Annotated in this window: 118 protein-coding genes and 2 tRNA genes (2 of these 120 running past the window's edge); 66 read left to right on the top strand and 54 right to left on the bottom strand. The window is 68.7% G+C overall.

The annotated features are described in order from the left end of the window. Positions 1 to 2102, top strand: the 3' portion of a protein-coding gene (locus tag EGH21_RS03540; RefSeq protein ID WP_220617078.1) for a DUF2309 domain-containing protein. Its footprint begins 328 nt before the window's first position; 2102 of the gene's 2430 nt are visible here — the last part of the coding sequence; its start codon lies off the left edge, out of view; its stop codon occupies positions 2100 to 2102. 238 nt (positions 2103 to 2340) lie between these two features. Then, positions 2341 to 2487 carry a DUF1328 family protein gene (locus EGH21_RS03535; RefSeq protein ID WP_220617307.1) on the top strand — a complete coding sequence of 49 codons (147 nt, stop codon included), beginning with the start codon at positions 2341 to 2343 and terminating at the stop codon, positions 2485 to 2487. A 29-nt stretch (positions 2488 to 2516) separates the two neighbouring features. Here EGH21_RS03535 and EGH21_RS03530 read toward each other — a convergent pair whose 3' ends face one another. Continuing rightward, positions 2517 to 3848 carry a right-handed parallel beta-helix repeat-containing protein gene (locus EGH21_RS03530; RefSeq protein ID WP_220617077.1) on the bottom strand — a complete coding sequence of 444 codons (1332 nt, stop codon included), beginning with the start codon at positions 3846 to 3848 and terminating at the stop codon, positions 2517 to 2519. Between the two features lie 198 nt (positions 3849 to 4046). Between EGH21_RS03530 and EGH21_RS03525 the strand changes: the two genes are divergently transcribed. Both EGH21_RS03525 and EGH21_RS03520 read left to right on the top strand, forming a co-directional pair. Next, positions 4047 to 4520, top strand: coding sequence for a cation:proton antiporter regulatory subunit (locus EGH21_RS03525; RefSeq protein WP_220617076.1), 474 nt, complete (start codon positions 4047 to 4049; stop codon positions 4518 to 4520). Between the two features lie 3 nt (positions 4521 to 4523). Continuing rightward, positions 4524 to 5711, top strand: a complete 1188-nt coding sequence (locus EGH21_RS03520; protein ID WP_220617075.1) for a cation:proton antiporter — start codon at positions 4524 to 4526, stop codon at positions 5709 to 5711. Here the strand turns inward: EGH21_RS03520 and EGH21_RS03515 are convergent. From EGH21_RS03515 to EGH21_RS03485, 7 genes are read right to left on the bottom strand one after another with little or no spacing between them, the layout of a single operon-like run. Further along, positions 5703 to 6356 carry an alpha/beta hydrolase gene (locus EGH21_RS03515; protein ID WP_220617074.1) on the bottom strand — a complete coding sequence of 218 codons (654 nt, stop codon included), beginning with the start codon at positions 6354 to 6356 and terminating at the stop codon, positions 5703 to 5705. The genes EGH21_RS03520 and EGH21_RS03515 overlap by 9 nt on opposite strands. Then, positions 6353 to 7291, bottom strand: a complete 939-nt coding sequence (locus tag EGH21_RS03510; protein WP_220617073.1) for a VOC family protein — start codon at positions 7289 to 7291, stop codon at positions 6353 to 6355. The genes EGH21_RS03515 and EGH21_RS03510 overlap by 4 nt, the downstream gene beginning before the upstream one ends. Beyond that, complete coding sequence (locus tag EGH21_RS03505; protein WP_220617072.1) at positions 7288 to 7710, bottom strand: acyl-CoA thioesterase; 423 nt, start codon at positions 7708 to 7710, stop codon at positions 7288 to 7290. Before EGH21_RS03505 ends, EGH21_RS03510 begins: the two co-directional genes overlap by 4 nt. Then, on the bottom strand, positions 7707 to 8231 hold the full coding sequence (gene msrA, locus EGH21_RS03500; RefSeq protein ID WP_220617071.1) for a peptide-methionine (S)-S-oxide reductase MsrA: 525 nt from the start codon (positions 8229 to 8231) through the stop codon (positions 7707 to 7709). The genes EGH21_RS03505 and msrA overlap by 4 nt, the downstream gene beginning before the upstream one ends. Positions 8232 to 8284: 53 nt before the next feature. Beyond that, positions 8285 to 10657: a heavy metal translocating P-type ATPase gene (locus EGH21_RS03495; protein ID WP_220617070.1), complete on the bottom strand. Its 2373-nt coding sequence runs from the start codon at positions 10655 to 10657 to the stop codon at positions 8285 to 8287. A 1-nt stretch (position 10658) separates the two neighbouring features. Then, positions 10659 to 11432 (bottom strand): sulfite exporter TauE/SafE family protein, encoded by a 774-nt coding sequence (locus tag EGH21_RS03490; protein ID WP_220617069.1) that lies wholly within the window; start codon positions 11430 to 11432, stop codon positions 10659 to 10661. 1 nt (position 11433) lies between these two features. Next, positions 11434 to 11610 (bottom strand): DUF8131 family protein, encoded by a 177-nt coding sequence (locus EGH21_RS03485; RefSeq protein ID WP_166968379.1) that lies wholly within the window; start codon positions 11608 to 11610, stop codon positions 11434 to 11436. Between the two features lie 159 nt (positions 11611 to 11769). On the opposite strand from EGH21_RS03485, the gene EGH21_RS03480 reads away from it, so the two are divergent. The 4 genes from EGH21_RS03480 to EGH21_RS03465 are packed head-to-tail and all read left to right on the top strand — an operon-like array spanning position 11770 to position 15758. Next, the gene (locus EGH21_RS03480; RefSeq protein WP_220617068.1) at positions 11770 to 12966 is read left to right on the top strand and encodes a halocyanin domain-containing protein; all 1197 of its coding nucleotides are present in this window, start codon (positions 11770 to 11772) and stop codon (positions 12964 to 12966) included. Between the two features lie 6 nt (positions 12967 to 12972). After that, positions 12973 to 13500 carry a cytochrome c oxidase subunit II gene (locus tag EGH21_RS03475; RefSeq protein ID WP_220617067.1) on the top strand — a complete coding sequence of 176 codons (528 nt, stop codon included), beginning with the start codon at positions 12973 to 12975 and terminating at the stop codon, positions 13498 to 13500. Beyond that, a complete protein-coding gene (locus tag EGH21_RS03470) occupies positions 13500 to 15188 on the top strand; it encodes a b(o/a)3-type cytochrome-c oxidase subunit 1 (protein WP_220617066.1) in 1689 nt (562 codons plus the stop codon). The genes EGH21_RS03475 and EGH21_RS03470 overlap by 1 nt, the downstream gene beginning before the upstream one ends. 21 nt (positions 15189 to 15209) lie before the next feature. Beyond that, on the top strand, positions 15210 to 15758 hold the full coding sequence (locus EGH21_RS03465) for a hypothetical protein (RefSeq protein WP_220617065.1): 549 nt from the start codon (positions 15210 to 15212) through the stop codon (positions 15756 to 15758). Positions 15759 to 15772: 14 nt separating this feature from the next. Here EGH21_RS03465 and EGH21_RS03460 read toward each other — a convergent pair whose 3' ends face one another. Next, positions 15773 to 17416, bottom strand: a complete 1644-nt coding sequence (locus EGH21_RS03460) for an NADH-quinone oxidoreductase subunit D (protein WP_220617064.1) — start codon at positions 17414 to 17416, stop codon at positions 15773 to 15775. 82 nt (positions 17417 to 17498) lie between these two features. Here EGH21_RS03460 and EGH21_RS03455 point away from each other — a divergent pair, with 82 nt between their 5' ends. From EGH21_RS03455 to EGH21_RS03435, 5 genes are all read left to right on the top strand, one after another. After that, positions 17499 to 18188, top strand: coding sequence for a helix-turn-helix domain-containing protein (locus EGH21_RS03455; protein WP_220617063.1), 690 nt, complete (start codon positions 17499 to 17501; stop codon positions 18186 to 18188). Positions 18189 to 18213: 25 nt separating this feature from the next. Further along, positions 18214 to 19008, top strand: coding sequence for a lipoate--protein ligase family protein (locus EGH21_RS03450; protein WP_220617062.1), 795 nt, complete (start codon positions 18214 to 18216; stop codon positions 19006 to 19008). A gap of 47 nt (positions 19009 to 19055) precedes the next feature. Next, positions 19056 to 19352, top strand: coding sequence for a hypothetical protein (locus EGH21_RS03445; RefSeq protein ID WP_220617061.1), 297 nt, complete (start codon positions 19056 to 19058; stop codon positions 19350 to 19352). A 52-nt stretch (positions 19353 to 19404) separates the two neighbouring features. Continuing rightward, positions 19405 to 20238, top strand: a complete 834-nt coding sequence (locus EGH21_RS03440) for a deoxyribonuclease IV (RefSeq protein WP_220617060.1) — start codon at positions 19405 to 19407, stop codon at positions 20236 to 20238. A 102-nt stretch (positions 20239 to 20340) separates the two neighbouring features. Next, positions 20341 to 21084 carry a class I SAM-dependent methyltransferase gene (locus EGH21_RS03435; RefSeq protein ID WP_220617306.1) on the top strand — a complete coding sequence of 248 codons (744 nt, stop codon included), beginning with the start codon at positions 20341 to 20343 and terminating at the stop codon, positions 21082 to 21084. On the opposite strand, the gene EGH21_RS03430 is transcribed toward EGH21_RS03435, so the two are convergent. Genes EGH21_RS03430 through EGH21_RS03420 form a run of 3 tightly spaced genes read right to left on the bottom strand, consistent with a single transcriptional unit; the run spans position 21065 to position 22732 of the window. Next, complete coding sequence (locus tag EGH21_RS03430) at positions 21065 to 21610, bottom strand: DUF7965 family protein (protein WP_220617059.1); 546 nt, start codon at positions 21608 to 21610, stop codon at positions 21065 to 21067. The genes EGH21_RS03435 and EGH21_RS03430 overlap by 20 nt on opposite strands. Next, positions 21603 to 22040 (bottom strand): CopD family protein, encoded by a 438-nt coding sequence (locus EGH21_RS03425; RefSeq protein ID WP_236035368.1) that lies wholly within the window; start codon positions 22038 to 22040, stop codon positions 21603 to 21605. Before EGH21_RS03425 ends, EGH21_RS03430 begins: the two co-directional genes overlap by 8 nt. A gap of 41 nt (positions 22041 to 22081) precedes the next feature. Next, complete coding sequence (locus EGH21_RS03420; protein ID WP_425433293.1) at positions 22082 to 22732, bottom strand: DUF7095 family protein; 651 nt, start codon at positions 22730 to 22732, stop codon at positions 22082 to 22084. A 121-nt stretch (positions 22733 to 22853) separates the two neighbouring features. Between EGH21_RS03420 and EGH21_RS03415 the strand changes: the two genes are divergently transcribed. Beyond that, positions 22854 to 23885, top strand: a complete 1032-nt coding sequence (locus EGH21_RS03415) for a DUF2332 domain-containing protein (RefSeq protein ID WP_220617057.1) — start codon at positions 22854 to 22856, stop codon at positions 23883 to 23885. A 62-nt stretch (positions 23886 to 23947) separates the two neighbouring features. Continuing rightward, positions 23948 to 24646 (top strand): alpha/beta hydrolase, encoded by a 699-nt coding sequence (locus EGH21_RS03410; RefSeq protein WP_220617056.1) that lies wholly within the window; start codon positions 23948 to 23950, stop codon positions 24644 to 24646. A 1-nt stretch (position 24647) separates the two neighbouring features. On the opposite strand, the gene EGH21_RS03405 is transcribed toward EGH21_RS03410, so the two are convergent. Next, positions 24648 to 25115 (bottom strand): DUF4442 domain-containing protein, encoded by a 468-nt coding sequence (locus tag EGH21_RS03405; protein ID WP_220617055.1) that lies wholly within the window; start codon positions 25113 to 25115, stop codon positions 24648 to 24650. A gap of 112 nt (positions 25116 to 25227) precedes the next feature. Here EGH21_RS03405 and ncsA point away from each other — a divergent pair, with 112 nt between their 5' ends. Continuing rightward, positions 25228 to 26223, top strand: a complete 996-nt coding sequence (gene ncsA / locus EGH21_RS03400) for a tRNA 2-thiolation protein NcsA (protein WP_220617054.1) — start codon at positions 25228 to 25230, stop codon at positions 26221 to 26223. A gap of 55 nt (positions 26224 to 26278) precedes the next feature. Here the strand turns inward: ncsA and ftsZ are convergent, their stop codons facing one another. The 4 genes from ftsZ to EGH21_RS03380 all read right to left on the bottom strand — a co-directional run bounded on the left by ftsZ (position 26279) and on the right by EGH21_RS03380 (position 28850). Beyond that, a complete protein-coding gene (gene ftsZ / locus EGH21_RS03395) occupies positions 26279 to 27508 on the bottom strand; it encodes a cell division protein FtsZ (RefSeq protein ID WP_220617053.1) in 1230 nt (409 codons plus the stop codon). Positions 27509 to 27510: 2 nt separating this feature from the next. After that, positions 27511 to 27705, bottom strand: coding sequence for a ribbon-helix-helix domain-containing protein (locus EGH21_RS03390; protein WP_220617052.1), 195 nt, complete (start codon positions 27703 to 27705; stop codon positions 27511 to 27513). A gap of 216 nt (positions 27706 to 27921) precedes the next feature. Further along, positions 27922 to 28551: a double zinc ribbon domain-containing protein gene (locus EGH21_RS03385; protein ID WP_220617051.1), complete on the bottom strand. Its 630-nt coding sequence runs from the start codon at positions 28549 to 28551 to the stop codon at positions 27922 to 27924. An 80-nt stretch (positions 28552 to 28631) separates the two neighbouring features. Further along, positions 28632 to 28850, bottom strand: a complete 219-nt coding sequence (locus tag EGH21_RS03380) for an RING finger protein (protein WP_220617050.1) — start codon at positions 28848 to 28850, stop codon at positions 28632 to 28634. Between the two features lie 124 nt (positions 28851 to 28974). Between EGH21_RS03380 and EGH21_RS03375 the strand changes: the two genes are divergently transcribed. Further along, positions 28975 to 29048 (top strand) — tRNA-Tyr (locus EGH21_RS03375). 201 nt (positions 29049 to 29249) lie between these two features. Here EGH21_RS03375 and EGH21_RS03370 read toward each other — a convergent pair. After that, positions 29250 to 30431 carry a pyridoxal-phosphate-dependent aminotransferase family protein gene (locus EGH21_RS03370; RefSeq protein WP_220617049.1) on the bottom strand — a complete coding sequence of 394 codons (1182 nt, stop codon included), beginning with the start codon at positions 30429 to 30431 and terminating at the stop codon, positions 29250 to 29252. Positions 30432 to 31013: 582 nt separating this feature from the next. On the opposite strand from EGH21_RS03370, the gene EGH21_RS03365 reads away from it, so the two are divergent. Then, positions 31014 to 32003, top strand: coding sequence for an aldo/keto reductase (locus EGH21_RS03365; protein WP_220617048.1), 990 nt, complete (start codon positions 31014 to 31016; stop codon positions 32001 to 32003). Positions 32004 to 32206: 203 nt separating this feature from the next. On the opposite strand, the gene EGH21_RS03360 is transcribed toward EGH21_RS03365, so the two are convergent. Then, complete coding sequence (locus EGH21_RS03360; RefSeq protein WP_220617047.1) at positions 32207 to 33271, bottom strand: succinylglutamate desuccinylase/aspartoacylase family protein; 1065 nt, start codon at positions 33269 to 33271, stop codon at positions 32207 to 32209. 178 nt (positions 33272 to 33449) lie between these two features. Between EGH21_RS03360 and EGH21_RS03355 the strand changes: the two genes are divergently transcribed. Then, positions 33450 to 34208 carry a YihY/virulence factor BrkB family protein gene (locus tag EGH21_RS03355; protein WP_220617046.1) on the top strand — a complete coding sequence of 253 codons (759 nt, stop codon included), beginning with the start codon at positions 33450 to 33452 and terminating at the stop codon, positions 34206 to 34208. Positions 34209 to 34356: 148 nt separating this feature from the next. Then, positions 34357 to 34686, top strand: a complete 330-nt coding sequence (locus EGH21_RS03350) for a hypothetical protein (protein WP_220617045.1) — start codon at positions 34357 to 34359, stop codon at positions 34684 to 34686. A gap of 30 nt (positions 34687 to 34716) precedes the next feature. Here EGH21_RS03350 and EGH21_RS03345 read toward each other — a convergent pair whose 3' ends face one another. Continuing rightward, entirely contained in the window at positions 34717 to 35376 is a 660-nt protein-coding gene (locus EGH21_RS03345; protein ID WP_220617044.1) for a helix-turn-helix domain-containing protein, read from the bottom strand. 118 nt (positions 35377 to 35494) lie between these two features. Between EGH21_RS03345 and EGH21_RS03340 the strand changes: the two genes are divergently transcribed. From EGH21_RS03340 to EGH21_RS03305, 8 genes are all read left to right on the top strand, one after another. After that, on the top strand, positions 35495 to 35743 hold the full coding sequence (locus EGH21_RS03340) for a PRC-barrel domain containing protein (protein WP_220617043.1): 249 nt from the start codon (positions 35495 to 35497) through the stop codon (positions 35741 to 35743). 112 nt (positions 35744 to 35855) lie between these two features. Then, a complete protein-coding gene (locus EGH21_RS03335) occupies positions 35856 to 36494 on the top strand; it encodes an HAD family hydrolase (protein ID WP_220617042.1) in 639 nt (212 codons plus the stop codon). Further along, on the top strand, positions 36488 to 37405 hold the full coding sequence (cbiB, locus tag EGH21_RS03330) for an adenosylcobinamide-phosphate synthase CbiB (protein ID WP_220617041.1): 918 nt from the start codon (positions 36488 to 36490) through the stop codon (positions 37403 to 37405). The genes EGH21_RS03335 and cbiB overlap by 7 nt, the downstream gene beginning before the upstream one ends. Further along, a complete protein-coding gene (gene cobS / locus EGH21_RS03325) occupies positions 37396 to 38172 on the top strand; it encodes an adenosylcobinamide-GDP ribazoletransferase (RefSeq protein WP_220617040.1) in 777 nt (258 codons plus the stop codon). The genes cbiB and cobS overlap by 10 nt, the downstream gene beginning before the upstream one ends. Beyond that, on the top strand, positions 38172 to 38711 hold the full coding sequence (locus EGH21_RS03320) for an NTP transferase domain-containing protein (protein WP_220617304.1): 540 nt from the start codon (positions 38172 to 38174) through the stop codon (positions 38709 to 38711). Before cobS ends, EGH21_RS03320 begins: the two co-directional genes overlap by 1 nt. A gap of 41 nt (positions 38712 to 38752) precedes the next feature. After that, a complete protein-coding gene (gene cobD / locus EGH21_RS03315; protein ID WP_220617039.1) occupies positions 38753 to 39799 on the top strand; it encodes a threonine-phosphate decarboxylase CobD in 1047 nt (348 codons plus the stop codon). Then, on the top strand, positions 39792 to 40478 hold the full coding sequence (locus tag EGH21_RS03310) for an adenosylcobinamide amidohydrolase (RefSeq protein ID WP_220617038.1): 687 nt from the start codon (positions 39792 to 39794) through the stop codon (positions 40476 to 40478). The genes cobD and EGH21_RS03310 overlap by 8 nt, the downstream gene beginning before the upstream one ends. Positions 40479 to 40487: 9 nt before the next feature. After that, entirely contained in the window at positions 40488 to 41138 is a 651-nt protein-coding gene (locus EGH21_RS03305; RefSeq protein ID WP_220617037.1) for a cob(I)yrinic acid a,c-diamide adenosyltransferase, read from the top strand. 11 nt (positions 41139 to 41149) lie between these two features. Here EGH21_RS03305 and EGH21_RS03300 read toward each other — a convergent pair whose 3' ends face one another. Next, on the bottom strand, positions 41150 to 41506 hold the full coding sequence (locus EGH21_RS03300; RefSeq protein WP_328765188.1) for a DUF8152 family protein: 357 nt from the start codon (positions 41504 to 41506) through the stop codon (positions 41150 to 41152). On the opposite strand from EGH21_RS03300, the gene EGH21_RS03295 reads away from it, so the two are divergent. From EGH21_RS03295 to EGH21_RS03285, 3 genes are read left to right on the top strand one after another with little or no spacing between them, the layout of a single operon-like run. After that, positions 41496 to 42971 (top strand): cobyric acid synthase, encoded by a 1476-nt coding sequence (locus EGH21_RS03295; protein WP_220617036.1) that lies wholly within the window; start codon positions 41496 to 41498, stop codon positions 42969 to 42971. The two genes, EGH21_RS03300 and EGH21_RS03295, sit on opposite strands and share 11 nt — an antisense overlap. A gap of 57 nt (positions 42972 to 43028) precedes the next feature. Then, a complete protein-coding gene (locus tag EGH21_RS03290) occupies positions 43029 to 43796 on the top strand; it encodes a nucleotide-binding protein (RefSeq protein WP_220617035.1) in 768 nt (255 codons plus the stop codon). Further along, complete coding sequence (locus tag EGH21_RS03285; RefSeq protein WP_220617034.1) at positions 43793 to 44326, top strand: DUF8054 family protein; 534 nt, start codon at positions 43793 to 43795, stop codon at positions 44324 to 44326. Before EGH21_RS03290 ends, EGH21_RS03285 begins: the two co-directional genes overlap by 4 nt. A gap of 5 nt (positions 44327 to 44331) precedes the next feature. On the opposite strand, the gene EGH21_RS03280 is transcribed toward EGH21_RS03285, so the two are convergent. The 10 genes from EGH21_RS03280 to EGH21_RS03235 all read right to left on the bottom strand — a co-directional run bounded on the left by EGH21_RS03280 (position 44332) and on the right by EGH21_RS03235 (position 53139). After that, a complete protein-coding gene (locus EGH21_RS03280) occupies positions 44332 to 44565 on the bottom strand; it encodes an HTH domain-containing protein (RefSeq protein ID WP_220617033.1) in 234 nt (77 codons plus the stop codon). A 395-nt stretch (positions 44566 to 44960) separates the two neighbouring features. Further along, positions 44961 to 45755, bottom strand: coding sequence for a helix-turn-helix transcriptional regulator (locus tag EGH21_RS03275; RefSeq protein ID WP_220617032.1), 795 nt, complete (start codon positions 45753 to 45755; stop codon positions 44961 to 44963). A 56-nt stretch (positions 45756 to 45811) separates the two neighbouring features. Further along, positions 45812 to 46333 carry a DUF7261 family protein gene (locus tag EGH21_RS03270; protein WP_220617031.1) on the bottom strand — a complete coding sequence of 174 codons (522 nt, stop codon included), beginning with the start codon at positions 46331 to 46333 and terminating at the stop codon, positions 45812 to 45814. After that, positions 46330 to 46734, bottom strand: a complete 405-nt coding sequence (locus tag EGH21_RS03265; RefSeq protein WP_220617030.1) for a DUF7262 family protein — start codon at positions 46732 to 46734, stop codon at positions 46330 to 46332. The genes EGH21_RS03270 and EGH21_RS03265 overlap by 4 nt, the downstream gene beginning before the upstream one ends. After that, the gene (locus EGH21_RS03260; protein ID WP_236035367.1) at positions 46727 to 47593 is read right to left on the bottom strand and encodes a DUF7263 family protein; all 867 of its coding nucleotides are present in this window, start codon (positions 47591 to 47593) and stop codon (positions 46727 to 46729) included. Before EGH21_RS03260 ends, EGH21_RS03265 begins: the two co-directional genes overlap by 8 nt. Then, positions 47590 to 48033: a DUF7266 family protein gene (locus tag EGH21_RS03255; RefSeq protein WP_220617029.1), complete on the bottom strand. Its 444-nt coding sequence runs from the start codon at positions 48031 to 48033 to the stop codon at positions 47590 to 47592. The genes EGH21_RS03260 and EGH21_RS03255 overlap by 4 nt, the downstream gene beginning before the upstream one ends. Beyond that, positions 48026 to 48772 carry a DUF7289 family protein gene (locus tag EGH21_RS03250; RefSeq protein ID WP_328765183.1) on the bottom strand — a complete coding sequence of 249 codons (747 nt, stop codon included), beginning with the start codon at positions 48770 to 48772 and terminating at the stop codon, positions 48026 to 48028. Before EGH21_RS03250 ends, EGH21_RS03255 begins: the two co-directional genes overlap by 8 nt. After that, a complete protein-coding gene (locus EGH21_RS03245) occupies positions 48769 to 50658 on the bottom strand; it encodes a type II secretion system F family protein (protein ID WP_220617028.1) in 1890 nt (629 codons plus the stop codon). Before EGH21_RS03245 ends, EGH21_RS03250 begins: the two co-directional genes overlap by 4 nt. After that, positions 50648 to 52864 carry a type II/IV secretion system ATPase subunit gene (locus tag EGH21_RS03240; protein ID WP_220617027.1) on the bottom strand — a complete coding sequence of 739 codons (2217 nt, stop codon included), beginning with the start codon at positions 52862 to 52864 and terminating at the stop codon, positions 50648 to 50650. The genes EGH21_RS03245 and EGH21_RS03240 overlap by 11 nt, the downstream gene beginning before the upstream one ends. 32 nt (positions 52865 to 52896) lie before the next feature. Continuing rightward, the gene (locus tag EGH21_RS03235; protein ID WP_220617026.1) at positions 52897 to 53139 is read right to left on the bottom strand and encodes a hypothetical protein; all 243 of its coding nucleotides are present in this window, start codon (positions 53137 to 53139) and stop codon (positions 52897 to 52899) included. A 34-nt stretch (positions 53140 to 53173) separates the two neighbouring features. On the opposite strand from EGH21_RS03235, the gene EGH21_RS03230 reads away from it, so the two are divergent. Continuing rightward, positions 53174 to 53809, top strand: a complete 636-nt coding sequence (locus EGH21_RS03230) for a hypothetical protein (RefSeq protein WP_220617025.1) — start codon at positions 53174 to 53176, stop codon at positions 53807 to 53809. Further along, a complete protein-coding gene (locus tag EGH21_RS03225; RefSeq protein ID WP_220617024.1) occupies positions 53806 to 55098 on the top strand; it encodes a hypothetical protein in 1293 nt (430 codons plus the stop codon). Before EGH21_RS03230 ends, EGH21_RS03225 begins: the two co-directional genes overlap by 4 nt. 44 nt (positions 55099 to 55142) lie before the next feature. Here EGH21_RS03225 and EGH21_RS03220 read toward each other — a convergent pair whose 3' ends face one another. Further along, complete coding sequence (locus EGH21_RS03220) at positions 55143 to 56276, bottom strand: fructose 1,6-bisphosphatase (RefSeq protein ID WP_220617023.1); 1134 nt, start codon at positions 56274 to 56276, stop codon at positions 55143 to 55145. Between the two features lie 171 nt (positions 56277 to 56447). After that, positions 56448 to 57053, bottom strand: coding sequence for a class I SAM-dependent methyltransferase (locus tag EGH21_RS03215; protein WP_220617022.1), 606 nt, complete (start codon positions 57051 to 57053; stop codon positions 56448 to 56450). A 211-nt stretch (positions 57054 to 57264) separates the two neighbouring features. Between EGH21_RS03215 and EGH21_RS24365 the strand changes: the two genes are divergently transcribed. Next, complete coding sequence (locus EGH21_RS24365) at positions 57265 to 57390, top strand: hypothetical protein (protein WP_268899038.1); 126 nt, start codon at positions 57265 to 57267, stop codon at positions 57388 to 57390. A 48-nt stretch (positions 57391 to 57438) separates the two neighbouring features. Here EGH21_RS24365 and EGH21_RS03210 read toward each other — a convergent pair whose 3' ends face one another. Further along, positions 57439 to 57969 carry a GNAT family N-acetyltransferase gene (locus EGH21_RS03210; protein WP_220617021.1) on the bottom strand — a complete coding sequence of 177 codons (531 nt, stop codon included), beginning with the start codon at positions 57967 to 57969 and terminating at the stop codon, positions 57439 to 57441. A 279-nt stretch (positions 57970 to 58248) separates the two neighbouring features. Here EGH21_RS03210 and EGH21_RS03205 point away from each other — a divergent pair, with 279 nt between their 5' ends. After that, entirely contained in the window at positions 58249 to 59490 is a 1242-nt protein-coding gene (locus EGH21_RS03205; RefSeq protein ID WP_220617020.1) for an AI-2E family transporter, read from the top strand. Between the two features lie 39 nt (positions 59491 to 59529). On the opposite strand, the gene EGH21_RS03200 is transcribed toward EGH21_RS03205, so the two are convergent. Together EGH21_RS03200 and EGH21_RS03195 are read right to left on the bottom strand one after the other, a co-directional pair. Continuing rightward, entirely contained in the window at positions 59530 to 60279 is a 750-nt protein-coding gene (locus EGH21_RS03200; RefSeq protein WP_220617019.1) for a GNAT family N-acetyltransferase, read from the bottom strand. A gap of 112 nt (positions 60280 to 60391) precedes the next feature. Continuing rightward, complete coding sequence (locus tag EGH21_RS03195; protein ID WP_220617018.1) at positions 60392 to 60703, bottom strand: DUF7130 family rubredoxin-like protein; 312 nt, start codon at positions 60701 to 60703, stop codon at positions 60392 to 60394. Between the two features lie 316 nt (positions 60704 to 61019). On the opposite strand from EGH21_RS03195, the gene EGH21_RS03190 reads away from it, so the two are divergent. After that, positions 61020 to 62159 carry an acyl-CoA dehydrogenase family protein gene (locus EGH21_RS03190; RefSeq protein ID WP_220617017.1) on the top strand — a complete coding sequence of 380 codons (1140 nt, stop codon included), beginning with the start codon at positions 61020 to 61022 and terminating at the stop codon, positions 62157 to 62159. Between the two features lie 12 nt (positions 62160 to 62171). Here the strand turns inward: EGH21_RS03190 and EGH21_RS03185 are convergent, their stop codons facing one another. After that, on the bottom strand, positions 62172 to 62960 hold the full coding sequence (locus EGH21_RS03185; RefSeq protein ID WP_220617016.1) for an enoyl-CoA hydratase/isomerase family protein: 789 nt from the start codon (positions 62958 to 62960) through the stop codon (positions 62172 to 62174). 54 nt (positions 62961 to 63014) lie between these two features. Beyond that, entirely contained in the window at positions 63015 to 64313 is a 1299-nt protein-coding gene (locus EGH21_RS03180) for a nickel pincer cofactor-dependent isomerase, group 22 (protein WP_220617015.1), read from the bottom strand. Positions 64314 to 64876: 563 nt separating this feature from the next. Here EGH21_RS03180 and EGH21_RS03175 point away from each other — a divergent pair. Next, positions 64877 to 65836, top strand: a complete 960-nt coding sequence (locus tag EGH21_RS03175; RefSeq protein ID WP_220617014.1) for a nucleotidyltransferase family protein — start codon at positions 64877 to 64879, stop codon at positions 65834 to 65836. Between the two features lie 74 nt (positions 65837 to 65910). Here the strand turns inward: EGH21_RS03175 and fba are convergent, their stop codons facing one another. Beyond that, positions 65911 to 66903: a class II fructose-bisphosphate aldolase gene (gene fba / locus EGH21_RS03170; RefSeq protein WP_220617013.1), complete on the bottom strand. Its 993-nt coding sequence runs from the start codon at positions 66901 to 66903 to the stop codon at positions 65911 to 65913. 137 nt (positions 66904 to 67040) lie between these two features. On the opposite strand from fba, the gene EGH21_RS03165 reads away from it, so the two are divergent. The 5 genes from EGH21_RS03165 (at position 67041) to EGH21_RS03145 (ending at position 73537) form a co-directional block, all read left to right on the top strand. Next, positions 67041 to 67892 (top strand): eIF2B alpha/beta/delta subunit family protein, encoded by an 852-nt coding sequence (locus EGH21_RS03165; protein WP_220617012.1) that lies wholly within the window; start codon positions 67041 to 67043, stop codon positions 67890 to 67892. Positions 67893 to 68092: 200 nt separating this feature from the next. Continuing rightward, entirely contained in the window at positions 68093 to 68938 is an 846-nt protein-coding gene (locus EGH21_RS03160; RefSeq protein WP_220617011.1) for a class 1 fructose-bisphosphatase, read from the top strand. Positions 68939 to 69448: 510 nt separating this feature from the next. Next, entirely contained in the window at positions 69449 to 70819 is a 1371-nt protein-coding gene (locus tag EGH21_RS03155; RefSeq protein WP_220617010.1) for a phosphoglucomutase/phosphomannomutase family protein, read from the top strand. Between the two features lie 118 nt (positions 70820 to 70937). Beyond that, positions 70938 to 72194 (top strand): HAD family hydrolase, encoded by a 1257-nt coding sequence (locus tag EGH21_RS03150; protein ID WP_220617009.1) that lies wholly within the window; start codon positions 70938 to 70940, stop codon positions 72192 to 72194. Between the two features lie 83 nt (positions 72195 to 72277). Next, the gene (locus EGH21_RS03145) at positions 72278 to 73537 is read left to right on the top strand and encodes a glycosyltransferase (RefSeq protein WP_220617008.1); all 1260 of its coding nucleotides are present in this window, start codon (positions 72278 to 72280) and stop codon (positions 73535 to 73537) included. 18 nt (positions 73538 to 73555) lie between these two features. Here EGH21_RS03145 and gfcR read toward each other — a convergent pair whose 3' ends face one another. Next, positions 73556 to 74182, bottom strand: a complete 627-nt coding sequence (gfcR, locus tag EGH21_RS03140; RefSeq protein ID WP_220617007.1) for a transcriptional regulator GfcR — start codon at positions 74180 to 74182, stop codon at positions 73556 to 73558. 238 nt (positions 74183 to 74420) lie between these two features. Here gfcR and glpK point away from each other — a divergent pair, with 238 nt between their 5' ends. The 4 genes from glpK to EGH21_RS03120 all read left to right on the top strand — a co-directional run bounded on the left by glpK (position 74421) and on the right by EGH21_RS03120 (position 79115). Then, positions 74421 to 75962 (top strand): glycerol kinase GlpK, encoded by a 1542-nt coding sequence (gene glpK, locus EGH21_RS03135; protein WP_220617006.1) that lies wholly within the window; start codon positions 74421 to 74423, stop codon positions 75960 to 75962. Positions 75963 to 76822: 860 nt separating this feature from the next. Further along, positions 76823 to 77152 (top strand): hypothetical protein, encoded by a 330-nt coding sequence (locus EGH21_RS03130; RefSeq protein ID WP_220617005.1) that lies wholly within the window; start codon positions 76823 to 76825, stop codon positions 77150 to 77152. A gap of 251 nt (positions 77153 to 77403) precedes the next feature. Then, positions 77404 to 78615, top strand: a complete 1212-nt coding sequence (locus EGH21_RS03125) for an MFS transporter (protein ID WP_220617300.1) — start codon at positions 77404 to 77406, stop codon at positions 78613 to 78615. Between the two features lie 47 nt (positions 78616 to 78662). Beyond that, on the top strand, positions 78663 to 79115 hold the full coding sequence (locus EGH21_RS03120; RefSeq protein WP_220617004.1) for a reverse transcriptase-like protein: 453 nt from the start codon (positions 78663 to 78665) through the stop codon (positions 79113 to 79115). Positions 79116 to 79142: 27 nt separating this feature from the next. On the opposite strand, the gene EGH21_RS03115 is transcribed toward EGH21_RS03120, so the two are convergent. Then, positions 79143 to 80669: a S8 family serine peptidase gene (locus EGH21_RS03115; protein ID WP_220617003.1), complete on the bottom strand. Its 1527-nt coding sequence runs from the start codon at positions 80667 to 80669 to the stop codon at positions 79143 to 79145. 107 nt (positions 80670 to 80776) lie between these two features. On the opposite strand from EGH21_RS03115, the gene trpB reads away from it, so the two are divergent. Both trpB and EGH21_RS03105 read left to right on the top strand, forming a co-directional pair. Further along, positions 80777 to 81943 carry a tryptophan synthase subunit beta gene (gene trpB / locus EGH21_RS03110; protein ID WP_220617002.1) on the top strand — a complete coding sequence of 389 codons (1167 nt, stop codon included), beginning with the start codon at positions 80777 to 80779 and terminating at the stop codon, positions 81941 to 81943. Positions 81944 to 81989: 46 nt separating this feature from the next. Next, positions 81990 to 82373, top strand: a complete 384-nt coding sequence (locus EGH21_RS03105; RefSeq protein WP_220617001.1) for a hypothetical protein — start codon at positions 81990 to 81992, stop codon at positions 82371 to 82373. A 3-nt stretch (positions 82374 to 82376) separates the two neighbouring features. On the opposite strand, the gene EGH21_RS03100 is transcribed toward EGH21_RS03105, so the two are convergent. Next, positions 82377 to 82925, bottom strand: a complete 549-nt coding sequence (locus EGH21_RS03100; RefSeq protein ID WP_220617000.1) for a GNAT family N-acetyltransferase — start codon at positions 82923 to 82925, stop codon at positions 82377 to 82379. 102 nt (positions 82926 to 83027) lie between these two features. On the opposite strand from EGH21_RS03100, the gene EGH21_RS03095 reads away from it, so the two are divergent. Then, the gene (locus tag EGH21_RS03095; RefSeq protein WP_220616999.1) at positions 83028 to 83930 is read left to right on the top strand and encodes a diacylglycerol/lipid kinase family protein; all 903 of its coding nucleotides are present in this window, start codon (positions 83028 to 83030) and stop codon (positions 83928 to 83930) included. A gap of 46 nt (positions 83931 to 83976) precedes the next feature. Then, positions 83977 to 84162, top strand: a complete 186-nt coding sequence (locus EGH21_RS03090) for a hypothetical protein (RefSeq protein ID WP_220616998.1) — start codon at positions 83977 to 83979, stop codon at positions 84160 to 84162. On the opposite strand, the gene EGH21_RS03085 is transcribed toward EGH21_RS03090, so the two are convergent. Beyond that, a complete protein-coding gene (locus EGH21_RS03085; RefSeq protein WP_220616997.1) occupies positions 84141 to 85106 on the bottom strand; it encodes a hypothetical protein in 966 nt (321 codons plus the stop codon). The two genes, EGH21_RS03090 and EGH21_RS03085, sit on opposite strands and share 22 nt — an antisense overlap. A 111-nt stretch (positions 85107 to 85217) precedes the next feature. On the opposite strand from EGH21_RS03085, the gene EGH21_RS03080 reads away from it, so the two are divergent. From EGH21_RS03080 to EGH21_RS03070, 3 genes are all read left to right on the top strand, one after another. Further along, entirely contained in the window at positions 85218 to 85985 is a 768-nt protein-coding gene (locus EGH21_RS03080; RefSeq protein WP_220616996.1) for a hypothetical protein, read from the top strand. Further along, positions 85978 to 87315 (top strand): S8 family serine peptidase, encoded by a 1338-nt coding sequence (locus EGH21_RS03075; RefSeq protein WP_220616995.1) that lies wholly within the window; start codon positions 85978 to 85980, stop codon positions 87313 to 87315. The genes EGH21_RS03080 and EGH21_RS03075 overlap by 8 nt, the downstream gene beginning before the upstream one ends. A 61-nt stretch (positions 87316 to 87376) precedes the next feature. Next, complete coding sequence (locus EGH21_RS03070; RefSeq protein ID WP_220616994.1) at positions 87377 to 88003, top strand: ArsR/SmtB family transcription factor; 627 nt, start codon at positions 87377 to 87379, stop codon at positions 88001 to 88003. A gap of 71 nt (positions 88004 to 88074) precedes the next feature. Here EGH21_RS03070 and EGH21_RS03065 read toward each other — a convergent pair whose 3' ends face one another. Next, positions 88075 to 89436 (bottom strand): DUF7827 domain-containing protein, encoded by a 1362-nt coding sequence (locus EGH21_RS03065; protein ID WP_220616993.1) that lies wholly within the window; start codon positions 89434 to 89436, stop codon positions 88075 to 88077. Between the two features lie 365 nt (positions 89437 to 89801). Between EGH21_RS03065 and EGH21_RS03060 the strand changes: the two genes are divergently transcribed. From EGH21_RS03060 to EGH21_RS03035, 6 genes are all read left to right on the top strand, one after another. After that, complete coding sequence (locus EGH21_RS03060) at positions 89802 to 91226, top strand: sulfatase (protein ID WP_220616992.1); 1425 nt, start codon at positions 89802 to 89804, stop codon at positions 91224 to 91226. A 6-nt stretch (positions 91227 to 91232) separates the two neighbouring features. Then, positions 91233 to 91643 (top strand): GtrA family protein, encoded by a 411-nt coding sequence (locus EGH21_RS03055; RefSeq protein WP_220616991.1) that lies wholly within the window; start codon positions 91233 to 91235, stop codon positions 91641 to 91643. 36 nt (positions 91644 to 91679) lie between these two features. Then, entirely contained in the window at positions 91680 to 93668 is a 1989-nt protein-coding gene (locus tag EGH21_RS03050; protein ID WP_220616990.1) for a hydantoinase/oxoprolinase family protein, read from the top strand. Further along, on the top strand, positions 93665 to 93841 hold the full coding sequence (locus EGH21_RS03045) for a hypothetical protein (protein WP_220616989.1): 177 nt from the start codon (positions 93665 to 93667) through the stop codon (positions 93839 to 93841). Before EGH21_RS03050 ends, EGH21_RS03045 begins: the two co-directional genes overlap by 4 nt. After that, the gene (locus EGH21_RS03040) at positions 93838 to 95376 is read left to right on the top strand and encodes a hydantoinase B/oxoprolinase family protein (protein ID WP_220616988.1); all 1539 of its coding nucleotides are present in this window, start codon (positions 93838 to 93840) and stop codon (positions 95374 to 95376) included. The genes EGH21_RS03045 and EGH21_RS03040 overlap by 4 nt, the downstream gene beginning before the upstream one ends. Before the next feature lie 118 nt (positions 95377 to 95494). Beyond that, positions 95495 to 96229, top strand: coding sequence for a hypothetical protein (locus EGH21_RS03035; RefSeq protein WP_220616987.1), 735 nt, complete (start codon positions 95495 to 95497; stop codon positions 96227 to 96229). 41 nt (positions 96230 to 96270) lie between these two features. Here the strand turns inward: EGH21_RS03035 and EGH21_RS03030 are convergent, their stop codons facing one another. Further along, positions 96271 to 97218 carry an AAA family ATPase gene (locus EGH21_RS03030; protein WP_220616986.1) on the bottom strand — a complete coding sequence of 316 codons (948 nt, stop codon included), beginning with the start codon at positions 97216 to 97218 and terminating at the stop codon, positions 96271 to 96273. A gap of 96 nt (positions 97219 to 97314) precedes the next feature. On the opposite strand from EGH21_RS03030, the gene EGH21_RS03025 reads away from it, so the two are divergent. Further along, a tRNA-Ser gene (locus EGH21_RS03025) sits at positions 97315 to 97399 on the top strand. Between the two features lie 66 nt (positions 97400 to 97465). Here EGH21_RS03025 and EGH21_RS03020 read toward each other — a convergent pair. The 3 genes from EGH21_RS03020 to EGH21_RS03010 all read right to left on the bottom strand — a co-directional run bounded on the left by EGH21_RS03020 (position 97466) and on the right by EGH21_RS03010 (position 100634). Further along, a complete protein-coding gene (locus EGH21_RS03020; protein ID WP_220616985.1) occupies positions 97466 to 99328 on the bottom strand; it encodes a DUF2070 family protein in 1863 nt (620 codons plus the stop codon). 49 nt (positions 99329 to 99377) lie between these two features. Then, entirely contained in the window at positions 99378 to 99947 is a 570-nt protein-coding gene (locus EGH21_RS03015) for a GMP synthase subunit A (RefSeq protein WP_220616984.1), read from the bottom strand. 129 nt (positions 99948 to 100076) lie between these two features. Next, positions 100077 to 100634 carry a DUF7097 family protein gene (locus tag EGH21_RS03010; protein ID WP_220616983.1) on the bottom strand — a complete coding sequence of 186 codons (558 nt, stop codon included), beginning with the start codon at positions 100632 to 100634 and terminating at the stop codon, positions 100077 to 100079. Between the two features lie 87 nt (positions 100635 to 100721). Here EGH21_RS03010 and EGH21_RS03005 point away from each other — a divergent pair, with 87 nt between their 5' ends. Next, positions 100722 to 101069 carry a DUF192 domain-containing protein gene (locus tag EGH21_RS03005; RefSeq protein ID WP_220616982.1) on the top strand — a complete coding sequence of 116 codons (348 nt, stop codon included), beginning with the start codon at positions 100722 to 100724 and terminating at the stop codon, positions 101067 to 101069. 161 nt (positions 101070 to 101230) lie between these two features. Beyond that, entirely contained in the window at positions 101231 to 102775 is a 1545-nt protein-coding gene (locus tag EGH21_RS03000) for a (R)-citramalate synthase (protein WP_328765164.1), read from the top strand. A gap of 49 nt (positions 102776 to 102824) precedes the next feature. Here EGH21_RS03000 and EGH21_RS02995 read toward each other — a convergent pair whose 3' ends face one another. From EGH21_RS02995 to EGH21_RS02980, 4 genes are all read right to left on the bottom strand, one after another. Further along, positions 102825 to 103115, bottom strand: coding sequence for a HalOD1 output domain-containing protein (locus tag EGH21_RS02995; protein WP_220616981.1), 291 nt, complete (start codon positions 103113 to 103115; stop codon positions 102825 to 102827). 103 nt (positions 103116 to 103218) lie between these two features. Next, a complete protein-coding gene (locus tag EGH21_RS02990; RefSeq protein WP_220616980.1) occupies positions 103219 to 105618 on the bottom strand; it encodes a bacterio-opsin activator domain-containing protein in 2400 nt (799 codons plus the stop codon). Between the two features lie 108 nt (positions 105619 to 105726). Continuing rightward, positions 105727 to 106383, bottom strand: a complete 657-nt coding sequence (locus tag EGH21_RS02985; RefSeq protein WP_220616979.1) for an HAD family hydrolase — start codon at positions 106381 to 106383, stop codon at positions 105727 to 105729. Positions 106384 to 106422: 39 nt separating this feature from the next. Continuing rightward, the gene (locus EGH21_RS02980; RefSeq protein WP_220616978.1) at positions 106423 to 106872 is read right to left on the bottom strand and encodes a bifunctional nuclease family protein; all 450 of its coding nucleotides are present in this window, start codon (positions 106870 to 106872) and stop codon (positions 106423 to 106425) included. Between the two features lie 74 nt (positions 106873 to 106946). Between EGH21_RS02980 and EGH21_RS02975 the strand changes: the two genes are divergently transcribed. The 4 genes from EGH21_RS02975 to EGH21_RS02960 all read left to right on the top strand — a co-directional run bounded on the left by EGH21_RS02975 (position 106947) and on the right by EGH21_RS02960 (position 109233). After that, positions 106947 to 107234 (top strand): DUF8081 domain-containing protein, encoded by a 288-nt coding sequence (locus tag EGH21_RS02975; RefSeq protein ID WP_220616977.1) that lies wholly within the window; start codon positions 106947 to 106949, stop codon positions 107232 to 107234. 139 nt (positions 107235 to 107373) lie between these two features. Further along, positions 107374 to 107892, top strand: a complete 519-nt coding sequence (locus EGH21_RS02970; RefSeq protein WP_220616976.1) for a hypothetical protein — start codon at positions 107374 to 107376, stop codon at positions 107890 to 107892. Between the two features lie 87 nt (positions 107893 to 107979). Continuing rightward, a complete protein-coding gene (locus EGH21_RS02965) occupies positions 107980 to 108258 on the top strand; it encodes a DUF8142 family protein (protein ID WP_220616975.1) in 279 nt (92 codons plus the stop codon). 42 nt (positions 108259 to 108300) lie between these two features. Continuing rightward, positions 108301 to 109233, top strand: coding sequence for a DUF7282 domain-containing protein (locus tag EGH21_RS02960; protein ID WP_220616974.1), 933 nt, complete (start codon positions 108301 to 108303; stop codon positions 109231 to 109233). A 51-nt stretch (positions 109234 to 109284) separates the two neighbouring features. Here the strand turns inward: EGH21_RS02960 and EGH21_RS02955 are convergent, their stop codons facing one another. Continuing rightward, on the bottom strand, positions 109285 to 109530 hold the full coding sequence (locus EGH21_RS02955) for a DUF3194 domain-containing protein (protein ID WP_220616973.1): 246 nt from the start codon (positions 109528 to 109530) through the stop codon (positions 109285 to 109287). A 4-nt stretch (positions 109531 to 109534) separates the two neighbouring features. Further along, positions 109535 to 109595 carry the 3' portion of a prefoldin subunit beta gene (locus EGH21_RS02950; protein WP_220616972.1) on the bottom strand. The gene runs 314 nt beyond the window's last position, so 61 of the gene's 375 nt are visible here — the last part of the coding sequence; its start codon lies beyond the right edge, outside the window — the gene reads right to left on this strand; its stop codon occupies positions 109535 to 109537.

Here is a 109595-nt window from a genome sequence, read left to right as displayed (position 1 = left end):
TCGAGGACGAGGTGGACCGCCTCCTGACGAAGTGGCTGTCGTCGTTCCTCGACCAGGGGCAGGCCCAGTGGTCGATGCCGAACCGTGAACAGGGGTTCTACGCCGCGTTCCACGCCGTGGCCCGTCACGACGGCGAGCTTCCGAACGCCGGGGCTATCGCCGACCTGCCCGAGGACCCGGTCGACGCGCTCGAACACCTCCTCGCGGACCACCCGGCCGACCGCCTGCCGGACGTCTTCGAACACCACCTGACGGCTCTCCCGGGCTGGACGGGCTACGTCAAGCAGCGCGCGGCCGACGGCGGCGACTGGCAGTCGGAGTACCCCATCACGCTCGCGGGGTACCTGGCGGTCCGCCTGACGCTCGCCGACCTGGTCGGCGCGCCCATCGACCCCCTCGACGCGCCGGGCACCACCCGCACCGTCGACCCGGTCGGCGAGCGCGAGGACGTCCCGCTGCGCGAGTGCTGGCTGACCGCGTGGGAGGCCAGCTATCGCGAGGAACTGGTCGACGCCGTCAGCGACGCCAGCGAGTCCCACGCCGAGGCCGACGATGGCGGCCGCCCGGACGCCCAACTCGTCTTCTGTATCGACACCCGCTCGGAGATACTCCGCCGCCACCTCGAAGCCACGGGCGACTACGACACGCACGGCTACGCCGGCTTCTTCGGCGTCCCGATGCGCTACGAGGGGTACGACGCCGACGTGGCCGTCGACGCCTGCCCGCCCATCGTCGACGCACAGCACCACGTCGCCGACCGCCCGACGAAGGACGCCGACGGCACGCAGGCCGATTACGACCGCTGGTCGGCGACACTCGACGCCGGCGGCGAACTGCTCGCGTCGCTCAAGAAGAACGCCGCGACGGCGTTCAGTTTCGTCGAGACGGCCGGGAGCGGCTACGGGGCCGCGCTGGCGGCCCGCACGCTCGCGCCGGCCCGCGCCGCCGGCCTCCTCGACGCCGCCGACGACCGCACCCCCGACGACCACGAGTTCTGCGCGCCCGGCGTGGACTACAACCCCGACGGCGTCCACGAACTCCGCGAGGGGCTCACCCTCGACGAGAAAGTCGAGTACGCCGCGACGGCCTTCGACCTGATGGGGTGGGAGACGTTCGGCCGCCTCGTCGTGTTCACCGGCCACGCCAGCGAGACGGCGAACAACCCGTTCGATTCGAGTCTGGACTGCGGCGCCTGTGCCGGCAACCCCGGTGGACCGAGCGCGCGCGTCCTCGCCGCCATCTGCAACGACGAGGCCGTCGTCGAGGAACTCCGCGAGCGCGGGTTCGACGTCCCCGAGGACACCGTCTTCCTCGCCGGCGAGCACAACACGACGACCGACGAGGTGACGCTCTACGACGACGGCGTTCCAGCGAGCCACCGCGAGGACCTCGAACAGCTCCGTGCGGACCTCGACACCGCCCGCGAGGGAGCGGCCGCCGAACGCGCCGCTTCGATGGGTGCCGAAGGCGCGGGCGTCCGCGAGACGGAGCGCCGCGCCGCCGACTGGGCGGAGACGCGCCCCGAGTGGGGCCTCGCCGGCAACGCCGGGTTCGTCGTCGGGCCTCGCGACCTGACCGAGGGCCTCGACCTCGACGGGCGCGCGTTCCTCCACTCCTACGACTGGACGACCGACCCCGACGGTGACGCGCTGGCGGCCATCATGCCCGGCCCGATGGTCGTCACCCAGTGGATAAACAGCCAGTACTACTTCGCCACCGTCGACACCGCCGTCTTCGGGAGCGGGTCGAAGGTCACCCACAACCCCGTCGGCAACGTCGGCGTCTATCAGGGCAACGGCGGCGACCTGATGACCGGCCTCCCGCACCAGTCCGTGATGGCCGCCGACGACGACCCGCACCACCAGCCCCTGCGCCTCTCGACGGTGATTCACGCGCCCGTCGACCGCGTCACCGACGTGCTGGCCGACCACGAGGAACTCACCGACCTGCTCGACAACGGCTGGCTCTCGCTGACCGTCGTCGACCCGACGCAGGACCACCGTGCGTTCCACTACGAGGACGAGTTGGCGTGGACGCCGATGTCCGAGAGTCCCGACGTCGACGCGGCGGAGCCGACCGCACCGACCGTCGCAGACGACTGAGCCGACACGAACCCGGCCCGGACGACCGACGTCTGACCGTCCCGCCGCGAACCGGGTGCGGTGGGTCCGATGCGGACGGGCCGACAGCCGTCGACCTTGCACTTGCAACGCGGCCCGACTCGGCGACCCGCGCCGTACTACGGGTGTCGCATGACCGACCTACTCCCGACCGGTTCCGAACCCGACTCGCACAGTTTCGCCAGTTACTCTCAGACGACGAGGTGGTGGTGACGTGGCGATACTCGAACTCGCCGTCGGGTTCTTCGTCCTCGCCGTCGTCGCCGGCGTCTTCGGTGCCGGCGGCGTCGCCGGGATGTCGATGACTATCGCGAAGTGGCTCGTCCTCGCCTTCCTCGTGCTGGCGGTGCTGTCGCTTCTGGTGTAGCCGCGGCTACGGGCGGTCGGCGTGAGGCGCTACGGCGCCCCGGCCTCGGCTACCGACTCGTTCAGCCACGGGTCGAAGTGGACGTTGGACTCGCCCGCCGTCGTCGGGGACTCCGAGACGGCGCTGCCCTGCCCGTCCGCGAGCGTCCCGGTCACCGGGTCGGTGAACGGGGCGTCAGTGTCGTTCGCGCTCGACGGGCCGCTGGCGGTGCCCCAGTAGTTGTCCGTCGCGTTCAGCGTGGCCGCCCGCTCGTTGTTGACCGCCCACAGCGTGCTGTTCACGATGGCGTTCCGACTGACCGTCGTGCGCTCGGTACCGCCGGCATCGGGCGGACAGATGCTGACCTCGGGCAGGGACAGTCCCACGTCGTTTCCGGCGATGACGTTGTGTCGGACCACCAGCGGCACGTGCGTCGAGGCGGCCCGCAGACCGACGGCGTTCGTCCGGAGCGTGTTGTTCGCGACGAGCGTCCGCCGGTCGGTGTCACCGGTATCGGTCGGTCCGGTCGTCGCGACGAGGACGCCGTTTCTCGTGCGCGTGATTCGGTTGCGCCGCACCACCGTGTCGGTCGCATCTCCGCCGACGACGACGCCGTCGGCGTGGTACGAGATGGAGTTGTTCACGACCGTCGTCCCGGTCGACCAGGTGACCTCCACGGCCGTCCCGGCGTCCGCACCTCCGCCGTGCCACTCGAACTCCAGTGACTCGTCGCACTCGACGCAGCCACGGATGCTGTTGTTCGCGACCGTCGTGTTCGCGGCCCCGTGGTCGACGCTGACCGCGGTCCCGCGCGTGAACCTGGCGAACCTGTTGTCGACTATCACGGTGTCCGTGGTGTTCGAGAGGGCGACGCCGTACCCCGACGGCGTCGTCGTCGCACCGAAGCCACCGGCGCCGTAGAACCCGCTCGACTCGATGCGGACGGCCGTAGAGTCGACCACCGAGAGGCCGACGCGGTTGTCCGACAGCGTGACGTTCCTGACGGTGACGCCGTCGACGCCGTCGACAGCGATGGCCGACGCCTCGTAGTAGTTGTCGGCGCTGAGGTTACGCACCGTCACGTTCGAGAGCCGTCGGTCCTCGACGCCGACGCTGACCGGGGTCGCCAAACGGGGAACCTCGATGGTGTGTCCCCGCCCGTCGAGGACGACGTCACTCGCCTGCACGCGGAGACAGGGGTCGTCGCTGAGTTCCTCTCGGGAAAGGGTCTGCGTGACGACGTACCGGCCGGACTCGGTGATGGTCCGACACTCGGTGATCGCGGTCGGCTCGGATGCCTGTGTCTGTGCGTCCACCACCGGCGTCGCGGCCACCGGTGCGAGGACGAGAATCCCTAACAGTACTGGTATCCGTAGTCTCATGGTGCCTTTCCGACAACCACTGGTCGCCCCGTAACTATCACTCAGGTAAGGTGGGTAAAAGCGGGATTAAACCGGTCAGCGGTCCAGACGGCCACCGCCGCGAGTGAGTCCCGCGTCTGACCGTACGGGCGGATTCAGTGTCTGCAGCAGTTCTCGACTGATACGAACACCGAAGTAGGTAGCCGACGACACACCGGCATGCGCGTTTACGAGACCGAGCTCCCGGGCGTCGGGCGTCGCTACGCGGTGTCGTTCCCGGACGGCGGTCGGTTGACCGTGCTCCTCGGCAACGACGGCAGCCGCGAGACGTACTGGCGAGCGGACGAAGACGGCGACAGCGAGCGCCTCTTCTCGCTCACCGAGGGACAGGCCCGGAAACTCGCCGAGATATACGACGGCACGTACTTCGAACCGGCACCGGACGACATAGACCACGCTCTCGAGGACGCGCGTATCCGCTGGGTCGAGGTCGGGCCGGACGACCCAGTCGTCGGCCGGACGCTCGGCGAGAGCGCGATTCGGAGCGAGACGGGCGTCCTCGTCCTCGCGGTCCAGCGCGGCGAGCAGACGATATCGAGCCCCGACGCGCAGACGCACGTCGAGGCCGGGGACGTCCTGGTCACCGTCGGTACGGACGAGGCCCACGCGAAACTGTCGGCCCACCTCGACTGAGTCGTGGCGAACCCGTTGCTCGTCGCCGGTGTGTCGTTACTCGGACTGGTCGCGCTCGCGCTCGCCGCTCAGCGTGTCGGCCAGTCGGTCATCCCGACGTACATCCTCGCCGGCGTGGCGCTCGGCCCGTTCGGCGTCGGTCTCGGGACCGACACCGTCGGCGTCGCGCTCCCGACGCTCCTCTCGCTTCCGGCGGCCCTCGGCGTCGTCCTGCTGTTGTTCTTCGTGGGGCTGGAGTTGAGCGTCGACGAACTGCTGGCCGAGCGGCGGGCGTTCGCGCTGGCCGGCGGCGTCGACGTCGGCGTCAGCCTCCCGCTAGGTTTCCTCGTCGGCCTCGCCGTGGGGTTCACGCCGCTGGAAGCGGGCTTCCTCGCGCTGGTCGTGTTCAACTCCTCGACGGTCATCATCGCGAAGTCCGTCGTCGACGCCGGGTGGCTGGGGTCCCGGACCGCCGACGCCATCTTCGGCGTCGTCGTCGTCGAGGACATCGTGACAGCGCTGCTGTTCGCAGTGCTCTCGGCGCTGGTCGCGGGCGGGAGCGGCCTCGACCTCGCCCGGTCGCTCGGTGTCGGCGTCGTCTTCTTACTCGCCGTCGTCGGCGTGACGCTCCGCGGCGCCGACCGTCTCGGTCGGGCGTTCAGACCCCTCCGCGGGGACCTGTTCGTCGTCGCCGCCCTCGGCGTCGCGGCCTTCGTCGCCGGTCTGGGGGCGCTCACCCGAACCAGCGAAGCCGTCGCCGCCTTCCTCGCCGGCGGGCTGTTCCAGAACGCCGACCTGACCGCGGAGGCCGAGCGCTACCTCGCGCCGGTCCGGGACGTCTTCGCCGTCGTGTTCTTCGTCTGGGTCGGGGTCCAGACCGACCCCCGCGTGGTCGCCGACGTCACGCCGCTCGTCCTCGGTGCGGGCGCGGTGACACTCGCCGGGCAACTCGTCAGCGGCTACTACGCCGGGCGGGCGTTCGGGTTAGACGCGGACGGCGCGGTCCGGATGGGTGCGGCGCTGACGCCACGCGGCGAGTTCTCGCTGGTCATCGCCGCGTTCCTCACGGCGGCCGGGACGACGCCCACGCTCTCGGAGACGATTCCGGCCTTCACCGTCGGCTACGTCCTCCTGACCAGCGTCGCCGGGAGCGTCCTCCTCCACCGCGCCGACGACATCGCGGGACTCAGGCACCGCGTCGCCTCACGCTGAGCCGTCGGCGACGGCCGCGACGAGGGCGTCGACGGCCGCTATCTCGTCGTCGTTGACGGCGTGGCCGACCCCCTCGTACACCCGCTCGGTCACGTCGGCGTCCAGTGCCCGGAACGCCGCGGCCGTCGCGCGCACGCGGTCCGGCGAGATGTAGGGGTCCTCGTCGCCACACCCGACGAAGACGGGCGTCCCCTCCAGCGACCCCGAGTCGGCGGCGGCGACGGGGTCCGGGCCGAGGAGGCCGCCCGCGAGCATCGCGAGGCCGCCGTAGCGGGCCGGGTCGGCGGCGACGTACGCCCCGGCGACGCTCGCGCCCTGCGAGAAACCGACGAAGACGGTGCGCTCGGGGGCCACGCCGGCGGCCGCCGCCCGGTCGAGCGTGCGCTCCACCAGCGAGAACGCCGAGGTGAGCCACGGCGCTCGGCGCTCGTCGGGGGCGTCGGCGGGCCCCGGGAACCACGCCTTGCCCGCGGCCTCCGGCGCGAGGTACATCGCGCCGTGGTGGTGGAACTCGTCGGCGAGTCGGAGGAAATGCCGCGCCGAGTCGCCGCGGCCGTGGAGCATGATGACCGCCGCCTCAGCGGCCTGTGGCGGTGCCCCCGACGTGACGATTTCCTGTCCGGCGTGTGGTTCGGCGTCGCTCATCGTCTCCAGTCGGGCATCGAGAGCGGCGGGAGTTGTGACGCCAGCATCTCGCGGTCCGCCTCCAGCCACGGCGGGAGTCGGAGCGTGTCGGCCGGCGCGTCGTCGCCGGGACTGACCCCGAGCCCCGGCCGTTCCGTCGCCAGTTCGAACAGGATGCCGCCGGGGTCCCGGACGTACAGCGAGTGGAAGAAGTGCCGGTCCTTGACCCGCGAGACGTCGAAGTCGCGCTCTCTGAGCAGGTCGTGCCACTCGTGGAGTTGCGCCTCGCTGTCGACGCTGAACGCGACGTGGTGAATCGACCCCGCGCCCTCCCGACCGAACGGGGCGTCGTCTTTCAGGATGTCGACCGTCGACCCACGCCTGTCGACACGGTAGCGGACGGCGTCTGGCGTCTCGTCGGCCAGTTCGAACCCGAACGTATCGAGGAGGCTCGCGGTCACGTACGGACTCCTCGAGTGCAGGCTGATACCGCGGACGCCGCGGATTGCCCGTCCTTCGGGGACCGGCCCCGACTGTACCGGGATGCCGTGGTCGCCGTCGGCGACGAGTTCGACGTGGGTACCGTCGGGGTCCCGGACCGGAAGTACCCGTTCGCCGAACCGGGTCTGTGGCTCGTCGACGTCCGCGCCGTGCGTTTCGAGTCGGTCGGCCCAGTACGACAGCGTCCCGTCGGGGACGGCCAGCAGAAACGACCGGATACCGGGCCGACCGGTCCGGCCCGCCTGCTGGCCCGGCGACGCGAAGAAGGTCACCACGGACCCGGGCCGGCCCGCGTCGTCGCCGTAGTAGAGGTGGTGGGTGAACTTGTCCTCGAAGTTGACCGTCCGCACTAGCGGTCGGAGCCCCAGTCCCGCGACGTAGAACTCCGCGTTGCGCTGTGGGTCGCCGCCGATGGCCGAGACGTGGTGGACGCCCGGCGTGTCCGAGAGCGTCACTGCCACTCGAACTCGGCGATGGCCTCCTGCCAGTCCTCGGGAATCGGTCGCGGTGCCTCGGCGTCGCGGTCGTAGGTGACTTGCGTGCTCTCGCCGGTGGCGACGACGGCGCCGTCGTCGCGAACCTCGTACTCGAACGGGAAGCTCTTGGTCCCGAGATTCGGTACGCGGACGCCGACGGTGACGCTGTCGGCCGACCGAATCGGTCGCTCGAAGTCTATCTCGAGGTTCGCGATGACGATGCCGGTCCCCTCGCCGGTCGCCGCGAGGTACTCCCTGTCGCCCTGGCCGACCACTTCGGCGAGGTAGTCGATGCGGGCCTCCTCGAAGTAGGTGCCGTAGCGGACGTTGTTGACGTGGCCGTAGGTGTCCAGATCGTCGTACCGAATCGAAACGTCGGTCGTGAACTCGAAGCTCATGCCAGCAACTCCGCGTGCTTCTGTTTCAGTTTCTCTATCTTCGGCGGGATTGTCATCTGACAGTAGCCCTGATTCGGGTTCTTCTCGAAGTAGTCCTGGTGGTACTCCTCGGCGGGGTAGAACGTCTCCAGCGGTTCGACTTCGGTGACGATGTCGTCGTCGTAGCCCGGTTGAATCTCCTCGACGAACGCCTCGACAGTCTCTCGCTGGCTCTCGTCGTGGTAGAACACCGCCGAGCGGTACTGGGTGCCCACGTCGTTGCCCTGCCGGTTCAGCGTCGTCGGATTGTGGGTCGTGAAGAACACCGCGAGGAGGTCCTCGTAGCTCACGACGTCGGGGTCGAACGTTAGCTGGACGCACTCGGCGTGGCCCGTCTCCTCGCGACAGACCGCTTCGTAGGAGGGGTTCTCGACGTGGCCGCCGGCGTAGCCCGACACAACGTCTTCGACCCCCCGTACCTGCTTGAACACCGACTCGGTACACCAGAAACACCCGCCCGCGAAGGTCGCTTGCTCGGTCATCACCAGCAGTAGGCGCGGCAGGCACAAAAGGAGACGGCCGGTGTCGGCGCCGCTCAGTCGGCGTCTGGAGTCGCGGTCGGGCCCGCCGACTCGGCGACGTCGCCCACCGTACTCCCACCCAGCGACCGGGCGGAGTTCCCGACGACGAGCAGACTGCTCGCGGTCATCGCCAGCGCGGCGAACAGGGGGTTCAGCAGGCCGAGCAGTGCCAGCGGGAGTGCGACGGCGTTGTAGCAGAACGCCCACGCGAGGTTCTCCCGGATGCGTCGGCGCGTCGCCGCGGTCAGGTCGAACACGCGGGGCACCGCCCGGAGGTCGTCGGTCGTCACGACGGCGTCGGCCGCGTCGGCGGCGAGTTTCGTCCCCGACGCGAGCGAGATGCCGAGGTCGGCCGACCCCAGTGCCGGAGCGTCGTTGGTGCCGTCGCCGACCATCGCCACGGTCCCCCGCGACTGCAACCGCTCGACCACCTCGGCTTTCGCCTCCGGCGGGACGCCGGCGAACACTTCGTCGACGGCCTCGTGGTCGCGGAACGGTGCCGCGGCCTCGGGGCTGTCGCCCGTGACGACGACGACTTCGTGGTCGGCCGAGAGGGCGGTGACGACCGACGTCCACGACTCGCGGGGTCGGTCGCCGCCGACGAGGACGCCGCGAGCGCGGCCGCCCCACCCGACGAGCGCGGGGACGTGCCCGTTCGCTCGCGCTTCGGCACAGCGCGCCCGCAGGTCCTCGGGCACCGAGAGGTCGCGGTCACGCAGGAGTGCGGGCGTCCCGACAACGACCCGTTCCCCGTCGACGCTGGCGCTGACGCCGCGGCCGGGGTGGCGCTCGAACCCGTCGACGGCGGCGTTCGGCGGCGGCGCGGCCTCGGTGACGGCCGTCGCCAGCGGGTGGTCCGCGAACTGTTCGACGGCCGCCGCCCGCCGCATCACCTCGTCGTCGGGTCGGTCGAGAATCGTCACCTCGCCGGTCGTCAGCGTCCCCGTCTTGTCGAAGGCGACCACGTCGACGTCGGTGGCCGTCTCGAACACCGCGCCGTCGGTGACGACGATACCCTCCTCCAGTGCGGTCTTGATCCCTGCCGCCGTGGCGAGTGGCGTCGCCAGCCCCAGCGCGCAGGGACAGGAGACGACCAGCACCGCGAGGCCGGTCAGCAGGGCGTCTGTCGCGCCCGCGCCCGCGAGGAGGTGACCGAGAGCGGCCAGTCCGGCCAGCGCGACCACCAGCGGCACGAAGACGGCGGCGATGCGGTCGACGAGTCGCTGGACGCCGCCGCTGTCGCTCTGGACGGTCCACAGCAGTTCGGTGAGGCGGTCGACCGTGCTCTCGGCGTCGGGGCCGACCGCGACGACGAGTGCGCCCTCGGTGACCATCGCGCCGCCGACGACCTCGTCGCCCTCGGTCTTGCGGACCGGCAGCGACTCACCGGTGACCAGCGACTCGTCGACGGCGCCGGTCCCCTCGACGACGCTGCCGTCGACGGGCACGCGTTCGCCGGACTTGACGACCACTTCGTCGCCGGGGTCGAGCGCCGCGAGGTCGACAGTCTCGGTGCCCGATTCGGTCCGGCGGCGGGCCGAGTCCGCTCGCTGGGCCGTGAGGTCGGTCAGCCGCCCGGCCGCCGCCCGGCGGACCCGGTCCCGATAGTAGTCACCGACCGACACCGCGAGGACGACGACCGTCGCCACGTCGAAGTACACCTCCGTCTCCCCGAGGCCGACGGCGACGACGCTGTAGGCGAAGGCCGTCGTCGCGGCCATCGCCACCAGCAAGTCCATGTTCGGGCGCCCGGCCCGCAGGCTGACGTAGGCCCCGCGCAGGAGCGGCCACCCCGTGTAGCCGACGACGACGGCGGTCATCACCGCCATGTTCCACAGGAGATAGTCGCCGGCGGGGCCGTTCGGGTCGAGCAACAGCAGTCCCGGGTCGACGCCGAGGTAGGCCGGATAGAGAAAGAGGACGTACCACAGCATCGTCATCATGCCGAAAAAGCCGCCGACGACGAGGCGGCCTTCGCGCTCGTAATCGTCCTCGCGGTCGGTGGTCTGGGAACTCGCCCCGTAGCCGGTGCCGGCCACCACCTCCGAAAGGTCGTCCTCGGCGACCACCTCTGGGTCGTAGGTGAGTTTCATCGTCCCGGTGGCGTAACTGGCCGCCGCCGCCCGGACGCCCTCGTGCTCTGTGGCCCGTGCTTCGAGGAACGTCTCGCAGGTCGCACAGTGCATCCCGTCGACGGCGAGGAAGGCCGTCTCCCCGTCGACCGTCTCGGGGTCGGGGCCGCTGTCGACGGTGTCGACGTCCTCCTCGGCCGGGTCCTCTAGTGTCCGGGCGACCTCCAGACAGCCCCGACAGCAGAAGGCGCCGTCGACGCCGCTGTCGGTGACGGGCGACGTCGTCGCGAGGCCACAGAGTGTGCAGTCGGTCATGTCAGGTCCACGGCATCGGCAGGGGCGGTCTCGGGACGGCGACGCCGAACGCCGCCAGTCCGTTTGCGAGCGGGACGAGCGCGAGGACGAGGAAGACGGCTCCGAGGGCGCGGTGGAGCGACGACCGGCGGCTCGGCGACAGCGACCCGAACGCGGTGCCGTAGGCGAACACCAGGGGAATGGTGCCGACGCCCAGCGCCGCCAGCGAGAGCGCGCCGGTCACGGCCGACCCCGTCGCGAAGGCGTAGAGGAACGCCGGGTACAGCAGCGGACAGGGTAACAGGCCGTGCATCGCGCCCAGTGCGACCATCCCCGGGCCGTCCACGAGATCGTCGAGCCGTGCGACCAGCGCCGCCGAGACGCGCTGGAACACGCCTCCGACGACCGGCAGCGACGCGGCGACGTCGGTGGCCTGCCCCCGCGTCAGGTAGCCGACGCCGACGGCGAGGACGAACAGGCCGACGAGGACGCCGACGACGCCGCGGACGGTGGTCGCCACTCGCGCGAGGCCGGCGGCGTCGTACAGCAGGCCCCCGGCGGCACCGAACGCCGCCCCCAACAGCGTGTAACTCACGGCGCGGCCGACGTTGAACAGCGCCTGCTGCCGAATCTCGTGAGCGGAGACTGGGCCGCCGGCGTCGAGGCGGTCGGCGTACGTCGTCACCAGCGGGCCACACATCCCGAGGCAGTGGACGCTCCCGATGAGGCCGAGACCGGCGAACGCCGCCAGTCCGGCCGTCTCGCCAGCACTCAGGCCGGCCGTGACGGGGGCCATCTCAGGCGGTCTGTCCCTCGTGTGGACCGGTCATCAGGAGGAGGCTCCCGGCGATGAGGACGACGCTGACCAGCGAGAGCGCCACTATCGTCCGACCGGTCCCCAGCAGGTAGTACGCCACGGGCGCGAGCCCGAGGAGCGCGAGCACTGTGACGAGCCGCGGGCTAGACGTGGACATGGTCGGCCGTACGATTGAGGGAGCATAAAAACCGTCGCGTGTTCCTACCGGCTGAAAAGGCGGTGTTGGCTTTTTGCTCTGCTCTCCTGTCGCCCCGAACATGGGTAGTGGAATCGATACCACACAGAGACCATCTCACACGTTTCGGGAGGGTCGGCGATGACGCTGGGACGCCGCGAGTTCGTCCAGACCGCGGCCGCCGGGGCCGCACTCGGCACGGTCGGGACGGCGACAGCACAGGAAGAACCGGACTACGGCGGCTGGTTCGACGACGTCTCGAACTACGACGGTACCGTCGATAGACGGGGCCAGGACACCGTCGAGATAGCCGTCGGCGCGCAGGGCAACAACGGTGCGTTCGCCTTCGCGCCGGCGGCGGTGATGGTCAGCCCCGGGACCGAAGTCGTCTTCACCTGGACCGGGGAGGGCGGCGGCCACAACGTCATCTCCGACGGCGACGGCCCCCTCGATTCGGGCGAACTCGTCTCCGAACAGGGTGCGACGTACAGCTACACCTTCGAGAGCGAAGGTATCTACAAGTACGTCTGTGAGCCACACGCCGGTCTCGGGATGAAAGGCGCCGTCGTGATCAGGCCCGGCGGCGGCAGTAGCGGCGGCGGCACCGCCCAACAGGGGCCGCCGGCGAACCCCGACTACGGCGGCTGGTTCGACGACGTCTCGAACTACGACGGCGAGACGGTCGACCGGACCGGACAGGACAGCGTCGAGATAGCCGTCGGCGCACAGGGGAACAACGGCGCGTTCGCCTTCGCCCCGCCGGCGGTCCGCGTCTCGCCCGGGACCGAAGTCGTCTTCACCTGGACCGGCGACGGTGGCGGCCACAACGTCGTCTCCGACGGCGACGGTCCGCTCGATTCGGGTGACCCGGTCGCCGAGGCCGGGACCACGTACAGCTACACCTTCGAGGAGACGGGCATCTACACGTACGTCTGCGAACCGCACCTCTCGCTCGGGATGAAAGGCGCCGTCGTCGTCGGCGGGCCACCCGGCGGGAGCGGTGGCGGAGGCGGCGGCGGGAGTCAACGCCTGCCCGTCTCGGGCCCGCGGTGGCTCCTCAGCGGGTCCGTCCTCTTCGCGTTCTTCACGCCGCTGCTGTACGCGGCGACGATGCGTCACCGTGAGTCGACGCGGCCACCGCGGGACCTCGTCGACGAGGACGGCACGGTGCCGGTCGAGGAAGCCACGGAGGCAGAGCCAGCAGTCGAACTCGGTCACGAGGAGTACGACCCGAAGGGGACGGCGGCGCTCGTCGCGTTCTACTTCGTGCTCATCGCCCTGCTCTGGGTGTTCATGTACTTCGTCGAGTTCCTCGGCCGCGTCTCGGTCATCGGGTGATACACGATGCAGGTTCACAACTTCGAGAAAGTCTGGCTCGGTGCAGCGTTGCTCCTCATCGTCGGGTTCATCGCGACCATCTCGTACGGCACGGTCGGTGCCGGCGTCGCGATGGTCGACGACTCGGGTGGACAGATAGACCCGCAGGCGGTCCAGAGCGGCGAGACGGGGACCACCTTCGACGACCCCGGCATCGTCAAGGAAAACGAGAGCCACTACGTCGTCTACGTGGTGGCCCAGCAGTTCCAGTTCGTCCCGGGTAGCGGCGACAACCCCATCCGGGTGCCCGCGAACACGCTGGTCACGTTCAAGGTGACCAGCGCCGACGTGCTACACGGCTTCGCCATCACCGAGACGAACATCAACACGATGGTCATCCCGGGACAGGTCGCCGAGGTCACTGCCCGCTTCGACGAGACTGGGACCTACGGACTGGTCTGCCACGAGTACTGTGGCGCGGGCCACCACACGATGGGTGGCTCCGTCGAAGTAGTGCCCGAGTCGCAGTACAACGCAACGGAGGTGACCAACTGATGGTGTTCGTCGACGAGTACCCGAAGACGTCGAAACTCGTCCGGAGCGAGTTCGTCGTCGCGTTCGTCGCACTGGGTATCGGTGCCCTCTTCGGCATCGTGCAGGCACTCCACCGGACCGGCCTGTTCCGTGGGTTCGTCAGTTCGGCGGACTACTACACGCTCCTGACGGGTCACGGCGTCCTGCTGGCGCTGGTCTTCACGACGTTCTTCATCGCCGGCCTGTTCGCGTGGGGCGTCGCCAACAGCCTCGAACGCGAACTGCCACAGCGCACCGCGTGGACGGCGTTCTGGCTGATGTTGACCGGGACGGTGCTGGCGGCCGTCGCCATCCTCGGCGGCGTCTTCGGCGCGCCCTCGGTCTTCGGCCACGACCTCGAAGCGGACGTGCTGTTCACGTTCTACGCGCCGATGAAGGCCCATCCGGCGTTCTACGTGGGCGCGGCGCTCATCATCGTCGGGTCGTGGATAGCGGGGCTTGCGTACTTCCAGTCGCTGTGGGCGTGGCGCTCCGAGCACCCCGACGAGCGCATCCCGCTGAAGACGTTCATGATAGTGACGACGATGCTGATGTGGTACATCTCCACCATCGGCGTCGCCGTCGAAGTCGTCGTCTTCCTCATCCCGTGGTCGCTGGGGCTCATCAGTCAGGTCGACCCGCTCCTGACCCGGACGCTGTTCTGGTACTTCGGCCACCCGGTCGTCTACTTCTGGCTGATGCCCGCGTACCTCGTCTGGTACACCATCCTGCCGAAACTCGCGGGTGGACGCCTGTTCAGCGACCCGCTGGCCCGCGTCGTGTTCGTCCTCTTCCTCCTGCTGTCGACGCCGGTCGGGTTCCACCACCAGTACGTCGACCCCGGCATCCCGGAGGGGTTCAAGTTCATCGCGATGACGAACACGATGTTCCTCCTGTTGCCGTCGCTGCTGACGGCCTTCACCGTCGTCGCCAGCGTCGAACACGGGGCCCGCCAGCGGGGCGGTGAGGGGTACTTCGGGTGGCTCCGGAGTCTCCCGTGGGACGACCCCGCCTTCTCCGGGTGTATGCTCGCCGGCCTGATGTTCGCCGCCGGCGGCTTCTCGGGGATGATAAACGCCGGGATGAACATCAACTACCTCATCCACAACACACTGTGGGTGCCCGGCCACTTCCACCTCACCGTCGGCACCGCGTTCGCGCTGACGGCGATGGCGATAAGCTACTGGCTGGTGCCACAGATTACGGGCAAGAAGCTCCAGCGCCGGTCGGTCGCCATCGCACAGCCTTACGTCTGGTTCGTGGGCATGGCGCTGATGTCCAACGCGATGCACCGTGCCGGCCTCGCGGGCATCCCGCGACGGACCGCAGAGCCGACCTACGACGAATTTGCCTTCGAAGGACTCGTCGGCACCGTCGCCGAGATGCGCCTCCAGATAGCCATCGGTGGCCTCCTGCTGTTCGTCGCGGCCGTGATGTTCCTCGCCGTGATGGCGGAGACGTGGCTGGCCCACCGCGGCGGTCGGCTGTCGGTCAACAGCGACTTCCCCGCGCCGCTCTCCGGGGCCGAACACAGTCCGCGTATCCTCGACAACTACAAGCTCTGGACGGCCATCGCGCTGGTGCTCATCGTCATCGCCTACGGCCCGCCGCTGGCGGCCATGCTCGCCGACGGTATCACCGTGCCCGGCAGTCCGCCGATACCGGTCTGAGGTCGACTTCCCTATTCCACTATGTTAGACGACGTCGAGGGTCCTGAGCAGACGAGTTGGGTACGGATACTCATCATCCTCGCTATCGGCATCCCGATACTCATCGAGGTGGTGACCTTCGGCGGGCTACTGAGCCACTACGTCGCCGGTGGCGGTGGCGACGGTGGCGCGGCGTCGACGCCGACGCCCGACGTCGAGGGGGCGACGGTCGGCGACGAGATACTCGCGGAGACGGCCGCCGTCGAACGCGTCGACAGCGCCTCGGTCGTCACCGGCAACGACGGCTGGCGATTCACGCTCTCGGTAGCGGTCGACAACACCGGGAACAGCAGCTACGAACTCCGACTCGGCACGGCGACGACGCGGGCGGGCCGGACTGTCGAGGGGAGCGACGCGACGACGGGGGAACTCCCACCCGGCGAGTCGGGGTCCGTCACCGGGTCGTGGATGCTCCCGAAGGGCCAGCGACCGGCCAGCGTCGTCGTCACCGTCGTGACGACGCCTGCCGACGGCACCCCGTCGGCCCGGCAGTACACCGTCGCCATCGGGGACGTCCCGGTCTCCTCCTGAGACGCGTCGCCGACCTACCGGTCGACGTCGCCCATGATGGGGTCGAGGCTGCCGATGGTCGCCACGAGGTCCGGGATGTACTCGCCTCTTGCCATCTCGGGGAGCGTCTGGACGTGTGAGAACGAGGGACCGCGAATCTTGAAGCGGGCGGGCGTGTCGGTGCCGTCCGAGCACATGTAGATGCCCAGTTCGCCCTTCGCTGACTCGACGGCGCGGTAGATCTCGGTGTCCGGGTCGGGCCGAATCGTGCGGGGGACGTTGGCCTGAATCTCTCTGTCGTCCTCCGGCCACTCCTCCAGCAGGTCGACGCACTGCTCGATTATCTTCGCGGACTCCTCCACTTCGCGCATCCGGACGAGCAGTCGCGAGAAGTTGTCGCCGCCGTCCTCGGTGACGACCGACCAGTCGAGTTCGTCGTAGTAGCCGTAGGGGTCGTCCCGCCGGAGGTCGTAGTCGACGCCGGAGCCACGGGCGACCGGGCCGGTACAGCCGTACGCCTTGGCCGTCTCTGGGTCGAGGTAGCCGGTGTCGACGGTCCGCATCTGGATGATCTCGTTGCTCGTCAGCATGTCGTGGTACTCGCCGAGTTTCTCGGGGAGGCCGTCGAGGAACTCCCGGATGTTCTCGAAGAAGGTCTCGCGCGGTTCGGGCAGGTCCCACGCGACCCCGCCCAGCCGGAAGTAGTTGAACATCAGACGCTGCCCGGTCAGGTCCTCGAGGATGTCCTGGACGATCTCGCGGTCCCGGATGCCCCACTGGAAGACGGCGGTGAACTCGCTGACCACGTCCAGCGCGTAGGTGGCGACGGCGAGCATGTGGCCGAGGATGCGGGAGAACTCCCCGCACATCGTCCGAATGACCTGGGCGTACTCGGGCACCTCGATGTCGACGAAGTCCTCGGCGGCGCGGGCGTAGGCCCACTCGTTCAGGAGGCCGGCGCCGCTCCAGTCCCAGCGGTCGGGGTAGGGCATTATCTGGTGGCGGTAGGTCTTGGACTGACACATCTGCTCCTCACAGCGGTGGATGAAGCCGATGTCCGGGTCGACGGCCGCCACTTCCTCGCCGTCGAGTTCGATGTTCAGATGGAGGACGCCGTGAGTCGAGGGGTGGTGTGGCCCCATGTTGAGGTGCATCCGGTCCGGCCCGGTGCGTTCGTCTTCGAGGAGTCGCTGGTGTTCGCGGTAGGTGACGATCTGGGGCTGGCTCTGGTCGTAGTCCCGCGAGAGCGGGTGGCCCTGCCACGTCTCGGGCAGGAGGAGCCGCCGCAGGTTCGGGTGGTCCTCGTAGTGGATGCCGACGAGGTCGTAGGCCTCCCGTTCGTGCCACGCTGCCGTCGGGTACACCGGCGCGGCGGACTCGCTGGTCGGGTCGTCGCTCGTCGTCGGCACCACGACGGAGAGTTCCCGCGTCGGGTCGTCGTAGCTCCGCAGGTGGTAGATGGTCTCGTAACGGTCGGCGTACTCCTGAGCGGTGACGCAGGCGCAGTGGTCCAAACCGGCCTCGGCCTTCAGCGTCGAGAGGACGGTCTGCACCTCGTCGGCGCGGACGACTACTGCCGGCGCGTTCAGGTGGGTCTCCTCGTCGACGACGTACTCGCGTATCGGCGCGAGGAGGTCGGCGTGGGTCGCCTGCGAGGCACCCGCGACTGTCTGGGACATAGTGCTCGCGTCGGTGCCCACCTCCCTCGTCGTACTGCCTCGCCGGCGAGGCACCTTTATATTCGGCGGAGAAACTGACGGTGTGAAGTACGTCAGGCTCTCGCTCTCGATGGCGCCCGAGGTGCGCCACCCGATGCACCAGTTCGTCGTCGACCACGAGGGGTACGACGCCAGCTACCTCCTGCGCGGGAACGAGGTCGGCGATGACGTCCAGACGCTCCTCTTCCACGTCGACGGCCACCCACCGGACCCGTACCGGGCGGCCCTCGACGCCACGGACCACGTCGTCGAGTACGCCATCTCGACGTGCCCGGACGAGACGTTCTACCTCTACGTCCGGGACCGCCCCTCTGATACTGGCGGCGAACTCGTCGAGGCGCTCACGACGGCGGGACTGGTCGTCGTCTCCCCCATCGCCTACCGCTCGGACGGTACCATGGACCTCACGCTCGTCGGCCCCGGCGGGACGGTCCAGCGGGCGGTCGAGGCCGTCCCCGACGGCGTCGGCGTCGACGTCCGCGAGGTGGGCGAGTACGACAGTAGTCGGTTCGAGTCCGCCGCGGCCCTGACCGACCGGCAGTTCGCGGCCGTCACCGCCGCCGTCGGCTGTGGCTACTACGACGACCCGCGAGCGGGGACCACCGCCGACGTGGCCGACAGACTGGACTGTGCACCCGGCACCGCCGCCGAACACCTCCGCAAGGCCGAGGCTCGCGTGATGACACGACTCGTCGACGAGGACGCCGGGCCGGCGTCGGCCCGCAACCCATAACGCTCCCCCCCGCCTACCGCAGGCCATGACACTCGCGGACCTCGACTGGCGCGTCGTCGGCGAGGAGTCCCACGACGGGCCGCTGACGATGGCGCTCGAAGAGATAGCCGCCGAGACGGCGGCCGACGGCGGTCCAGCGACGGTTCGGGTGTACACGTGGCCCGACACGCTCTCGCTGGGGTACAATCAGGACCCCGACAGCATCGACTGGGCGTTCTGCGAACGCGAGGGTATCGGCGTCACCCGCCGGCCGACCGGCGGCGGCGCCATCTACCACGACCACCACGCCGACCTCTCCTACGGCATCGTCGCACCGGCCGACGCCGTGCCGGGGGACCTGATGGACTGCTACGAACTGTTCTGCGAACCGATTCTCGAGGCCTTCGAGCGGATGGGCGTCGACGCGGCCTTCGTCGACAGCGAACGTGAGGCCATCCACCAGCCAGCCTGTTACCTCCGGGCGCTCCACCCCGCCCACGACGTCGTCGGCCCCGACGGCCGCAAACTCGCCGGCAACGCTCAGTACCGCCAGAAGGACGCGGTCATCCAGCACGGGTCGCTGTCGGTGTCGACCCGTCCGGAGCGTCACTGTGGCTGTTTCGCCGGCAAACCCGACCCCGACGCCTTCCGTGAGCGCGTGGGCGCTATCGACGAGTACGTCGATGTCGACCGCGAGACGGTCGTGGAGACGCTCCGCGAGACGCTGGCCGAGTGGGTCGACGCCGACGCGGGCGGGTGGACCGACGACGAACGCACGCGCGCACGCGAGCGCGAGAGGTCGAAGTACGCCACCGACGAGTGGGTGCGCCGGTCGCCCTGACCGTGCCTACCACGACCGTTTATCTCGGTCCAGGATAAACGGCCGCTATGGTCCCCTCTCCGTCGGATGCCGACGACACAGCCTCCGAGAGCGTGCCCGCTCAGCGCTCCGACGCCGAACTGTACCGCATCGTCCGTCTCGCGACCGAGGACGCGATTCTGGGGGCCGTCGGCACGCTACTGCTGTCGGGCGTCGGCGTCGTCCTGTTTCTGGTCGGCGGGAGCGCTTTCCTCGGCGCCGACGGGTTCGGTGCGATGGTTCTGGCGGCGGTGGTCGCTCTCGGCGGCCTCTACCTCACGGCCGCCACGCTGGGCGTGATTCCGCCGGCTCGCGACTGGCTCTGACTCCGATGCCCACTCCGAAACCGCTTTGCCGGCCCGTCCCCGACCGCTGTCCATGGTACGAGTCGGTGCACACACCTCCATCGCCGGCGGCGCGTACAACGCCGTCGACGAACAGGTCGAGTACGGCGGCAACTGTGGCCAGATTTTCTCCCACTCGCCACAGGTCTGGCAGGACCCCAACATCGAGGACGACGAGGCCGAGAAGTTCCGCGAACTGAGCGACGAACACGGCGTCGGCCCGTGGGTCATCCACTCGTCGTACCTCGTCAACCTCTGTACGCCCAAAGAGGACCTCCGCGAGAAGTCCCGCGACTCCATGCAGAAGGAGGTCGACGCCGCCGCGAAGTTGGACATCGAGTACGTCAACGTCCACCTGGGCGCTCACACCGGCGCCGGCGTCGACGGCGGCCTCGACAACGCCGCGAGCGTGCTGGACGACCTCGATGTCCCGGACGGGGTGACGGTCCTCGTCGAGTCCGACGCCGGGAGCGGGACGAAACTGGGCGGCCAGTTCGAGCATCTCGCGACGGTCCGTGAGCGCACGGACGCGGACATCGAGTTCTGTCTGGACACCGCCCACATGTTCGCCGCGGGCTACGACATCTCGACGGCCAAGGGCGTCGAGGAGACGTTCGCCGAGTTCGACGACGTGGTCGGACTGGACGACCTCGCGTGCGTCCACCTCAACGACTCCAAACACGCCTGCGGGACGAACAAGGACGAACACGCCCACGTCGGCGAGGGCGAGATCGGCGAGGAAGGGATGCGCGCGTTCGTCAATCACGACGCGGTCGAAGACGTCCCCCTCGTCCTGGAGACGCCCACCGAGAACGGCAAGAGCTTCGAGTGGAACATCCAGCGGGTCCGGGAACTGCGCGCGGAGTAGCGTCCTCGACGACGACCGACCGCGAACTTTTTGCCGCCGAATCGACTGTACCCGATAGTGCGCAGGTTCTCCGCCGACTACCTCGACGCCACCCGCTCGGGGATGTGGGCCGACTCTCGCGAGGCACTCGCAGACCTCGACTTGAGCGAGTGTGACCGGGTGCTGGACGTCGGCTGTGGAACCGGCGAACTCACTCGCGTCCTCCGCGAGGAGACCGGCGGGACCGTCGTCGGCCTCGACGCCGACGCGGCCCTCCTCGAATCCGTTCCGGGACCGGTCGCGCAGGGCGACGCCACCCGCCTCCCGTTCGCCGACGACTCGTTCGACCTCGTGGTCTGTCAGGCGCTCCTCATCAACCTCCCCGACCCCGAGGTGGCGGTGCGGGAGTTCGCCCGCGTCGCCAGCGACCGGGTCGCGGCCGTCGAACCCGACAACGAGGCGGTCACCGTCGAGTCCACCGTCGACAGCGAACCCCGACTCGCGCGGCGGGCCAGACGCTATTTCTTGGACGGCGTCGAGACGGACGTGACGCTCGGGGCCGGTGCCGCCGACGTCTTCGAGTCGGCGGGGCTCGACGTGGTGTCGACGCGCCGGTACGACCAGCGCCGGACCGTCGAGCCACCGTACGACGAGGCCGCGGTCCGGGCCGCCCAGCGGAAGGCTACGGGCGAGGGGCTGGCGACCGACCGCGAGACCATCCTCGACGGCGAGACGACGCCCGAGGAGTACGATGCCCTCCGCCAGCGCTGGCGGGAGATGGGCCGCTCGGTCGTCGCACAGATGCAGGACGAGCGCTACGAGCGCAGCGAGACGGTCCCGTTCTTCGTCACGGTCGGTCGGGTGTGACCGCGGTGGACTCGTCGTGACGTGTCGGCGGGTCCGGCAGGAGGCCGCCTGCGATTCGGTACAGCGCCACGTCGACGGCACCCAAGAGGAGCCCGACCAGACTCCCGACTACCGCGGCGACGGCGCCGCCGACGAGCGTGACGAGCAGTGCCGACAGCGGCGGGACGTCACCAGTGACGACGAGGGGGCCGACGGCGACGACGAGCACGCCGAGGAGGAAGGCGGCGCCGGCGGCACTCCCGGCGGCGACGCCGCGCGGGACCAGCGTTCTGAGCGGAGCGTCCAGTCCAGCGTCCGACAGCACCCAGCGGACCGCGAGGACGAACAGCGCCCAGAGGTAGCAGAACACGGCGACGCCGAGCAGAGTGTCGAGGCCCGAGAGCAGGTCCGCCAGCGCGCCGGCGGCGTGAATCGGGAGGAGCGCCGCGAGGACGAACAGGGCGACGTCGAACGTCGCCAGCGCCCACGCGGTGAGCGAGAGCGCGGGGTCGGCTCCGTCGTCACTCTCGTCGTCGCCCTCACCCATGGGCCAGCACCTCCGCGAGGACGACGAGGACGAGCAGTGTCCCGGCCGTCGCGCCGTAGGCACGGCCGAGCGTCCGCTCCACTCCGGCGGTGTGCTCGTCGGTCTCGCGGCGGTCGTCGGCCCGGACGACGACGAGGGTCCGGACCGCCGACCCGACGACGAGGGCGAGGACAAGTACGAGTTTCACGAACAGGGTCCGACCCCAGTCGGTGCCCGGGCCGGGCGGGCCGAGTGCGCCGAGGTTGCCGACGCCGGTGAGGACGACGACGCCGAGGGCACCCCAGAACAACCACTCGTAGCGCCGGGCGGCGGCGACGCTGTCCGTGAGGCCGGTGCGGTAGCCGTACCAGAGGGCGGCGGTGCTGCCGACGACGACCGTTATCGCGAGGACGTGGAGGGTCCGTATCGCGAGGGAGACCAGTTGGGCCATCGGTTCACCTACGACGGCCGACACAAAATAGCTGGGTCGAGTTACACCACGTCGCCCCGGACCGTCGCGCCCTCCTGACGCTCACGGTAGGCCCGAACCGCGTCCGCCGCCTCGTCCGCTTCCTCGGCGTCCATCCCCAGCATCTCTAGGGCGCCCGACAGCGTCGGCAGGACGAACTCGCCGTCGCGCAACTTCTGGAAGGCGTCCTCGGAGCGCTGGCCGTCCACCCAGAGACACGCCCCGCGCGGGTCCAGAATCTGCTCGTAGTCGTCCCTGGCCATCGCGCCCTTCAGCCGCTGGGTGACGTTGTCGTCGAAGGAGGCGTTACACACTTCGAGGTGGATGGGTTCGTCCTCGTCGTCCGGCAGGAGGTGGGCGGCGAGGCACTTCTCCGGGGCGGCGTGGCCGTTGGTGTTGGCCCGGAGGTACTCGGGGTACTCGTCGGCCCACGCCGCCCGGACCGTCTTGCCGACGCCGTCGACGCCGTGGCTCCGCTGGAACTCCTCGGCCCGTTCGGGGGCGTCCTTGAACAGGATGTCCTTGGTGACGTAGACGTCCAGTCGCTCGATGGGGTCCAGTCCCAGCGCCACGTCGCCGTACACCCACACCTCGCGAACCGGGACCGGCATCGTCTCGTCCTCGACGGTGGCGACGACGTCTTCGACCCGTTCGACGGCCGCCGCGCGGTCCATACTCATCGCCAGTGGGTAGCGGGTGAGCGGGCAAATCGCTGACGCTCCGAACGCGGCCACCCGCTCCGGTAGGGCCGGTCACGAACAAAATGTTGAATTGTCAGGCGACGGAACGGTCCGTATGCCCGCTCTCACCGACGCCTTCCGGTCGTTCGCCGACTGGGCGGAGGGCTCGGACCCGTTGTACGCGAACCTCGCCCGGCGGGTCGCCGCCGATGCCGACCCGGACCTGCTCGCGCTGGCCGAGTCGGCCCCCGAGGACCGCGCGACCCCGAACCTCCTGTTGGCCGCGGTCCACTACCGTCTCGCCCGGCGACCCGACCACCCGCTCGCCGCCTACTACCCGAGCGTCACCGACGACCCACGCGCACCCGACGACGACTGCTACCCCGCGTTCCGGGCGTTCTGTCTCGACGACGCCGACGCCATCCGCCAGCTCCTCCGGTGCCGTCGGACACAGACCAACTCCGTCCGACGGTCGGCCGTCCTCTACCCGGCTCTCGCCCACGTCGCGGCACACGTCGACGGCCCGCTCGCCGTGGTCGAACTCGGACCCAGTGCCGGTCTGAACCTCCTGTTCGACCGCTACCGGTACGACTACGGGGACCGCGTCGTCGGCGCGGCCGACTCGCCGGTCACGATAGCGAGCGAGACACGCGGCGGCGACCCGCCGCTCCCAGCGGACCCACCCGCTCTCCACTCGCGCGTCGGGGTCGACCTGAACCCGCTGGACGTGACCGACGACGCCGACGCGGACTGGCTCCGGGCGCTCGTCTGGCCCGCCCACGAGGACCGGCGGGCCGTCCTCGACGCCGCGCTCACCGTCGCCCGCACGGACCCGCCACGGCTGGTCGCGGGCGACTTGTTGGAGGACCTGCCGGCCGTCCTCGACGAGGTCCCCGAGGACGTACCGGTCTGTGTCGTCAACACGCTCGTCCTGTATCAGGTCCCCGAGGCGGTCTGTGCGGAACTGGAGGGGTATCTCACCGAGCAGATGGCCCGCCGGCCCCTCCACTGGCTCACCGGCGAGACGGACCTCTCGGGCGGTGACTCGGTGCGGCTCGACTGGGTCCGGGCCGAAACGGACGGCATCGAGCGGACGCGTCTCGCCGACTACGACCCCCACGGCGCGTGGGTGGACTGGCGGGCGTAGGTACCTCCACTCGTGTCCGAGCGGCACGGACGTTTTTGCCGCCCGCGGCTGAACGGAGGGGCATGCAGGTCCGCGTGTACGACGACGGGGCCGAGGACGACTGCCTGTTCGTCCTCGGGTGGGGGAACCGCTGTCGCCACGAGAACGTCCAGTGGCTCGTCGACCGCGTCGCCGAACGGTACCGGGTCCACGCCGTCGAACTGCCGACCCACATCACCGACGTCCAGCGCGAGTGGGTCGACCCTGTCCGCGAGTACGCCGCCGACATAGACGAGTTCGCGCTGTTGGCCCACAGCGCCGGCGGGTTGACGACGGCCCACGCCGACCTCGACGGCGTCACGAACCGCGTGTACCTGAGTCCGTGGTGGGCGAGCGACTTTCCCCTGCCCGACCCCGTGGTCGACGCCATCGCGAGTCTCCCCGTGCGCACGCCGTGCATCCCGACCGGGAACATCGAGGCCGAGACCATCGGTGACCTCGCGACCGACGCCCAGCTAGCGGACGGTCCCGACGCCGCCTCGCCCGCGTTCCTCCGGACGACGCGGCGGGCCCACGCCACGCTGCCGCCCGCCCGCGAGAACGCCGTCGCGTTCTGTACGCTCACCGACGAGGTGGTCGACCCGCGGGCCATCGGCGCGCGACTGCCCGCCGACCGCATCCGTCTGTACGACGGCGGCCACGAACTGTTCAGTTCGAGCGCGAGAACGCGACACGTCGACACCGTTCTCGATGCCCTCGCCGAGGGGCCGTCGGCACTCTAACTCAGGCGCGTTTCGTCTCGTCGGTACTGACGTGGACCGTCTTCTCGACGACGGCGTGGACGACGCCCTCGTCGTCGACCAGTTCGACCTCGTACTCCCTGTCGACCGAGTCTCGGTCTGCCAGTTCGTCTTCGACGGCGCTGACCTCCGCGTCGGGGAGTTCGAACGTCGCGTACAGCGTCTCTTCGGCCGGCTTGTGGAACCGGATGGACGCAGCCTTGTCCCACACGACGTACGAGTCGTCCAGTCGGCGCATCAGCATCATCATGTAGAAGGGGTCGACGGCGCTGTAGAGACTCCCGCCGAAGATGGTCCCGACGACGTTTCTGGTCCGCCACGACAGCGGGAGTCGCACGCGTACCTCCGACCAGTCCGCCTCGATGTGTGTCACCCGGCCGCCGGTACCCAGATACGCGGGGTAGAGGTTGAACACGACCCGCTCCAGCCGTGTCCGCCACGATTCGCTCATTACGCCTCACACGTGGTCGGACGCGTATGACCGTTTCCATCGAGAAACAACCCCAACGAGGTTTCGAGACGAGACGAAACCCTCACCACCGCTCGCACGAATGTCCGAGCCAATGGAGTGTGACAAGTGCGGGGACGACGCGGTGCTGCACGCGGCCTACTCCGGCCTCTATCTCTGTGAGGACCACCTCTGTCGGGCCGTCGAGAAGCGCGTCCGACGACGCATCCGCGAGGACGGACTGGTCCCGGACGACGCCACGCCCGAGGACCCCGAGACGTGGGTCGTCGGCCTCTCGGGTGGGAAAGACAGCGTCGTCCTCACGGAGATTCTCCACGACGTGTTCGAGCGGGACCCCCGAATCGAACTCGTCGCGCTCTCTATCCACGAGGGCATCGAGGGGTACCGCGACAAGAGCTTGGAGGCCTGCGAGGAACTGACCGCCGAGTTGGGCATCCGCCACGAGGTGGTCACCTACGCCGACGAGTTCGACGTGCAGATGGACGACGTCGTCGAGAAGGACCCCGAGGGCATGGCCGCCTGCGCGTACTGTGGCGTGTTCCGCCGGGACATCCTCTCGCGCTACGCCGAGGAACTGGACGCGGACAAACTACTGACCGGCCACAACCTCGACGACGAGGCCGAGACGGCGCTGATGAACTTCCTCGAGGGCGACGTCGACCAGATGGCCAAACACTTCGACGCCTCGCTCGGCCCCTTCGAGGACCACGACGGCGCGCCGACCGAGCAGACACGCGAAGCACAGGACCACCACGTCCCGCGGGCCAAACCGCTCCGTGACGTCCCCGAGAAGGAGATAGCGCTGTACGCTCGCTTCCGGGACCTGCCGGCCCACATCACCGAGTGTCCCCACGCCGAGGAGGCCTACCGCGGCGAGATTCAGGAGCTGATGCTCGGGCTGGAGGAGAACCATCCGGGCACCCGCCACTCCATCATGGCCGGCTACGAGAAACTCGCGGCGCTGGCGGCCGACGCCTACGGCGGCGAGGACAGCGAGCGGGACTTCGGCGAGTGCGAGCGGTGCGGTGCCCCGACGGCACGGGACCTCTGTCGGAAGTGCAACCTACTGGACGCGCTCGAAGCGGTCTGAAAACGCGGTCGCTCACGGGTCGGCGTCGAGAGAACGGAGAAGGCGAGGTCGAACGTTACTCGTTCGTCCGGATGACGTCGAGTCCGTTGTTCTTCTCTCGCTGGTCGCGGCCGCCGTCGGTCTCGCCGTAGCCGGTGTGGCCGCCGGAACTGCTGCCGCCGGCGCTGGCGCCGTCGAAGCTCTCGACGTTGTCGCTCGCGTCGAAGGAGGTGTCGTCGCCGACCTCCTCGATGGCCTCGCGGGACTTGTTGGCCTGCTTCTGGGTGGTCGGACCGAGCACCTGTGCGGACTGGACGCCGGTCATGATGGCCATGACGCGGACCTTGCCCTTGTACTCCTCCTGAATCCGGGCGCCCCAGATGACGTTCGCCGAGGCCTCGAGGCGTTCGGTGATGTTCTGGGCGATGCCCTCTGCCTCCTTCAGGGTGAGGTCGGGGCCGCCGGTGATGTGGACCAGACCACCGCTGGCGCCGCGGTAGTCCACGTCCAGCAGCGGGTGGTTCATCGCGTCCTTGACGACCTCCTCGGTCTTGTTCTTGTCCTGGGTCTCACCCACGAGCATCACCGCGACGCCGCCCTGGTTCATGATGGAGGTCATGTCGGCGTAGTCGAGGTTGATGAGGCTCGGTTGGGTGATGGTCTCGGAGATGCCCTTGACCGTCTCGGCGATGATCTGGTCCATCACCGAGAACGCCTTGCCGATGGGCAGGTTCGGGACGTAGTCGAGCAGGCGGTTGTTGTCCAGCACGATGATGGAGTCGGCTTCGTTGCGAAGCTTCTCCAAGCCTTCTTCGGCCTTGACCGTACGGGCCCGCTCGACGTTGAACGGCGTCGACACCATGCCGACGACGATCGCGCCCTGCTCTTTGGCTATCTTCGAGACGACGGGGGCGGCACCGGTACCGGTCCCGCCACCCATCCCGGCGGTGACGAACACGAGGTCGGCGTCGCCGAGTACCTCCTTGATGGTCCCCTGTGCCATCTCGGTGGCGCGCTCACCCATCGAGGGGTCGCCACCGGCACCGAGGCCGTTGGTGAGGGATTTGCCGACCAGAATCTTCGTGTCGGCCTCGATCATCTTCAGGTGCTGCTTGTCCGTGTTGATGGCCACGGTGTCGGCACCTTCGACGCCGATGTTGTAGAGTCGATTGACGGTGTTGTTCCCGGCACCACCACAGCCGACGATGACGATGCGCGGGTCACCGAACCCGTCGACGTCCTCGTCGGACAGTTGCTTCTGTTCCTGCTCGTCGCGTTCGAGGGCCTCGTTGACGATATCCTGCATCGTTACGCCCTCGCCCAGGTTCGCTTGCGCTTGCCCTTGCTCTTCTCGGAGGCACGTTCGGAACCGTCCTGTTCTGCGAGCATCTCACGGACGGCCGACCGGATCGCCTCGCTCCGGTTGGGGTACTCCCCCGTTTCGACCATCTGTTCGACCTCTTCGATCTGCTGCTTCGGAATCCGTAGTGTCACACGCTCCATGGTTGGTAGTCCCCTTTGGGTAAGACGGTCCGAGCGGGGCGTGTTTACGACCCGCACGACCGTTTACACAGCGAAACCGCCAGACAGTGGCGGGGATGCCACCCCGACGCCCGCTGTGTAAGACGACCGTCTTACGCACAAGGTACCACAGACTGGGGGATATTAAAACTACCGCCGAGTGTATGACAAAACTCCGTTTACGGGTCGAGACACTCTCTATCGTTCGTTTGCACCACTTCTCGTCTGGTCGAGGACGTCGGCCGCCGGCGTCCGTCGGCCACAGCTCGGGCAGAAGCCCCAGTCAGACCGGAGTTCGTCCCCGCAATCACAGAACACACGCCGGGACGCTTTCTCACCGCAGTTCGGGCAGTAAACGTGGTCGTCAGACAGGTTTTCACCACATTGGGCGCACGGGCGAGCCTCCGTTTTCGCCGCGTTTTCGGGCTCGTCGACGCCTGTCTTACGACTGTCGCGCCCGTGTGACACGTCTTTCGACGCCTCGTTAGACACGCCGTCTGACGCGGTCGCCGAATCTGCCTGTCCGGCCGATACAGCGTCTGTATCGCCGTCGAGGTTGATGTTTACGTTGACGTCCTGGGGCTGACGACTCGGCACCGCCTCCTCCAGTCGGTCGGCGATGATGGTGTCGACACGCTCCGCGATGAGTTCGTCGATGCTCTCGGTGTCTGTCACCGGGTGTGCATCGGCCGAGCGAGTGTCTGACGACTCCGCGTCGCCGTCCAGGTACGCTCGGAGCGCCTCCCGCATGACCTCGCTCTTCGAGGCGTCGTAGGCCTCGAGTCGCTCGATGAGGTCGTCGTCGGCGCGGAACGTTATCTTACTCATCCGACTCGTCATACACGTTGTCACCCGGGTATTTCAATCTTCCCGCTGTGTCTGACGGACGTCTGCCGACGGCGAGCGGGCTACTCGCGGGGGTCGAACCCGGTGCTCCACGAGTCACCGCAGTTCGGGCAGTCGATGCGATAGGTGTTCGACCGCAGAAAGTGTGACTCCTCCTCGACGGCGAACTCACCCGCGTCGCGAGCACACGGGACGTGGAACCCCTCGCCGCAGTGGTCACACGTCACCGACTGTAGCTCGTTGGTCAGCGGGTCGCCACAGTAGGGACAGTCGGTGAGCACGTGTACTCCCAGCTACAACGAGCGGTGGTTTACGTGTTACGTGGGTGAACCGTGTGACTACTCCGCGAACCACCACCGAATAACAATGCTTAAGTCTGGACGGCGGGGTAATTTCGGGTACAGCCCGCCCTTAGCTCAGACTGGTAGAGCAGTCGACTGTAGATCGACTTGTCCCCCGTTCAAATCGGGGAGGGCGGACTCCTTCTCCCGTCGTTTCGGCTCGTAGCTCTGCTCGTCTCGTGTCTCCGTGAGCGCTCACGCCGCTCAGGCTCGACTCCGCCGACACGTCACGTCTGCTAGGAAGCGACTGCTCGAACTGTCTCGGGTCGAACGGCGTCGTGTAGTGGTCGCAGTCGTCGGCCGAACTGTGAGAACAGCGGTCGCGACGCCGACGGCCTCTTACAGCGCGTCGCCGGTCGCGGCCAGTCCGGCCTCGACGTCCACGTCGGCACCCTGTTCGCTGAGCGCGTCGCCCAGCGCGGTCATGAGGTAGCTGACGTTCTTCGCGCGGGCGGAGTGACCCATACAGCCGATGCGCCAGATGTCGCCTGCCAGCGCACCGAGGCCGCTCGCGATTTCGAGATCGTACTCGTCGAGCAGGTACTCGATGACCGCGCCGTCGTCGACGCCGTCGGGCACGCGGACGGTGTTGAGGCTCGGGAGCCAGTAGGCGTCGGGAGCGTTCATCTCTAAGCCCATCGCCTCGACGCCGGTCTTGAGCGCACTCGCGACCGAGCGGTGGCGGGCCCAGCGCTCCTCGATACCTTCCTCGGCGACCAACCGGAGGGCCTCCCGGAGCGCGTAGACGTTGGTGATGGGCGCGGTGTGGTGGTAGGCCCGTTCGTCGCCCCAGTAGCCTTCGAGCAGAGAGAGGTCGAGGTACCACGAGCGTGGCTGGGTCTCGCGAGAGAGCACCTTGTCCATCGCGTCGTCGTTGAGCGTCAGCGGACTCGCGCCGGGGGGACACGAGAGGCACTTCTGTGGGCCGGAGTAGGCCACGTCGACGTTCCACTCGTCGGCGCGGAACTCCACGCCCCCCAGCGAGGTGACCGTGTCCGCGACGACCAGCGCGTCGTTCTCGTGGGCGATGCTGGTCAGTTCCGGGACCGACGGCTGGAGGACGCCGGTGCTCGTCTCCGCGTGGACGAAGCCGAACACGTCTGGGCTGTGCTCGTCGAAGGCCGTCTCGACGTCGACGGGGTCCAGCGGTTCGCCCCACGGCGCGTCGACGGTGACGACCTCGCCGCCGGCGCGTTCGGCCATGCTGGCCATCCGGTCGCCGAAGTAACCGTTCGTCGGGACGAGCATCGTGTCGCCGGGTTCGACGAGGTTGCCGACGGCGGCCTCCATCGACGCCGACCCGGTGCCGGAGACGGGAATCGTCCACTGGTTGTCTGTGCGGAAAGTGTAGCGCAGTAGCTCCTGCACCTCGTTCATGATGTCGATGAACGAGGGGTCCAGATGGCCGACGAGTGGCGTACTCATCGCCCGCAACACGCGCGGGTGGACGTCGCTCGGACCGGGGCCCATCAGTGTGCGGTTCGGCGGTGCCAACTCTCCGACGTCTGGTTTCTCCACCATACTCGGCCAATACGGCCCAATTTTTATGAAGAATGTGGTTCGGCCCCAACTCACCGTCGTCGGACATATCAGATTACGTACGACCCGCGCTGTCGTATCAGGATAGTGGGGTATCTGCTCTGAGAACGGTGCGGGAGTGGTGTCTATGACTCTACGTATTCGGGTGGGTAGCGAGACGGTGCACGCGCCCAAGTCCGGACCATCTCGAATCCGAGAACCACCAGACTGCGACCGTCCGGACGGTGTGAACTATCCTCGCTCTTTTTGACAGTGTGGGTCGAAGCGTGGATGTGGTCGTCGATGGGAGTCTTTGACAAAGCACGCACCGTTTCCCAACTCGGGGAGCGAACGAGACGCCCGTACATATGTATCGTATGTGAGGCGTCACTGGAAGTCCAGCACCACTCCTGTCCCGTCTGCGGTGGATACGACATCCGCCGGGCCAAGTGGGTCGAATAGCCCTCGGCGTCCACGCTGGCACGTCCCTGCCAACGCTATCGGGCATCACGCCCTTTTTCCTCGGTAGAGCGCTCGTGTGCCGCTTACCACAGCCACAAGTGTCCCGAAATCGTACCGCGGGGTATGCATCGACGCCAACTCGGGACGACAGGCTACGACGTGACAGACGTCGGCTTCGGCACCTGGAACATCGGCGGCGACTGGGGCGACGTCGACGAAGAGGAGGGCCGGGAGGCCGTCCGGGCTGCACTCGACGCCGGCATCGACTTCATCGACACCGCGGACGTCTACGGCGACGGCTTCAGCGAACAGCGCATCGCGGAGGTACTCGACGAGCGTGGCGTCCGCGACGACGTGACCGTCGCGACGAAGGCCGGACGACGGCTGGACCCCCACACCGCCGACCGCTACAACTACGAGAACCTCTCGCAGTTCGTCGACCGCTCGCGGGAGTACCTCGGCGTCGACTCGCTGGAACTGGTCCAACTCCACTGCCCGCCCACCGAGGCGTACTACCAACCCGAGACGTTCGCGGCGCTGGACCGACTGAAAGACGAGGGGAAGATAGACCACTACGGCGTCAGCGTCGAGAAGGTCGAACAGGCGCTGAAGGCCATCGAGTACCCCGGCGTCGAGACGGTCCAGATAATCTTCAACATGTTCCGACAGCGCCCCGCGGACCTGTTCTTCGAGGAGGCCGCCCGACGAGACGTCGGCGTCGTCGTCCGCGTACCGCTCGCGTCGGGACTGCTGACGGGGAAACTCTCGCGGGACACCGAGTTCCCCGAGAACGACCACCGCAACTTCAACATCGAGGGCGAGGCGTTCGACCGGGGCGAGACGTTCGCCGGCCTGCCTGTCGACGACGGGTTCGACGCCGTCGACGAACTCCGCGACCACGTCCCCGAGCGGATGACGATGGCCCAGATGGCGCTGCGCTGGATTCTGGACCACGACGCGGTGTCGACGGTCATCCCCGGGTCGACGACGCCCGACCACATCGAGGCCAACGCGGCCGTCAGCGAGATGGCACCGCTCTCACACCAGACCCACGGGGCGGTGCGCGACGTCTACGAGGAGTACGTCTTCGACGCCGTCCACCACCGCTGGTAACGGGAAAATATCGGACTTCGGACCACTATCTCACCGAGATACGAGCGAGATAGCGACCCCTAGTTCGACTGGAGATTTCTGCGCTGAGACTACGCCGTACGGCACTTCGTATACGAAATCTGACCGTACCCAGCGGAGCTTGTATAATAATTCGGATAAGAAATCACTACACTCGTGTCATAATTGTTGAAGGTGTCTGACGCTCAGTCCAGCGCCGGACTCTCCCCGCGCCAGCGCAGGCCGCGCTGGCGGTAGCCGTCGAACTCCCCGCGGTCTATCTCCGCGACGATTTCGTCGTGGGTCGTCTCGTCGATGCGGACGAGGTGACACAGCGGGTGACCGGGCTGTGCGACGGGGTTCTCCAGCACGCCGACGAGGATGCCGGTGAACGGCGCGGTGACGACGCGTTCCTCGTGCTTGAAGTGGTCGCTGATGGTACAGATAGTCTCGCCCTCCTGGACGAGCGGGTACGGTCCCCACCGCATCTCGACGAGGCCACCGGTGTCCGCCCGGAGCCACGTCTTGTCGCCCTGGTCGGCGGGCACCGCGCGGTACCAGCCGGGCCAGCTGACCGTCGCCTCGGGGTCGACGCCGAACTCCGCGAGGACGCTGGCGACGCCGTCCAACGCGCGGTGGATGAGCGTCGGCTGGAACCGGTGGGCCTTCCCCATCTCGACGGTCACCGCCGGGATGCCGTCGTCCGTGGCGGTCCGGCGGAGCGACCCCGTCTCACCGGGGCCGGCGATGACGACGTTCGCGCCGAAGGCCCTCGCGAGCCGGTCTACCTCGGGGTTGCTGGTGTCGGCCCGGGCGTGGTACATCGTCGTCCGGTTCCGCGTCGACGTGTGGAAGTCCAGCAGGAGGTCACACTGACTGACGAACGTGTCGTAGATGCGGTCGGCCATCCGCTCGGCCGTGTTGCTCCGGGGTCTGCCCGGGAACGCACGGTTGAGGTCCTGGTCGTAGATGGGGATGTCCCGCGTCTGGGCGAGGTAGCCCGGCACGTTCAGGACGTGCAGACAGACCAGCGTCCCGTGGACGTCGGCCGGCGTGTAGCGGTCGGCCACCTCCTGTAACACTTTCACGCCGTTGAGTTCGTCGCCGTGGAGCGCGGCGGTCAGCCCGACCGTCGGCCCGTCGTGGTCGCCGTTGACGATGGTCACCGGAATCTCTATCGGGTCCCCGAGGTACGTCTCGCCCACCTCGTACCGGACGTGTCGCGTCTCGCCCGGCGGAACCTCGCCCTCGTAGCGGAAGGTGTCGGCCATACCGCTCGTGATGGCGGCCTCCGACAAGACTGTTGGTCCCGTATCTGTCCGGTCGGGGTCCCCCTGCGCTTGCCTGCGCTTGCCCGCCCTACTTGCGTCTTCGCCGTCACGTCTCCCACATGTACGCTGTCTGGCTGTCCGGCGACGACTGCTGTCGCTCGGCGACACGGGACCGTCGATGAGCGTCGTCGAGACCGGCCGCGACGTCGTCGGGACCGTCCGCGAGGAGAACGTCCCGTTCATGGCCGCGAGTATCGCGTACTACGGCCTCGCGTCCATCGTGCCGTTGCTCGTCGTCTCGCTGGCCCTGCTCTCGGCCGTCGGCGGGACGGCGACCCTGCTGGACCTGTTGCGGTCGACGCTCACGGAGCACTGGCAGGCGGTGTTCGAACAGTTGCTAGCCAACACCCGCGGGCACAGCACTGCCGGGGCACTCGGGCTGGCAGTCGCCGTCTGGAGCGGGAGCAAGGTGTTCCGTGGTCTCTGTATCGCGTTCACGGAGGTGTACGGGAGCGTCTCGAACGTCTCGCTCCCCGCTCGACTGGCCCGGAGCCTGTTGGTCATGGGGTCGCTGCTCGCTGCGGTCGCGCTCCTGTCGGCGACCGCCGTCGGCCTCACCTACGCCGACCTCCGGATTCCCCACCCGCTGTTGGTGGGTGCGGTCGCCGCACTGGCGGTCCTCGTCGTCACGTTCGTCCCCATCTACTACGCCCTCTCGCCGGTCGATACGACCGTCCGGCACGTGCTCCCGGGGACCGTCCTCGCCGCCGTCGGCTGGGTCACCATCCCCGTGGCCTTCCACTACTATGCCGGGGCCGTCGGGCAGTACGCGGCCTACGGCTACATCGGGGCGATTCTCCTGTTCGTCACCGCGCTCTATCTCGCCGCCGTCGTGCTCCTCCTCGGCGTCGTGGTCAACGCGGCGGTCGACTGGTAGCGCTCGCCGCGTCCGGACGCGAGACAGGATAGCGACGCTCGCGACGGTCGCGAGCACGAAACGGGACTCCGTTCACCGGACCCGTCCGGTGACTTGCGCTGGCAAGCAGCACGCACCTCGTCGTGCCACCCCTCTCCTCGTCTGTCAGATGAGCGATTCAGCATCACTGCAGCGCGGACCGCGGGCCCGCGTCCAGACGAGCGTCGAACAGTTGCTCAAACGGCCGGTCAAAGAGGCCGTCCACGAGGCCCTCGCCGAGGGCGCACAGTCGGACGCGGCCGCCGACGCCGTCGACGCCGAGACGGACTCGGAGCCGTCGAGTGAACCGGCTCGGTCCGAGTCGACGGCGGACGACGGCGACCAGACACAGACGAGTTCGGGCCGTCGCCTGCCGTCGAAGCGAGTCCTCTCCGTCGGTGTCCTCGCACTCCTCGTCTACCTCCGGCGACGACGCCGGTCGGGCACGACCGGGGCGTGACCTGCCGGCGGCCTCGCCGCCTCGGCGCGGTCACTCCAGTTCGGTCATCCCGACGAACAGCGTGTCCTCGACGAGCGCGTCCGTCGCCCGCCTGAGACGCTCGGACGCCGCCTGGTGTGAGATGTCGAGTTCGTCGGCGAGTTCCGAGAGGCTCACCTCTCGGGGGACCTTGAAGTACCCCCGTCGGGACGCCTCCGAGAGCACCTCGTACTGTGCGCTGGTCAACCCGTAGCGACCCGCCGGTTCCTCGTCCAGTTCGCGGATGGAGGAGACGTCGAACTCGACCCCGTGTTCCTCACAGAAGTCGTGGGTCTTCGAGAACAGCGACCGGCGGGGGTAGAGGACCCGCACCTTCCAGCGGTCGTTCTTTCCGACGGCGTCGAGGACCGTCGCCTCGGAGTTGGTGAGCATCTGCATGATGAGGTCGATGCGGCTGACCCACTCCATCCTGAACAGGCACTCGTCGTCGAACTCACCGAGCAGGTCGACGTCGTCGACGGTCGGGTCTTCGTCCAGCGCCGACTCTATCTCCGCCCGCGAACCCCCCCTCACCCACAGCATCGGCATGAGTGCGTCGTCACCGCTGGTCACGATACGCTCGACTTCGAACAGCAACTCCGGTAACGCCTCCAGCGAGTGACTGAGCGCGAGGTCGCTGGCTGGCACCGTCCCGGATACGATGGTGGGCATCGGTGTTCGATATGCGACTGGCCGCCGTTTACAACTTTCTGTCGATCGGGCACGCCCGACCGTCGTTGCGTGTGCAAGCACTACCGTGGTGTACGGGACGCCCTTCTGGTCGAGTGCAATGTCGACAGTCGAACTCACGAACGACGACATCGGCAAAGACGTCGTCGCCGCCGACGGCACCGACGTCGGAATCGTCAGTGGCTACCGGTACGGGACGGCCTACGTCGACCCCGACCCCGGACTCACGACGAAACTCAAGACCGCGCTCGGCTGGGAAGACACCGACGAGGACGAGGGCTACCCACTCCAGGAGGCGTCGATAGATTCGGTGACCGACGACGAGATACGACTCCGCTCGGACCTGTAAGCCGCGACGTCGGCAGACTCAGTTTTCGACGTATCCGAGTCGCGAGCCACCGGCCCGTTCGCTCGGCCTGCCCACCGCACAGTTCAAGTGCGATTGCAGTAACCACACGGACGTGGCACTCTCCCTCGACCTGTTCGGGACGCTCGTCGACGCCGACCGGCCCGACGCGCCGTGGGACGCCGTAGCCGACAGCCTCGCCGCGCGGGACGTCCGCGTCCCAGACGATTGGGAGGCCGCCTACCGGCAGTCCCATCGCGAGTACGAACGCGGCCGGGAGGCGCCTCTGGACGAACACGTCCGCCTCGCGCTGGCGAGTCGCGGCGTCGACGTCTCGCCCGAGGCTGCGCGCGAGGCTGTGCTGGCGGCGTTCGACGCGCCGGTCACCGTCAGGGACGGCGCTCGCGACGTGCTCCGGGCGGCCCACGACCGCGGCCCTGTCGCCGTCTGCTCGAACTGCAGCGTCCCGGGACTGGTCGAACGCACGCTCGACCGGGCCGCCCTCGGCCCCGAGACGGCCCTCGGGCCCGACGTCGTCGTCACGAGCGTCGACTGTGGCTGGCGCAAGCCCCACGAGCGCATCTTCCAAGCGACGGCCGACGCGCTCGGCGTCCCGCTCTCGGACCTGGTCCACGTCGGCGACGACGCTCGCACGGACGGCGGGGCCGGGCGCGTCGGCGCGACGTCGGTTCTGCTCGACGACTGTTCGCTGTCGCAGATTGCCGCCCGACTCCGGGAGGGGTCGCTGTGCTGACTGCCGTGGCCGTCCTCGTCGCCGCCACGCTGGAGGCCGTCGTCGGCGAGCCACCGACGCGGCTCCACCCCGTCGCGTGGTTCGGGTCGCTGGTCGCGCCGCTGGACCGCGAGTGGTCGCGGCCGCTCGTGGCGGGGTCGCTCGCGGCGGTGGCGCTGCCCCTGTTCGCGGCGCTCGTGGCCGTCGCGACCGTCGCGACGGGCAGTACGGCCCATCCGGCGCTCGGCGTCCTCCTCGCCGGCCTCGTCCTCTTTCTGGCGACCAGTCTCCGCCGCCTGCTGGACGCCGCTCGCTCGGTCGTCGCCGACACCGAGACGGACCTCGCGGCCGCCCGCGAGGGACTGCTCGCGCTGGCCGGTCGGGACGCGAGCGACCTCTCGCCGGGCCTCCTGCGGGGCGCGGCCGTCGAGAGCGCCGCCGAGAACCTCGCCGACGGACTGGTCGCCTCGCTCGGAGCGTTCGTCCTCGGGGCCGTTCTCGCGCCGCACGTCGGACTCTCGGCGCTCGCACTGGCCGCCGGGGCCGCCGCGTGGGTCAAGGCGGTCAACACGATGGACTCGATGCTGGGCTACCGCTCGAAGCGCGTCGGGACCCCGGCCGCACGACTCGACGACGCCGTGATGTGGCTCCCGGCCCGCGTGAGCGCGCTCTTGCTCGCCGTCGCGTTCGCGGACCCGCGCTCGCTGCTAGGCGCTCGCTCGTGGCTGGCCCGCGTCCCGTCGCCGAACTCGGGGTGGCCGATGGGCGTCGCCGCGGCCGCGCTGGACGTCCGACTGGAGAAGCCGGGCGTCTACGTCCTGAACGCCGACGCGCCGCTCCCGACGGTCGCGCGGGCCCGACGCGGCGTTCGCGGGGTCGCCGTGGCCGGCCTCCTCTCGTACGCGCTGGCGGGGGTGGCGACGTGGTTCTGAGCGCCCTCCGCGGCGCGCTGGGTTTCCTCTCCCGTCTGCCCGTCGGCCACAGCGAGGCGGCGTGGGACGCCTTCACTGCGACGCCAGCCGCCTTCCCGCTGGCGGGGTACGTCGTCGGCGCCCTCGTCGCCGTGCCGTTCCTCGCCGTCGGCTTGCTTCCGGCCCCGGTCGTCGCCGCGGCGTACCTCGCCGCGGTGGTGCTGGTCACGGGTGTCAACCACGCCGACGGCCTCGCCGACCTCGGGGACGCCGCCGTCGTCCACGGCGACCCGGCCGAACGTCGCGAGGTGATGCGCGACACCACCGTCGGCGTCGGCGCGGTGCTCGCCCTCGGGACGGGCCTGCTCGGACTTGGGCTGGGAGCGCTCGCGGCGGCGCGACTCCCGCTCCTCGCCGCCGTCGCCGTCGTCCTCGCCAGCGAAGTCGGCGCGAAACTCGCGATGGCGACGCTGGCCTGTCTCGGCACGCCGAGTCACGAGGGGTTCGGCGCGACCATACTCGACGGGCAGGGGCCGTCGGACCTCGCCGGCCCGCTCGTCGTCGCGGTGCCCGCGGCGCTCCTCGCGCTCCCCGCGACCGCCGTCGCGAGCGTCGCGAGCGTCGCTGTGGCCCTTTCGCTGAATCGGTGGGCAGACCGACGGCTCGGCGGCGTCGGCGGCGACGTGTTCGGTGCGACCAACGAACTCGCCCGGGTGGTCGCGCTCCACGCCGCCGTGGCGACGTGGGCGCTGGTCGACTGGGGGGTGCTCGCGTGGACGCTCTCGTGATGTGTGGCGGGCGCGGTACGCGCCTCGACGCCGACGCCGAGAAACCCCTGTTCCGGGTCGGCGGCGTCCCGATGGTCGACCGGGTCCTTGACGCCCTCGCCGACAGCGGTGTCGACGCCGTCTACGCCGCCACGTCGCCGAACGCACCGGAGACGCGCAGACACCTCGCCGTCCCGACCGTCGCGACGCCCGGCGACGGCTACGTCGCGGACCTCGACGCGGCGCTGGGCGACCCCCAACTCTCGACGCCCGTCCTGACCGTCGCGGCGGACCTCCCCCTGCTCGACGGTGCGATACTCGACCGGGTGCTCGCTGCCCACGAGGGTGGGTCGCTGTCGGTGCTGGTCCCCGCCGCTCGCAAGCGGGAACTCGGTGTGAGCGACGACACCACCTTCGAGCGAGACGGGCGTGCGGTCGCACCCACCGGCGTCAACGTCGTCGGCGACGCCGGCGAGGACGCGTGGCTGACCGACGACGTGCGCGTGGCGGTCAACGTCAACACCCTCGCTGACGCCCGCGTCGCCGAACAGTTCCTCTGAGCCGCGAAACTTTCTCGTCGGTCCTCTCCTTTGGGGACTCCATGGACCCGGACACCGTCGAGGCGTTGCGCGCCGCGAGCGAGTCGGACCCACACGTCGACGCCGACGGGCGCGTCCCGCACGGCAGCAGCGACGACCCGAACCTGCTCGACTTCAGCGCGAACACGAACCCGGCGGTGCCGACCGGGGCCGCCCGGGTGTTCAGCGCGGCCTTCGCGTCGTCGCGGTCGTACCCGGCGGACGACTACGCGGGGTTCCGGACGGCCGCCGCCGAGTTCGTCGACTGCGACCCACAGCAGGTCATCCCCACCGCGGGCGGCCTCGAAGCCATCCGGCTCGCCATCCAGACCACGGTCCGGGCCGGCGAGAGCGTCCTCGTCCCGACACCGAGTTTCGGCGAGTACGCTCGCGAGGTGCGCCTGCAGGGCGGCGAGCCGTCGTTCGTCCGCCACGACGCACTCCTCGACAGCGACCCCGCGCCCCACGCGATGGCCGTCGTCTGCAACCCGAACAACCCCACTGGCGAGAGCTACGACGCCGCGGCCCTGCGCGCGTTCGCCGACCGCTGTCGGGCGGCCGACACCACGCTGCTCGTCGACGAGGCGTTCCTCGGGTTCACCGACGAGCCGTCGCTGGCCGGCCGCGAGGGGGTCGTCGTCGCGCGCTCGCTGACCAAACTGTTCGGCCTCCCGGGCGTTCGGACGGGCTACGCCGTCGCCAGCGGGGCGGCCCGGGACCGACTGGCGACCGCCCGGCGCGCGTGGTCGATGAGCGAACCCGCGGCGGCGCTGGGCGCGCACTGCTACCGGGACGACGACTTCGTCGAACGGACACGGGAGCGGGTCGACACGGAGCGCGCACGGATGCGTGAGCGTCTCGCCACGCGCTTCGACGTGTACCCCTCCGACGCACCCTTCCTCCTGTTCGAGGTGACCGACGCGAGCGTCGACGACGTCCTCCTGACCGCCCGCGAACGCGGTATCGCGCTCCGGGACGCCCGCACTTTCCGGGGCCTCGACAGCCACGTCCGGGTGGCGGTCCGCACCCCGGCCGACGACGACCGACTGCTGGAGGCGCTGGATGTTTGAGACGACCCGCCGGGACGGCGTCGTACAGGCCCGGCGCGAGGGGGCCCGCTGGCTCTCGACGGCGTGGGACGGCGGCTACCGCGACGCCGACGCCGTCTACAACGTCACGGTGCCGACGGGGTTCGAGCGGACGGACCTGGACGCCTACCGCGCGGAGCGACTCGCCGCGGCGGGCTTTCCGTCGGGACCGACCCTGCTGACCGGCGTCGACGTGGCCCACGCGCGCTGTGCGGCGAGTGGGCCGGTCAGGGTACTGGCGACGGCGGGGCTGTCGAACCCGGCCGTGTTGCCGATGGCCCCCGACGCCACGGACGGCGACGGGGCCCGCGACTGGCGCCCGGGAACTGTCAACCTCGTGGTCGGCGCCGACCGGGCGCTCGACGACGGCGCACTCGCCACCCTGCTCGCGACGGCCGTCGAGGCGAAGGCGGCGACGCTCCTAGACGCCGCCGGGGTTCCCGGGACCACCTCCGACGCCGTCCTCGTCGGGTCGGTGCCCGCCGCCGACCGAGCGGAGTTCACCGGGAGCGCGACCGAGGTGGGGGCGGCGGCGCGGGCCTGCGTGCGCGACGCCGTCCTCGCGAGTCTCGACGCCCGCTACGACGACGGCCCGCCCGGCGTCGAGGAGGCCGAGTACGGCGTGGTCACCGACCGTCAGACCGATGTTCGCGCCCCCTGAATGGCGGGTATGAGCGACAACACCGCCGGTCCGTCCGCCGAACCCATCACACCGGAGGCACCAGCGGAGTTCGGCCTCGTGCAGGTGTGGTGGGGCGACGGCAAGGGGAAGACGACGGCGGCGCTGGGGATGGCGACCCGCGCCGTCGGCCACGGCTACCGCGTCCACCTGCTGCAGTTCATGAAGGGCGGCACCGGGACCGTCGAGGACGTCCGCGGCGAGTACAACGCCATCGCCGCCCTGCCGGGCTTCTCCTACGAGAACGCCGGCCACTACGGCTGGCACGGCTTCGTGGACGGGAGCGACGACGACGAACACGCGGCCCGCGCACAGGGCGCACTCGCTCGCGCCCGTGAGATTCTCGACGCCAGCGGCGAGGCCGACCTCTCCGAACCGCTCGACCCCGAGGGGCCGCCCGAGGACGGCGTCAACATGCTCGTCCTCGACGAGATACTGTACGCCGCCAACCGCGGTCTTGTCGACCCCGCGGACGTCGTCTCGCTCGCCGAGGACAAGCCCGAGGACGTCGAACTCGTCCTCACCGGGGGTCACGAGCGCCCGGAGTACGTCTTCGAGTACGCCGACCTCGTCACGGAAGTCGGGAAAGTGAAACACCCGCTGGACGCTGGCCACCCGGCGCGGAAGGGCACCGAGTACTGACGGTCGGACGACTACGACTCCGAGCGCAACGCCTCGAGGTGGACCCGTGCCGCCGCGACGTGGTCGTCGGCTATCTCGTCGCCCGTCTCGGCGACGTTGTCCAGCAGGTCGGCAACCGTCTCTAATCGTCGTCGCCGCACCGCCGGGTCGAGGTCCCCCTCCACCACGTCACGCGCGACAGCCTCCGCCTCGCCGAGCCACCGACTCGCGGTCCGCTCGACGGGGCGCTCGCCGGTCGCGGCGAGGTGGTCGTAGACGGCACGCACTCGGTCGTCGGACACGCTGTCGGCTTCGACCGGCGACCGGAAAAGCCCGCCGACGAACCACTCATTGTCGTGGGGGCCCGAGAGCAGGTCGATGGCCGACACCGTCCTCGTCGCCGGAACCGCTTCACACGTGGGCAAGAGTACGGTCGCGGCCGGCCTCTGTCGCCTGCTGGCCGACCGCGGCGTCTCCGTCGCGCCGTTCAAGGCCCAGAACATGAGCACGAACGCCCGCGCGACGCCCGGCGGGGAAGTCGGCGTCTCGCAGTACGTGCAGGCCCGCGCCGCCCGCGTCCCGGCGACGACGGACCACAACCCCGTGCTACTCAAACCCCGCGGCGACGGCGAGTCCCAGTTGATTCTCGACGGCGAGGCCGTCGCGAACGTCGCGGCCGGCGAGTACTACGACGGCCACTGGGAGGCCGCCCGCGACGCCGCCCGCGCGGCCCACACCCGACTCGCCGCCGCCCACGACGTCGTCGTCGCGGAGGGGGCTGGCTCCATCGCCGAAATCAACCTCCACGACCGCGACCTCGCGAACGTCGAGACGGCCCGCTTCGCCGACGCCGACGTCCTGCTCGTCGCTGACATCGAACGCGGCGGCGTGTTCGCCTCGCTCGTCGGCACCCTCGAACTCGTCCCCGACGACGTGCGCGAGCGAATCGTCGGCGCGGTCGTCACGAAGTTCCGGGGCGACCGCTCGTTGCTCGACCCCGGACTCGACGCCTTCGAGGAGCGTACCGGCGTCCCCGTACTGGGCGTCCTCCCGTACGACGACCCCGGCCTGCCGGAGGAGGACAGCGTCGCCCTGCCACCCGTCGGCGAGCGGTCGGTCCGGGGTGCCGACGACGGCGTCCCCGACGACCGGAGCGTCACCGTCGCGGTGCCGCGCCTCCCACACATCTCGAACTTCACGGACCTCCAGCCACTCGCGGCCGCCCCCGGCGTCCGGGTCGCCTACGTCCCGCTCTCGGACTCGCTCGCCGACGCCGACGCGGTGGTGCTCCCCGGGAGCAAGAACACCGTCGACGACCTGCTGGCGCTCCGCGAGGCCGGGTTCGGCGACGCCCTCGCCGCGTTCGACGGCCCAATCGTCGGCCTCTGTGGCGGCTACCAGATGCTCGGCGAGGCGATTCTGCACGCCGACGTCGAGGGGACCGGCGACGCCGACCGCGTCGAGGGGTTCGGCGTCCTCCCGGTCCGGACTACCTTCTCCGCCGAGAAGACGGTCGAACACGTCACGCGGTATCTGGACGGTGCCGGCCCGCTGGCCGGTGCCACCGGACCGGTCGAAGGGTACGAGATTCACATGGGCGACTCCGAACCGACCGCCGACGTCTCGCGGCCGTTCGACGGCGGCGGCGCGGCCACGGCCACCGCCCTCGGGACGTACCTCCACGACCTCTTCGTGAACGACGCGGCGAGAGATACCTTCGTGCGAAATGCGTTCGAGGACGCCGGTATCGAGCGGCCAGCGGGTGCGACGGCAGACCGCGCCGACCCCTACGACCGGGCCGCGGCGCTCGTCGCCGACCACGTCGACCCCGGACCGCTCCCTGTCGAGTGGTAGTTTTTTCACCGCTCTGTCCCACGAACTTTATATGCGAGCGAGCGGGCAGTACGGAGCATGGTCGAAGTGTTCGCGGTGGCCAGTGGGAAGGGCGGCACTGGCAAGACCACGAGTACGGTCGCGCTGGGGATGGCGCTCGCCGAGCGCTACGACGTGACCGTCGTCGACGCCGACACCGGGATGGCGAACCTCCTCTTTCACGCCGGCCTCTCGGACGCAGAGACGACGCTCCACGACGTACTGGCGGCGGACGCCGCCGTCGCCGACGCGACGTACGAGCGGTTCGGCATGACCGTCGTCCCCTGCGGGACGAGCCTCGACGGCTTCCGGGACGCCGACCCGGCCCGGCTACGGGAGGTGGTCGCGACGCTCGCGGCCGAGACGGACGTCATCTTGCTCGACTCGCCGCCGGCGCTCGATAGCCGGGCAGCCGTCCTGCCGGTCGTGATGGCCGACCGCATCGTGGTCGTCCTCCAGCCGACGATTCCCGCCATCTCGGACGGCCTCAAGGTGCAGGAGTACGCCACGTCCTACGGCACCGGCGTCGCCGGCCTCCTGTTCAACAAGGTTCGGGAGGACGAGCGCATCGACGACGTCGCCGAGAAGACCGAGCGCTACTTCGACGGCCCGACGCTGGCCGCCGTCCCGGAGACGGAGCGCGCCCGTGAGGCCCGTCGGGCGGGTCGGCCGCTGCTGGCTCACGCCCCCGACTGTGCGGCCGCCGCAGCGTACCACCGCGCGGCCGACGCGCTCTCGGTCGACCACGCCGAGTCCGGCGACGTCGCCGACCGCTTCCGCAGTGCGGTCATCCCGGAGACGCCATGAGACTCCCCCGCGGAACGCTCCGTAAGTCCCGCGTCGTGAGCGACCCGCGCGAGACGCTCGCGGACGTCCTCGACCGGACGGTGACCGGCTACGCGATATTCGAGTCCCAGGAGACGCTGCTGCTAGACGCCGAGGGCCGCGGCGTCGTCACCTTCGAGGACGGCGTCCCGGTGCTGGCCTACCACACCGGGACCGACCGGGGCGGTCCGCCGGCGCTGGCCGACCTCGCCGTTCCCGGCCCGTATCACGTCTCGGTGTTCGAACTGGGCCCGGACGACCTCGCCGCCGCTCACGAGGCCGACGACCTCCGGGTCCCGCCGGGGATGCCGGCCGAACGACTCGGCGGCGACCCCGCGCTGGCGGACAGTACGCGGCGTGCGGCCCCGGACGACCGGGGGCAGAAGGCGAGCGAGACGGCCGACGAGCACAGCGCCGTCGAAGCGTTCTTGGAGGACGAAGCGAAGATAACGGCGATTCGAGAGCAGGCCCGCGAAGAGGCGCGGGCCAGAGCCGACGAGTGGGACTTCTGACGCTCTCAGTCGGTCCGGACCGGAATCCACCAGACGCGCGAGCGACCGCCGACCTTCTTGCTCGTGATGTCCGTCTCCGATTCGAGACTGTGGAGTTTGTTCAGGGCGGTGCGGCGGGAACAGCCGAGTCGGTCGGCGACTTCCGACGCGGTCAGGGGTTCGGCGTAGTCGTCCCGGTCTTTGAACACCTCGATGACGTCCGATTCAGTGTACTGGACCTCACGCCCGGGCGGTGACATATACGGAAGCACGGCTGCCGGGTACTTAACTGTCGCCCGCGACGGTCAGCGCGACGGCCGACTCGGTGACCGCCGCCAGTTCGTCGCAGCATCTGGCGACGCCGATGACCGGGGTGTCCGGGACCTCAAGTATGAATGCCTGCTACAGGCGCGCCGGGCATGTACGTACAGACGCCACGGGAAACCCGGCCCCATCGCCGGGTGTTACAGGGGCTGTAACATCTATCAGAAGATAAGTATAGGATGTACCACCCCGGATACTTCGACGGGGAGAACCCCTCCACCTCAGGTGAGCGCTCACGCTGGTGTCCGTGGCGCGCTCACGATTGCGATTCCGCTTCGGCCTTCCCCCCGCCGACGTCAGTCAGGGTTGCACTCCATCGACTGACGTCTTTTCAGGAGTACAGTACGGAGAGCGGCTTCGACCGCTCGCGACGCTGTTCGAACACGCTCCTCGCCCAGTCGGCGACGTCTTCACCGCTCGTCTCTAGCACCGCTCTGACGTTGTTGTGGTCGTCGTACGCCGCCAGACAACAGCGGTTCGTCTCGTCGACGACGAGGCCGAACGTGAGCGGCTCCTCGTGGACGTATATCGATATCTGGTCGTGGTCCAGCCCGTGTTCGAGCGCGTTGCCGTACTCCTGTTCGGACTGTTCGAGCACCGTCTGGTCGATGACGAACTCGATGGACGTCCCCGCGGCCAGCAACTCCGCACCCACCTCGTTGAACGGTTGCGCGACGATGGGCGAGAGTGCGCGGACGTCGCTGCCCACTCCCCGGAACCACTCCGTGAACCGATTGACCGCAGCCAGCGGGTTCCCGTCCGACCCGGCGGTCAGGCGGCCGTTCTCGAGTGCTTCGGTCGGCAGGTCGTCCGCGATGGCGTCGAGGTGCGTAGTCAGCGGTCCGAACTCCCGCGCTCGCTCCACCTCCCCGAGGAGCGACCGGTACTGCTGGCAGACGCGCCGACCGGTCACCGTCGGGCGGTACTCGCGCTCGCGCTTCACCACCCACTGCCGTTCGCGGAACCCCGCCAGAATACGCTGAATCGTTGTCCGCGTGGCGTCGATTTCGTCACAGAGTTCGCAGGGACGTGCCGCCGACGCACACAGCGACGACAGCACGGCGTAGCGCTGTGGGGAGCCGGTGAGGAACTGGACGTCCTCGAAGTCTTCGGTGTCGGGGTCCATGCCTGTCGTTCGTACATTAGGCGCCTCCATTGTTAGTGAACCGGTCCGTTCAGTGGCTAGTGCCCCGTCGCGTCGACGACCACGGTCACGGCCGTCGTCCCTCGCTCGGTGGTCGTGGTCACGTCGACGGCGACGGCGAGGACGTGCGTGCGGTCGGTGCGGTCCTGAACGACGACGCCGCGGTCGGCGATGCAGTCCCCGAACTGTCGGGCCGGGCCGCTCGGACAGGACGCGTCGGCCCACGTGGTCGCGACGCTCGCGTTGTACGCTATCCCGGTGACCGTCCCGCGTTCGACGCGAGCGGTTTCGAGACGCGCGACCGTCGGTCGCAACTCGTCGCGGACGTGCGTGACGGCGGCGGTGCGACGCGACCACGCGTAGTCGCCCGGGACGTCTCTGCTCGCCGTCGCGACGGCCCGGTCGAGCACTCGGAGCGTATCCGTCGTCGGGTCGTCGTACTCGGCCGTCGCACGCACGTCGTCGTGGTAGCCGAGTTGCAGGTACGCGAGGACGACGGGGGCGAGCGCCACGGCGACCAGCGCCGCGGCGACGAGTACCAGTTGGCCACGCCTGCTCACGCGTACCACACCTCGATTCGGACTGTCCCGAACCCGGTCGGGACTGTCGCCGTTCCGGTCGTGAACCGCCTCGGTACTGGCGTCCCGACGGACCCGTGCGGCGTCTCGACGTGGAAGAGGACGTTCTCGGGCAGGATACGCGCGACGCGTCGTTCGAGCGCGTCCCGTTCGCGCTCGAAGGCCCGTTCGCTGGCGACGACCTCGCGTAGCCGCGTCGCCCCGTCGTGGCGCGGCGGCTCGTTCGCGAGTATCGTCGCGGTGTCCGCCGCGTAGGCCTCCAGTTGCGGAGCCCGCGTCTCCGGGGCGGGCGTCCCGAGCGCGAACCCGAGCGCGACCCCCAGAATCAGGACGGCGCCGAGCGCCACCTCGACGAGCGACAGCGGCAGTTGGGCCCTATACATCGACGGTCACCGCCAGCGTGGCTTTGGTCGTTCGCGGCGCGTTGTAGGCGACCCTGACGCTCCCGTCGGGCAACTGGCCCGCCGTCTGGAACGTGAGGCGCGTCGTCTCGTAGGCCGGCAAGCCGACGGTGAACGTCCCTCGGAGCCCACCGTCGTCGTGCAAGAGGACCCTGTCGTTGGCCCTGACCGTCCAGACGCTCGTGCCCGGTGGCGGGGTGATGGTCACCGTCGCGTTCTCGGCCCGGCGTGGGAGCGTGACCCTCCTCCCGTCGGGGTCGACCGTCGCTCGCGTCCGCCGTTCGACGAGGACGAGTCGACGGATGGTCGTCCCGCCCGTCGAGTCACCGGTGGCCGCGAGTCGACGGCCACCGAGTTCGACGGTGACGGCGTACTCCCGTGCGGGCGGCGATGCCCTACGGAGCGCCGTCGCGTCGAACGCCGCGACCCGTGACTGGTTCAGGACGTTCGCCCGGTCGGTCAGGGGACCGTCGGCGTCGACGAGTCGGTCCGCCGTGGCGGCCGCGGCCCGGCGCTCGTCCGGTGTCCGGTCCGCGCCGGCGATGGCCGACTCGGCCATCGCCAGTCCCAGCGCGGTGACGACGGTCAGGAGGACGAGTGCGATACCGACTGCCGGGAGCGTCGTCTGTGCCCGTCGCGTCGGAGGTGTCGACTCGCCTCTCAGTTCCGTTTTGCCGCTGGTGGCCCGTCGCCACGCCGTGCACCCCCTCGCCCAGAGCGGCCCGCTGTTCGTCGCCGGATTCGTGGCGCTCAGTGGCGCGTTCGTGTCGTTCGGCGCCGCGTCCTTCGCGCTGGGCGTCTGCGGGGCCGTCGCCGTGGCCCCCTCCGACGACTGACTCATGCCGCCTCCAGTCGGACCGTGACGGCCCCACCGCCACCGTCGACGGTCACCACTGTCTCCTCGCCGCTGTGCCACGTTCCGCCGAGTGACTTCACTCGGTCGGGGAGGGCTGGCTGGCCTCGGCCACCGACGTCCGCGTCGGGGTGGACGAGTACCAGTGCCTCGCCATCGGTCTGTATCTCGTAGGCCGCTCCCTCGATGGTCGCTGGCAGGTCGACGCGGTAGGTCGCGTCCACGGCCCGCGCCGACGGTGGGACGGCCTGCTCTACCCGTGCGGTCGCCTCCGCGAGCGTTCGGTCACCCAGTTCCGCACCGACGGCGCCTCGGTACGCCGGGACCGCCCCGCCGTACAGCGTCGTCGTCAGGAGCGCGACGTACAGCAACACGACGCCCGTCGAGAGCACCTTCTCGACGACGGTGCTCAGGCCGCGGTTATCCACCGGCCACCTCCGCGTGCATCTCGTGAACGACGAGGTGGAGCGTCTGTCTCCCGTCGACGTTGGCGACGACGCTCGGGACGCCGTCCCCGTCGACGTCCCTGACGCTGGTCCGTGCGCCGACTCGCCGGAAGTACCGCGCCATCGGCTCCGGGGTCGCGCTCTCGATTGCGACCGCGTAGTCGGCGCTGGCGAGTCGGTCGTGCTCGTGTGTGACGTTGGTTCGAATCCGTGCGGTCACGCCGCCGCTCCCGCTCACGGTCGCTCCGCTCTCGTTCAACGTCGGGGCGCCGACGACGAGCGTACGCTCGTCACGGGTGACCGTCACCGGTGGTGCCCGGACCTGCCACGCGTTGCCCGGCGTCCCGCGAACTATGCTACCACCTACGAAGGCAACACGGCTCGTTCCGGACGTGTACACGAGTCCGCCGACGTCGATGCGGCGCTGGACACCGCCCGGGCCGAGAATCCGGAGGTCACGCTCGACCGTCGTCAACCGTCCTTCGCTGAACCGGACGCGAACGCGGTTCCAGCCGGTTTGCTCGACCGGCCGCAGTCGTTCCTCCAGCGCGCTCGCGACGCGGGCTTCGTCGGCGGCCGCCGTCTGCCCGTCGACGACGCTGCCCACGACGGCAGTCAGACTGCCGAGCGCGACGGCGGTGATACCGAGCAAGAGAACCACGCCGACGACGTGTGACTGTGCCCGGCGACGCGCGGGTCGGTCCCCCGTGTCGGGGCTCACAGCAGGCCCACCCCCGCGAACACGACGTAGGCGGCGAGCACCAGTGCGCTGGAGTGCAACAGCGCCTCGTAGACCCCTCGGCTCGCGGTGCCGGCGAACCAGCCACAGGCGAGCATCGTCGCCTGCGTGACGACGTAGAACCGGTACCGCTCCCGGGCGGGGTCGATGACCGACGGGTCGAAGGCGACGGTCTGCCCGCTGGCGACCGACGACAGTTGCGCGAACTCCGAGAGGACGTAGACGTTGACGGCGACGGTGATACCGACGACCAGTAGTGCCGTCGTCCAGCCCACGGCGACGTACACCATCAACGCCGAGCGGAGCGACTTGCGCTGGTGGTACAACTTCCCGATTTCGGTCTGGAGTGTCTCGAAGACGTCTTCGGCGTCGCTGCCGGCGTCCAACGCGCCAACCACCAGCCCGATAGTTTGCTCCGCCATCGGCGTCCCCACTCGGTCGACGAACCGGTCGAGCGCCGCCGCCCGCCGGTCGTCGGCCGCCGCCGTCGGACTGTCGCCCAGTGAGAGCGTGAACGCGAGCGACTCCACGTTCTCGGCGAGCGCACCGAGTTGCACGTCGTCGGCCACGCGCCGGACCGACTCGGGGAACGGCCGACCCAGTGCGACGTGGCCGGCGACGGCGTGGACGAAGTCCTGCATCTCTCGGTCCTTCGCGTCGTCGCGCCGCGCACGGCGGACGGCGACGACGCCGACCGGGAGGCCCACGCCGACGTACGAGAGCAACAGGACGTTCACGGGCCGGTAGCCGAGCAGCCAGCACCCGACGGCGAGGACGCCACCGAACGGGAGACAGACCGTGAGGGCGCTGGCGGGGTTCGAGGGGACCGTCCGAAGCGTCGCCAGCACCCCACTCGGTCGCTCGTAACTCGGGGCGGCGGTGTTCCGTGGTCGTAGCGTCGTGACGACGAACGCCGCGAGCAACCCCGTGGCGAGGACGAAGGCCGCGCTCCCGTAGACGATGCCGCTGCGGACCGACACCGCACCGACGGGCGTCGGGACCGGCCGGGACAGTCCCGGTGCGAGCACGCCCATCACCGTCACGATGAGGACGACCAGCGCCGGAACCACCAGCAGGACGACGAACAGTTCCGCGAGCAGTTCGAGGTAGCCGGTCGCTCGCTCGTGCCGGCGGCTCTGTTCGTGCGAGAGCAGTCGCCCCTCCATCTCCAGATACCCTTCCAGTGCGTCCGCGCTCTGGTTCGCGTGTTCGCGGAACTTCAGGAGGAAGGGCGCGAGCAGGTCACGGGAGGGCGTCTCGCTGGCGACCCGTTCGAGGCCGGCGTCGAGACTCCCGGTCAGCGTCCCGTGGTTGAGCGCCCGGCGGAAGGCGACGGCCGTCTCGCCGTACGCCTCCTGTCGGGCGACGGCCCGGAGCATCGCCCGCCGGTCGTGGGTGCCGGACGCGAGCACCCGAAGGTACCGCACGGCGCCGGGCAGTGTCGCCGCGATGTCGGCCCGGCGCGCCGTCGCGACCCACGTGAGATAGCGGTTCCCGGCCACGAACACGAGCGACCGGAGGCCGACCCCGGTGAGGATAGCGACCGACAGCGCGACGGCGACGCGCGGGACGCTCGGGAGCGTGAGTCTGTCGAGCACGGGGAGGCTTCGACTGGCTAGCGCCACCACGCTGTCGAAGGTGCCTGGTGGCAGCGCCAGCGCCAGCGTCCCGGTCACGAACGCCCCAGCGACGAGTGCGACCCACGCGACCCCGTACACCCGCGCGACGTAGAGGTCGAACCCGGTATCGGGGTTCGCGGCCCGATACCGCTCTCTGGTGGTCGCGTGTGCCTCGTCGTCGGCGTGGTGGCCGAACAGGGCGTACAGCCCCCTGTCGACCAGTCCGAGCGTCGGGCCGTCAGTCGTCATCGCCACCGACCTCCAGATGGAGTGGCTCTGCCGTCCCCTCGGTGCGGCGGAGGCGTTCGACCGTCGCCGCCTCGTTCGTCTCCAGGTCCGCGAGGACGCCGAACAACTGCGTGAAGTCCGTGACGCCCTCGCGAACCAGATACTGGACGTAGCGGTGTCGGCGGTGGAACGTCTCCTCGACGGCCTCGACGGGTTCGTCCCGGAGCGTCGCGAGTCGGTCGAAGATGTCAGTCTCGACCTGTCGTCGGTCGTCGCCCAACTGCGGGTGGTCGTAGGCCAGTTCGAACGTGCCGTCCCGACGGCGACGGCAGACCGTGTTGTAGTGAATCGTCTCGCCGTCCTTCTCGATGGTCGCACAGCCGTCGTGCACCGGGTCGTCGACGAACTCGACCACCTCGCCGACGTAACGGTCGCCGCCGACGTGGCGTGGGAAGACGACGACGTCTATCTCCGCCAACAGGTAGGTCGGGACGCCCTTCTCGATGACGCGGTTGACGAGCGTCTCGATGTCAGCGGCGTGGGTGGTACCGAGGACGCCGTGGCCGGTGTTGAGCGTCTCCGCGAACGTCTCGAACGACGCCGGGGTGTTTATCTCGGCGATGACCTCGACGTCGGGGTTCAGGTAGTTGCACTGGGTCATGAGGTCGGCCATCGTCACGCGCCGGTGGTCTCGCTCGTGGTCGCGGGTCGTCAGCGACACGCCCGTCTCGTGTGGAATCCGCACCTCGCGGGACCCCTCGTCGATGCTGATGGGACGGTCCCGGTACGGGATGAACGGCATGTGGGCGTTCAGGAGCGTCGTCTTGCCGGCCCCGGTCGGCCCGGAGAAGAGGACGACGCCGTGGGACTCGTACAGCATCCAGAGTAGTGCGACCAGTTCCGTCGGCAGCGAGTCTCGTTCGACGAGGTCGACCGGCGTCATCGCGTCGGTGGACTGCTTTCGAATCGAGATGTGGGGGCCGTCCTCGCTGATGGTCGGGAGCGCCACCGCACACCGGATGGTCTCCTCGCTGTCGTGGACGCCGCCGTCGGGGTCGATGTTCACCTTCGCGCTCGGGTTCGAGGCGTTGAGTTCCGTGCCGTCGTCGGCCGCGAGTTGCGTGACGACGTTGACGAACGCGCTCTCGGAGTCGAACGAGAGGTTTGTCGGGACGCGGCCGTCGTGGCCGAGGTCGGTGCGTGGGAGGACCTTCACCCGTTCGCCGACGCGGTTGGCCTCGATGTCCTCGAGCGTGTGGTCCCGGATGGGGACGGTGAGTTTCCCGTGGCCCACCAGATCGCGCAGGACGTAGTACAGTAGGTCGTCCAGTCGGTCGTCGGCGAAGCGCCGGTCGACGGGTGGGACCGCGAGGTCCAGTTCGGCGAGTGCCGCACGGACACGATACCGAGCGGCGTCCAGCCACTCGGTCGTGTTGCGCACCGTCAACTGTCGGGCCAGCAGCGACCGGGCACGCTCGCGGACGAACCCGACGCTGTCCTCGACGAGGCCGTCGACGTTCGTCTCCCAGACGCGCTCTTTGCACGCCTCGATGAGTTCCTCGTCGCCGGGGAGCAGGTCCGGTTCCCGGACGGCGTACTTCGTCGTGAACGGGTCGCTCCCGAGCAGATGTTCGCGGTAGACGACGACGGGCACCTCGAACTCGTGGAACCGGACCGTGTGGCGGCCGACCCGTTCGCTGGCGAAGCGGCCGATGTAGTCCGGGTCGGCCCCGAGGTCGGTGTCGACCGGCGCGTAGTCCTCGGTGTGGACCACGACGCCGTCGTCGGTGACGTCGGCGACGTCGATGCGGTCGTCCAGCGCGTACGGCGTCAACTCGCCGAGACACGCCAGCGAGCACAGCGCGTGGTAGGCGACCCGGCGCCGGACCGCCGGCGAACAGTCGACCAGTCGGTCGATGACGCGGCGGTGTTTCGGGTCGAACCCACTGTCCATCCGTTCGATGGCGCCTTCGCGTGTGCGTGGCCGCTCGATGTTCGCGCCGTCGAAGTACGACTCGACGGTGGCCAGCGTCTCGGCCCCGGCCGGCCCGAGGACGGGGTCCCGGACTTCGTACCTGAAGCCGTCCGCCCGGCGGACGGTGACGACGACGCCCGGATAAATCTCGTCCTGTTCGCGGACGTCCGGCGCGTACCACGCGTCGGCGTCGTCCGGCGGTACCGGTGCGGGAACTGCTGCCGTTCCACCCTGTCTCCCCACTCCGCTCATTACTACAGTGTGGTTTTCTTTTCGTACTTAAATCACAGCATATAATCTTGCATTTCAGCCGTGAAGATGTGGACAAATACCGCGTAGGGCAAGCCGGATTCGGGCGGCCGCCGGGCGTTCAATGCGTCACTGGTGCCCTCTGTGCGCGAGAGGGTCCGTAGTGGGCGGATGGACGCGAGACGGTCGGTGACGTCGGCGGCAGTGTCGGTCTGTTCGATGGTGGTCTCGACCGGCCTGCCGACGCCGGCGCTGACGACCAGTTTCGTCGGCGGCACAAAGCGTTTGTCGCTGCGCTAACTGGACTCAGCCATGCCCTCCCGTAGACGAATTCTCACTGCCCTCTCCAGCGGTGCCGCCGCGGCCCTCGCCGGGTGCCAGTTCGATACCGACGCCGCCCCGCCACCCACCGTCGACGGCGACGACGGCCGTACTGTTGAGGACTACGAGGCGAAACACGTCCGGAACACCGACGGTGCGGTCCTGTACACCCGCCGAGACACGATTCCCACCGAGACCGACGACGCGGAGCGCGCCCTCCGCGGCAGCGACCACCTTGTCACCCGAGCGTCGTTCGAGGAGGCGACGTTCGGGTCCGTCCCCGAAGCCCGTGAGTTACGCTCGTTCGTGGGCGAGACGGATTTCGAGACCCACGCCGTCTACCTGTTCACGACGGCGGTCGACGCCTGTCACGAGATTCGCATTACGTCGATGCAACAGGACCGGGACGGCGACCCACACGGCCACTTCTGTCAGGCGCGGCGGCCGGCCGACGTCGCCTGTTCGACCGACGATACGGACTCGGTCGGTATCGCTATCAGATTCCCGTTCACCGGGGAGCAGACGTCGGGCCACGGCACCGGGATGTCCAGTCACTGCCGGGGACCCGACGAACCGGTCCCGTTCACGGCCGACGTCGTCGCCCGCAACGGGAGTGATGGCTCGTGAGACGGCGCGACCTGCTGGCGGCCTGTGGAGTCGGGCTGACCGGACTGGCGGGCTGTTCGTCGCCACCGTGGACCAGCGAGGACGGCCCGAACGTGGATACGGCGGCGCTGGCCGCGAACCTCGACCTGGTGGCGTTCCCGGCGACACCGTTCCCCGGCGACGCCCTCGACGCCTGTGCGACGCGCCACCGCGAGCGCGCCGAGATGTTGCTCGACCGGATACCGTCGGACCCCGAGATACCGAACGAGGCGGTCCGGCAGGAACTCGACCACGTCCGACCCGACCCCGAGGAGCGGCCCTCCGAGTCCCCGCCGGACGGCGAGTGGGCGCTGGACTGGCTCGAGGACTGGCGGCGCTACCGAGCGGACGCGGCGACGGCCGAGGCCGCCTACAGGGCGGCGACGGGCGCCGACGACGCGGCCGCCCTCGCAACCCGTCGACGCGAGGTTCGCGATACCATCGGCGACCTGTGGGCGGCCCAGACCTACCGTGCCGGGGACCCGCTCACGGCGGCCGTCGCTCACGCACCGCTCGAAGGGCTCGTCGAGTCTGCGCGTGGGTTCGTCCGGCCGCAAGCGGCGTACCCGTCGGACCCGGTCGCGGACCCGTTCGGAGCCGGTGAGGCCGTCCAGGCCGTCGAGCGAGCCGACGCGGCCATCGCCGACGTGACGCGGCTCCGTGACGCCGTCATCGGTGCCGACACGACGTCCCACGCCGGGGCGCTCGGGGGCGCTGCACGTCGACTCAGGTGGTCGCTCTCGGAGACGACCGACGGACTCGACCCGTACGTCGACGACTGGGAGGACGCGTTCGGCCGCGAACTGAGCGGCGCCGACCGAGAGCTCTTCGTCGAGTCGACCCGGTTGTTTCGGTATCTCCGGGAGGAGGTCCGCGAGTTACACGACGACGACCAGTACGCGCTGGCCGTCGTCGAGACGGGCCGCGCGCTCGTAGCGGCCGAAGTCCTCCGGGCCATCGTCACGGGTGTCAGAAACCGCGAGTACCCCGAGGAGGTGACCGCGTCGCTCGTTCGGGAGGCCGCAATGGACGCCGAGCGGGCGCTCCAGACCGCGGTGGACCAGTCGCAGTCACCGTTGACCGGCGCCCTCCTGCAACCGGCGCTGTACAGACAGCGCGGCACGATTCAGGAGATGCAGGAGGGGTATCAGGACGGTCCCGAGGCGTACGCGGCGTTCACGCGCACCGCGATGTACGCACGGGGCGTCCCGGAAGCGACGTCGTTCGTCGCCGCCCGTCTCGACGAGGCCGCCGGTGCCGGGGACGGGTGAGGCCCCCCGGCGACGGTGCCGGACTCCTCGCCGGGTCGACGCCCTCAGTCGTCGGTCGCCGACGGCGACTGCTCGGACGCGACGGTCCAGCGGTCCTCCAGCGACGCCATGATGTCGGTCCAGCCGCCGTACTCCAGTTCGGACGTCTCGACGGTGCCCGGGCCGAAGGCGCCCTGTCGCTCGCGGAACTCGCGGAAGCGCGTCGCGGCGTCCTCCCTGACCGAGTCCCAGAACGAGGCGTCGAAGGGGTACACCGGCTCGGAGAACTCGCCGTCGTTCAGGACCATCCCGATGGCCTTCACCAGCGGCGGGCCGTCGAAGTAGGATGGGATCTCGCCGGCGCCGCTCTCGATGGGGTAGAACACGCCGTGGTGGGACCCGCGCATCGCCCCAGCGACGAACGGCGGCGTGGCGTACGGCTGGAGCACCTCGCCGGGCGACGGGAAGTCCGCCTGCGTCCGGACGAGCGCGACGGGGTCGTCCTTGCCGACGTACTCGCCCGCGACGTTCCTGAGCTTCTGCGTCGAGACGGCGGCTACCTCTGCGCCCGTCGCGCGCGAGTAGATCTTCTCGATGCCGAACCGATGCGGTTCCATCAGCAGCGCCGTGAGGTCCCAGCCGTCCTCGGGGACGTCTAGCTGGATGCGTCGCTCGCCGTCGTCGGTGTGTTCCAGGTCCATCACCTGGAAAGTGAACCCCTCGTGAATCGTGTCCTTGAGCAGCAACCCGGTCGTGTACCGCGGGTCCGCGAAGGCGGTGTACAGCGGCTGGTTGAACGCCCCGGGCTCGGTCTTGTCGGCCCCGAACACGAGGAACGGTTCCGCTTCCCGTTCCTCGAAAGTGAGTTCGCACACGCCGGGGCCGAGGCCACGGACGTTGCCGGCGAAGGCGTCTTCGAGGAGGTCCTGTCCCGCGCCGTAGAGGCCCTGCTCTTTGGCGACTTCGGTGCCGGCCTCGAACGCGTCCCACGCGAGGCGGTGGACCTCGTCGTCGTCCTCCCCGCGCGTGTGGCTCATCACGATGTCGACGTCGTCGCCGACGGTGAACACGAAGTAGTCGTCCAGGAACGCCCCCTCGTCCGCCAACACGTCTTCGACCGCGGCGACCAGTTCGGGCGTCGGCCGCAAGTGGCCCGCGTTGCTCCCGACGTCAGCCTTGATGACGGATACGGTTCGCATGGTGTACCTCATCCGAAACCACGGCCGTGACGCACAAAAGTATAATCAAGTTAACATTAACTACGGACTCAGTTGCAACTTCGGCACACGGCGTCCGGCGTGCAGACGCCCGACAATCCCCCACTGTCTTTCTGCGAGGAGAGAATACCGCCGTTTACGGCGGGGAGGATGTCACCTCGGCCCGATGTCCGGATACGACTGACGCTGCCCGGTGGAGTTCCGTGCGACCAGTTGGGCCGTCGCCGTTCGCGTTCCGCCGTCGCTGTTGGTCCGTTCGTCGTAGTGCAACACGGTCAGTCCGAGTCCCGCCCGGAGCAGTTCGTTGGCCGCGAACCGGTAGCGGTCGGTACTCGGACCGCCGTCGACGTCGTCGGTCGTCCGCAGGTGGTGCTGGACGAACAGACAGCCGCCCTCGACCAGCGAATCGACGACGTCGGGCAGGCGGTCCACGACGCGGTAGAAGCTGACGGTCACGACGGCGTAGGTCGCCTCGGGGAACGTGTACGTCGGGATGTCCGCTTGGATGGGCGAGACGCGGTCGGCGACACCGGCCGCGCGTGCGTTCCGCCTCGTAATCGTCAGCCCCTCGCGGGACTGGTCGACGGCGTCGACGTGGTACCCCGCCTCGGCCAGTCGGACCGCGTTCCGGCCGGTGCCGGTGGCCACGTCCAGCGCCCGGCCGTCGGGGAACGTGGGCAGGTAGCGCTCGAGTACTGGGTGCGGGTCGGGGTCGGTCGGATACTCGCCGCGGCGGAACCGTTCGTCCCAGGTGGGCATGGTGGCCGTACGGGGGGCCGGGTGATGTGGGTGTGGGTCGTCTCCTCGGCCATCGTGGACGGTCCTCGACCATGCCACTCGGTCCAGACGCCTCGACGCGCCGACTATCGGCCGACCGGAGCGCTGGGGCGGCGGGGCCGTCGCGACTGTCTCGGGTCGGTGCCCTAGCCGCCAGACCGAAGTGTGTCAACAACTAACACTCACGTGCGGTATGCCTCCCCGCATCACCCGGACGGACAGGTCGGCGTTCGAACGCGTCCGGGACGCGATTCTCAATCGCGGCGACCCGGACGAGGACGAGTCACCGACGGGGCCCGGCGCCCCCACACCGGGATAGCCGCAGTCGGGCCCTCCCGTCGGTTTTTCAGGACACTGGCTAGCCCAGTCACTCGGCCGTCTCGTCTAACTCGCGCGTGTAGACGGCCTCGTCGTACGGGTCGCCACCGATGGTGACGGTCCGGGTCGCCGTCTGCTCGAAGCCCAGTTTCCGGAAGAACTCCCGACTGGCGTCGTTGTCGGCCAGGTCCAGCGCGCGGACGCGCTCGACGCCTTGCTCGGCGAAAATCTCTCGCAGGCGCTCGTAGAGCCGCGTGCCGACCCGCTTTCGGTGCCGCGTGGGGTCGACGTACAGCCGGAGGACGGTACCGACCGGCCCGTAAGCGACTCCCTGTGCGAACCCGACGACCTGTTCGTCGTCGCGGGCGACGAGCATCGTCGCTTCGACGTCGAGGTCGCTGACCGGGATGTCCTCGGCCCAGCCGTGGAGTGCGCTGCCGACCGGCCCGGCGTACCACTCCTCGATGGTCGCGTCGATGACGTCGGGGTCGAGGGCGTCGTAGGCGTCGTGCCACGCGCGACGGGCGACTCTGCGGATGCCCTCGGCGTCGGAGTCGAGCGCGTGGCGAATCTGAATCATCGTCGCCGGTCCGTCGGGGCCGCCGCGGCCACGGCGCGCTGTGCTCGGCTCACTGTTGGGTGCACCTGAGGGACGCCTCCAACCTAAGCCCACCCCTTCAGCCGGTCGCTCGCGGGCCACCGAACGGCCTCGCCCGCCGCAATGCTTTCGTGTGCCTGCACAACGCTGTGGGCGCGGCGGGCCGAACGGACGACCACGGACTGCCGGGTGACCCGGGCGACGCCGACAGCGGCGGTCGGACGACGCCAGCGCACTCCGGCGACGCCCAGAGACTCACACATGCACGACACCGACAGACCCCACGGTAGCCCGACGAGCCAGAGCCGTCTCGGCTGGTGGCTCCTCGTCGTCGGCCTCGCCGGCGTCCTCGCGTTCGCTGCCACACACGTCACCGCGATGCTGGTCCTCGGGGTGTTCGGCTACTACGCGACGCGGCCGATATGCGACCGTATCGGGGCCGTCGTCGACAGTGACCGGGTCGCGGCGACGGTCACGGTGCTGGTCGTCCTCGTCCCGACGTTGCTGGTGCTGGTCTCGCTGGTCGCCCAGACCCTGCGACGGCTCCAGCGCCTGCTGAACGGCCCCGGCGTCGGCCGACTCGCCGGGACGCTGGAGACGGTCGAGGCGCTCTCCGCGGCCCAGCGAACCCAACTGCGGACGCTGGTCACCGACCCGCTGTCGGTCCTCGGCGGACAGAACGGGGCGCTCCTGTCGAACGGCGACGTCCTGCTGGGGGCGATACAGGGCGTGTTCGGGACGGTGATGACGCTCGCGCTCGCAGTGACTCTCTCCTACGCCCTGCTCTCGCGGGACGCGGGGCTCCGGGACGCCTTCGTCGAACTCGTCGGCGGGGTGGAGACGACGGCGTACGCCTACGCCGCGGCCGTCGACGAGGACCTCGAATCGGTGTTCTTCGGCAACTTCCTCTTTGCCGTCATCATGGCCGTCGTCGCGGTGGCCACCTACTGGACGACGAACCTCCTCGCGCCCGACGGGCTGGCGGTGCCGATGGTCCTGACGCTCGGCCTCCTGACCGGGGCGGCGAGCCTCGTCCCGGTCGTCGTCGGCAAACTCGTCTACGTGCCGGTCGTCGCGAGCCTTGCGGTGCAGGCCCTCACCGGCCCCGGCGAACTGCCGTTCGTCGGCGCCGTCGCCCTCGTGTACGTCCTCGTCCTCGACTTGCTTCCGCAGGCACTCGTCCAGCCGTACGTCTCGAGTCGTCGGCTGGACATGCTCGCCCTCCTGTTCGCCTATCTGGTCGGTCCCGTCGTGTTCGGCTGGTACGGGTTCTTCCTCCTGCCCATCGTGTTCGTCCTCGCCCTCGAAGCGGTACGGCTGGTCCTGCCGGAACTGCTCGACGGGGAGCGGCCGCTGCCGTCCGTCTCTCTCGACACCGACTCCGGAACGGACCCACAGGACGAGCGGGACGACGTCCCCGACGCCACGGCGCCACAGTCCGATAGCGACGGCACCGCGGTTTCGGATGGGGGGACGACCGACGGTGATCCGTCGACAGGATAGCGTCGGTCTGTCCGACCGAGGCCGTCGCACACCGGTCCGCTACAGATACGCCGGGTCCCAGTCGTCCGGCCGGTGGGTGTTCCCGCAGTCGTCGCACTCCAGCCGGTCGAGGCCGTCGCCGGTCACGTCGGTCGAGCCACACTGCGAACAGACGAACCCGACTGGCGTCTCGTCCGCGCCGCCGAGCGGATAGAACGGCGCCTGTGTCCCGGCCCGTTCGGCCTCGTGCCTGACCGGCACCGGGTCGCCGTCGACGACCACCTCGTCCCCGACGCTGACGCTCGGTTCGGCGGCGTCCTGTGTCCCTCCCTCGGGCGCGAAGGTCGCCACGTCGAACCGCTCGCCGCCCAGTTCCTCCGTCTGGCTCTCGACGCGGGAGAGACCGAACTGGTCGAGGAACTGTTCGGCCTCGTTCGCGCTCTCGAGGACCCGAGCGGTGAATCGGGGCGACTGTGTCGGCTGCTCGTCTCGGACGCGTTCGACCAGCGCCGTCCCGACGCCCTGTCTCCGGGCGTCCGGGTGAACGTGCAACCACCGGAGCGTCCCGTCGGCGTCGAGTTCGGCGACCCCGGCCGCGTCGACGTCGTCCCGAGCGGTCCCGGCGTCGGTCGCGACGAACAGGCGCTCGTCGCTCCCGTCGATGCGTGCCGTGAGTTCCTCGGGTACGAACTCGGCGTCGACAATCGCCGTTATCTCCTGTGGGCTGAGCGCGTACGAGGCCCGGAACGACCGCCGAGCGGTCGTCTCGATGTCTTCGCTGTCGCTGTCGGTCGCAGGACGGACGTTCATGCCCGCCGGTTGCCGCTGCCGAGGAAAAATCCGGGTGCTTGCACAGGCAAGCTAGCGGGCCGTCGGGCAGTCACGCCGACGACGGCCGGGTCGACGGTCGACGCGCCGTCGGTCAGTCTTCGAGCGCTTTGACGACGTGTTCGCTCGACGCCGCACAGGCGGGACACCGCCCCGGTAGCCCGTCGTCCAGTTCGCCCATCTCGCCACACTCCTCACACCGCCACATCAGGTAACCCTCGCCGAACTCCTGTCCGGGGAGTTCCTCGTCGGCGTCGAACGACTCTTCGGCCGTGTGTACCCCGTCGATCGTGTCGACGGCGAATCCATCCGCGGTCGATTCGCAGACAGTGCCGACTATCTGCCCGTCCTCGTCGTACACCGTCTCGCCCGATTCGATTTCGGTCGCCGTCTGAGCGTCTGTCACGTCGGCCACTCCGTGCGGCACCGACGCCTGTCTGTTGCATGGGTATGCAACGTCCGCCTGCAGAGAGCCGTCTCCACCTACCGGGCAGACCGTTCCCACGCGCTGTGCCGACGGCCGGAGCCTGTGTATTCCCCGTCACGAACGGTCCACCGCCTCAATCACGTCGTTGGCCGTCAGCGGCCGCACGGGGTCCGACCGGTCGTCGCCTCGCCCGCATCTGAGAGTTACACGCGTGTGTACTGTCTCTCGGTGTACGACTTTCGCCGGCCTGCGTCCCGGGACGACATTTATCTCGCCGCCGTCTGAAGGTCGTACGATGGGAACGCTTAGCACGGACCAGCGCGAGTTCGCCGAGCGCGCCGAGTCGGTCGCCGCCGAGTTCGCCGACGACGCATACACGTGGGACGGCGACCCGCCGTGGGCCAACCTCCGCCGACTGGCCGAGGCGGACCTCTACTGTCCGTCGATATCGGAAGAATACGGCGGACAGGGGCGCTCCGACGTCGCCGCGATGCTCCTGACCGAGGCGGTCGGTCGCGAGTGTCCGGACACGGGGTGGTTCACCTACATGCAGAGCATGGTCGGGCCCCGGGCCATCGACCTGTTCGGGTCCGAGGCGGTCAAGGAGGCGTACCTTCCCGACGTGACTGCGGGCGAGAGTTTCGTCTCCATCGCCATCTCGGAACCCGAGGCCGGGTCCGACGTGGCGTCGATGACGACGGCCGTCACGGAGGAGGACAGCCAGTTGGTCTGCAACGGCGAGAAGACGTGGGTCGGCGGCGTCCCCTTCGGCGACGCCGCGGTGACGTGGGTCCGGTTCCCGGAGGGGCTGGGTTCGGTGGTCCTCCCGTACGACGACCCCGGCGTCGAAATCGAGACCGTGTACACGAACATGGCCGGCTACGCCCAGACGCACTTCACCATCGACGACGTGGTCGTCCCGGAGAGCCACGTCCTCACGCGGGGCGAAGACGCGTTCAAAGAACAGCTGGTCGCGCTCAACTGGGAGCGACTGGGTAGTTCGGTCCTGACGGTGGCGTGGGCCGAGGCGGCGCTGGAACGGGCGCTGGCGTACGCGAGCGAGCGCGAGCAGTTCGGCCAGCCCATCGGCGACTTTCAGGGCATCGAGTGGAAACTCGCAGAGATGTACCGACAGGTCGAGACGGCCGCCGCGCTGGTGTACCAGTCCGCTGCGGGCGCCGTGGGACAGGACCGACCGCCGTCCCGCCTCCGCACGTCGACGGCGAAGCTCCACTGCTCGCGGATGGTCGAGGCCGTCGTCAGCGAGGCGGTCCAGATAGTCGGCGCGCGGGCCTACCAGCAGGGCCACCCGCTCGAGTACCTCTATCGGCTGGCCCGGGGCCGGCGCATCGCCGCCGGCACCGACGAGATGCAGTTGAACACCGTCGCGCGGGCGCTGAAAGACGACGGCCTCCCGACCGTCTCGGAACGGTAGCCGCGCTCTGTCTCAGTCGTCGTACGCGCGGTCGAACTCGGGTTCGCGGCCCTCGTTGAACGCCGCCACCGCTTCTTTGTGTTCGTCGTCGACCACGCAGTCCCACTGGTACTCCGCCGCTTGCCGACAGTACTCGTCGAAGCTCTGCTGAGGGTCGACGAGGCGGTTCGTGTGCTGGACCGCCGTCGCCGGCTTGTCCCGAATCTCGGCGGCGAGGTCGCCGGCCGCCGCGAGTGCGTCGTCGGCACGCTCGACGGCCAGCCCGATGTTGACGGCGTCCGCTGGCGTGATGTCACGACCCGTCAGGAGGTACTCGCGGGCTCTGGACTCGCCGACGAGACGGGGCAACAGCCACGCACCGCCGTCGCCGGGCACCAACCCGACGTCGACGAACCCCTCGCGCATGACGCCTTCGTCGCCGACGACGCGCAGGTCACAGGCCAGTGCGAAGTCACAGCCAGCCCCGATAGCGGGGCCGTTCACGGCGGCGATAGAGGGGGTCGCCATCGTCCGGAGCCGCCAGACGAACTGCTGGATGAGCCAGAGGTAGGCGCCGTACTCCTCGGGCGACTGGTCGTCCCAGTCGGGCATCTCGGTGGTGTCCGCGCCCGAACAGAAGCCGTCGCCGGCGCCGGTCAGCACCACCGCGTAGACGTCCGCGTCGGCCTCCGCGGTCCGCGCGGCGTCGTTCAGTTCGAGGACGGTGGTCCGGGTGAAGGCGTTGTACACGTCGGGTCGCTCGATGGTGATGGTCGCGATGCCGTCGGTCACGGCGTAGCTGACGTCCGCGTAGTCACGCATGTCACCCGTCTCGCTTCGTCGGCACAAATAGCTGGGCCCGGGCGGTGGGCTCGGCTACTGTTCGGTAAAAGCGGCCGTCCCGTCGTCGAACGTCAGTGACGCTCGGCCGACGACCGTCGCGGCGTCGGGCAGGTCAGGCACGACGGCCTCGGAGACGTACAACTCGCCGAGGGCCTCGGTGTTCTGTATCCAGAGGACCCGGACGGTGTCGGGGTCGTAGCCGCCGAGCGCAGAGAGCGCGGTCCGCACCGCGAACTCGTCGTCGGGCGCGACGACCGGGAGTTTCGCCTTCGCGAGCGACCCGCTGGTGAGGGCGTTCGCGTACGTCTTCTGCAGGTCGAGTTGGTCGACGGCGGCCGCGCGGGTCAGGTCGGCCAGTCCGATGCCGTTCCCGTTGCCCTTCGTCGCCTCGGTGAGGCCGCGAGCGTAGACGAGTTTGATAGACGGGTGTTCGGGGTCCGGGGCGTTGAGGACGCGATAGCGCCCGATGACGTTGGTGTCCATCCCGGCGCCGGATATCTCCTTACCGAGTTCGTCTACGACGAGCAGGTCCACCTCGTCGACGGGCAAGGTCGGCATCTCGTCGTCGGCCAGTTCCAGCAGGTCGGGTTCGCGCTCGAGGAACGACCCGGCTGGGACGCCCTCGACGGCGGCTAGCTCCTCCTCGAAGTTCTCGACGAGGGCGATGCCTCCGAGCAACGGCAGGGCGTCCTCGACGACCGAGAGCGCGGGTCGCAGCGTCTCGACGTACCCCTCCTCGATGGCCGTCGCGTGGAACGCCTTCGCGCCCCGCTGTTTGCCCAGTCCGACGACGGTCATCTTCGTCAGCCCGCTCTCTATCGGGCCGGAGAAGTTCGTGTGCGCCTTGACGCGGTTGACGACGAGGACGGCGTCGGCCTCGAGCGCCGCGGTCGAGAGGGATACCGGCATCTCGGTGTCGCCGACGGTCACCGAGCCCACCTGCTCCGTGTCCATCCGGGCGTCTATCGGCGCTCCCACGCGCTCCTCGTCGATACCCAGCGACTGCAACACCGCTCGCTGGCCGTCGGCCGTCGCCCCGCCGTGGCTCCCCATGGCGGGCACGATGACGGGGTCGAACCCGCGGTCGGCGAGCGAGGCGACGACCGTCTCGGTGATGGCGTCGATGGCGTGGATGCCACGGCTACCGACGGCGACGGCGACGGTGGCACCGTCGTCCAGGTCCTCGACGGCGAGCGTGTTGAGTTCTTTCCGTGCCGCGCCGGCGGGGTCAGGGACCGTCTCGGTCGACGGCTCGTACCGGACCCGCGCGAACGACGGGAGCGGCTGCGCGTTGACGAGGTGGTCGACGTCGTCGCGGGTGGGGAACTCCATACCAGTGGCTATCGACGGCTCGACAAAAAGAGACGGGTGCGTAGTCGTCAGGACGCGTCGGCCGTCGCCCGTCTGGGATGCCTGTACCGACCCTCTGGCCGTGACGAGGACAGTCGGCTCTGGAGACAGATCTACCTCTCGAAATACATTCTAACTATAAAATATACCCTACAACACCTATTGATTCGAAACTAGTACCATATAGCTAATTTCAGACCTCTTATATAGCCAAAAATCCACCAAACGGATGAAATACGTGGTTTTTGGAGAACAAATACGGACCGAGTAAGAATGTATTGGAGCAGAACGTACACAGTGCGCCCTCGTTGTGGTACGTCTCTCGGCCGACGTCGGTGGGATTGCCACCGGGCGACCGTCGGTCTGCCGAGCGGTCGGCGGGAAGCGGCGACGACGCCACGTCGCTACGCTGCCCGGTAGGGAAGCCAGTTTCGGGTGGGGCTTTCTGGCTGTCCCCGTCGTGTTGCGCCGTGTGTGTCTCCGCACGGGACACCGCCCGCAGCGACACCCCCGATAGCTTTGTGCTTTGCGTGTGAATGACAACCATGGACGCGATAGTACTAGCCGGCGGGTTCGCGACACGACTGTGGCCGATTACTCGGAACCGGCCGAAGATGCTCCTCCCGGTCGGTGAGACGACCGTCATCGACAGAATCATCGAGGCACTGGAGGCGGACGATCGCATCGACACGATATTCCTGAGTACGAACGAGGCCTTCGCCGACGACTTCGAGGCACACATCGACGCGATGAACTACCAGAAGACACAGCTCTCGGTCGAGCAAACCCGCGACGAGGACGAGAAGTTCGGTGTCGTCGGCGCACTCGCCCAACTCCGCGAGCGCGAGGGTATCGACGACGACCTGTTCGTCATCGGGGGCGACAACCTCATCGGCTTCGACCTCGGCGAGTTCCTCGACTACTTCGAGGAGAAAGACGCCCCAGTCCTCGCCGCCTACGACGTCGGCTCCCGCGAGAAAGCCAAATCCTACGGGCTGGTCGAACTGGACGGTGACCGAGTCGTCGACTTCCAGGAGAAGCCCGACGAGCCAAAGAGCACGCTGGTCTCCATCGCCTGTTATACGTTCCCCGCCGACTCGGTTCGCTTCTCGGAGTACCTCTCGGCAGAGAACAACCCCGACGAACCGGGGTGGTACATCGACTGGCTCCAGTCCGAGGAGTCGGTCTACGCGTACACGTTCGACGACACGTGGTTCGACATCGGGACGCCGGCGTCGTACTTCGAGGCCGTCGAGTGGCAACTCGACGGCGAGTCGCTCGTCCATCCCGGCGCGACGGTCGAGAACGCCGACATCGGCGACACCGTCCACGTCATGGAGGGTGCGAAAGTGGTCGACGCGACGCTCGACAGAGCGCTCGTGTTCCCGAACGCCACGGTGGAGAACGCCAAACTGGACGAGACGATTCTCGACGCCGGCGTCGAGATTTCGGACCTGCGCGTCTCGGACGCGCTCGTGAGCCCGCTCCCCGACGACGAGCAGTAACGGGGTCGCCCGGGGAGTTCCGACGACCGTCTCGCGGGGTCGAGTCGGCAATACCACGGTCGGCCGGTCGCCTCCTACGTGAACTTGCTCCGCCCGGCACTGCCGGCAGCGGTCGCCAGGTCGGCGTACACCTCGGCCACGCGCTCCCGAATCTGCCGGCCGGCGACTCGCGGGTCGAAGTAGTCCTTGTTCGGCGACCACGCGACGTCGTTGAAGAACGTATCGCGGTCGGCGTCGACGTCGTCCGGTGGCACGATTTCGTCGGCGTGACTGCGGTAGAGGTCGAAGGCGGTTCGGGTGTACTCGTACTGGTAGCGAGTGTCCTTGTTGACCTTGCAGATACCGTGCTGGAGCATCTGTCGTAACTGGTCCGGTTGCACACCGGAGGAGCCGTGCAACACGAGGGGCGTATCGAGGCCGTGGTCACGCAGTGCGGTCCTGATGTCGGCCGCGAGGTCCGGCCGCAGTTCGATGTCTCTCCCCTTGGCGACGCCGTGCTGTGTCCCGACCGATATCGCGAGCAGGTCACACCCCGTCCGGTCGACGAACTCCACGGCCTGTTCGGGGTCCGTGTAGAAGGCCTCCTCGGCCACGATTTCGTCTTCGACGCCCTTGATTTTGCCGAGTTCGGCCTCGACGAGGATGTCCGCGTCGGCGTCCTCGATCAGTTCGACGACCGTCCGGCTCCGTTCGACGTTCTCCTCGAACGGTTCGTGGGAGGCGTCGATCATAATCGAGGAGGGAATCCCCAACTCGACCTGCCGCCGTATCGTCTCGAGGTCGGTCTGATGGTCCATGTTGAGAAACACGCCGACGTCGTACTGGTCCGCTATCAGGTCGATGTAGGTGCCCATCGCTTGCAGGCCCGCAATCGGGTCGCCGTTCCCCGCGAACGTACAGGCACCGTTGCTCATCTGCAGGAGGAGGTCCGAGTCGACCCGCGACGCGCCCTCCATCAGCCCCATCATCGTGTTGGGTTCTGCGATGTTGCTCGCAATCAGGCCGAACCCCGATTCGAGCGCATCGTCGTACACCGACGCGAGTTCGGTTCCACCGTGAAATGACATACGTGTTCACCGGACGACATTTGCACTGCGGACGTAATAAATCCCACAGCCAGCTCGAACCCCGGGGGACTCCGTTCCGGAGAGAACCCGTCTGAGGAAGGCCAACAGCAATATGCGTGGGTGTCACAGTAACACCCATGATAGACGAAACAGTGACCCAGATAGAGGAGATGCAGACACAAAGCTCCTCGATAGTCGCCGTCAAAGCCGCCGAAGCGCTCCGGGAGTTGACCGACCGGGAGTACCATACCGTCGAAGACTTCGTCCGGTCGGTCGAGCGAAACAGTAGCGTGTTGCGGCAGACGAACCGCTCGCACGCACCGCTGTACACGTCACAGCAACGTATCGTGACGGCGCTCTCCGAATCGTCCCCGGAGACCGTCGACGCCGCGAAGGAACAACTGCTCGCCGCCATCGAGGAGGTCGTCACCGAGATCGAATCGAGTAAAGAGGGGGCCGCAGAGAAGGCGGCGACGCTCGTAGCGGACGGCGACGTCGTGTTGACACACGAGAACTCTTCGACGGTGATGGCGACGCTGGAACACGCGCTCGAGTCGGGCAAGCAGCTCGACCTGTTCGTGACCGAATCGCGACCACGGTTTCTCGGGCGTCGGACGGCCCGGCAGCTGGCGGGCCGAGACGACGTCGACGTGACGCTCATCGTCGACGGCGCCGCGGGACACTACCTCTCCGAGTGCGACCGCGTCCTCGTCGGCATGAACTGCCTCGTCGACGACACCGTCTACAACCGCGTCGGGACCTACCCTATCGTCGCGACGGCCGCCGACGCCGGTGTCCCCGTGACGGTCGTCGCTTCGTCCGCGAAGTTCATCGGTAGCGGATTCAACTTCGAGAACAACTTCCGGTCACCCGCAGAAGTGATGCGTGAACCGGCGGACGGGTTCGACGTAGCGAACCCGGGGTACGACGCGACACCGACCGACCTCCTCGACTCGGTCGTCACCGAGAACGGTGTCATCGAGTTCTGAGCACCCACCCGGACGGCGTCGACGGCGCGGCGAGCGACGGCCGCAGTCCGGGCGTCCGTCGCTCCACACGGTGGCACAGACGGCCGACGAGTGGTCTCCGAACCGAGGTGATGCCTATCGGTAATGGGAAAATATATCTGTGGTGTCTGTTAACAATACACTATGTATAGCTTAGATGACAATTTGACGGAGGAGCACCGATGAACACACTCGAAAATATCGCCCGAGAGGTCAGGAACACCGCCCACTACGTGAGCGACAACGTCGCGAACTACGCGGGCGCGAGCGGTGGGACGAACCCGAGTGGCGAGGACCAGATCGGCGCCGACGTCTGGGCGGACTCGCTGTTCTACGATTCGCTCGCCCCCATCGAAGGCGTCGGGGAGTACGCCAGCGAGGAACGAGAGACGGTCACCGACTGTGGCGACGGCTACACCGTCGCCATCGACCCACTCGACGGGTCGTCAAACATCGCGTCGAACAACTCCGTCGGCACTATCGTCGGCGTCTACGACGCGGAACTCCCCGCGTCCGGACGTGAACTCGTCGCCTCGATAATGGTGCTGTACGGTCCCTACACGACCATGACCGTCGCACGTAACGACCGGGAGGAAGTCCAGGAGTACCTGCTCCGGGACGGCCACAGCGAACGCTGGGGCCAGTTCGAACTCCCGTCGAAGGCGACCGTAGTGGGGCTGGCAGGGATATCGAGCAACCGGAGCGCGACGTTCAACGCGTTCGCAACGGAACTCGAACAGGAGATGAAACTCCGGTACGGCGGTGCGACGGTCGCGGACCTCGCGCAGGTGCTCGAGTACGGCGGTCTGTTCGGCTATCCGCGGACCACTCCGAACCCCGACGGCAAACTCCGCGTCCACTTCGAGTCCGCACCGCTCGCTCACCTGGTCGAAGCGGCCGGCGGCGGGTCGACGGACGGCACGCAGTCGATTCTCGACGTCGAACCGGACAGTCTGCACGCACGCACGCCGACGTTCCTCGGGAACACGGACCTCATCGACCGCGTCGAGAGGACACTCGACGAGTAGCGACGGTGCGACGACCTCGTCCTCGCACCGCCGCTCTCGACGCTCCCGGAACAGACTCTCCCTTCTCGAATCGTCTGTAGAGCGACCACAGTGCGTCCGAACAGCGTCACAGCAGGGGTGGGGTATTCGACTCGCACCTCCCATCATTACAGACATTTGATATTAGTGCTGGTGATATTATAACAGAAGTACCTACGTTATTAGATTCGGTAGTGTTGTCTGCCCAACATTACCACGTACGGCGACTCCACGAAACTGTCCGTTCTTGACGGTATTCTTTATTCTGAACGGCATCTATCATTATCTATCGTCTAGCTCGGCAGGCCCGTTATCACGGCCCGTTGCCGTCGCCATCCTCGGCCACGGTCGCGACGTACGCGTCCGTGATTCGGGTCGTCCGTGACGGGTGGTCGCACTGGAGATTGCAACGCACCTCGAACGTTCGGACGTGTGTCGGCCCTCCCTGTCGACGGAGATAAAGTATTACTCCACCACTACGTAGAATCTCGCATGAACGAGATAGTCTTCGGTACCGACGGTTGGCGCGCAACGCTCGATACGTTCACTGAAGAACGCGTTCGAATCGTGGCACAGGCGGCGGCCGAGTACTTCCGCGAACAGGACGCGACGACGGTGGGTGTCGGGTACGACGCCCGTGAAACGTCGCCCCGCTTCGCGAGGGCACTCACCGAGGTGCTGGCTGGCAACGGTCTCGACGTCGTCGTGAGCGAACGTGACTGTCCGACCCCAGTACTGGCCTGGACGCTCAAAGACCGCCAGTTAGACGGCGGCCTCGTCGTGACCGCGAGCCACAACCCGCCGGAGTACAACGGCGTGAAATTCCTCTCACCCGACGGCTCGCCTGCGGGCGAGGCGATTACAGACAGGCTGGAATCACTTCTCGCCGAACCCGACCTGCGTCCGGAGGCAGAACACGGCACCGTCAGCGAGGAGAACCTCGTCCCCGAGTACATTCGGCACGCGCTGGCGTTCACGGAGGCCGACATCACTGGGTTGTCCGTCGCCTACGACGCAATGCACGGGAGCGGCCGCGACGTCACCGACGCGTTGCTCGCGGAGGCGGGTGCGGACGTCCAGCGACTCCGATGTGAGTTAGACCCCACGTTCGGCGGTGGCTCCCCCGAACCGACGGCCGATAAACTCGACACCCTCGTCGAGCGCGTGACGGAGGGCGACGCCGAGTTGGGGTTCGCCAACGACGGCGACGCCGACCGCCTCGCCGTCGTCACGCCCGGTCGTGGATTCCTCGACCCGAACCTCCTCTACGCCGCGCTCTACGAGTACCTGCTCGAATCAGACGGCGGCCCCGCAGTCAGAACCGTCTCGACCACGTTCCTCGTCGACAAGATTGCAGCGGCCCACGGCGAAGAGACGGTCGAGGTCCCGGTCGGCTTCAAGTGGGTGGCACAGGGCATGCAGGACGCGGGGGCGCTCTGTGGCGGCGAGGAGTCCGGCGGGTTCGGCATCACCCGCCACCTGCGGAACAAGGACGGCGTCCTCATCGCACTGGTCGTCGCTGCCGCGCACACCGAGCGGCCGTTGGACGACCGCGTCGACGCGATTACCGCGGCGCACGGCGACATCTATCAGGACCGAATCAGCGTCGACTGCCCGGACGACCGGAAAGCGGCGGTCCTCGACGAACTGGACGGGTCGCTGCCAGAGACCATACTCGGCGTCTCGGTCGACCGGGTCGATACGAAAGACGGGTTCAAGATATTCCTCGCCGACGGGTCGTGGCTGCTGGTGCGACCGTCCGGGACCGAACCGAAACTCCGAGTGTACGCCGAAGCAGACAGCGAGAGCCACGTCGAGGAGTTGCTCGACGCCGGTCGTGACATCGTCGAGCCCCTTGTCTGACGGCCGCTCGAACGGTGTCTCGCCCGAGCGCTACCGGACCGTCCGGCGAGGTGCCGCCACTCTGACCATTAGATTGTCTGACACCTCTGTTTATACATCTCACCGTTCTATCCCGGGTATGGAGCGGTACGACCAACTCTACGAACTGTACGACACGCACGACACCGACACCGTTCGCGCTCTGCAGAACCTCGTCGACCTGTTCCCGCTCGTCGAGTCACCCGTCGCGCTGGACCGCTGGAAGGAGATAAACACGGAACTCGACGAGCGGAAAGCGGAGATAGCGGAGGCGTTCCCCGAGGCGGGGGAGACGTTCGCGGACCTCGCGACTCGGGCGCGCCAGGAACAGGCGTTCACCGGGTTGGACCTGTACAACAAGTACGGTCGCTCGGTGAACGTGTTCGTCCTCGACGTCGACGAGACGCTCCGGTCGACGGGGAGCACCGACAACGAGATTCCCAGCGACACGCTCAACCTCCTCACGAAGTTCCACGAGGAGGGGATGCCCATCGTCATCTGTACCGGCCAGACCTTAGAGAACGTCAAAGGCTTCGCGATTCAGGGGCTGGGCAGTCGAATCGTCCACTCGGGGGACCTCAGCATCGTGTACGAGACGGGCACCGGCGTCTTCACGCCGCGACACGGCGCCCAGACGAAGCAACTGCTCTACGAGCGACTGGACGAGGGGATACGGGCCGTCTTCGACGACGTTCGCGCACGCGTCCTCTCGGACGCACCGGAGCGACTCCGTCACGGCTGTCACTTGCAGGGCAACGAGTTCAACATCACGATGAAACCCAACTTCGAGACGGGGTCCGACGACGCGGTGGCGGTTATCGACGAGGCATTGGTCTACGAACTCGACCTGTTGGGTGACGCTCTCGCCGCCCTCGACGAGGCCAGCGGTGTCGACCCGCAGACGGTCGGCGACTGGGCGCGCGCCTACTACGCCGACCAGGACCCGGAGATTCGGTCGGTACTGGAGCGGGCAGGGGAACTGCCGGACGCCGACGCGGCCGACGTTTCGGCCGAGGTAGCGGCCGTCCTCGACCGAATCGACGTCGGGTACTACGAGGGTGACGCGGCCGAAATCGGTAGTCTCGAACTGAGCAAGGTCGTCGGCGTCGAGGCGGCGTTCGACGTGCTCGGTATCGAGGACCCGTTCGCCATCGTCATGGGTGACTCCAAGAGCGACCTGCGGGTCATGCGCTGGGTGCAGGAACAGGACGCGGGACTCGCAGCCGCCCCGGAACACGCTTCACAGAGTGTCCTCGACCACGTCGAGGCCACTGACGGTCTCGTCTTCGACGAAGGCCACGCCGGGGATATCCTCCGGACGGTGTATGCACTGAACCGGTTCGCGGCAGACACGTAGCCGACCTATCGATGAGGAGGTACCGAACGCCCGCCGGAGCACCCAAATCGTAATGTGCCCCGAATGTGAACTGTTACCAAGTAATGCACAACGCACGCACGGAGTCCCAGTCCATCGCGGCGTACGACCCGTACGTCAGAGAGCAGCAGCGTGACGCGATACACGAGGCGGCGTCGGAACTCGGCGACGTCCGGGTCGCACACGTCAACACGACGGCGAGTGGCGGCGGTGTCGCGGAGATACTCCACTCGCTGGTGCCACTGCTGAACGACGTGGGTGTCGACACGGATTGGTTGGTCATGGACGCTCCGGACGAGTTCTACGACGTGACGAAGGCGATTCACAACGGCCTTCAGGGTGACCGCAGCGAGTTCACCGAGTCGATGCGCGAGACGTACCGGACCGTCACCGTCGAGAACGCACAGGCCCTGACCGACCGGTACGACGTCGTCGTGCTCCACGACCCACAGTCGCTCGGTATGGCTCCGACGCTGGCAGAGACGTTCCCCGAGACGGTGCTTGTCTGGCGGTGCCACATCGACCTCACGGACGCGACGCCGGCGTACCTCGAGTTCGTCCAGTCGTATCTGGACCCCATCGACCGTGCGATATTCACTCTCCCGGAGTACGGCGACGCGATTTCGGGCGTCGAGAAGGTGGCCGTCCACCCCGCTATCGACCCCCTCACGGAGAAGAACCGACCGCTGGACGAACTCTCGGGTGCGGCCGCCGAAGCGGCCGACCCCGAGAGCTTCCCGTTCGACACCGACCGACCGTTGATGCTGCAGATCTCCCGGTTCGACCCCTGGAAGGACCCGCTGGGCGTCATCGACGCCTACCACGATGTGACCGAATCGGTACCCGACACACAACTCGCGCTGGTCGGGTCGATGCCCGACGACGACCCCGAGGGTATCGAGGTGTACCGGAAAGTCGAAGCGGCAGCGGCAGACTCGCCGGACGTCCACCTCCTGACGAACCTCCCGGACGCCGGTATCAACGCGCTCCAGCGGTACGCCGACGTCGTCCTCCAGAAGTCCCTGCGCGAAGGGTTCGCGCTGACCGTCTCGGAGGCGCTCTGGAAGGGGACGCCGGTCGTCGGGGGGGACGTCGGTGGTATCCCACTGCAGATCGACGACGGCGTGAACGGCTACCTCGTCGAACCGATGGACATCGCCGGCACTGCCGACCGAGTCACGGGACTGTTAGAGGACGACCAACTCCGTGCGAGCCTCGGCGACCGAGGCCGTGAGACGGTCCGCGAACGGTTCCTCACCCCACGTTTGGTCGAGGACTACCTCACGCTACTCGCGACGGTCACCGAGGGCGGTCGAGCGGGATAACGCACTCCCGGGCCGGACTCACTCGTCGGTCATCTGGACGATTTTGACGAGGGCGTGTATCGGGACGCCCTCTATCTCGTCTCGGCCGAGTTTGTCGGTTATCACGGCGCTCGCTCGGGGGGTCCCGCCGTGGTCCCGAATCTGTTCGATGGTCTCCGTCATCGTCCGGCCAGTGTCGACGTTGTCGTCGACGACGTAGCAGTCCCGGCCCTCGATGGTCGCGAAACTCCGTGAGAACGACCCGCTGACCGTCCCGTTCTCGTCGTCGTTCCACTGGTACTTGCCGGGCATGTAGACGCTGAGGTCGGTACCGAGTTCCTGACTCACCACCGTCGCCAGTGGCCCGCCGGACTTGCCGATGCCGACCGTGAGGTCGACGTCGTCGCCCTGTTTCGAGAGCAGGTCCGCCATGATGGCGCCGAGATAACTCAGGCGGTGGCCGTCTCGGCCGATTGCGCTCCAATCGACGTGGACGTCGGTCGGACTCTCGGCGTCGGCCCCCTCGGTGGTCCGGGGCCCGCTCTGGGCGACGAGCCAACTCGCTGTCTCGCGCGAGACGTTCAGTTCGTCGGCTACTTCCCCCTGCGAGAGGCCGTTCTGGGTCATCTCCTCTGCGCTATCGATCAGCTTGTCGATGTACTTCATCTACGGACAACTCCGGTTCCTGTGGTTATAATTATAATTAATACGTGCTAATGTGACGGGCATGAAAGATAGCCGTTGGATTCGACGGCGACCGCCGGCTGAATCACCTATCGTAGTCACGGCCGCGCACATTGTATCGGGTAGGAATAAGCGGAAATAATTGATTTTATACGCTCGGCTTCTGTTATTCCCTGCTATGCGGCGACCGAACAGGACGCTCGTCGAAAAGTAAGCAACCATGGCTACGACATACGTCGGCGCTATCGACCAGGGGACGGCGGGGACCCGGTTCATGGTCTTCGACCACGACGGGCGGGTAGTCGCCAGCGCGTACAGACGACACGAACAGATACACCCGGAACCGGGATGGGTCGAACACGACCCCGTGGAGATATGGAACAACACGAAAGCCGTCGTGACGACTGCGCTGAACGACGCGGGGCTGGACGCCACACAACTCGGCGCTATCGGCGTCGCGAATCAGCGTGAGACGACCGTCGTCTGGGACGCCGAAACCGGGAGGCCGGTGTACAACGCACTCGTCTGGCGGGACCGTCGAACGGTCGACCGTGTCTCGGCGATGCGGGACACTGCCGTGGCCGACCGAATCCGCGAGACGACTGGCCTCGAGTGTGACCCGTACTTCTCCGCGACCAAAGTCGAGTGGATACTCGACAACGCCGACCCGCTGAAACTCGACCGGACCCGGGCCGACGACGTCCGTGACCGCGCCGAAGCGGGGGACCTCCTGTTCGGGACCGTCGACGCGTGGCTCGTCTACAAGCTCACCGGCAACCACGTCACGGACGTCACCAACGCCTCGCGGACGATGCTGTACGACGTCCGTGACCTCGAGTGGGACGACGCACTCCTAGAGGAGTTCGACGTACCACGGTCGATGCTTCCGACGGTCCGCCCGTCCTCCGACGAGGCGTACTACGGCTACACCGACGCCGACGGCTTCCTCGGGGCCGAGGTTCCCGTCGCCGGTGCGCTGGGCGACCAGCAGGCAGCGCTGCTCGGCCAGACCTGTTTCGACCCCGGCGACACGAAGAACACCTACGGCGTCGGGTCGTTCTGCCTGATGCACACGGGCGAGGACGCCGTCGAGTCCGAGCACGGACTGTTGACGACCGTCGGCTTTCAACTGTCGGGAGAGCCGGTCCAGTACGCGCTGGAGGGGTCGGTGTTCACTGCGGGCGCAGCCATCAGGTGGTTGGGCGACGTCGGACTGCTCACCAACGACGCCCAGACCGCAGAACTGGCCCGTTCCGTCGACTCGACCGACGGCGTCTACGTGGTGCCGGCCTTCGACGGACTGGGCGCGCCGCACTGGGACTGCCGCGCGTGCGGGACCATCGTCGGGCTGACCCGTGGCACCCGCAAAGCACACGTCGTCCGAGCGACGCTGGAGTCGATCGCCTATCAGACCCGCGACGTGACGACCGCCATGGCGGCAGACGCCGGGGTGGCGACGCCGTCGCTACGCGTCGACGGCGGTGCGGTGAAGAACGACTTCTTCTGTCAACTGCAGTCTGACGTCGTCCAGACGGACATCGTCCGTCCGGTAGTCGACGAGACGACGGCGCTCGGGGCGGCGTACGCGGCCGGCCTCGCCGTCGACTACTGGGGCTCCCTCGACGAACTCCGGTGGAACTGGCAGGTCGACCGCCAGTTCGAACCGTCGCTGGACGCCGAGACGGCGGCCCGGAAGTACGACCGCTGGGAGTCCGCCGTCGAGCGCTCGCTCGACTGGGCGACAGACACGCACCGAACGTGAGGGTATCGCACCTGTCCATCGCGCTGCGAGCAGGATACTCACGGTCTCGCTCTGGGCCGCCGACGTCCTGACCGCTCCTCGACCGCCGAAGCCGGCGGCGTCGAGTCGAGTGCTCGGACCGAGACACGAATCTGTCGACGCAGACAGTGGCGACGGTACTCTTACCAACCGCCGAGGACGGAGAACCCGACGAAAGGCGATTTTGGAAGCGATAGGAAAGATTTGGGCTAGAAAAGTCGAGAAATAGAGATGTATTCTATACTTCGATATAGAATATCTAATCCTGTGGTGGGCTATGGGATATTGGATGACATATATTCGGTATTTAGGGTAGGTGTAGGCGAGCTCGACGCCAGATACCGTGGCTGGTTCGGTGAAAACTCTGTTCGATTCTCTCGTCGGCCACTCTCTCGTCGTACGTGTAGTTCGCAGGTGCCTGGGCGACGTTCTGCGGATTTCCACCTCACGTTGCATCGATTCCCTATCGACTCTTCCTGTTGGTGTATGAATTCAAAAACAGAACTCTATATCTGTATTCGGGAAATACGATAGCAGGTGCTGGTAATAGAGCTAGAAAATCACCTCCAGCGACGTCGGTTCGGTGTCCGCCACACGCTGACGTACAGTGCTCCCGACGACTCCGGACCTGTGCCGTCGCGGCGAGACTCGGCCGGTGTAGACAGAACTCGACTGCAGTGACGGAGTGTCGTTCACAGTCCGGCCGCGACCGGCGACCGATTCTCCGACGAGCGCAACCGATATCGCTGTTCCTACTCCGTCTGAAACCAAAACGAAGTGTTCTGCTCTCGATACCACAGATACGGAAACGTATTTCCGATAGCCCACATATATCTCTGCCAATGGCAGACGAAACCGACACCGACGACGAGACGGTCGCCGTCTCGATGGAGATAACGGGAAGCTACGACGAGGTCATGTCGAAACTCGAGACCGATACGTCCGGGGGCGTCTCTCTGACCCCCGTGTTGGCCGACTTCGAGACGCTACTCGAGACAGTCGTCCGCATCGACGGCGGCACCCGGAGCGCCATCGCGGACCAGTTGCCCGCCGACATGAACGCGACCTTCGACGCCGAGGCCGTCGTCGACGCCATGCAGGTCCTCGAACGCTACGACCTCGTCGTCCTCGAAGGCAACACCTGGAAGCCCGGCCCGCAACTGGACCTCTAGCGCGGTAGTCGGTGTTCTCGCCCCGTCGGGCCCCACATGGCGGTCGGCGTCTGGACGGCCGGACGGACAGCACTGTCGTTCGACCGCCTTGTTTACAGATAGAGACAGCGTATACCGGACGCTGGGAGCCATCGGTCCGTCCCGGAGCGTTCGGGCAGTCGGCCCGACAGCGACACGCATAATTGGCTGAGGCGACCGAACGACGGTATGGACCGAGCGGTGGCCCCCGCGCTGGTGAGTGTGACGCCGCGATGACTCGCTCCCGGACCGTCGTCCTCGCCGTCATCGTGAGCACGTTCTTCGTCGGGTTCGGCGGCGGCGTCGTCTTCCCGATACTGCCGAACCTCGGTGCCATCCTCGGTATCTCGCCGTTCCTCGTCGGTCTCATCCTCAGCGCCAATCGCTTTACGCGCATCGTCGCCAACGCGCCGGCCGGGTCGCTCATCGACCGCGTCGGGACTCGGACGCCGTTCGTCGTCGGCCTCTTCGTCGAGGGTATCGCGACGTTGGGCTACGTCGTCGCCATCGACGCGCCCCTCCCCGAGGCGTGGTTCCTCCTCGCTCGCGTCCTCTGGGGTATCGGGAGCGCGCTCGTCTTCGCCACCGCCTACACCATCGCCGCCGACGTGAGCGAGGCCGACTCCCGCGGGGCGAACATGGGCGTGGTGCGGGGCGGTATCACCCTCGGGTTCCCGGTCGGCCTCGTTCTGGGCGGCGTCGTCAGCGAGGCCTACAGCGTCGAGACGGCGTTCGTCGTCGCGGCGGCGTTCGCACTGCTCGCGAGCGCCGTCGCCTACCGACTCGTCCCCGAGACCCACGTCGACGGCACCGAACGCGGCGTCTCGCCGCTGGACGTCGACACGAGCAAGCCGGCGCTGACGGTCGGGTTCGTCAACTTCGGTCTCTACTTCGCCTACCTCGGGGCGCTGTTCGCGACGCTGGTCCTCGTCGTGGAGGCGCGGAACCTCACGACGCTGGGGTACGGCCCGCAGGGGCTCTCGGGCATCCTGATGGCCGTGACCGTCGTGGCCGCCGCGGGCCTCATGCTCGGCGGCGGGACACTGAGCGACCGCGAGGGCCGTCGGGTTCCCGTGTTGCTCGGTTTCCTCGTCGTCTCGTTCGCCGGCTTCCTCCTGCTGGCCGTCGCCGACACCCTGCCGACGTTCGTCGGGGCCTGTCTCCTCGTCGGCGCCGGACAGGGGGGTGCGAGCGGACCGCTGGTCGCCCTGCTGGCGGACCTCACGCCGAGCGAGCGGATGGGGCGAGCCACCGCGACGAACAACGTCCTCGGCGACTTCGGCGGCGCCCTCGGCCCGATGGTGTCGCTGCCGGTCGTCGAGTCCGTCGGGTTCGCGCCGGTGTACGCGGCCTGTGCCGTCATTCCGCTCGTCGCCGGTGCGTTCCTCGTCACCAGTATCTACGCCGACGGCCGGTCGTTCACACCGACGACGGCAGAGGACTGACCGCGGCGACCGACGGGCCTTTCCCCCGGTCGGTCCGAGACGACGGTATGCCGCCGGCCGACGAGGCACCGACCAGCCCCTCACTCCTGCTGTACTTCGACGCGAGCGTGCTCTACGAGTCGGACGACGGGACGCCCACGTCGGCCGCGGTGGGGTTCCTCGTCGAAGACGGGGCGACGACGGTGGTCGAGCGGTCACTGGCCGTCGACGCGTTCGTCTCCAGCGCCCATCTGGAGTACCGGGCGTTGCTGGAGGCCGTGCGGGCCGTCGGGGCCTACCCGACGACAGTGGCCTCGCTGCACGTCCACGGCGACGCCGACGCGGTGCTCCGCGCCGTCGACCCCACAGAACCAGCGACCCCGAGGAACCGCATCGCTCGCCGTCGCGTGGACGCCATCCGCGAGTGCGTCGCCGACGTGCCGGTCGTCACCTACCGGGCGGTCGACCGCGGGGAGAACGAGCGCGCCCACCGGTTGGCGCGGGCGGGACACGAACGGTAGGTGTTCGGTCGAGGCCGCACAGGGCACCTACCGTCGGTCGTCGGCAGCCTCGACCGCTGCGGCCACGTCCAACACACCTGCGCCGAGGTCGTCTACCTCCTGCCCGGTGGCGTCTTTCGTCGTGTTCGTGAGGACGGACTCGACCTGACTGGCGGTGAGGTCGGGGTTCACTGCGGCCACCAGCGCCGCTGCGCCGGCCACCTGCGGGGCGGCCATCGAGGTGCCCGCGAAGTACGCGTAGGCGGCGCCGTAGACGTCCGGCGGCGTCGTCGAGAGGACGAGGTTGGTCGGGAAGGGCCACGCCGTCTCCTGTGAGAGCGTCTTCGCCAGCGTCTCGTACCCGCCGCCGGGCGCGGCCAGCGTAATCTCGTTGGCCCCGTAGTTCGAGTAGAACACGCGCTCGTCGTTCGGCCCGGTGGCCGCGACGCTGGTCGCACCGGGTACGCTGTTGGGGACGGTGAACACGCCGCCCCGGTCGAGTTCGGTGCCGCTGTTGCCGGCGCTGACGACCACGACGCTCCCCGCCGAGACGGCGTCCTGAATCACCTTTCGGTAGGCCTGCCGGAACCCGTCGCTGTTGAGTCGCGGCGGGAGCGGCGGCGTCCCGATTGAGAGGTTCATCGCGTCGACGCCCAGCGTGTTCGCCGCGAAGTCGACGGCCGCGAGAATGTCGGCCGTCGTCGTCGACGTGACGACCAGTTCCTCCGTCCGCTCGCCGTTCTCGCCCTCGTAGGTAACGTCTCGACGCTCCCAGTAGAACACGCGATGGGGGACGATAGTGGCGTCCGGCGCCGTCCCGGCGATACCCGTGCTGTCGCCGACGACCGCCTCGCCGACGGAGGCGGCGGCGATGCCCGAGACGTGTGACCCGTGCCCCTCGACGTCGTCGGAGGCGTCGCGCGACTGGTCGACCTCGAACGCCGACGGCTCGTACCCGACGACCGTCCCGTCGGCGTTCGTCACCGCGTCGGCGTCGGTCAGCGGGTCCGAGGGAAGTCGTACGTCGACGCCGGTACCGGTGAAGACGCCGTCCCGGGACCCAGTCCCGGCCACGCGCCTGAACAGCGCCCCCGGCGTGACGTTGGGCGCGAGGTCCGGGTGGTCGATGTCCGTCCCGGTATCGACGACGGCGATAGTGGCACCCTCGCCCGTCGTCACGTCGTGTGCCTCGGCGGCGTCGGTCGTCTGCTTGTCCCACTGGTGCTGGTACAGCGACTCGTCTCTCGTGTCGGCCGCGGCGTCGGGTCGCGGGACCGCCTTCGCCGGCCGTTCGAGTCGGAGTCGCACGTCTCGTACCGCGCTCTCGACGCCGCGGACGCTCGCCGGGTCGCCGGTCCCGGCCGCGAGGAGGACACTGCCACCGGCGAGTTCACGTGTGACCGAAAAGCCCGCGTCCTCGAGACGGGCAGGGACGCTCGCCCCCTGTGTCAGCACGATGTACCGGTCCGCGGTCCCCGCACTGACCAACTGCGGACCGACCGCGGCGCCGCCGAGTAACGCGCCGACACCTTCGAGGACGCTCCGTCTGTCCAAACCCTTGCCGAGGTCTGACATGACAACATTCGTTAGGAAAGCAGTTTGTTAAAACCCGACATTGATATGCAATGCACCGGTCTGGAATCGGCAGTAGCTTTTAGCTTGCCGGGTCGTCAGTGTCTCGCATGTCCTCACCTGGAGAGTTCGAGGAGTTCGGAGGTCGACACGTCCCGGAACCGCTCGAAGAACCGCTCGCGGAACTGGCCGCGGCGTTCGAGGAGATGCGGGACGACGAGGCGTTCCGCGAGGAACTGGACTACCTGCTGGAGCACTTCGGCGGCCGGCCGACACCGGTGTTCCACGCCGAGACGTTGAGCGAGCGCTACGACGCGAACATCTACTTCAAGCACGAGGACTTGCTCCACGGGGGCGCGCACAAACTCAACAACACGCTCGGGCAGGCGCTGCTGGCGAAGAAGGCCGGGAAGGACCGTCTCATCGCGGAGACTGGGGCCGGCCAGCACGGCACCGCGACGGCGATGGTCGGCGCGTTGCTGGACCTCGATACGACGGTGTACATGGGTCGGCGCGACATGCAGCGCCAGGAGATGAACGTCTTCCGCATGCGCCTGATGGGGGCCGACGTCGAGGAAGTCACGCGGGGCAACGAGGGCCTCGCGGAGGCCGTCGACGCGGCGATGGAGGACCTAGTCGAGCACACCGAAGAGACCCACTACCTCGTCGGGAGCGCCGTCGGCCCGGACCCGTTCCCGCGGATGGTTCGCGAGTTCCAGTCGGTCATCGGGCGGGAGGCCCGCGAGCAGATACAGGACCTGCACGGCGACCTGCCCGACGCCTGCGTCGCCTGCGTCGGCGGCGGGTCGAACGCCATCGGCCTGTTCCACGCGTTCAAGGAGGACGACGTGGCGCTGTACGGCGCGGAACCGGCGGGCAAGGGACTCGACTCCGGCCAGCACTCCGCACCGCTGTCGGCGACGAAGAACGACGACCCCCAGATTTTCCAGGGGATGAAGACCCGCGTCATCGACGAGGACACGGAGAACCACTCGGTCAGCGCCGGTCTCGACTACCCGGCCGTCGGCCCGGAACACGCGGCCCTCCAGTCGCTCGGCCGGGCGGAGTACCACGGTATCACGGACGAGGAAGCGCTCGCGGCCTTCCGCGAACTCAGCGAGGCCGAGGGCATCATCCCGGCGCTCGAACCCAGCCACGCCATCGCGCTCGCCATCAAACTCGCCGAGGAGGACCGCCACGACACCATCCTCGTCAACCTCTGTGGCCGCGGCGACAAGGACATGCAGACCGCCGCCGAGAAGTTCGACCTGTCCTGAGTCGGCGGGCGAACGCTTTTGCGATGCAGTGTGCTACCAGACAGCAATGGTCCGGCTTCCGTGGCGCCGCGACGACGGTAGCGAGGCGAGCGACGAGGCCGTGGTCTCCGACCGGGACCACGACGATGCCGTCGTCGTCGGACGGTTTCAAGACGGCACGGTGGCCGTCTACGAGGACGAAGTGGTCGTCGAGCGCGTCTCGCGGTCACGGTTCGACGACCGACGGATTCCGACCGCCGAGATCGTCGGCGTCGACTACTCCGAGGGCATCACTATCGGCTACCTCCAGATAGAGCAGACCGGCGTCGACGTGGACGCGGGCGGCCTCCTGAGCGACCCCGTCAACCCGAACACGGTCCACTTCGGGCGCGGAAGCCGCGAGGACGCCAGAGCGGTCCGTGACGCGATTCTCGAACGAACACGTGGCTGAGGCTCACAGTCGTCTCTCGAAGTGGACGAGTTCGTAGCCCGCGACCGTCGACTCGCCGACTCGCTCGTACCCCTCGTCGCGATAGAACTCGACGGCCGCGGGTTGGGTGCGTGCCGTCGTCGCCAGGAGCGTCTCGTAGCCGAGGTCGGCGGCCGCGGCTTCCAGTCGGGCGAGCAGTGCGTGCCCGTAACCGCGGCGCTGGTGGGTCGGTGCGACCCGCATCCGGTGGAGTTCCGCCGCGCCCGGGACGGTGCGCTCGTCGGCGTGGCCCGCCTCGTTCGGGAGGAGGCCGCCCATCGCCACGACGACGCCGTCGTGGACGGACGGCGGGGAACGGTCGGCGTCGGGCGACGCCGCGGCGTCGTCGCCGTCGAGGACGCCGACGAGGAATGTCCCGCCGGTGTCGAGATACGACGCCTCGACGTCCCGCAGGTCCTCGGTGCCGGGTACGTCGTCGGGGTCGGTCCCCGTCTCCCCCATCGCCCACTCGTGGAGGTCCCACACCGCGTCTGCGTCCCGTGGGTCGTACCGGCGGATGCGCAGGTCGCTCATCTCTATCGTCCCGACGGCACGGACGGGGTTGTAGGCTGTGACTGCGGCAGGGTGGGCACCGACAACCGGGCAACTAAGTGCCGGAAGCCTCACGGTCCGGATATGCAAGACGGGTTCCGTCGGTGCATCGTCAACCCCGTGAGCGGTGACGGTGAGCACGCCGACTACGTCGAGCGACTGATGCGGGCCCGCGGGTTCGCCGTCGAGGAGACGCAGGGTGCCGGCGACGCCGTCGCGTTCGGTCGGCGGGCGGGCGCGGACGACGTCGCCGAAGTCGCGGTCTGTGGCGGCGACGGCACCATCAACGAGGTGGTCCGTGGCCTCCACGACGCCGACCACCTCGACGAGGTGACGCTCAGCGTCGTCCCCGCCGGGACGGCGAACCTGCTCGCGGGGACCATCGGCGTCACGGACCTCCAGCACGGCGTCGAGGTGGCCGACACCGGCGAGACGCGGACCGTCGACGTCGGCGTCGCCGACGGGGAACCGTTTCTCGTCTCCTGTATCGCCGGCCTCCCGGCGGACGCCAGCGTCGCCACCTCGGGCGACCTGAAGGGTCGCTTCGGGACGCTCGCCTTCCTCATCACCGGCGCACAGGAGGCGTTCGAGTTCGAGGGACTGGACCTCTCTATCGAGGCCGTCGGCGAGGACGGGCCGTTCACGTGGTCCGGCGAGGCGACGTGTCTCCTCGTGGGCAACGCCCGCAAGTTCGTGGAACGTGGCGGACAGGCCGACATGGAGGACGGCCTGCTGGACGTCGCCATCGTCGAGCGGATGCCGGCCGGCAACCTCGTCGCCGAGGCCATCGGCCACCGACTGCTCGCGCGCGACACGGAGGGCGTCACGCACGTCCGCGCCCGAGACATCTCCATCGAGGGTCACGGCGACCCGGTCACCTTCAGCCGCGACGGCGAGCTCGCCGAACACGAGACGCTGGACGTCACGGTGGCCGAGCGAACGCTCGACCTCCGCGTGGGGCCGTCCTACGAGCCGAATCCGACCTGACGCGGACGCCGCCCGATTTGTTCCGCCGCTCTCTCGACGACCCGGCATGGACTGGTCTCCCGACCGTGCCCTCCGTCTCCGGATGGTCGTCACGCTGGTCTCGCTGGCCGTCACCGCCGCCGCCGCGACGCTGACGACGGCTGCCGTCCTCACGCCGGTGGTCGGCGTCGCCATCGCCGTGGCCGCTCGTCTGGGGCGAGCGCGACGCCCCTACTCGGTGACGTTGATGTAGAGCGCGCAATCGTAGTACTCGCCGTCGTAGGCGAGATACTCCGTCTCGTACATCCTCGGGCGACAGTTCTCCGGGGAACAGTCGAGCGCGTCGCGCAGCCGGAGCGCCCCGACCAGCGACTCGAAGGCCGCCGAGAGGGGCTTCGTCTCGCTGTACTGCTCCACGCCCCGGACGCGCTCGAACAGGTCCCGGGCGTCGGGACCGAGGTCGTCGGGCGCGAGGCGCAGTTCCACGGCGGCGGCGTCGGCCACCTCGTCGAAGGCCGCGGCGCTGTCGGCCACCGCCGTCGCGAAGCCCGTGTGCTCGGGTTCGACGAGGCGCTCCTGTGTCACCGAGACTTCCAGCACCGTCCCGTGGACGACGACGTAGTCGTGTTCGGGGTCGGGCGCCAGTTCGCTCTCGGCCTCGTCGAGGTGCCGATAGACGAACCCGCCCTGTTCGACGAGGCTCCACGGGGCGCCGCCGTCGAACTCCCGCACTCTGGCCGCGAAGAACGCCGGCATCACCGCGTTCTGGTCGTACTCCGGCAGGGCCTCCCGCGGCGTCCCCTCGGGCGTCGCTTCGGAGTCGACGCGGCCGACCCACGACAGACGCAGCACCGACCGCTCGATGCGTTCGCTGCCGGTAATCACGTCGTGCAGGAGGTAGTAGCGGCCGTCGCGCTCGACGTACTCGCCGTCGGGGACGACGCCGTACCCGTAGGTGCTGACCCGCTCGCCGTCGACGGCGGCGGCCACCGCTCGGCGTCTGGTCCGCTGGACGGGGTGGTCGTCGCGCTCGGGCGGGGTCCAGAGCAACGTCTCGGCCAGCGGGCGGTCGAGTCGGTCGACGTGCAGCGTCAACTCGACGGTCGGCTCGCTCGACCCGAGCGAGTCACAGCCCGCGAGGCCGGCGAGGCCGGCGGCCGTCGCACCGAGGAACGCGCGGCGACTAGTGGAGGGCATCGGATGCGAGTTCGAGTGGGATGGCCTAAACCTACCGGCCGCGACACGACACTACAATCGCGCTTTGAGCCAGCCGTGGACATTAGGTCCCGGGGGTCGACGACCCGGACGATGGCGTCGCTTCGGGTGGCGGTGGTCGGCCTCCTCGTCGTCGCGACCGGCTGTGTCGGCTTCGGTGCCCCGGGGACGGAGCGCGCCGAGACGACCGGAGCAGCGCCGCCGGGCGTCGACGACGGTATCGCGAACGCGACGGCGCTCGTCCGGGCCCACGAACGGTCGCTCGACGGCGTCGGCGTCGACCTCGCGACGACGTGGGTGCGCCGGAGCAGCGTGCCGGGCGAGCCGAACCGGACCGCCCGCACGCGGACGCTGACCGACGGGAACGGCACGCTCTGGCGGCGGACGGTCACGGGCAGTGACGGGACCGAGCGACGCGTCGAGCGGTGGGTCGTGGACGGCGGTGGGTTCCGGCACGTCCCCGCCACCGGCCGAACTGACCGCGTCGATGGCGTGGGGCCGACGGCGCGGTACCGTACGGCCCGCCTCGAACGGTGGCTGGCGGCCGGCCAGTACCGCGTCGCCGCCGTCGAGTCCGGCACACCCGAGCGGTACGTCCTCTCGACCACCACCTACACCCCGCCGGACGGCGAGCCACTGGAGGCGGACACGGTCCGCTACGAGGCGCGAGCCGTCGTGACCGCCGACGGCCGGGTGACGGCGTTCTCGGCGACGCTGGTCATCGTCGAGCGCAACAAGTGGGGCCGGCAGACGCGGACCTACTCGTACGGCTACCGACTGGCCCGGACCGGTGCCGTCGCCGTCTCACGGCCGGCGTGGGTTCCCGACACACGCGCCGACGTGGAGGTGGCCGATGGCTGACCGACGCGCCGCGCTCGCCGCGACGGCGCTCGCAGTCCTCGCGCTCACGGCCGTGCTGGGGGCGCTCGCGACGACGGTGCCGACCAGCCCGGCACCGCCCACGTCCGACCGACCTGTGACGACCCCACCGACCGACGCCGACGAGGTGGCGACGGGCGGGCGGGGGTTGGCCAGTCTCCACGAGCGGGGCCTGACCGGCGAGAACGTCTCCGTCGGCGTCGTCGACGTGACGGGGTTCGACACCGACCGGGCACCGCTGACTCGCTCGGTACGGGCCGCGCGTGCGTTCGGGACGGGGACCGTCGACGACGGTCAGACCGCTCACGGCACGGCCGCGGCGACGGTGGTCGCCCGGACGGCGCCGGACGCGACGCTGTATCTGGCCCGCGTCGACGGCATCGACGGCTACCGGCAGGCCGTCCGGTGGCTCAGGCGCGAGGGCGTCGACGTGATCGTCGCGCCGGTGTCGTTCTACGGCCACCCCGGCGACGGGAGCGGCGAGGCCGCACGCGTCGCTCAGCGAGCGGCCGACGCGGGGACGGTGTTCGTCGCGCCGGCGGGCAACCTCGCCGCCGCCCACTGGCGGGGCACCTACGACGCCGCCGGGAGCGAGAACGGGACCGTGGTGTTCGACCGCGACGACGGGACGCCCGTGCGACGCACCGCTATCGGCGGCGGGACGGACGTGACCGTCTGGCTCTCGTGGGACCGCGCCCACGCCGACGAGGACTACACGGCCGAACTGTACTGGACCAACGGGACGGCGACACGACTGGTCGCCCGCTCACAGCCGTACCCGGCCGACGACGTGCCCAACGAGCGCATCGTCGCCGACGTCTCGCCGGGGCGGTACTTCCTCGTGGTCCGCGGGCCCACCGACCCGACCGGCGCACGCCTCCGCCTCGTCTCGCCGACCCACGAGTTCTCGCGGGCGCGGGCCAGTGGGAGCGTCGTCGCGCCGGGCACCGCACGTGGCGTCTTCACCGTCGGCGCGTACGACACGCGGGTCGACCGCGTCGAACCGTTCAGTTCGCGCGGTCCGACGCTGGACGGCCGGCCCGGCGTCGACGTGGTGGCGCCGGACCGCCGGTTCGCCGACCTGACCGAGAGCGGCTTCGTCGGCTCGTCGGCGGCGGCCCCCTACGTCGGCGCGATGGCGGCGCTCCTCCTCGAGGCTGACGAGTCGCTGTCGCCGCGCCACGTCGAACTCCTGCTGGAACTGACCGCCCGCGACGTCGGGCCTCCGGGGGCCGACTACGCGTCGGGACACGGGTTGGTCGACCCGCGGGCCGCCGTCAGGGCCGCCGAGAACGAGACGGCCGGCGGTTAAACGCGATTTTAAGCCTGCCAAACGGCTATACTGGTGGGCCTACCACGTCGTCGTAGAGACGATGTCGGGACTCATCGACCGGATACAGGAACGAACGGGGACGCCCGACGAGCGACCGCGCGTGCTCGACGTCGACGACGCCGACACCGACGAGGTGTTGGACGCGCTCTCCTCGGACACGGGCCGGGCGCTGTATCGGACCCTGTTCGACCAGCCCGGGACGGCTTCGGAGATAGCGCGGCGGTGTGACACCTCCGTCCAGAACGTCCACTACCACCTCTCGAACCTCGAAGCGGCGGGCCTCGTCGAGTCCATCGACACGGTGTACTCGGAGAAGGGCAACGAGATGACCGTCTACGGCCCCGCCAGCGACCCCATCGTGCTGGTCGGGAACCACGACCTGCGGCCCCGACTCCGGCAGTCGCTGACCGACGTGGTCGCCGGCGTCGGCCTGTTGGGCCTCGCGAGTCTGTTCGTCCAGTGGGGGGCCGAGTCCATCGCCAACCACGCCGCTGGCGGCGTCCTCGGCCCAGCGAGCCCGAACGCGCCGCAGACGGACCCTGCGGGGTCGATAGCGTGGTTCGTCTTCGAGGTGGCCGAACCCGGTCTGCTCTTCTTCTTCGGCTGTCTCACGCTACTGGCGGTCGTCGCACTCACGCTGGGACGACGGGACGCGGGCCCGAACTGACGGCGGCGGGCCGCCGACTCGGCGGGCGGTCGCTCGCGAGCATCCGGCGAAAAACGACAGCGCCACGTCGGTTACAAGAGAGGCCGGAGGACGATGCCGAGGCCGGCGATGGCGACGAGGCCGCCGACACCGAGTGCGATGCTCCCGGGGCCCAGCGGGAGCCCAGAGAGGGACTGCGTGTCGTTCCTGTCCGTCGGACCATCCACGATGGTCGCCGTCGGCCCGCGGTCGCTCGTGAATTCCTCGCCGGCCTGCACGGAGAGGGTCCCGATGTCGGCCACGTCGTCGCTCACGCCAGCCCCACGGTACAGCGTGAGGTCGTAGTCGGTCGCGTCGAGGCGCGTGTCCAGCGCTACCTCCGACCCGGGTTCGACCGCCACCGAGTCGGCGTCGGCGGCGGTCCCGAGCGTCGGCCCGTCGTGGCCGGCCGCCGCCGTGTCGAACAGGAGCGTCACGGTGCCGTCGCCGTCGCCGTCGCGGACGGTCGCGTTTATCTCGTAGCCGCTCTCGCGCCCGCCGATGGACACCGTCGCGGCCTCGGCGTCCGCGAGGACGACGGTCAGCCGGGCCGTCTCACCCTGTCGGGCCCGGTAGACGCTCCGCTCGAAGCCGAACTCGGGGGCCTCGTCGACGTCGAACTGCTCGTCGGGTGCGTCGTCGGACTCGACGAGGAGCGTCCCCACGGCGTCGGCGCCGTCGCCCGTGCCGTCGCCGTAGAAGACGCGGTACTCGTAGGCGGCGGGGTCGAGCGTCGACGGCAGGTCGGGTTCCTCGTGCGTGACCGTCAGCGAGTCGTCGGCGTCGGCGGTCGACAGCGTCTCGCCGTCCGTCCCGGCGTTCGCGGTGTCGAACCGGACCGTCACGGTGCCGTCGCCGTCGCCGTCGGTCAGCGACGCGTTGACGAGGTAGTTGACGTCGTCGCCGCCGATAGAGAACACCGCCGTCTCGGTGCCGTCCATCGCGACCGGGATCTCGGCGACGTCGCCCTGTGTCACCTGCACGGCGGCGTCGCCGCTGGGTGCCGGCGTCGGGGTCGGCGTCTCCGGGACCGGGTCGGCGCAGTCGCCGTCACAGGCGACGATCCGTTCCTCGCGTTCGGTGAGGGTCTGGCCGTCGTAGAGCACGGTCAGTCGGTAGGTCGTGTTGGGCGGGGTGCTACTCATGTCGAAGACGGCGGCGAAACTGCCGTCCTCGGCGACGCGAGCGCTCTGCTGGCGGAGGAACGGCGCGTCGGAGTCCGTCGACCGGAGGCGGACGGTCAGTTCCGACCCCGGCGTGACGCTCGTCTCGCCGGTGACGACCTGTCGCTCGGCCGACGCCAGCGGGAGGCTATCGTCGTCGACGGTCGCGCTCTGGGCGGCCAGCGTCGGACCGACGCCGACTACTGTGGCCGAGAGGAGGAGGCCGACGAGCGCGAGCGACCGCGTCGTCATCCACGCACCTCCCAGCGACCGGTTCCATCGCGGTTCGACCGGGGGACACCGTCCGGCGAGCGGACCGTGTCTGGAGGGCAGGTCGTTGGCATGCACTCGACTCGTTGGCACGGTCGTACTAAAGGCTCGCTGAAAGGTTCAATCTCGTTTGAACCGTGACCGAGGACGGCGCAGGTCGCTTCACGGGCCGTCTCGCCGGGTCGACGGGTTTCTTTCCGTCGTCGGCGCGAAACCGCAACCAGAACCTTCAGTACCGAGTGCCGAGTTGAGAACGTATGCACGATTCGCGACGATGCGGTCGCGACAGCGGTCCTGACGCGGCCACCTCGACGGAAGCGGTACGGACAGTCACAGGGGTGGTGTAGGTGCCGGACGCCGTCGACAACGTCGTCCTCGTCACCGTCGACTCGCTCCGGGCCGACGCGCTGGGCGGCGACGACAGCGTCTCACCGGTACTGGACGGACTCGCCGAGGACGGTGTCGTCTTCGAGAACGCCATGGCACACGGCAACTGGACGCCCTTCTCGTTCCCGAGCGTCCACGGCTCTCGGCCGGTCTTCGACGAGGGGGCCGACATCGGCGTGGCGTCGACGCCGACGCTGGCCGAGCGGCTCTCCGAGGCGGGCCTCGACACGGCCGGCTTCAACGCCGCCAACGGGTTCCTCACGGACCACTGGGGGTACGACCGCGGGTTCGACGAGTTCGAACCGTTCGTCGAGAGCGGCGGCTACAGCAAGTACCTCGCGGCCCACCCGACGGTGCAGGCGTGGGTCCAGTTAGCCACGTCGCCGTTCCGCAGGGCCGCGACGGTCCTCAGCGGTGGCTCCGACGCCCGCCCCTTCGCCGACGTCTCCCGGATGGGTGACCTCGAACAGCGCGCGACCGAGTTCCTCGAGGGGACGGACACCGGGTTCTTCCTCTGGGTCCACTACATGGACACCCACACGCCGTACGTCCCGGCGCCCCGACACCTCCGGGAGGTCTCGGACACCCACTTCGGCCTGTTCCGGATGCTCGGCGCCCACCTCCGGACCGGCCTCGGGTGGGACGTCGACGAGCGAACGCTCGGGACGCTCCGGACGCTGTACGACGGGACGGTCAGACAGGTCGACGAGAGCGTCGGCCGTCTGCTCGATACGCTGGACGCCGAGGGATTGGCCGACGACACCGCCGTCGTCGTCGCCGGCGACCACGGCGAGGAGTTCCTCGACCACGGCCACCTCGCCCACTACCCGAAACTGTACGGCGAACTCGTCGAGGTGCCGTACGTGGTGACCCACCCCGACGGCGAGGGCGGGACGGTCCACGAACCCGTCGGCCTCGACACCGTCGCACCGACGGTGTGTGACCTCCTCGGCGTCGACGCCGCGCCAGCGTGGGAGGGCGAGTCGGTGGCCCCGGCGCTGGACGGCGAGACCATCGAGTCCCGGAGCCCGGTCGTGTCGGTCGCCGTGCGGGGCGAGAGCGTGACGAGCCAGCCGATTCCGCGCCGCCTGGACGACGGCGAGTTGCTCGTGAGCGCCCGCGACGCCCGCTGGACGTACGTCGAACACACCGAGTCGGGCCACCGGGAACTGTACGACCGGCGCGAGGACCCGGACGAACAGGTCGACCTCTGTGCGGACGCCACCGAGGGGACCGCACCACCCCCGGTGCTGGACCGCCTCTCGGCGGCCGTCGCCGACCACGTCGACCGCCTCGAATCCGCCGCAGACGCCGACGAGAGCGGCGATGGCGGACAGACGTCTGACGAGATAGCGGCACGCTTAAAGGCTCTCGGTTATAAGTAGCGCACCATGTCGTTCGCCGTCGCCACGTCGCCGCGACGACAGCGACTCGTTCGGTTCTTCCTCGTCGGCCTGACAGCGGCGGCCGTCCAGACGGCGCTGCTCTGGACGTTCGTCGACGTCGGGCGCGTCAACTACCTCGTGAGCGCGTTCGTGGCCATCGAGGCGACCATACTGTTCCAGTACGTCCTCAACAACGCGTGGACGTTCCACCGCTCGCGCCACACGTCGATGCGCGAGTACCTCGTGGGGATGGGGAAGACGAACCTCGTCCGCGGGACGGCTATCCCGCTGCAACTGGGCGCGCTGTACGCGCTGGTGCGGTGGGGCGGGCTGGAGTACCTCGTCGCCAACGCCGTGGCCATCGCGGCGACGGGGCTGTACCGCTACGTGCTGGACTCGAACTGGACGTGGAACTAGGCAACCGTTTTTGCACCGGGCACTCCGAGACGACGTATGGACGATTCGGTACGGTTGGGCGTCGACGTCGGGGGGACGTTCACCGACGTCGTCCTCGTCGCCGACGACGGGATGACGACGGCGAAGGTACCCTCGACGACACCGCAACACGAGGGCGTGCTCTCGGGCGTCGCCGCCGCCTGTGAGGCGGGCGGCGTCGACCCGGGCGAGGTGGACCGGTTCCGTCACGCGATGACCGTGGCGACGAACGCCCTGCTGGAGGCCGACGGCGCAGAGACGGCGCTCGTGACCACCGAGGGGTTCGGCGACGTGCTGGCCATCGGGCGACAGGACCGCCCGGACCTGTACGACCAGTCCGTCGCCAGACCGGACCCGCTGGTCCCCGCCGACCGTCGGTACGAACTCGCCGAACGGGCGACCGTCGAGGGCATCGAGACGCCCGTGGACGAACGCGAGGTCCGGGACCTCGCCGACGCCATCGAGGCCGACGCCGTTGCGGTGTCCTTCCTCCACGCGTACGCACACCCCGAGAACGAGCGCCGCGTCGCCGAGATACTCCGTGCGGAACTCGACGCGTCGGTGTCGGCCAGCCACGAGGTGTTGGCGGCCTTCCGGGAGTACGAACGCACCGCGACCACGGTGGCCGACGCCTACGTCACGCCGGTCATCGACGCCTATCTCGGCCGACTGGTCGACGGCGCGACCGACCGCGGCCTCCCCGAACCGCGGGTGATGCAGTCGAACGGCGGCATCGCCGACGCCGACACCGTCCGGGGACACGCGGTGACGACGGCGCTCTCGGGCCCGGCCGCGGGCGTCGTCGGCACGAGCGCCTTCGAACCCGACGACGCCGCCGGCCTCGTCACCTTCGACATGGGCGGGACCTCCAGCGACGTCTCGCTCGTTCGCGAGGGCGAGGTAGAGCGGACCACGCAGGCAGACGTTGGCGGGCGTCCGGTCCGGGTACCGATGGTCGACGTGGAGACGGTCGGTGCCGGCGGCGGGTCTATCGCGTGGGTCGACGCCGGCGGTGCGCTCCGCGTGGGCCCTCGCTCGGCGGGGGCCGACCCCGGCCCGGCCTGCTACGGGCAGGGCGGGACCGACCCGACGGTGACCGACGCGGCGCTCCTGTTGGGGTATCTCGGCGCCGACACCACCCTCGGGTCGGACCTCGAACTCGACGCCGACGCCGCCCGAACGGCCCTGTCGGACCTCGCGGCCGATGCGGGGCTGGAGGGTCCGCTGGCGGCCGCTCGCGGCGTCTACCGCGTCGCCAACGCGACGATGACCAGAACGATTCGGAGCGTCACGGCCGAACGCGGCCACGACCCCCGCGAGTTCGCGATGGCGGCGTTCGGCGGCGCTGGCCCGATGCATGCGGCGGCGCTGGCCGACAGACTGGGCGTCTCGACGGTGGTCGTCCCCCGGGCCAGCGGCGTCCTCTCTGCGCTGGGCCTGCTGGCGGCCGACGAGCAACACGACGCCGTCCGCACCTACCGCACTCGGCTGGACGAGGTGGACGTCGCGGCCATCGAGTCCGTCGTCGAGGACCTCGAAGCCGAGGTGCTGGCCGAGACGAGCGACCCCGACGCGGCGACGGTCACCGTCGAGGCCGACTGCCGCTACGCCGGCCAGAGTCACGAACTCGGCGTCGAAATCGGGGACTTCGACCGAGCGAGCCTCCGCGCGCGGTTCCACGCGGTCCACGAACGGGCCCACGGCTACCGCCTGCCCGACGCCGCCGTCGAACTGGTGACCCTGCGGGCGACAGCCACCGTCGGCCACGAGATGCCGCCTCTCGCCCACACAGCGAGCGACGGCCCCGCCCGGACCGGCGCCCGCGACGTCTCGTTCGGCGACCGGTGGCACGAGTCGCCGGTCCTCGACTGGGCGGCGCTCGGTCCCGGAACGGAACGCGACGGCCCCGCCATCGTCGAGGGCGGCGAGAGTACTGTCGTCGTCCCGCCGAACTGGACGCTGATTGCCGACGACCGCGGGACGCTCCGACTGGAGGGTGACCGATGACTGCTGACGGAGGAGACACGATGACGGCCCACGACCTCGACGCGGTCGAACCATCTTTTTCGTCGTTGGGTGCCGTCGCTACGCTCCGGCACCTCGCCTCGAAAAACATGGGTGAAAACGGCCGGCCGCTCGGCAGCGGCCTCGCGGCCGGTACGGCGGAGGCGACACGATGACGGCCCACGACCTCGACGCGGTGGAACTCGAAATCCTGCGCAACCAGCTAGAGAGCGTCGCCGAGGAGATGGGACAGGTCCTGATTCGGGGCGCGTTCTCCCCGAACATCACCGAGCGCCGGGACTGTTCGACGGCGCTGTTCGACGCCGACGGCCACCTCGTCGCACAGGCCGAACACATCCCGGTCCATCTGGGCGCGATGCCCGAAGCCGTCGACGCCGTCCTCGACCGGGACCCCGACCCGGGCGACGTGTTCGTCCTGAACGACCCGTTCACCGGCGGGACCCACCTGCCGGACGTGACGCTCGTCTCCCCGGTCTGTCCGGCGGGCGAGATACTCGGCTACGCCGTCTCGCGCGCCCACCACGCCGACGTGGGCGGGATGGCGCCCGGGAGTATGCCCGCGGGCGCCCGTGACATCCAGCAGGAGGGCCTGCGCATCCCGCCGACGAGACTCGTCGCCGGCGGCGAGCGACGCGAGAGCGTCTGGACCCTCCTCGAAGCGAACGTCCGCAACCCGGCGGAACGCCGGGCTGACCTCCGTGCGCAACTCGGGGCCAACGAGCGCGGGGCCGAGCGAGTCGCGGAGTTGCTCGAGGACCACGGCGACCGTCTGCTGACGGCGTTCGACGCCGTGCGCGACTACTCCCGACAGCGCGTCGAGGCGGAACTCCGCGAGTTCCCCGACGGCACCTACACCGCCAGCGACGTGTTGGAGGGTGACGGCGTCACCGACGCCGACGTCCCCATCGAGGTGACGGTGACCGTCGACGGCGCGACGCTGGACGTGGACTTCGCCGGCACGTCCCCGCAGGTCGACGGCAACGTGAACGCGCCGCTCTCGGTCGCGAAGAGCGCCGTCTACTTCGTCGTCCGGGCGGTCACCGACCCCGACGTGCCGCCGAACGGCGGGTGTTACGACCCCGTTCGGGTCCACGCACCGCCGGGGTCGCTGTTGAACCCCGAGCCACCGGCCGCGGTGGTCGGCGGCAACGTCGAGACGAGTCAGCGGGTGACCGACGTGGTGTTCCGGGCGCTGGCGGAGGCGGTGCCCGACCGCGTGCCGGCGGCCGGACAGGGGACGATGAACAACGTCGTCGTCGGCGGGCCGGGGTTCAGTTACTACGAGACGGTCGGCGGCGGCATGGGCGCGAGCGTCGACGCCGACGGCCCCTCGGGCGTGCAGGTCGGGATGACGAACACCCTGAACACGCCGGTCGAGGCGCTGGAAGCTGCTTACCCCCTCCGCGTCGAGGCGTACGGCCTGCGCGACGGGAGCGGCGGCGCGGGCCGACACCGCGGCGGCGACGGCCTCGTCCGCGAACTCACGGTCGAGGAGGCGGCCACCGTCTCCCTGCTGACCGAGCGACGCCGGACGGCGCCGTGGGGGCTGGCCGGTGGCGACGACGGCGCGCCGGGGCGCAACGAAATCGACGGGGAGCGAGTGCCAGCGAAGGTGACGAGGGAGGTAGAGGCCGGGACGACCGTCCGGGTCGAGACGCCCGGCGGTGGCGGCTACGGCGACCCGGAGTGAGCGGGACGCCAGCCCCCGTCGGCCGGGGTCGGGCGGTCCGGGTGACCGACCAACTGTCGCACAAACCGCGTTTTGAACGTCCAGAAGGCACTTACAGGCCGTGGACCCATCGGTGACCATGCGACGCCGACGCCTCCTCACCGCGCTCGGTGCCGCCCCGCTCGCCGTGGCCGGGTGCCTGTCATCGGCCCCGAGCGCCGGCGCCGACCTGCCCGAAGACTGCCCGACCTCCCAGAACCTCGGTGTCGAGTGGCCCGAGCAGTTGGACGCGAGCACGGTCGAGTCGTTCGTCGAGCGCTACGAGGGGACCTACTACCGGGAGGTCGTCGTCGACTACGAGCCCGAGACGCGGCTGGACGCCTACGCCCTGCACGGGAGCGTGACCGACCCGCCGACGCGACGCGGTGACGGCTGGGTCGTCTCCTACTCGGGCAGCGGTGGGGTGTACAGGCCGACGCTGCTACTGGAGGCAGAGACCGGCGAGGCGCCCGAGGGCATAACTCCCGTCCCGGTGGCCAGCATCGACAACGCGCCGCTGACCGAGACGCTCCGCGAGGCGGCCGAGACCGGTTCGGCGCAGCTACACGTCGAATCGCCGGACGAGCAGTATCTCGACATGCTGGACGCCACCGCCGACCACTTCGACGGGCCGGCGGGCCGCGGCGACACCGACACGCTGTACGTCGACGTCGATGGCACCACGGTCGAACTCTCGGTGAAGGCGACGAACTTCCACGGGGACTACTGGTGGAGCGTCCGGTACTACGTCGACGAGCGGGTCGTGCGGCGAGCGGCCGACGAGGAGACCGCCCCGCGGAACGGGACGCTTCTGGAGTGTCGGCCCCTCGAGTGAGCGCCGACGGACGGAACACAACTCGTCGCCCGGGCCCGCGCTCAGGCCGTCGGGACGGGGACGTCGTCGAGTACGTCCGCCAGCACGTCGCGTTTCTCGACTTGCTCGACGCGGGCGTCCGGCGTGAGGACGAGTCGGTGGGCCAGCACCGGCTGGGCGACCCGCTTGACGTCGTCCGGGGCGACGAACTCGCGGCCCTCGATGGTCGCCATCGCGCGAGCGGCCTCGAAGAGGCGCTGGGTCCCGCGCGGTGAGACGCCCACCTCGACGCGGTAGTCCTCTCGGGTCGAGCGAGCGATGCCGGCCATGTACGCCAGCAGGTCGTCGTCGACGGTGACCGTCTCGGGGACGGCTCGGAGTGCTTCCACCCGGTCGCTGTCCAGCACCGCCTCGACGCTGGGGCTCTGCTCGGTCCGGCCGGCCCGCCGACGGAGGAGTTCGACTTCGCCCCGGTCGTCCGGGTAGCCGATGGAACTCTTCGCGAGGAACCGGTCGACCTGCGCTTCGGGCAGTTCGAAGGTCCCCTCCATGTCGACGGGGTTCTGCGTGGCGATGACGAAGAACGGGTCCGGGAGGGCGTACGTGTCGCCGTCGACGGTGACCTGTCCCTCCTCCATCGCCTCTAAGAGTGCCGACTGGGTCTTCGGCGGGGCGCGGTTTATCTCGTCGGCGAGCACCACGTTCGCGAAGATGGGTCCGCGGTTGAACTCGAACTCGCGGGTCTGTTCGTCGAACACGTGTGTCCCGGTGATGTCCGCCGGGAGGAGGTCGGGCGTGAACTGTACCCGGGAGAACGAGAGGCCGAGGGCCGTCGCGACGCTCCGGGCGGTGAGCGTCTTGCCGGTGCCGGGCACGTCCTCCAGCAGGACGTGGCCCTTGCCGACGACGCCGAGGAGGACCGTCTCGAAGAACTCCCGTTCGGCGACGACTGCACGGCCGACTTCGTCGAGGACCTGACTCGTCACGTCGCGCGCTTCAGTGACGTCCATACCCGTGCGTGTCACGCGTCCGGCATATGCGTGTCGAGAACACACCTCCCGGCGAATCGAAACGCCTAAAGAGCAAACCACGGTACAACAGCATGAGCCGAGGTAGCCTAGCCTGGCCAAGGCGGTTGCTTCGAGAGCAACTGTCCTCACGGACTCAGGAGTTCAAATCTCCTCCTCGGCGTTTCTGTCGACGCTACTCGACGAGCACCGCGAGTCGGCGGTCCCCGCTCGGCGGCGGACCCCCGCTTCACACGCCGGCGACGAGGAAGATGAGGACGCTGATGGCCATCACGACGAGGATGAACGCCGCCGCCAGCGCCCCGCCGAGCGACACCATCGCGTTGGCCGTCGAGGCCAGCGTCTCGGTGCGGTCGTTGCCGAACACCGTCACCTCGGCGGTGTCGCTGGCCATCCCGGCCTCGACGGGTTCGAGGTCGGCGACGGCGCGGTCGACGAGGTCGGCGACCAGTGCGACGACCTCCGCCTCCGGGATGGCCTGTCCGACCTGATTCTCGGCCTCGACGGTGTTGACGATGTGCGTGTCGCTGGTCATCACCTCCAGCGTGTCGACCCCGTCCACGGCGTCGAGGATGCGGTCACGGAGGCCGGGTTCCATGTTGTTGCCGTCGACGAGTGCGTAGGCGGTCTTCTGCCCGTCCACCTCGAAGACACAGACGCGGATGCCCAGCGGACCGATCCCATCCGCCGGTTCCCACGGCGTCTCGTCCCACGCGACGCCACAGCGCAACTCGCCCGTCTCGGCCTCGGTGAGGAGGCGGGCGAGTTTCCCGGTCCCGTGAATCATGTCGAAGGAGCGCTGGCTCCCGGGGACGACGTGGCCGAGGTCGTCGCCCTCCAGTCCGTCGTTGGAGTTGTGTGCGTCGACCAGCAGGACGTCCTCGATGTCGCCCGACCGGGCCTCGGACATGGCCGAGAGGCCGACGGAGTAGTCGACGTCGTCGGCACATCCGGGCGCGTACGTCGCGACGACGAAGGCGTCGCCGCCGAACGCCTGTCCGGTCAGCGTCGCCTCGCCCTCGGTGATGCGGTGGCCGGCCGTCGCCTCGGTGCTGTACTCGATGTCGTCGTAGGCCCGGTCCGCGGTCTCCAGAATCGTGTCGACTTCCCGCTCGGTGACGAGGTTGAAGTCGTGGCCGGCGGTGGCGTGGGGCGGGAAGGCGAGGCCGTCGGCGGACTCGGCGACCCGTTTCGGGAGGTTCCCGCCGCCTATCTCGCCCATCGGGCCGGGGTGTATCATCGGCAGGACGAACCGAGCCTTCTCCTCACCGTCGGGCCGCCGGACCGAGAGGACGGTCACGGGGACGATGGCCTCCTCGCCGATGTCCTCGAAGAACGCCTCCAGTTCGTCCGACCCCTCGGCGATGTGGCCGATGAACCCACGGAGGAAGTCCAGCGCCGAGACGCCCAGCGAGGAGCGCCACGGCTGGTCGATGACGACGAGGAAGAGCCACACCGCCAGCGCGTAGATGGCACAGATGACGCCCAGCAGGACGAAGTCGGCGGGGATGAACCCCTGAATCTCCGGCGGGGCCTGTTCGGCGCGGGCCAGCGTCTCTCTGAGCGTCGGGTTGTCGAGGATGAACGCCGTCGCGCCGCTGTAGATGGCCAGCAACCCGGCGGCGGCGACGGTCTGGACGCTCGCGGGGACGGCCGCCTTCAACAGCGAGTGGCGGGAGACGGCCATCAGGATGAGCAGGCGGAAGGCGAAGATGGAGGCCAGTGCGACCAGCAGGACGTCGAAGACGAAGTTCTGGCCGAGCCGTGGGCTGACGAGGGCGACGACGCCCGCCGCCGTCAGGAACGCGATGGTGATCAGTTCGCAGATGAGCGCCAGCAGGGAGGCCCGGTTGGGCGTGAGTTGGCCGTCGAGTCGCTGGTCGACCCACGGCGTGACGGCGCCGGCGATGGCCGTCGGAAAGCCGATGAAGAAGATTCCCTGCCACGCGTCGTCCAGCACGAACCGCGAGTCGAACGCGGCCACGCCGGTCAGCGCGGCGATGAACAGGGCGAACGTGAGGCTCGCGTACCAGTTCGGCGCCCGGAAGATGAACCGGGAGAGACTGGCGAGGTTCCCCTGTGTCGCAGTCATTTATTACTCACTCCCCGCGTCGGCACATAAAACAGTCGCTTGCTGTCGGTTACTGCGTGGGCGCGGATTGCCGGTCACAGACCGCGAGGAAGTTCTCGAAGACGGCTTCACCTTCCTCGGTGTGGGCGACTTCGGGGTGCCACTGGACGCCGAAGAGGTTGCGGTCGGTGTCGCTCATCGCCTCGACGCCACAGACGTCCGACGTCGCGGTGCACTCGAAGCCCTCGGGGACCGCCTTCACTTCGTCGGCGTGACTGGCCCAGACGCGCGTCTCCGGGGCCAGCGAGCCGATAAGGGGGTCCTCCTCGTCCAGAATCTCGACGGTGACGTCGGCGTAGCCGCCGTACTCCCCACTGCCGACGCGGCCACCGAGTTCCTTCGCGATGAGTTGCATGCCGAGACAGATGCCCAGCACCGGCACGTCGAGGTCGAGGTACTCGGGGCAGTTGCCGATGTCGTCCATGTCCGGGCCACCGGAGAGGACGACGCCGTCCGCCTCGATGTCCTCCGGCGGCGTGTCGTTGTCCAGCAGTTCGACGTCGACGCCCATGTCCCGGAGCGCACGTTGCTCCAGATGGGTGAACTGACCGTGGTTGTCGATGACGACGATGTGAGTCATTGGATACTGTCACGCCATCGGGGCGTATATATCTCCTGAAACGGGGCTCACAGCAACTTCGGACGGGGTACGTCCGAGCACAGGACCGTGGCAGGCGGCTGAACGCCCCGCTGTCCGGCAGGCACGCAGTCACTCGCCGTCGTCGTACCGCTCGGCCGCCGACTGGAACCCCATCTCGGACTGCTCCTTCGAGCGGCGCCCCTCCTTCTCCGCGATGGCCTCCGGGTCCGGGTTCACGTCGTCGTCGATTCGCGCCCACGACCCGTGGACCTTCGAGTGACACCAGCGGCAGAGGTACACCGTGATCTCGTGGGCGAGGTCGGCGTCGTCGCCGTCTCGCGTCTCGTCGTACGACAGGTGGTGCTCTTCGAGGAGTGGCCGTTCGTCGGAGTGGGCCATCCGGCGCTCTGCGAGGCCACAGCGGATGCACTCGCGGTCCCGGTTCCGACAGCGGAAGTGCGGGCAGTCGCTCCAGTCCCACTCGGCACCTGCCGGGTCGTCGTCCGGTCCCACTGCCGCCGGACACCGGAACGCCTCGGCGCTCCGGGCGTCGGCGAACGCCGGGTCGTGGTGGCCGTGTTCGCGCGCCCAGCGGCACTTCCCCTCGTCGGTGACGAAGTCACACCGGTCGACGTGGTCGTAGGGGTCGTCGACGCCGACGCTGGTGCCGCCCGGTGCCTTCTCCATGCCCGCTGGTGGGGCCCGGAGACACCTGAATCTGACTCCCCGCCGACCGACGGAACGCTTTTGCCCGGTGGCCGTCTCGGCCGGCGTATGCGCATCGTCCACGACCCGGACGGACACCCCCAGACACTCGCTCACGAGGTCGACCGGGCCGAGTCCCTGCTCGAACAGGCCCGGGGGCTGATGTTCCGGCGGTCGATTCCCGACGACTACGCGCTCGTCTTTCCGTTCGACGACGTGGGCACCCGCTCTATCCACATGCTGTTCGTCCCGTTCCCGCTGGACGTGCTGTGGCTGGCCGACGACGAGGTGCAGGCAGTCGAGACGGTCTCGCCGTGGTACGGCGTCGGGTGGGCCAGAGCCGACACCGTTCTCGAACTGCCCGCCGGGGCCGCCGACGGCGTCAGCGAGGGCGATACGGTCGTCGTGGAGGGGTGACGGACGTGTCGTCGGCCCACGCCGTCCTTCCGGCAGATTTTAAAGGATGAACGTGTGAGTAGCTAACACCATGTCGGAACACCCGACGGAGGATAGAGGAAGTCGCCGCGAGGCGGCTGGGTGTGAAATTCGCCCCCAAGAGTGACGGAAGTGAATCTTCTGTGAGTCAGCACACATTGTTCGGGGACCATCCAGCGACGCGTCCCCTCGACGAGGTCGGTGAGGTACAGTTTCTCGATACCACGCTGCGCGACGGCGAACAGGCCCCCGGTGTCTCGCTGACGCCGGACGACAAGGCCGACATCGCACGCAAACTCGACGCCGCGCGTATCGACGTCATCGAGGCCGGGAGCGCCTGCACCGGGCCGGGCGAGCGCGAGACCATCTCGCGGGTCGCCGAACTGGACCTCGACGCGACGGTGACGAGTTTCTGTCGCGGCATCCGGAACGACATCGACCTCGCGGTAGAGTGCGGGGTCGACGGCGTCAACCTCGTCGTCCCGGCCAGCGACCGCCACGTCGAGGACAAGGTCGGCACCTCGAAGGCAGACAACGTCGACTCGACCGTCGAACTCGTCGAGTACGCGAAAGACCACGGCCTGTGGGTCGAGGTCATCGGCGAGGACGGTTCCCGCGCGGACCTCGACTACCTCGAAGAACTGCTCGGCGCGGCCGTCGAGGCCGGGGCCGACCGCATCTGCTGGGCCGACACCGTCGGCCACGCGACGCCCGACCGCGCGCTCGAGTGTGTCTCCCGCCTCTCGGAACTGGGGCCGGTCAGCACGCACACCCACGACGACCTCGGCCTCGCCGTGACGAACGCGCTCGTCTCCGTCGCCGCCGGCGCGGACCTCGTCCACGGCACCATCAACGGCATCGGCGAACGGGCCGGTAACGTCGCCCTCGAGGAGGTGGCTATCGCGCTCGACCACGGGTACGGCGTCGAGACGATGGACCTGACGAAGGTGTACGACCTCGCCGACCTCATCGCAAACCGGACCGGCATCCCGCTGGCCCCGAACAAGGCCGTCGTCGGGCAGAACGCCTTCACCCACGAGTCGGGCATCCACACCGACGGCACGCTGAAAGACGACGCGATGTACGAGCCCTACCCACCGGAGAAGGTGGGCCGCGAGCGTCGTCTCGCACTCGGCAAACACGCCGGCCGCGCCGGTGTGCAGGCCGCCCTTGAGGAACACGACGTGGACGTCACCGACGACCAACTCTCCGACATCGTCGCCCGCGTCAAGGAGATCGGCGACCGGGGCAAGCGCGTCACCGACGCCGATCTGCTGACCATCGCCGACGAGGTGACCGGCCAGTCGCAGGACCGCCGCGTCGAACTGCTCGGTCTGACCGCCGTCTCCGGGTCGGACACGCCGACGGCGAGCGTGCGGCTCTCCGTCGACGGCGAGGAACGCAAGGAGGCCGCCGTCGGGTCCGGACCCGTCGACGCCGCGATGAACGCCGCCGAGGCGGCGCTGTCCCACACCGCCGACGCGACGCTCGAAGACTACCACGTCGACGCTATCACCGGCGGTACCGACGCGATGGTCACCGTCGAGATAGAGATGTCTCGCGGGGACGACACGGTGGTGGTGTCGGCCAGCGACTCGGACATCACGCGGGCCTCCGTGCGGGCGATGGTCGACGCGATGGACCGGCTGGTGGCCGACGAAGACGAGACGCTGGTCGCCGACGACTGAGCGGACCGTCACTCGACGCAGTGGATACGGAAAAGCGGGGACTGGCGGGCTACGCGGTAATCTCTGCTCGGGCCTGTTCGTCTCGCTGTTCGGTCACGACGACTTTCTGTCCGCGTTCGACTTCGACGCGGCAGCCGGACATCGAGAAAGAGAAGGTGGCGACGAGGCTCCCGTCCGAGGAGTCGAACAGCTCGTCGAGCGCTTCGGGGTCGATACAGTCGTAGAGACACTCGTCTAGGTCCATCGGGTCGATACCCTTCGCGTCGGCGATACCGAAGACGATTGTCTGACTCAGTGGTTCGGACGGTGAGGTAGTGTACACGTGTTGGGTTCCTGTCATCGGTTGCACTCCGCTATCGGTCAATCATTCCGTTGCAAAAAACGCATTCTGGCTATACAGAACGATACCGTCTTCGAGCGACACTATGCAGATAGCGACCCGGTCAGCCGTCCTCTAACACCAGTTCGAGCAGTTTTCGCTCGCTGACACGTAGGTGACGGTTCACCGTCGGCTGGGTGATGTCCAGCATCGACGCGACTTCCTCGCCGGTCGTCTCGCGGGGCCAGTCGAAGAAGCCACTGAGGTAGGCCGTCTGCAACACCTCCAGTTGTCTGTCGGTGAGTCTCTCTTCGAGGACGGCCCGGACGCTGCCGTGGTTCGGTTGGCGCGTCGTCTTCTCCCGCCGGGCGTTCAACTGCACGTCGTCGTACCGGCTCTCCAGTTGCTCGACGAACGTCCGCACGTCCGCCCCGGCCGCGAGGTGGACGACGACGTCGACCCGGTCGGGACGCGCTTCGAGGTCGCCGAGCCGGGCCCCCTGGTCGGTGACCGCTCGAACGACCGTCTCGCCCTCGACGACCACTTCGTACAGGTCTTCGGAGACCGGCGACACCGACTGGACTTGCCGTATCCCGGCTATCGCCTCCGTGACCGTCGCTGGCTCCCCGTCCGGGACGCGGACGAACAGCCTCGTGGCGTCGGCCTCGCCGGGGACCACGCCCTCGCAGGTAATCCGCTGGTCGAGGCGTCGCGCCACCTGCGTGGTGAACGGTTTCGACCCCGGGACCGAGAGGGCGAGTTCGACCACGCCGTCGCCCGGGCGCCGTTGCCGGGACTCTATCTCCCGCATCGCGTTCGCGATGCTCTCCCCGAGTTCGGCGAACACGGACTCGAGCGTCTCGCCGAAGTGCTCTGTCCGGTCCGCGTAGACGGTCAACACGCCGTAGAGGTAGTCGTCGTACGCCAGCGGGACGCTGATGGCCGAGCGGAAGTCTCGGGAGATGGCTTCGGTCCGCCAGTGGCCGCGTCGCAGGTCGTCGGTGATACACGGGACGAGGGTCGTCGTCCCCGACTGTGCCGTCTGGACCGCGGGCGGCCCGTCGTCGCCGGCGGTCGACTGGCTGACCGCGTCGAGATAGCTCGACGACCGACCGGCCCACGCACGCGGGTCGACGCCGTCCTCCGTCGACCGACCGAGCCAGACGAACGAGAACCACTTCGAGGCCGCGAGTTCGTCGCAGACGGCCTGTTCGATGGCCTCGCAGGTGTCGGCCTCGACGAGGACGCGGTCGACCCGTCGGATGATGGCGTTGACCTCCTTCAACTGCCTGAGTTCCTCGTTCTGCTGGCGCCGCTCCTCCTCGCGCTCTCGCAGGGCCGTCTCGCGGTCGACGCGGGCGAGTGCGGCCTCGGCGCTGCTGGCGAGCAAGTCCACGAGTTCGCGCGTCCGTTCGTCGAGGCCGTCGCTGGGCGTCTGCGCGTAGAACACCCCGTGGTCGGTCAGCGAGCGGTAGATGGCGCCCGTCCCCAGCGTCGCCCCCTCGTCGTCGACGAAGACGTCCCAGACGAGGCCGCCGTCGGGGCCGACGGCGGACAGGTCGGTCTCGTCGACGGCCGCGTCCGGGCCGACGGCGCTCGGTCGGAGGAGGTTCTCGCACCGGTCGAACAGGTAGACGGTCACGCCAGAGAGGTCCAGAACGTCCGCCGCCGTCTCCGCGATGACCGTCGCCACCTCGTCTTTCGTCTCGGCCCGGAGCAGTTGCCGCGTGGAGTCGTGGAGCGACGCGAGCATGCGGGCGAACTGCTGACGGTCGGAGACGTCCCTGACGACGCCTACCTGTCGGTAGTGGTCGTCTTCGAGGCTGTGCGTCGAGAACCGCGTCTCGACGGGGACCGTCCCTGCGTCGGCCGTCTGGAGTTCCGTCGTCATGGTCGCGACGTCTAACTCCCCGTCTCTGAGTTGCTTGCTCAGCGTCGCCGCCCGGTCGATAGTCGACTCGTCCGCGAGCAACGACGCGTCGGCCCCCACCAGCGTCTCCCGGTCGTAGCCGGTAATCGACGCCATCGCGTCGTTGACCGTCCGGATGGTGGCGGTGTCGTCGAGCGTGTACACGCCGTCCTCGATGGTCTCCACGATGCGCTCGTACGCTTCGAGCGTTCGCTCGCGCTCCTGTCGCTCGGTCACGTCGTGGCCGATGCCGAGATACACCGTCTCGCCCTCCGACTCGTGGCGCTCGAACGCGAGGTCGACCCAGCGGTCGTCCTCGACGGTCTGGCAGCAGGTCGTGACGTACGCCCCGGTCTGGGCGCAGTTGGCTTCGATACGGCCGCGGGTCGCCGCCGGGAACAGGTTCGGGAGCGACCGACCGACGAGCGTCTCGGCCGGCGTCTCGACCAGCGAACAGAGGTGTTCGTTCGCGGCGAGGACTCGCAACTCCGTGTCGACGACGACGGCCGGTTCGGGAAGCCGAGTGACGAGTGAGTCGAGAAACGCGCGTGGTGTCTGTGACGTCTCGGTTGTGGTGGTCCGCTCACCCGAGGAGTCACTGACCGACTTTTCCATGCACGCCCGTCCGTGCCTGTCGTTGGAAAGTGTGATTTCGGGCTCGACGTCAGCTACACCACGATGGTCCTCAGGTGGTTACCACCCTCTCGACCACCACTCCGGAACTCACTCTGCGATGCTCACGACGTCCGCCAGCCCCCACACCTCGTAGTCGGGCGTCACCGAGAGGTCGGTGTCGACGCGGTGCGGGCGGCGGATGAACGCCGAGTCGATGCCCGCGGCGTGGGCGGCCCGCACGTCGGACTCGTTGTCGCCGACGAACAGGGCGTCCGAGACGCCGAGGTCGGCGAGCGCCTGTTCGACGTAGTACGGACGCGGCTTCTTGCGTTCGAGGCTCTGTATCGTCGGATCGCGTGCGTGGACCGTCTCGAAGTGCGGGGCGAGTCCGAAGTGGTCGAACGCGAACTCCACCGTCGCCCGCTGGTTCGAGGAGACGACGCCCAGCGGCGAGTCGAAGCTATCGAGTGCGTCGACGTCGTCGTACGGGCGCTTCTCGCCGGCGGTCATCTCGGCGCGTTGCACCTCGGAGATGGTGCCGTCCCGCGCCACCCAGAACTCGTCGGGGTCGAGGTCGTACTCGGCGCAGACCGCCTCCAGTCGGTCCACCGTCACGCCGATGCTCATCGCCTCGACGTGGTCCGGGTGTGGGTCGGTGACCCCGACGCGCGCGAACGCCTCGCGCGTGCCGTCGAGATGGGCGTCCATGCTCGTCAGCGTCAACAGGACGCCGTCGTTGTCGAAGATGACTGCCTCGTAGCCCATACCGGTACCGTCGCTCCCTGCGGCCGAGAACCTTTCCACTCAGAGGCCGAGTTCGTCCCCGGTATCGAACTCCTCGGGCGAGCGACCGGCGGCGTCTATCACCTCGTCTGAGACGACCAGCGGGCAGTCTACGCGCAACGCGATGGCGATGCCGTCGGAGGGCCGCGCGTCGAACACCATCTCCTTGCGGCGGTCGTCGAGGTACTGCTCGGTGTCTATCTTCGCGTAGAAGGTGCCGTCGGTCAGGTCGTCGATGCGGACACGGTCGATTGCGCTGCCGAACTCCGCGACCATCTCGACCAGCAGGTCGTGTGTGAGCGGTCGCTCGAACGGTTCGCCGTCGATGGCCAGTTGCATCGACTGGGCCTGGTCGGAACTGACGAAAATCGGGACGATTTCGCCGCGGGCGCGGAGCAACACGACCGGCGTTCCCGCTCCCTCTTCGCTGACGCCGACGCCGACTCCTTCGACCGTGGCCTCGTGTTCCATGTCGTACAGTTCGGTCGGCGGGTATGAAAAGCTAGCCCGCGGTCGTTTTACAGGTCCGGTCCGTACCGGCGTCCGTGGCCGAGGACGCCTACCGAGTGGTCGTGAAGCCGTCCGCGCGCCGGGTGAGCGCTCGCGCCGGTCGCTGGGTCAACCGCGAGGGACCGGCCCGAACCTTCGACTCGAAGGCGCTGGCCCGCGAGTGGGCGCGTGCCTGTCGCGGGGCGACGGCCGCCGTCTGGCTACAGGACGCCCCGCCGTGGGCCGACGACGACGCCGACGGCTACCTCGTCGGCCGGACCCGCGCCGTCGCGCGCGCCGACGCGCCGGGCCGCCAGTACACGCTCCCGGAGACAGACGAGTGACTGCCTCGCAAATCCCGTTTAATCCGGGTTAAATCGGCGCTCGGAACGGTTAAAACGGCCTAAATCGACTTTATCCGCCTTTGCTGCTTGTCCCCTTGAAGTGGTGACGGTCGTGAGGGTAGGATGGAGACAACGCACGATGAAACTCACAAAGATTGCCGGCGCGCTGCTGGCCGTCCTCGTCGTCACGGGGTCGGCGGCGGCGCTGCCCGCGGCGGCAGGCGCACAGGCCAACGACAACGCGGACGGCGCACAGGCAGACGAGTACGCGAACGAGACTGCCACGGACGCCGACGACCACGCCGCCGACGGTGAGGCGATGGCCGAGTCGAACGAGTCTGACGCGGACGCGGAGGCGTCGAACGCGAGTGCGGCCGCCGAGCGTCAGGGCCCGCCCGCCGACGTCGGCCCGGACGGCGAACGCGGTCCGCCCGCGGACCTCCCCGAACAGGTGCCCGACTTCGTCAGCGAGATTCACTCGCTGGTCCAGCAGCACATGAACGGGAACCTCAACGGCAACCTCGGCGACCAGGTCAGCGACGTCACCCCCGACGACGCTGACGATAGCGAAGACGAGAACGCCGACAGCGAGGCAGAGAACGAAGACGAGAACACCGAGACCGACAGCGACGACGAGACGACCGACAGCGAGCAGTAACCCGGCCGATTCTTCGCCCGTTCCACCGACCCGACCCACGTAGCGACCAAGCGCGGTATTTTTGCTCGCTCGTCACGCACTACCGGTATGGACGACTCCGCCCACGCCGACACGGCCGAGCGGACCACCGAGGACCTGCTCTCGGCCGACGAGACGGACGACGTCGGGGAGACGTCAGGCGTCGACCGGTGGCAGGCGACGAAGTACATCGCGCCGTTCGTGGCCATCGGTCTATTCGACCTCGTGCTGTTGCTCGGCTGGGGGCTGGACCCGCTGTGGGGGTTCATGATTCTCCCGCCGATTCTGTTCATCAGCGTCCTCGGGTGGATCGCGTTCCGGACCGGGTTCGCGAGCGACCGGACCTGACGGGCACTGTGGTATTTAGTGACAGGGATTCCTCTGTCTCGTATGCAGGTCCGTACGCTGAGTGTGCTACTCGTCGTTCTGGTCGCCGCGAGCGGCGTCGCCACGGCACACGGTAACGACGTGGTCGTCCACAGCCAACGCTCGTCGAACGGCGTCGTACAGGTGGCACACGTCTCCCAGATTACGAGCGCGCATCTGGTGCTCCATCGGACCGACGGGGCGACGCTCGGTCCGGTCGTGGGGCATCGGTACCTCTCGCACGACGGCCCCCTCACCGAACGCGACCACGTCACCGTCCGCGTAGAGCCGTCGGCGTGGGCGAACGTCACCGGGAACCGCACGCTGTTCGCCGCGCTCCACACCGACGACGGCGACGGTCGTTTCGACCCCGAGTCAGACGCGGTCATCAGCCGCGACGGAGAGCCGGTCGGCCACCAGTTCGTCCTCGGGAAGGCCGATGGGAACGCGAGTGTCGTCGCCCACGAACAGACGGTGGCGACGAACGTCACGGTCGAGAACGTGGCCATCGACGCCGACGGGTACCTCGTCGCCAGCGCACACGACGGACACATCGCCGGGGTCACGCCCCTCGCGGCCGGCCGTCACGAGAACGTGACCGTCGGTCTCGACCCCGCCTTCTACAACGACCAGCGGTCCTCGTTCGAACTCGAACTCACGCTGTATCACGACGACGGCGACGGCACCTTCGACCCGGCGACCGACACGCCCGTCACCGCCGGGACCGAGTCCGTCGGCACGCACCTCGCCGTCGAGAAGGCGACACCGACCGTCACGACGCCGGTGACGACCACAACCGACGGCTCGCCGACGGGGGCGACGACGACGGCCCCGCCCACGGACAGCGCCACGGCCACGACGTCACAGACGACTGGCGGTAGCGGCTCCGGCTTCGGGGTGCTCGCGGCCGCCCTCGCCGTCGTGAGCGCCGTGCTCCTGCGGGAGCGTCGCCACTGACGGAGTGTTCGTCGCCCCACACCGAACCGGTGTGGGCGAACCGCGCGCGGTTCAGTTCTCCTCGTCGGCGAACAGGTCGTCGACGGCCGAGCGAGCGGCCAGCGCGGCGTCGTCGGCCACCCGCGTCTCGTCGACGCGGCTGTCCGGGGCGTTGACGTAGACGTCCACTTCGAGGACGCCGTCTTCGAAGGTGACGGTCACGTCCACGTCGTCGACGTCGCTCGCGTCGAACCGCGAGAAAACGACGTTTTCGGCCGCGTCAGCGGCCACCTCGACAACCTCGGCGTCCGTCGGCATCGCCTTACGCGCCAGCGCCGGGGCCGCCGGCCGGACCGCCGCCGAGCATCTGCTGGAGCTCGCTC

The sequence above is a fragment of the Haloarcula rubra genome (assembly GCF_019599465.1).
GTDB lineage: Archaea > Halobacteriota > Halobacteria > Halobacteriales > Haloarculaceae > Haloarcula > Haloarcula rubra.
This window is presented reverse-complemented; position numbering and strand designations above follow the sequence as displayed.

Bases quoted from the DNA above. Each gene is read 5' to 3' on its own strand.
- EGH21_RS03055 (WP_220616991.1), top strand. From the start codon at position 91,233: ATGTCGTTCGCCGTCGCCACGTCGCCGCGACGACAGCGACTCGTTCGG.
- EGH21_RS02955 (WP_220616973.1), bottom strand. From the start codon at position 109,530: ATGCCGACGGACGCCGAGGTTGTCGAGGTGGCCGCTGACGCGGCCGAA.
- EGH21_RS03440 (WP_220617060.1), top strand. From the start codon at position 19,405: ATGGTACGAGTCGGTGCACACACCTCCATCGCCGGCGGCGCGTACAAC.
- EGH21_RS03180 (WP_220617015.1), bottom strand. From the start codon at position 64,313: ATGGAGTTCCCCACCCGCGACGACGTCGACCACCTCGTCAACGCGCAG.
- msrA (WP_220617071.1), bottom strand. From the start codon at position 8,231: ATGACCGAGCAAGCGACCTTCGCGGGCGGGTGTTTCTGGTGTACCGAG.
- EGH21_RS03305 (WP_220617037.1), top strand. From the start codon at position 40,488: ATGAGCGACAACACCGCCGGTCCGTCCGCCGAACCCATCACACCGGAG.
- EGH21_RS03355 (WP_220617046.1), top strand. From the start codon at position 33,450: ATGAGCGTCGTCGAGACCGGCCGCGACGTCGTCGGGACCGTCCGCGAG.
- EGH21_RS03155 (WP_220617010.1), top strand. From the start codon at position 69,449: ATGAACGAGATAGTCTTCGGTACCGACGGTTGGCGCGCAACGCTCGAT.
- EGH21_RS03415 (WP_220617057.1), top strand. From the start codon at position 22,854: ATGCCCGCTCTCACCGACGCCTTCCGGTCGTTCGCCGACTGGGCGGAG.
- ftsZ (WP_220617053.1), bottom strand. From the start codon at position 27,508: ATGCAGGATATCGTCAACGAGGCCCTCGAACGCGACGAGCAGGAACAG.
- EGH21_RS03390 (WP_220617052.1), bottom strand. From the start codon at position 27,705: ATGGAGCGTGTGACACTACGGATTCCGAAGCAGCAGATCGAAGAGGTC.
- EGH21_RS02970 (WP_220616976.1), top strand. From the start codon at position 107,374: ATGAAACTCACAAAGATTGCCGGCGCGCTGCTGGCCGTCCTCGTCGTC.
- EGH21_RS03470 (WP_220617066.1), top strand. From the start codon at position 13,500: ATGGTGTTCGTCGACGAGTACCCGAAGACGTCGAAACTCGTCCGGAGC.
- EGH21_RS03145 (WP_220617008.1), top strand. From the start codon at position 72,278: ATGCACAACGCACGCACGGAGTCCCAGTCCATCGCGGCGTACGACCCG.
- EGH21_RS03410 (WP_220617056.1), top strand. From the start codon at position 23,948: ATGCAGGTCCGCGTGTACGACGACGGGGCCGAGGACGACTGCCTGTTC.
- EGH21_RS03040 (WP_220616988.1), top strand. From the start codon at position 93,838: ATGACGGCCCACGACCTCGACGCGGTGGAACTCGAAATCCTGCGCAAC.
- EGH21_RS03200 (WP_220617019.1), bottom strand. From the start codon at position 60,279: ATGAACGTCCGTCCTGCGACCGACAGCGACAGCGAAGACATCGAGACG.
- EGH21_RS03215 (WP_220617022.1), bottom strand. From the start codon at position 57,053: ATGCCCACCTGGGACGAACGGTTCCGCCGCGGCGAGTATCCGACCGAC.
- EGH21_RS03385 (WP_220617051.1), bottom strand. From the start codon at position 28,551: ATGAGTAAGATAACGTTCCGCGCCGACGACGACCTCATCGAGCGACTC.
- EGH21_RS03290 (WP_220617035.1), top strand. From the start codon at position 43,029: ATGGTCGAAGTGTTCGCGGTGGCCAGTGGGAAGGGCGGCACTGGCAAG.
- EGH21_RS03365 (WP_220617048.1), top strand. From the start codon at position 31,014: ATGCATCGACGCCAACTCGGGACGACAGGCTACGACGTGACAGACGTC.
- EGH21_RS03205 (WP_220617020.1), top strand. From the start codon at position 58,249: ATGCACGACACCGACAGACCCCACGGTAGCCCGACGAGCCAGAGCCGT.
- cobD (WP_220617039.1), top strand. From the start codon at position 38,753: ATGGACCCGGACACCGTCGAGGCGTTGCGCGCCGCGAGCGAGTCGGAC.
- EGH21_RS03105 (WP_220617001.1), top strand. From the start codon at position 81,990: ATGGTCCGGCTTCCGTGGCGCCGCGACGACGGTAGCGAGGCGAGCGAC.
- glpK (WP_220617006.1), top strand. From the start codon at position 74,421: ATGGCTACGACATACGTCGGCGCTATCGACCAGGGGACGGCGGGGACC.
- EGH21_RS03020 (WP_220616985.1), bottom strand. From the start codon at position 99,328: ATGACTGCGACACAGGGGAACCTCGCCAGTCTCTCCCGGTTCATCTTC.
- EGH21_RS02965 (WP_220616975.1), top strand. From the start codon at position 107,980: ATGGACGACTCCGCCCACGCCGACACGGCCGAGCGGACCACCGAGGAC.
- EGH21_RS03530 (WP_220617077.1), bottom strand. From the start codon at position 3,848: ATGAGACTACGGATACCAGTACTGTTAGGGATTCTCGTCCTCGCACCG.
- EGH21_RS03065 (WP_220616993.1), bottom strand. From the start codon at position 89,436: ATGACGACGCGGTCGCTCGCGCTCGTCGGCCTCCTCCTCTCGGCCACA.
- EGH21_RS03230 (WP_220617025.1), top strand. From the start codon at position 53,174: ATGCCCTCCCGTAGACGAATTCTCACTGCCCTCTCCAGCGGTGCCGCC.
- EGH21_RS03320 (WP_220617304.1), top strand. From the start codon at position 38,172: ATGTGTGGCGGGCGCGGTACGCGCCTCGACGCCGACGCCGAGAAACCC.
- gfcR (WP_220617007.1), bottom strand. From the start codon at position 74,182: ATGAAGTACATCGACAAGCTGATCGATAGCGCAGAGGAGATGACCCAG.
- EGH21_RS03310 (WP_220617038.1), top strand. From the start codon at position 39,792: ATGTTTGAGACGACCCGCCGGGACGGCGTCGTACAGGCCCGGCGCGAG.
- EGH21_RS03150 (WP_220617009.1), top strand. From the start codon at position 70,938: ATGGAGCGGTACGACCAACTCTACGAACTGTACGACACGCACGACACC.
- EGH21_RS03295 (WP_220617036.1), top strand. From the start codon at position 41,496: ATGGCCGACACCGTCCTCGTCGCCGGAACCGCTTCACACGTGGGCAAG.
- EGH21_RS03160 (WP_220617011.1), top strand. From the start codon at position 68,093: ATGAACACACTCGAAAATATCGCCCGAGAGGTCAGGAACACCGCCCAC.
- EGH21_RS03080 (WP_220616996.1), top strand. From the start codon at position 85,218: ATGGCGTCGCTTCGGGTGGCGGTGGTCGGCCTCCTCGTCGTCGCGACC.
- EGH21_RS03350 (WP_220617045.1), top strand. From the start codon at position 34,357: ATGAGCGATTCAGCATCACTGCAGCGCGGACCGCGGGCCCGCGTCCAG.
- EGH21_RS03370 (WP_220617049.1), bottom strand. From the start codon at position 30,431: ATGGTGGAGAAACCAGACGTCGGAGAGTTGGCACCGCCGAACCGCACA.
- EGH21_RS03115 (WP_220617003.1), bottom strand. From the start codon at position 80,669: ATGTCAGACCTCGGCAAGGGTTTGGACAGACGGAGCGTCCTCGAAGGT.
- EGH21_RS24365 (WP_268899038.1), top strand. From the start codon at position 57,265: ATGCCTCCCCGCATCACCCGGACGGACAGGTCGGCGTTCGAACGCGTC.
- EGH21_RS03495 (WP_220617070.1), bottom strand. From the start codon at position 10,657: ATGACCGACTGCACACTCTGTGGCCTCGCGACGACGTCGCCCGTCACC.
- EGH21_RS03505 (WP_220617072.1), bottom strand. From the start codon at position 7,710: ATGAGCTTCGAGTTCACGACCGACGTTTCGATTCGGTACGACGATCTG.
- EGH21_RS03165 (WP_220617012.1), top strand. From the start codon at position 67,041: ATGATAGACGAAACAGTGACCCAGATAGAGGAGATGCAGACACAAAGC.
- EGH21_RS03445 (WP_220617061.1), top strand. From the start codon at position 19,056: ATGGTCCCCTCTCCGTCGGATGCCGACGACACAGCCTCCGAGAGCGTG.
- EGH21_RS03220 (WP_220617023.1), bottom strand. From the start codon at position 56,276: ATGCGAACCGTATCCGTCATCAAGGCTGACGTCGGGAGCAACGCGGGC.
- EGH21_RS03475 (WP_220617067.1), top strand. From the start codon at position 12,973: ATGCAGGTTCACAACTTCGAGAAAGTCTGGCTCGGTGCAGCGTTGCTC.
- EGH21_RS02990 (WP_220616980.1), bottom strand. From the start codon at position 105,618: ATGGAAAAGTCGGTCAGTGACTCCTCGGGTGAGCGGACCACCACAACC.
- EGH21_RS02980 (WP_220616978.1), bottom strand. From the start codon at position 106,872: ATGGAACACGAGGCCACGGTCGAAGGAGTCGGCGTCGGCGTCAGCGAA.
- EGH21_RS03360 (WP_220617047.1), bottom strand. From the start codon at position 33,271: ATGGCCGACACCTTCCGCTACGAGGGCGAGGTTCCGCCGGGCGAGACG.
- EGH21_RS03210 (WP_220617021.1), bottom strand. From the start codon at position 57,969: ATGATTCAGATTCGCCACGCGCTCGACTCCGACGCCGAGGGCATCCGC.
- EGH21_RS02985 (WP_220616979.1), bottom strand. From the start codon at position 106,383: ATGGGCTACGAGGCAGTCATCTTCGACAACGACGGCGTCCTGTTGACG.
- EGH21_RS03015 (WP_220616984.1), bottom strand. From the start codon at position 99,947: ATGACTCACATCGTCGTCATCGACAACCACGGTCAGTTCACCCATCTG.
- EGH21_RS03085 (WP_220616997.1), bottom strand. From the start codon at position 85,106: ATGCCCTCCACTAGTCGCCGCGCGTTCCTCGGTGCGACGGCCGCCGGC.
- EGH21_RS03420 (WP_425433293.1), bottom strand. From the start codon at position 22,732: ATGGACCGCGCGGCGGCCGTCGAACGGGTCGAAGACGTCGTCGCCACC.
- EGH21_RS03265 (WP_220617030.1), bottom strand. From the start codon at position 46,734: ATGTATAGGGCCCAACTGCCGCTGTCGCTCGTCGAGGTGGCGCTCGGC.
- EGH21_RS03525 (WP_220617076.1), top strand. From the start codon at position 4,047: ATGCGCGTTTACGAGACCGAGCTCCCGGGCGTCGGGCGTCGCTACGCG.
- EGH21_RS02995 (WP_220616981.1), bottom strand. From the start codon at position 103,115: ATGACAGGAACCCAACACGTGTACACTACCTCACCGTCCGAACCACTG.
- EGH21_RS03045 (WP_220616989.1), top strand. From the start codon at position 93,665: ATGACTGCTGACGGAGGAGACACGATGACGGCCCACGACCTCGACGCG.
- EGH21_RS03050 (WP_220616990.1), top strand. From the start codon at position 91,680: ATGGACGATTCGGTACGGTTGGGCGTCGACGTCGGGGGGACGTTCACC.
- EGH21_RS03175 (WP_220617014.1), top strand. From the start codon at position 64,877: ATGGACGCGATAGTACTAGCCGGCGGGTTCGCGACACGACTGTGGCCG.
- EGH21_RS03485 (WP_166968379.1), bottom strand. From the start codon at position 11,610: ATGTCCACGTCTAGCCCGCGGCTCGTCACAGTGCTCGCGCTCCTCGGG.
- ncsA (WP_220617054.1), top strand. From the start codon at position 25,228: ATGGAGTGTGACAAGTGCGGGGACGACGCGGTGCTGCACGCGGCCTAC.
- EGH21_RS03460 (WP_220617064.1), bottom strand. From the start codon at position 17,416: ATGTCCCAGACAGTCGCGGGTGCCTCGCAGGCGACCCACGCCGACCTC.
- EGH21_RS03345 (WP_220617044.1), bottom strand. From the start codon at position 35,376: ATGCCCACCATCGTATCCGGGACGGTGCCAGCCAGCGACCTCGCGCTC.
- EGH21_RS03275 (WP_220617032.1), bottom strand. From the start codon at position 45,755: ATGGACCCCGACACCGAAGACTTCGAGGACGTCCAGTTCCTCACCGGC.
- EGH21_RS03185 (WP_220617016.1), bottom strand. From the start codon at position 62,960: ATGCGTGACTACGCGGACGTCAGCTACGCCGTGACCGACGGCATCGCG.
- EGH21_RS03285 (WP_220617034.1), top strand. From the start codon at position 43,793: ATGAGACTCCCCCGCGGAACGCTCCGTAAGTCCCGCGTCGTGAGCGAC.
- EGH21_RS03100 (WP_220617000.1), bottom strand. From the start codon at position 82,925: ATGAGCGACCTGCGCATCCGCCGGTACGACCCACGGGACGCAGACGCG.
- EGH21_RS03190 (WP_220617017.1), top strand. From the start codon at position 61,020: ATGGGAACGCTTAGCACGGACCAGCGCGAGTTCGCCGAGCGCGCCGAG.
- trpB (WP_220617002.1), top strand. From the start codon at position 80,777: ATGTCCTCACCTGGAGAGTTCGAGGAGTTCGGAGGTCGACACGTCCCG.
- EGH21_RS03465 (WP_220617065.1), top strand. From the start codon at position 15,210: ATGTTAGACGACGTCGAGGGTCCTGAGCAGACGAGTTGGGTACGGATA.
- EGH21_RS03515 (WP_220617074.1), bottom strand. From the start codon at position 6,356: ATGAGCGACGCCGAACCACACGCCGGACAGGAAATCGTCACGTCGGGG.
- EGH21_RS03120 (WP_220617004.1), top strand. From the start codon at position 78,663: ATGCCGCCGGCCGACGAGGCACCGACCAGCCCCTCACTCCTGCTGTAC.
- EGH21_RS03450 (WP_220617062.1), top strand. From the start codon at position 18,214: ATGACACTCGCGGACCTCGACTGGCGCGTCGTCGGCGAGGAGTCCCAC.
- EGH21_RS03070 (WP_220616994.1), top strand. From the start codon at position 87,377: ATGTCGGGACTCATCGACCGGATACAGGAACGAACGGGGACGCCCGAC.
- EGH21_RS03280 (WP_220617033.1), bottom strand. From the start codon at position 44,565: ATGTCACCGCCCGGGCGTGAGGTCCAGTACACTGAATCGGACGTCATC.
- EGH21_RS03480 (WP_220617068.1), top strand. From the start codon at position 11,770: ATGACGCTGGGACGCCGCGAGTTCGTCCAGACCGCGGCCGCCGGGGCC.
- EGH21_RS03005 (WP_220616982.1), top strand. From the start codon at position 100,722: ATGCGCATCGTCCACGACCCGGACGGACACCCCCAGACACTCGCTCAC.
- fba (WP_220617013.1), bottom strand. From the start codon at position 66,903: ATGTCATTTCACGGTGGAACCGAACTCGCGTCGGTGTACGACGATGCG.
- EGH21_RS03125 (WP_220617300.1), top strand. From the start codon at position 77,404: ATGACTCGCTCCCGGACCGTCGTCCTCGCCGTCATCGTGAGCACGTTC.
- EGH21_RS03130 (WP_220617005.1), top strand. From the start codon at position 76,823: ATGGCAGACGAAACCGACACCGACGACGAGACGGTCGCCGTCTCGATG.
- EGH21_RS03245 (WP_220617028.1), bottom strand. From the start codon at position 50,658: ATGACGACTGACGGCCCGACGCTCGGACTGGTCGACAGGGGGCTGTAC.
- EGH21_RS03340 (WP_220617043.1), top strand. From the start codon at position 35,495: ATGTCGACAGTCGAACTCACGAACGACGACATCGGCAAAGACGTCGTC.
- EGH21_RS03075 (WP_220616995.1), top strand. From the start codon at position 85,978: ATGGCTGACCGACGCGCCGCGCTCGCCGCGACGGCGCTCGCAGTCCTC.
- EGH21_RS03090 (WP_220616998.1), top strand. From the start codon at position 83,977: ATGGACTGGTCTCCCGACCGTGCCCTCCGTCTCCGGATGGTCGTCACG.
- EGH21_RS03095 (WP_220616999.1), top strand. From the start codon at position 83,028: ATGCAAGACGGGTTCCGTCGGTGCATCGTCAACCCCGTGAGCGGTGAC.
- EGH21_RS03260 (WP_236035367.1), bottom strand. From the start codon at position 47,593: ATGAGTCAGTCGTCGGAGGGGGCCACGGCGACGGCCCCGCAGACGCCC.
- EGH21_RS03240 (WP_220617027.1), bottom strand. From the start codon at position 52,864: ATGAGCGGAGTGGGGAGACAGGGTGGAACGGCAGCAGTTCCCGCACCG.
- EGH21_RS03035 (WP_220616987.1), top strand. From the start codon at position 95,495: ATGCGACGCCGACGCCTCCTCACCGCGCTCGGTGCCGCCCCGCTCGCC.
- EGH21_RS03405 (WP_220617055.1), bottom strand. From the start codon at position 25,115: ATGAGCGAATCGTGGCGGACACGGCTGGAGCGGGTCGTGTTCAACCTC.
- EGH21_RS02960 (WP_220616974.1), top strand. From the start codon at position 108,301: ATGCAGGTCCGTACGCTGAGTGTGCTACTCGTCGTTCTGGTCGCCGCG.
- EGH21_RS03430 (WP_220617059.1), bottom strand. From the start codon at position 21,610: ATGGGTGAGGGCGACGACGAGAGTGACGACGGAGCCGACCCCGCGCTC.
- EGH21_RS03490 (WP_220617069.1), bottom strand. From the start codon at position 11,432: ATGGCCCCCGTCACGGCCGGCCTGAGTGCTGGCGAGACGGCCGGACTG.
- EGH21_RS03425 (WP_236035368.1), bottom strand. From the start codon at position 22,040: ATGGCCCAACTGGTCTCCCTCGCGATACGGACCCTCCACGTCCTCGCG.
- EGH21_RS03435 (WP_220617306.1), top strand. From the start codon at position 20,341: ATGTGGGCCGACTCTCGCGAGGCACTCGCAGACCTCGACTTGAGCGAG.
- EGH21_RS03010 (WP_220616983.1), bottom strand. From the start codon at position 100,634: ATGGAGAAGGCACCGGGCGGCACCAGCGTCGGCGTCGACGACCCCTAC.
- EGH21_RS03030 (WP_220616986.1), bottom strand. From the start codon at position 97,218: ATGGACGTCACTGAAGCGCGCGACGTGACGAGTCAGGTCCTCGACGAA.